The following is a 105,266-nucleotide window of genomic DNA, read 5'->3' on the forward strand; positions in this document are numbered from 1 at the left end:
CGCCCTCGTTGTTCGCCTTATAGGGCAACCAAACTAAAACTGTCAACGACAATTTCACAAATAATACAAAATTCTTTTCAACAGGGAAAACGAATGAAATTAACCAAAACGAAACCAAAAACCAGAACCAGTAAAGGAATCGGAACTACGGCTACCTATCCCCAATTAGTAGGGTAACGCCTGCTCTATATATAAAGGGCTTGTACCGGAGGCTTATTGCTCCTAATCCTGAAATTGCGGGTATTATAAGGGAGTCCAGTACAATGCTAACAAAAAAAGGGAAATATGGCCTGAAAGCCATGATCCATCTGGCCACTTCAGAACAGGACACTCTGGTATCGGTTGGGGAGATTGCCACCAAACATCAGATACCGCGCAAATTTCTGGATAATATACTGACAGAACTGCGCAATGCCGGCTTTGTAAACAGCCGAAAAGGGAAAGGCGGCGGCTTTTGTCTTGCCCGTCCGGCCAATGAGATTCACATTGGCAATATTATACGTGTGCTTGATGGTGCACTTGCGCCAATTTCCTGCGCCAGCAAAACGGATTATCGCCCTTGTGACGATTGCAATGAAGAATTTTGTGAAGTGCGCCACGTCATGCTCGACGTGCGCAAGGCGATTGCCGATGTTCTCGACAATCGCACTTTAGAGCAAAGCGCCAATCCGGCGATTGCAGCGCTTTTTAATTAAGACATTTATTCAGTGAAACGGCCAGATCACGCAACAAATTCAGATAAAGATCTGGCCCGTCTTTCAGCTCTGCCCCCAACGGATCTAGAATACCGGTCTTAGCCGATGTGCCATCAATCACTGTTTGCAACAAACGTGACTCGAATTGCGGTTCTGAAAATACGCAGACAGCATTAAGGCTGACGATTTTGTCATGTATCTCTTTTATACGGGCTGCACCCGGCGCATTTTCCGGACTAACAGTGATTGAGCCAACCGTATTCAACCCATAGCGTTTTTCAAAATATTGATACGCATCATGGAAAACGACAAAGGGCTTAGCTTTTACAGGCGCGAGCTCATCCTTCAGCTCTTTATCCAACTTTGCGATACGCTCTTTATAACTATCCGCATTGGCATGATATGTTTTTGCATTGGCCGGATCTGCCTCACTTAAAACATTGGCGATTTCCTCAACCATCGTTTCGCCATTGGAAGGATCAAGCCAGATATGAGCGTCATGGCCGTGTTCATGAGAATGATCATGCCCATGCCCATGCCCGTGCTCGTGCTCGTGCTCGTGAATGCTACTGTTATTGTTACCGTGATCGTGCTCACCGTCACCATGGTCGTGACCTTCAAAAGCGCCGCCTTCACGGAAACCATAGGTGGTCAGACCACTCACCTCACCCAGCATAATTTGTTGCGCTTTGGTGCCAAGCGTTTCCAATGGTTTGCTTAAGAACATTTCCATCGAAGGCCCTGTCCAAAAAATGAGCTTGGCATTTTCCAGCATTTTAGCATCCGACGGCTTCAAACTATAAGTATGTCCGGAGCCGGCACCCTTCACGATCAGCTGCGGCTCAGCCACATCTTTCATCACCGCAGAAACAAGTGAATGCAGAGGCTTGATTGAAACAACAACATCCGTATCGGTTAAGGCATAGCTTGGCTGTATGGCCAAAGCAGTGCCGGCACACAAAACCGATGCCATTAAAAATTTACGCATAAATTTCATAATAAACCTCTTGAAAAGACATGACTCATATCACTAATTGCGATATGTAATTGTATAACAATTCGATGTAATGCTATAACGTCACAAATTACAACGCGCAAGCTATTTTCGGAAATATTTTATGCCCCATGCCAGCCCGACCAAACATACCGGCTCGACAAAGCCCGCAAACCTGCCCTTGATCGAACTCAAGGATGCAGGCGTTTTTCGTGACGGCCGCTGGCTGGTGCGCAACATTAATCTGACAGTCTGCGCCGGTGAAATTGTAACGCTTATCGGCCCCAACGGTTCGGGCAAAAGCACCACGGCAAAAATGGCCTTGCATATTACCAAGCCGGACGAAGGCTCGGTTACACACCAGCCCAATCTCCGCATCGGTTATGTGCCACAAAAGCTCACTCTTGACCGCACTTTACCTTTATCGGTCGAGCGTCTGATGACCCTCACCGCAAAGGTCAGCAAAGAAGATAGTCTCAAAGCATTGGAACGAGTCGGCATTGCTCATCTATTAAAAGCGCAAATCGCCAATCTCTCCGGCGGTGAATTACAACGCGCCCTGATTGCACGCGCTATTGCCCGAAACCCGAACCTTTTAGTGTTGGACGAGCCGGTGCAAGGCGTGGACTTTAATGGTGAGGCTGTTCTTTATGAACTTATCCGGAAGGTACGTGATGAAACCGGTTGTGCCGTTTTGCTCATCAGCCATGACCTGCACCTAGTTATGTCCGCAACGGATCGCGTTTTCTGCCTTAACGGGCATATTTGCTGTAGCGGAACACCGGAAGAAGTCAGTGCCAGCGCTGATTATATGCGTTTGTTTGGCGCGCGTGCCGCTTTGCCGTTGAGCATTTACCAACACAAACATGACCATACCCATCTGACTGACGGACGGGTTTTGCATGGCGATGGTACGATTACCGATCACTGCCATAGCGAAGACGGGCACCATAATCACAAAGGGCACAATCATGCTTGATGACTTTTTTACCCGCGCCCTCATTGCCGGCATCGGCCTTGCTATCACCACCGGCCCGCTTGGTTGCTTTATCATCTGGCGGCGCATGGCTTATTTTGGCGATACCATGTCCCATTCCGCCCTGCTTGGAGTAGCGCTCGCATTATTTTTCAACATTAATATGATTGTCGGTGTTTTCGTCGTCGCGTTGTCGATCTCTATGATTCTGCTGCTATTGCAACGCAAGCAAAGCCTTTCGTCCGATTCCCTTCTTGGCATCTTATCACATTCTACACTTGCACTCGGGCTTGTAATGGTTGCCTTCATGACTTGGGTGCGCGTTGACCTGATGTCGTTTCTCTTTGGCGATATTCTCTCCGTCTCCAAAATGGACATTTTGCTGATCTATGGTGGTGGTGCTGTTGTGCTTGCTATTCTGGCGTTTCTCTGGCGGCCGCTACTGGCTTCAACCGTCAATGAAGATCTGGCACGCGCGGAAGGCATGAACCCTGATTTGTCACAGGCCGTTTTCATGATTTTGCTTGCCGTTGTCATTGCAATTGCGATGAAGATTGTCGGCATTTTGCTGATTACGGCCATGTTGATTATTCCGGCAGCCACCGCACGCCGCTTTGCCACAACCCCTGAAAAAATGGCTGTCATTGCCTCGCTCGTCGGATCACTGGCTGTGACCGGCGGGCTTTTCGGCTCGCTCCATTATGATACGCCATCAGGCCCGTCGATCGTGGTGGCGGCCTTTGGCATATTCATGCTAAGCCTGCTATCATTAAACAAAAGAATGTTGAAACGGATATAAAACAATGAGTGCACATCATCATCACGCCGCAACCGAGCTGACGCGCAATCAATCTCTTGTTTTTGACGTTCTTCGCAAGGCTGAAGCCCCGCTCAGCGCCTATACGATTCTGGATCAATTACGCGATGAGGGCATTCGCGCTCCGCTGCAAATTTATCGGGCGCTGGATAAGCTGCTGGAATTTGGCATGGTGCACCGTGTGGAAAGCCTCAATGCTTTTGTTGCCTGTGCCGATCCGCATTGTTCTGCACACGGCATCACCGCTTTCGCCATTTGTGAAAAATGCGGCCAAGTGGATGAATTTGCCGACCCGCTGATTGAAGATCGCGTACGCCAATGGGGCGCCCAGCATAATTTCAAACCGGCCAAAACCACATTGGAACTGCGCGGCCTTTGTGCACAATGTCAGGCTGCGGCATAAAGATTTTGATAGCATGTCAAAGAGCGGCTGCATAAAACGCCAACCGCTCTTTTCATCAGATTTAAATCAGATGCGACACTTCCGGCTCTTTAATAATGCCTAATGTCAAAGCCGCCGCAACCGCTGCCGTGCGGTTGGAACAACCAAGCTTAATCTTGGCATTTTGCAAATAAGTCACCACCGTCCAGCGGGCGATAGATAGAATATCGGCAATCTCACCATCAGTTTTGCCGATGGCTGCCCATGTCAGACACTCGATCTCACGCGCTGTCAGCAGTGCGGCTTGAGATGTTTGTGAAATCCCCTGCCCGGCCAAAGCCATATGCAATTCCTTGCTGGCCTTCAACAAAGCTGGGCGCATTCGATTGATAAATGTGCAGCGGTCTTCCTCACCTTCATCAAATGAAAACAACGAACAGCCGGCAATACCATTGGCATAATGCGCCGACACCGCCAGAAAAAGCGTACCAGCACCATGTTTGGTCGCATCATTATACATCGCGGTTATGTCCGGATTATCATAATGCTGCCCGCCCAGATCGAGCATCAATTCGCAATCTCCCGTCGTGACAACAGGAATATTGTCATTAAAAAGCGGATCAATAGCAAAATAGTTTTTTGCCGAATAACGCTCTACCCATTTAGAAGGCGCTGTAATAACAACCGTAATGTCGCTATCGGCGATCTTCACACCTTCAAATGCACAATTGCAAAAAGCATGCAGAATATGCTTGCAGTCGATTTCCTGTTTAACGCGCTGAAGCTCAGTTAAAATATCGCCTTTGAACCTCTGCCCAAAAAAGTTTTCCTTAAAATTCGGAAAGTGAATTAAATCATATTTCATCATAAATATCCTTGCTTAAAGCAGCACATAATCCACACCATGATGACACATGAGCAGACCACTGCCACTTCACTCGGCCAAACGCCTGGGAGGATGGACGGAGCCCTAAAGGCATAAATTTTTGCCAGTTAGCAATACTTTAGATAAGTGGCAGCTAAAATAACCTGCGTTTTATGACTTAAAACGATTAATTTGAAAAGAAAAAACAAAGATAACAAAATAAATTAAATACAAAGTATAAGAAGCATAAACTTTAAATAGATCAACACATGACCTGAAACACAATATAGGTAGCAATTTATAGCTCCCAATCTATAGGGATACCTATATATACTTACGCATTAATTGGCGCATAGCCCCTATAAAAAAATTCAACGGCACTTTTAACATTATGTTCAATGCGTTGAAAAACATCTTCCTCGCTTAAAACACCAAATAAACGTGGGCGATAAAGACCGGCTAAATATAAATCGACCAACTGAAAAGCTGCCATTTGCGTATCAGGGATTTCCAATTCCTTCATCTCAACCAAATGATCCAGATATGCGGCTATTTTCTGCAACATATGTTTCGGCCCGCTTTGATAAAAACCACTGGTCACATCCGGATTGCGATCTCTGATACCAATCACGATGCGCTGCGCACTGACCGCCGATTCAGCCAAAAAGCGTTGCGAAATCTGCATGCCAAATTCAATCAACTGTTCTTTGCAATGCGGGCCATTGTCCAAAATTGCTGCAAGCTCTGAAAACATTTCGCGGCGATATTCATAGCAGATTGCTTCAAACAATGCATCTTTATCGGCAAAATATACATAAAGCGTGCCCTTCGACACACCCGCCTGACGCGCAATATCACTCATGCTGGCCGCTTCGAAACTCTTATTGAAAAAGACTTCCTGCGCACCGGCAAGAATCTGCGCCCGCTTGAGCGGATCCTGTCCGGCACCATGACGGCTGCCTGTTGTCAGGTGCTCTTTGCTCTTATCATTAATTTTGACAAGCTTTTCGCTTTCCGGACCCATGGCGCACTTTCTACAAGGGGCAATCCCTATGCCCCCGACAATCAACACTATACAAGCCTTAAGAACCCGCGGGTTCGATTTCTCTTGATATGAGGGCTGCAATATCTTATGTCAACATCGAACCAACGGGTTCAATCGGTATATCTCCCATATATCACAGTTCATTTTGACATATCTTGAAGAGAGCTCCCTCCCATGACGGCTCAATCACCAGTGCATGTTCAAACATCAACCGATGATGCAGAAATCCGCACTTTTCCGAGCTTAAGCGCGGAACAGTCAAAACTTACCGGGTCTGCCAATAACGAAACCGCACCTGCAAATCCGGCTAAAAAAGGCGTGGCTAAACGAATTATTTTGCCTGCACTGATCATTGCAGCTTTCGGCGCCGGCGTCTGGTATGGTTATGATTGGTGGACAACAGGTCGTTTCATGGTCTCGACTGAAGACGCTTATATTCAAGGTGATATTTCGGCTATCTCGCCGAAAGTCAGCGGCTATATTGAAGCGATTCCGGTTCACGCCAACCAAGCGGTTAAAGTTGGCGATCCGATTTTCATCCTTGAAGATGGTGATTACCGCATTGCACTGGATGAAACTAATGCCAAGCTTGAAACACAAAAGCAGACATTGTTGCGTATTAATGCCCAGACACTGGCAGCAAAAGCCACTTTAAAACAAGCAGAAGCCGGTAAACTTTCTGCTGAAGCCGTACTGACCAATGCCAAATCGGCGATGGAACGCACCCGCCAGTTACACAGTACCCGTATCGCTTCAAACTCTGATCTCGACAATGCCATTTCTGCCTTAGATCAGGCACAAGCCAATGTCGCCAGCGCAGATGCAACAATCGCAGCAGCAAAAGCCAATATCGGTGTTTTGGAAGCACAATATAAAGAAGCAGAAAGCACCACCCGCTCGCTGGAGCTTGCCCGCGACAAGGCAGAGCGCGATCTTTCCTTTACCACATTAAGAGCACCCTTTGACGGCGTGATCGGTAATCTTTCGGCCAAAACCGGTGATCTGGTCAATGCAGGCCAGCGTATCGCAGCGCTTGTTCCGGTTAATGAGCTCTATATTGAAGCCAATTTCAAGGAGACTCAACTTGCCAAAATACATGGTGGTGAAAAAGCACACATAACCATTGATGCTCTGAAGGGGCAGGTTTTTGAAGGCGCTGTCACCTCCATTGCACCGGCCTCGGGTGCGGTATTTTCACTTCTGCCGCCGGAAAATGCGACCGGTAATTTCACCAAGATTGTCCAGCGTGTGCCGGTACGGATCACCATTCCTGCGGACGCCGTTGCATCAGGCAAATTGCGTGCCGGTTTAAGCGTGGTGGTTGATATCGACACCCGCACTTCGCCTGCTCAATAAGCCTGATTTGACCATAAAAGCCTGAACGGAGCGCGTCATTATGGCCGCCGACATTACTGCCGGATCATTGCCGGTTCCCGATGATCGCATCGATCCTAAAAAAGCTATCGCCTTTATGGCGATGGTTTTCGGGATGTTTATGGCTATCCTTGATATTCAGATTGTCTCGGCCTCTCTGGCCGAAATTCAGGCTGGCCTTGGCGCCAGTTCTGACGAAATTTCATGGGTTCAGACCTCCTATCTGATCGCGGAAGTCATCATGATCCCGCTATCAGGTTTTTTAGGCCGCCTGATGTCCACCCGTGTGCTTTTCACATTATCTGCTGCGGGCTTCACGCTTGCCAGTATTCTATGTGCGACCGCCACCAATATTGAGCAGATGATTGTCTATCGCGCGCTGCAAGGTTTTATCGGCGGAGGTATGATTCCAAGCGTATTTGCGGCAGCTTATACTATTTTTCCCCCGTCCAAACGCTCAATCGTCTCGCCGATGATCGGCCTTGTCGCCACCATGGCACCAACGATCGGGCCTACTATCGGCGGTTATCTCAGCCATACATTCTCGTGGCACTGGCTGTTTCTGGTCAATGTAATTCCCGGCATTATCGTGGCCGTCGCCGCATGGAAACTGATTGATTTCGATAAAGGCGACAAATCCCTTTTGTCAAAATTTGACTGGTGGGGTTTGGCCGGTATGGCCGCTTTTCTGGGTTCGCTTGAATATGTCCTGGAAGAAGGCCCGCGCAATGACTGGCTGGATGACCAGACCATTTTTGTCATGTCCATCGTGCTGACGGCCGGAGCTGTAATTTTCTTCTATCGTGCATTCACGGCACAAGAACCCATAGTTGACCTGCGTGCCTTTAAAAATGTCAATTTTGCTTTTGGTTCGCTGTTTTCCTTTGTTATGGGGGTCGGGCTTTATGGCCTGACCTATCTTTATCCGCTCTATCTCGGACGAGTGCGCGGCTATGATTCTCTCATGATTGGTGAAGCGCTATTTGTCTCCGGCCTTGCCATGTTTATGACCGCGCCATTGGCAGGTTTTCTCTCCAATAAAATGGATCCGCGTCACATGATGATGGTCGGCTTCATCGGTTTTGGTGCCGGAACATGGCTGGTCACCGGCCTGACAGCCGAATGGGATTTCTACGAATTATTACTGCCGCAAATCTTGCGCGGCTGTTCATTGATGATTTGCATGGTACCGATCAACAATCTGGCGATGGGTACGCTGCCGCCTTCACGCCTCAAAAATGCGGCAGGCTTGTTTAACCTGACACGAAATTTAGGGGGTGCTGTTGGCCTGGCGGTTATCAATACGATTCTCACCGATCGGAATGCCATGCATTATCAACGCCTTGCTGAGCATATTCGCTGGGGTAACCGCGAAGCCGAAGATATGCTGAGCAATTTGACCGCAAAATTTAATGCAGCCGGTCTTGATGGCGCAACAATTGCGCTCTCAAAGCTCAGCGGCATGGTGCATCAACAGGCTACACTTTTGTCCTTCATCGATGTTTTCCACATCTTAACGGTGCTGTTCAGCGGTCTGGCTGTACTTTGTTTACTGGCCAAAAAGCCTGATAAAGCAGCCGGTGGTGGCGGAGGCCATTAAAAAAACGGCACAAAATCAAAACAGCCGGCACCCCACCGGCCGTTTTGACGACTAAAGCCTGATTGCTAAGCATGAAAAAACATGGTTCACTTTACGGCAGCCTTGGGTTTAACCGGTGCCCTTCATGCAACCGCAATGCATTTACGAAAAATGTCATGCAGGTGTCATGCAGTGTGATTATCGGATTCAATATGAGCATTGGAATCATACCAGTGCCATAAAACTCAAGCCTGAACAGGGAGTTTAACTATGTTGTCTCATGCAGCGCGTTTATTGTCATTATCGACTGCAATTGCGGTTGCAGGTGTGTCCGTTGCGGCCGCCGCACCTTCTGAAGAACTGATCGCAGCGGCAAAAGCCGAAGGCGAGCTTACTACAATCGCTCTGCCACACGACTGGTGCGGCTATGGCGAAATCATTCAGAGTTTCAAAGATAAATACGGCATTAAAGTCAACGAACTGAACCCTGATGCGGGCTCGGGCGATGAAATTGAAGCTATCAAAGCCAATAAAGACAACAAAGGCCCGCAGGCTCCTGACGTGATCGACGTCGGTTTCACCTTCGGCACCACCGCTAAAGCGGACGGTTTGTTGCAGCCTTATAAAGTGTCCACATGGGATTCGATCCCTGATGATGCCAAGGACGCAGAAGGCTACTGGTATGGCGACTATTACGGCGTGCTGGCTTTTGAAGTTAACAAAGACATCATCAAAGATGCGCCACAAGACTGGGCAGACCTGTTGAAGCCTGAATTTGCCAATGCGGTTGCGCATTCCGGCGATCCACGCGCCTCAACACAAGCGATCTTGAGCGTTTACGCAGCAGGCCTCTCGCTTGGTGGCGCAGCCGGTGAAGAAGCAGCTCAAAAGGGTCTGGAATTCTTCCGTGACGTTAACAAAGCCGGCAACTTCGTTCCTGTTATCGGTAAAGCCGCTTCGCTGGCACAAGGCTCAACCCCGATTGTTATCCGTTGGGATTACAATGCGCTGGCCGACCGTGACACTTTGAACGGCAATCCGGAAGTTGAAGTTATCATTCCAAAAAGCGGCGTTGTTGCAGGCGTTTACGTGCAGGGCATCAGTGCCTATGCACCGCATCCTAATGCAGCCAAACTCTGGATGGAACATCTTTATTCCGATGAAGGTCAGGTCGGTTACCTGAAAGGCTACTGCCACCCGATTCGCTTTAACGCGCTGGCAAAAGAAGGCAAGATTCCACAGGATCTGCTCGACAAACTGCCACCGGCAGAAGCTTACGAGAAAGCTGTCTTCCCTTCACTGGAAGAGCTGGAAAAATCACAGGCTGCTATCACTAAAAACTGGGATAGCGTTGTCGGTGCCAATGTACAATAATATTTGCTAATCCTCATGTCCTGCGGCTTGTCTTTGCAAGCCGCAGGATTTCTCTTAAAAGAACAGCATGAACGCAATCAGCAACGATTATCTCGACGGCGAGCCAGCTACCTTACCAAAACGCAAACGAAAACTTTCCTTTGCTTGGGTGGGAGTCACGCCTTTTTTCCTTTTTGCCATTTTATTTCTGCTCTGGCCGACCATGTTTCTGGTTGTCGGCGCTTTTCAGGACGGGCAAGGCAATTTCACCTTACAGAATATTATTGATCTGTTTCAGGCCAATATTTTAAGCGCCTATTGGGTGTCGATCAAAATCAGCTTTGCCTCCGCATTGGGTGGCGCGGTGATCGGCTTCTTTCTGGCATGGGCGATTGTGCTTGGTAATTTGCCCAAATGGCTGCGCCCGACAGTGCTGACCTTCTCAGGTGTTGCCTCCAACTTTGCCGGTGTGCCACTGGCTTTCGCCTTTCTGGCAACCCTTGGCCGCACAGGTTTTGTAACGATTCTTCTGCGCGAATGGTTCGGCTTCAATCTTTATGGCACCGGCTTTAATCTTTTAAGCTTCTTCGGCCTCACCCTCACCTATCTGTTTTTCCAAATTCCGCTGATGGTGCTGATTCTCACTCCCGCCTTAGACGGTTTGAAAAAAGAATGGCGTGAAGCTGCGTCGATTTTGGGTGCCAACCAGCTGCAATATTGGCGTATGGTGGCCTTTCCTATCCTTTGGCCAAGCCTGCTCGGCACATCGCTTTTGCTGTTTGCCAATGCTTTTGGTGCCATTGCCACGGCTTATGCCCTGACCGGCTCAACACTCAACATCGTACCGATCATGCTTTACGCACAGATTCGCGGCGACGTACTGCATAACCAAAACTTAGGTTACGCGCTGGCGCTCGGCATGATTGTTATTACCGGCATTTCCAACCTGCTTTATATTTGGTTGCGTATGCGTGCGGAAAGGTGGCAGCGATGAAAAAGACCCGCTATTTCACCCCGCAACGCATTGGTGCATGGATCGCTTTTCTGGTCGGCGCGATTTATTTTCTGGTGCCGCTGATCGGTACATTTGAATTTTCGCTTCGTATGCGTCGCGGTGAATATTCTTTTGATGCTTACCGCGTTGTTTTCACCGATCCGAATTTTCAGTCAACCTTCGGCTATTCGATACTCTTAGCCATCATGACGATTATCTTCGGCATTCTGCTGGTGGTGCCAACCGCCTATTGGGTGCGTTTGCGTTTGCCAAAATTGCGGCCAGTAATCGAATTCATCACGCTGATGCCATTGGTCATTCCGGCCATCGTCATCGTTTTCGGCTATTTGCGCATTTATAACTCATCATCATGGTTGCCATTTACCGCCTCGACACAGGCAACTGACCTGTTGTTGATGTTCGGTTATGTCACCTTGTCGTTGCCTTATATGTACCGCGCCATTGATACGGCCATGCGCACGATTGATGTTCGCACGCTAACGGAAGCCGCTGAAAGCATGGGCGCAAAGCTGCCGACAATCATGTTACGGATTATTTTCCCGAATGTGCTTTCCGGCGTGATGAGCGGTGCTTTTATTACATTTGCGATTGTGATCGGCGAATTTACCCTTGCCTCCCTTCTCAACCGTCCGGCTTTCGGGCCTTATCTGCAACTTGTCGGTGCCAACCGCGCCTATGAACCATCAGCACTCGCCATTATTGCATTTGGCATAACATGGGCAAGTATGGCATTGATCCAGCTTGTCTCACGCCTCAACAAATTCAAAACCACGGGCGGGTAATTCATCTCATGGCCTTTTTAAATTTAAAAAACTTACAAAAAAGCTTTGGCACCAATACGGTGGTGCATGATTTCAATCTCGCCGTTGAAAAAGGCGAATTTGTCTCTTTCTTAGGCCCTTCGGGCTGCGGGAAAACCACCGTTTTGCGTATGATTGCCGGTTTTGAAACACCTGACCGCGGCATGATCGAAATTGACGGTAAGGATGTGGTTGATCTCAAACCCAACCAACGCAATATCGGCATGGTGTTTCAGGCTTATGCGCTGTTTCCCAATATGACAGTTGCGCAAAACGTGGCTTTTGGCCTGCGTATTGCCGGTAAATCCAAGCAGGAGCGCGATGCAACGGTTAAAGAAATGCTGAGCCTGATCCGGCTTGAGCATCTGGCCGACCGCTATCCCTATCAAATGTCGGGTGGTCAGCAGCAGCGTGTGGCACTCGCGCGAGCTTTGGCAACCAAGCCACAAGTGCTGTTGCTTGATGAACCGCTTTCTGCGCTTGATGCAAAAATCCGCGTTTCTTTACGCGAAGAGATTCGCGCCATTCAGCAAAAACTCGGCATTACCACGATCTTCGTCACCCACGACCAGGAAGAAGCCTTGTCGATTTCTGACCGAATCGTCGTGATGCATGAAGGTAAGGCCGATCAGGTTGGCACTCCGTTCGAGATCTATAATCAGCCATCCACGCGCTTTGTTGCATCCTTTGTCGGAACGCTCAATATGCTGGAAGGTCATGTGGAAAATCTCTCCGCCAACCAGATCAATCTGGATGGCAATCTGATTAAATTGCCGCAGCCAATCACCGGTGTAGCCGATAAAGCGCCGGTCACTTTGGCATTGCGACCGGAAGCCATTCGGCTCAACAATCAGAAGCCGCTGGATGTTTCAGTGCCTGCCACGATTGAAGATGTGCATTTCTTGGGCTCAGTGATCAGAACACGGGTGAAGCTCGGACAGAATCAATTATCGCTGGATAGTTTCAATGATCCGGCGGTGGCACCGCCAAAACGTGGCGACGAGGTGAAAGTCTCCTTTGCCGCCCACGACCTGCTGATCTTACAAGATTAGAGCGCCGAGAGCCAGACCTGGCACAATAAGGTCGCTCTGACACTTTAAAATTAGAGCATAATTTTACCTTAAATTGATCCAAGATTAAGGAATTATGCTCTAATAAAAAAGCCGCTGACACAATCAGCGGCTTTTTCAATTTCAATTTCAGTTCAGTTTATATCACGCGCCCCAAGGACCGTGGAAATCGCCCTGTTTATCAAGGCGTTCAAAACCATGCGCGCCAAAGAAATCACGCTGCGCCTGAATAAGATTGGCTGTGCCGCGTGACTGTTTGAAACTATCAAAATAGCTCAAAGCAGCGCTCAATGCCGGCATAGGCAATTCGCTCAAAGCTGCTTTTGCGACCACCTGACGAAGAGCACCCGATGACGCTTTCATTTTCTCAACAAAAGCCGGTGTCAGCAGCAGATTATCGGCCTCACCTTCATCAAACGCTTTGGCAATATCATCAAGAAACTGCGAGCGAATAATGCAACCGGCACGCCAGATGCGGGCAACCGTTGCCAATGGAATATTCCAGCCATGCTCTTTAGACGCGGCCTGCATCACCACAAAACCCTGCGCATAAGCAGCAATTTTTCCGGCCAGCAATGCTTGTTCCAACTGATTAATGAACGCGGCCTGATCTTCCAGCTCTACCGTGTGATCGGCAGTGCCATAGGTCTTTTCAGCCAAGGCACGTTCTGCTCGCATCGAGGAAACGGCACGCGCACCAACGGCTGCTTCAATGGCAGATGCCGGAACACCCATCATCTGCGCTTCAATGGCAGCCCAGCGTCCGGTGCCCTTTTGGCCAGCCGCATCAAGAATGATGTCGACCATCGCCTGTCCGGATTCAGGATCCTGTGTGCGCAGCACTTCAGCCGTGATTTCAATCAGATAAGAATTGAGTGCGCCTTCGTTCCATTTGGCAAAAATATCACCAATCGCAGGTGCAGAAAGGCCGAGACCATCACGCAGCACGCCATAAATTTCGGCAATCATCTGCATATCGGCATATTCAATACCGTTATGAATGGTTTTAACAAAGTGACCAGCACCATCCGGCCCCATCAGGGCAACACATGCTTCACCTTCATATTGTGCAGCGACAGCATTCAAAACCGGTGCAATACGTTCATATGCAGCTTCGGTGCCGCCCACCATCATGGACGCACCATGGCGCGCACCTTCCGCACCACCGGAAATGCCCATACCAACAAAAGTCGGGTCATTGGGGCCAAGCGCTTTTAGACGGCGAACCGTATCGCGATAATCGGAATTGCCGGAATCAATAATGATATCCTGCTTATCGAGCAGAAGACGCAAACGGGCGGTTTCATCATCAACCGGCTGACCTGCTTTGATCAGGAAGATGAACGGGCGCGGTTGACGGGTGTTTTCCACCAGCGCTTCAAAACTTTCACAAGGAATGATTTTATCGCTCAGCGCACCGGCATTTTTGTAAAACTGCCGCACGACGGCCGGATCACGATCATAAACCGCAACGCGGAAACCTTTTTCAGCAATGTTCAGTGCGAGGTTAGAACCCATCACGCCAAGCCCAACCATGCCAATATCGGCTTTTTCCATGATATGTCCTTCTGTCAAACGTCAATTTACCTGGCGATATAGCCTAAACATGATCGCAGGCCAATGGTCTTATAAGCATCAGCGAAATTACAAAGCTTACTTCCGCCGTCCTGATGAATTCTTCAGACCTATATATGACCGGCAGACAATTTGTTCAATTTACAAATAGAAAAAGCACCCAAGAAAAAAGCCGCCTGATTGTGTCAGGCGGCTTGTTTTTTAAATCACGTAAGAGCGGAGTGGCTCGAAACCGTTGAAAGCAACGGCTGAATAAGTGGTGGTGTAAGCACCGGTGCCTTCGATGAGAACCTCGTCACCGATCGAAAGTGAAACCGGTAGCGGATAAGGGTTCTTTTCATACATCACATCCGCGCTATCGCAGGTAGGCCCTGCCAGCACACATGGCTGCATTTCATCACCATCGCGTGGTGTCACGATCTGATAACGGATCGCTTCATCCATGGTTTCAGCCAAACCGCCGAATTTGCCAATGTCGAGGTAAACCCAACGCACATTGTCATTATCGGCTTTGCGCGAAACCAGCACCACTTCTGCCTTGATCACACCGGCATTACCAACCATGCCGCGGCCTGGTTCGATAATGGTTTCCGGCAGACGGTTACCGAAATATTTGCTCAGAGCATCAAAAATCGCCATGCCATAGGCCTGTGCGGTTGGCACATCGCTCAAATAACGGGTCGGGAAACCGCCGCCCATATTGACCATGCGAAGGTTGACGCCTTCTTTTACCAATTCGCGGAACACCATGGAAGTGTCGGCCAAAGCGCGATCCCATGAGCTCAGATCTGTCTGTTGTGAACCGACATGGAAAGACACACCATAAGCATCAAGGCCGAGCTCTTTTGCTGAGCGCAACACATCAACAGCCATAGCCGGCACGCAACCAAATTTACGTGACAACGGCCACTCAGCGCCTTCACCATCGGTCAAAACACGGCAGAACACGCGGGAACCTGGTGCCGCGCGGGCAATTTTTTCAACTTCTTCAACGCAATCGACAGCAAAGAGATCAACGCCATGAGCGAAAGCGCGCGCAATATCGCGCTCTTTCTTGATGGTATTGCCATAAGAAATACGGTCGGCGGTTGCACCTGCATCCAGCGCCATTTCAATTTCTGCAACCGATGCAGTATCGAAGCATGAGCCAAGGGAAGCCAGAAGACGCAGAACTTCCGGTGCAGGATTTGCTTTAACTGCGTAAAAAATACGGGATTCCGGCAATGCTTTTTCAAAGCCGAGATAGTTTTCGCGCACAACATCCAGATCCAGCACGAGGCATGGGCCTTCAGGGCGGCGGGTGTCGAGAAAATCAATAATACGCTGTGTAGCCATAGTACAAACTCCCATGCGGGCGTACTTCTAGCGCACCGCTTCACGAAGGGACAAAGTAAGTATGAAAGCTCCCGCACGAGACCAGCCTTTGGAGACACTGAAATCATGTGAAAGTTCATAGCGATGATGGGACAACGCCGCTAAGCGTTATTCCGCTTTGTCTGCCTTGGATTGGAAGAGTTAACCGCTTCCGCACTACCGGCAATGAAGGTGTGCCTCTTTGAGTTCCCGACTTTTGGACAGCCGAAAGACACCAGAAAGGCCCGCACCGTCGTTGCTTCAAGATGTCCTTGATCTGGCGGTTGGCCATCAGATCAACTGGAGCGGTTAGGTCCAGGTACCGTACCGGTTTTCCCTCACCATTTGAGGACCGGCGGACACCCACAGGCACGTGCGACTTTGGGCAATTGCGATATAAGAGATAAATCATGTCCATTCAATGACAAATATCCGGTTAATGAAATTAATTTTTTTAAGATTTCTTACTGATGCAAATAAGTCTCAAAAAAGGGCAAAACACCGTAAAAGCTTATGATTTTTCTATATTTAGCGCTTCCCTCCGGCATTAAATCCGCAGTACACTGAACAAAGCAACACGGTTTTTTAGCGGAAAGTGAACAATGGCGGCTCTCGATCCTTATAATGCGTTCGTCAATACGAGTTCTGCCGAGGTGGCTCATGCCGCGCACGGCTCCCTTTCAGGCGCCACACTCGCCGTTAAAGATATATTTGACGTTCAGGGGTTCATCACAGGTTGTGGCAATCCGGTGAAGGCTGCCGAATCAAAACCTGCCTCCAATAATGCGGCCTGCGTGCAATTACTGCTGGATCAGGGGGCACAATTTATCGGCAAGACCCAAACCGATGAACTGGCTTTCTCATTGATGGGGCAAAATGATCATTTCCCCCACCCTATCAATGCAGCTGCACCTTCACGCGTGACCGGCGGCTCATCCTCCGGCTCGGCCGCAGCTGTTGCCGGTGGCCTTGCAGATATTGCCTTAGGCTCCGACACCGGCGGCTCAATCCGCGCACCGGCAGCTTTTTGTGGCTTGATCGGCTTACGCACCACCCATGGCCGTATTTCCAAAAAAGGCGCGATGCCGCTTGCGCCTTCGCTCGACACCGTCGGCTGGTTTGCCAAAAACATCGACCTCTATCAAAAGGCTGGCGCTGCACTGCTTGGTGAAGATCGGCATCAAACAGCATTGACCAAACTATTCTTCATGCCAATTTTAGAGCAACTTTTGCTCAATCAGCAATCGGCAGATGCCTATAGGGCCATGTTTACAATGGTGCGTGACCAGTTCACCAACCTTAAACCGGCATCCCAGCCAACCAGCTCACTCGCCGAGCTTTATCTGTGCTTCCGTCAGATTCAAGGTGCCGAAGCCTGGGCAAGTCATGGCAAATGGATATCATCAGGCGACAAGCATTTAAGCAAAGGTGTGGCAGAGCGTTTTGCTTATGGTGCAAACGTAAACGCCCATGACTTGGCTGCACAGCAGCTCAGACGCGCGCGCTTTATTGCAGAGTTTGAAGATATATTGGGCGATGATGGCGTACTAGTTCTGCCAACCGTTCCGGGCATTGCGCCATTAAGTGCAGAACCTTTTGAACAACAGCAGATTTACCGCGAGCAAGCCTTGCAACTTTTATGCTTGTCCGGTCTTTCCGGTCTGCCACAAATTACGCTGCCATTAAGCATGGTGGATGGGGCACCATTTGCCATTTCACTGATCGGCCCGCGCCATAGCGATATGGCTCTCATAGCCTTAGCCAAACAAATTCTTCACGCTAAAGCCTCATAACAGGAGCGATCAATGGACACTCTCACCCGTATGCGGGCTTTTATTGATGTGGTTGAGGCGGAAGGTTTTTCTGCTGCCGCCCGTAAAATCGGCCGTTCCAAAGCGCTGCTTTCCAAATATGTGCGCGAATTGGAAGATGAGCTCGGCGCACGTCTGCTCAACCGCACCACGCGTCAGTTTTCGCTGACCGAGGCAGGGCACACTTATTATCACCGTGCGGTTGAGATCATCCGTGATATTGAAAATCTGCAAGATGCCGTGTCTGAAAGCAGCGGCGATGCCCGCGGACGCATCAAGCTTTCCGCGCCGCGCACCTTTGCTGATGCCGTGATCGGTCAATCTTTGATTGAGTTTTGTCTGGCACATCCGGAAATCACCCTGGATGTCAGCCTTGATGACCGCTTTGTTGACTTGGTGGAAGAAGGTTTTGATCTGGCGATCCGTATCACCCGGCTACAGGATTCATCGCTGATTGCCAAAAAACTGGCACCTTTTCACACCGTGCTTTGCGGCTCACCGGAACTGATTGAGCGCGTAGGCAGACCGGAGCGCCCCGAAGATCTGGCCAGTCGCCCTTGCATTATTGATACCAACAGCCGTTCACGCAATAACTGGTATTTCCGCAATCCTGATGGTTCAGCGGTTGCGGTTTCCGTCAGCGGTCCTTTGGAAGTCAACAGCCCGATCAGCACCAAACATGCAGGCCTTCGCGGTTTGGGCTTCTGCTCGCTGCCGGTTTTTGTGGCTGAAGAAGAAATCGCCAAAGGCACATTAGTTTCGGTGCTGGATGAGTTCCGGCTTACCGATGGCGGAATTTATGTGGTCTATTCCCATAAACGTTATTTGCCAGCCAAAGTGCGCGCCTTGGTAGATTTTTTAAGCCAGTGGTTCAAAGACCATAATGAGAACGCTTCCCGACAAGGATGACAAAGCATTTTCAACAAGAACGCGGCAATATAAAATGCCAGATAATGGCTTGAGTTTTTATAACACCAGCCTCACTTCCGCCGCGTTCAGCACGTTTGATATGCGCCTTCTTTCAGGATTCCTTAATGCTCAGCTTTCTTCTGCGGAACACAAGTTCAACACCGCTTTTTGCCGGTTTTATCACGATGGTTGCCGCTTCCACGATGGTGTGGCTTCCCGCTCATGCCCATCCGCATGTCTTTGCAGATGCACGACTGGAACTATCCATTGATAAAGACGGTATGGTGGAACATTTAGCCCATGTCTGGCGCTTTGATGATGTGTTTTCCAGCACAGTGCTGATGGAATTTGACAAGAATGGCGATCTTATTCTTGATCAAGGCGAGCTCGACACCTTGTCGAAAACAATCGGCGATTCATTGCAAGAGTTCAATTATTTCCAGACCATTATGGACAACAGCCATGATGTCAAAATGCATGAACCAACAAATTTACGTGCTGATTTTATTGATAATCAGCTGCTGATACTTTTTGAAACCAAACCTGCACAGCCTTTGAATGTCAAATCCGGCCATGTTGTCAGCTTCGGCATCTATGACCCGACTTTCTATACAGCCATTGATTTTCTCACGGATGAAGACCTGCATGTCGATGGTCTGCCAGAAGGGTGCCATGCAGTGGTCGTGCGCCCTGATCCAGATGAAGCACTGGCGCAAAATCAAGGCACTTTAACAGACGCATTTTTCAATGATCCGATGGGGACTAATATGTCAAAAATATTCGCCACCCGTTTAGAGTTAAGCTGCGGAGCCAAGAAGTAATGCCGCAGAAGCGTATCTTTTATATACTCAGCCTGCTACTCCTCTTTGTCTCCTCCCAATATGCTTTGGCCCAATCTTCACTTGGTATCGGCACCAATGAAGCAGCCTTAACACCCACCGGCCCGTTCGCGCATCTGATCCTGTGGCTCAACGAGCAACAGCGCGCTTTCTATCTGGCAATGACCAATGCTTTGAAAGCCATGCGTGAAAGCCCTTGGAATGCCCATATTCTCATCGGCATTTCTTTCGTCTACGGCGTGTTTCACGCAGCCGGCCCCGGCCATGGTAAAGCGGTGATTTCCTCTTATATGATTGCCAATGAAACCGCCTTGCGACGTGGCATTTTACTATCCTTCATCTCGTCGCTGTTGCAGGCTTTGATGGCGATATTCGTCGTGGGATTAGGCTGGTTTGTGCTGCGTGGCACCGGCATAAGCATCAATGACACTGCCCGCTTCATGGAAGTTGCGAGTTTCGGGCTCATTATGTTGTTTGGTTTCTGGTTGCTCTGCCGCAAATTACCGGTGCTGATCAAAGGTAATCCGCCAACCATCAGCCCGGTTGTCGCAGTCCCTGAAACCGCTATCGCGACAAGCTCGCTTTCAACTGCTGCACAAAAACAAAGTTTTGGCAGTGCCAAACCGGTGCGCCTCAATTACAGCGCCAGCAAAGCGCAAGAAACAGGTTTTGATCATGCTTTTGTCGGCAGTGAATTAAACTGCGCTGCCTGCGGTCATGCCCATATGGCTGATCCGTCGCAATTAAGCGGTGATTTCAACTGGAAAACCGCATGGTCGGCAATCATGGCTGTGGGTTTGCGCCCCTGCTCAGGTGCTTTGATTGTGCTGACTTTTGCTTTGTTAAACGGTTTGGTGATCGGTGGTCTGATTTCGGTTTTTGCAATGGCCTTCGGCACATTCTTAACCGTTGCAGTGCTGGCAACACTAGCGGTAACTGCTAAAAATGTTGTGCTAAAACTCATGGGACATAAGGCCATGTCCTTCCGCGTTCAGGCTTTTATTGAAGCGGGGGCAGCGCTGCTGATTACCCTTGTCGGCGCCTTGCTATTTGCCGCTGCCTTGCTTGGATAAATAACTATTTCTGGCTGCGGGCACGGAGCCAGAAAACACCAAAAAATGCCAGAACAAAAAGCACCGCGAAAACGGCGGCAGCTACCAGTGAATATTCGCCAAGCCAAAGCATGATCGGCGGTAATAAATAGCCAAAAAACGCAAAACCAAACATGATGCAGGCAGCTGCTATGGCAGGCCCCTGCCATTCAGGCTTTGTTTTATTGTTCTGCTGTGCTTTGCCAGACTGTTGCTTGTTCATTATCTCTCCTCCGGCAAGGGCATAAAATCATGCGTCAAGCAGATGCCAATATTGGCAGGCCTGCTTATAACTTGGCCTGCCATTTTCTTGCATGATTGCGTGCCTCAGAGCAAGCTCCTTCTTCAGGCGCTTTGTTCCGCCTTAATAAAGCTTTCCAGCTTGCGGATCTGCTCACCGTTTTCGTTAAAATTGTCAGAACTGAGCCAAGCCTGATAAGCGCGCTTCAAAGCCGGCCACTCACTGTCGATAATTGAAAACCACGCACTGTCGCGGTTAAGCCCTTTGGCAACCATATGTTGACGGAATATGCCCTCAAACGTGAAGCCAAAACGCAAGGCCGCGCGCTTGGAAGGCTCATTATCATTGTTGCATTTCCACTCATAGCGACGATAGCCCAAACCATCGAACACATATTGCATAAACAAATATTGTGCTTCTGTTGCCCCGCGTTGACGCGAAATGGCAGGCCCCCAATAGACATTGCCAATTTCAATCACGCCATATTGCGGCTCAATCCGCATCAAAGCCTGTCGCCCTGCAACCAAGCCCGTTTTCTTGTCAATGACAGCAAAGAACATCGTTGTAGTGCTTGCCGCACTTTTTTCCAGCCAAGGGGTAAAGTCTTCACGACTTGCCGGTGGCTCATCAAACAAATAACGAAAGCGCTGATCGACATCAGCAACCGATGAGACAACGTAAAGCTGATCGCCATGGCGATCGACATCTAATGGTTCCAGACGCACATATTGCCCGTCCAAAATTATGCGTTGCGGTTTTTCACGCGGCGTCCAGTTCGTCAAATCAGTCATTTTCCATGCTCCAGCTATGCTTCAAATGGAGCAATAAAATCGCATTAACGCAATGCGGTTCTGTCAACTGAAACGGCTTTCACCATCGCATAAACATCATCGCCCGCTTGCAATGACAAATCTGCCACGGATTTACGTGTCAATCTTGCTCCCATTTGCTGTCCAGCATAGGAAAGTGTGAGACGTGCAAAAGAGCCGCTTTCGTCATTAATAGCGGTGATTTTTACCGGCAGTATGTTGCGGATGCTTAAACCTTCCGGCTTATTTCGCGCGATCGAAACATCGCGCTCACGAATGCGTAAACGCAGCCGCATCCCCTTCTCAACGCCCTGATCGGTGAGCTGAAAAGCAGTGCCGTTCAGATCAATCGTTGCTATCTGATAAGACGCATCGTAATCCGTCACTTCACCTTCCAATAGCACCCCACTTCCGTCACCCTGATTATCAATCAACGGGAAAACCTCAGCCACGGGGCCGCTTGCAACAACAATTCCACCCGATAACAACACCAGCGTATCGGCAAGGCGCGCCACTTCATCAATCTCATGGCTGACATAAACAATCGGCACGCCGGTTTCATCACGCAGCATTTCCAAATAGGGCAAAATTTCCTGCCGCCGCATCCGGTCAAGCGAGGATAAGGGCTCATCAAGCAGCAACAATGCCGGCTCAGACAAAAGCGCCCTGCCGATTGCCACGCGCTGGCGTTCCCCGCCCGACAAATGCGTTGGCTTGCGGGTGAGCAAATTTTCCAGCCCCAAAAGCTGCACAATATCATCAAATGAGTGCGAAGCGCGTCTTTTGCCAGCCCCCCGTCTTTTCCCCGCCCATTGCGCATAGGTCAGATTGCGGGCAACCGACATATTAGGAAAAAGCCTCGCATCCTGAAAAACATAGCCGATGCGGCGTTTTTCAGGGGGTAGAAAAATGCCTTTTTCTTTGTCAAACAACACATGATCGCCGATGGCAATGCGCCCTGAAGCGGGGCGCAAGGTGCCGGAAATCATCTTCAACAGCGTGGTTTTTCCAGCCCCCGAATGACCAAACAAGGCAGTTACTCCCTGATCGGCAGTAAAATTCGCCGTCACCGGAAAAGCACCATTAAAACCGGTCAGCGAAACAACAAGACCCGTCATTTTGCACCTGTCGACAATTTGCGCTGAAACCATTCGGACAATATCACCGCGCAAATAGAAAGTGCAGCCGAAACCAAAATGAGCTTAAACGCTGCACTATCGCCGCTTGGTGATTGCAACAAAGAATAAATCGCCAAGGACAATGTTTGCGTTTGCCCCGGAATGTTGGAAACAAATGTGATGGTTGCCCCAAATTCGCCCAGTGCTTTGGCAAAGCCAAGCACCGCACCGGCAATAATGCCGGGTAAAAGCGCTGGCAAAGTCACCGTTAAAAAGGCGGTCATCCAGCTTGCACCCAATGTGCGCGCTGCTTCTTCCAAGCCTTGATCGAGATTTTCAATCGACAATCTGATCGGGCGAACCAGCAGCGGAAATGCCATTGTTCCGGCCGCTAAAGCAGCACCGGTCCAGCGGAATGCAAGGCTTACACCCAGCCACTCCTGTAAAGGCGCGCCAAGCGCCCCTTTGCTGCCAAATACAATCAGCAGTAAATAACCCGTCACCACAGGCGGCAGCACTAGTGGCATAGTGACTACGGCCTGCACAAAGCTTTTGCCGAGAAAGTTAAACCGTGCCAACACCCAAGCAACTGCAAAGGCCACTGGCAATGCAAACAGGATCGCAGTTAATGCGACCCTGAGCGACAGAGCTATAATCTGCCAATCTTGTGGTGTAAGATTCACTGACCTGTCTCAGCCGCCTTGACGAAACCTTTATCTGCGATGATGGCCTGTCCGGCATCGCTCTCCAAAAATGCCAGAAAAGCCTGGGCTTCATCGCTCCCACCCTTACCCTCGGCACCTTTAACCAAAGCGGCCGGATAAAGAATGGGTTTGTGACTATCAGCCGGAAAACGATAGGCTTCCACCAGATCCGTTGTAACCGCACGGTCGGACGCATAAACAATCGCTGCATTGACCTCATCACGGCTGACATATTGCAAGGCGACGCGCACATTTTCAGTAAAAACGGCATTGCCTTCAACTTTGCCCCAGATGTTCAAATGCTCAAGCGCTGCCTTGCCATATTTACCGGCTGGCACATTGGACGGATCGCCCATTGCAAAGCGCGCACCTAACAGCTTTTCCAGATCACTGTCGGCTTTATCTTTATGAGTTGCAATCACCAGCGCATTGCCTGCAATAACGGCGCGTGTTTCATCTTCAATCAGCTTGCGCTCTTGCAAATAATCCATCCAGTCGAGATCGGCAGATACAAAGATCGATGCAGGCGCGCCCGCTTCCACCTGCTTAGCCAAAACGGACGATGCAGCAAATGATGCAACGACATCAATGCCGTCTTTTTCTTTGAATTGCTTGGCTGCTTCTTCAATCACATCTTTCATGCTGGCTGCGGCAAAAACAGTTACCTGCTCGGCGGCATTAGCCAAAGTTGTCACGAAGCAAGACAAAGCCACGGCACAGCTGAATAAAATTTTCTTCATTGATCTCCACCTCGGACTGCTGGCAACAGCACCCCTCTCCCATCACCAAGATTAAATCACCGTTATATTTCAGCGAACATAATGAACTAAGCATAAAATCTGCGCTTCACCAAACAAAAAAGGCTCCCCGAAGGGAGCTTTGATCTTTTAAGCAAAAGTGCAGATAATGCCTGTCTTAGCTGCCAATGTGACGGGCACGACCGTGTTTTTTCGCCAGCATGATTTGTTTCTCGCGCTCGGCATAACGGGCACGATCTTCATCGGTGCGTTCGTCATAGCAAGCCTCACATGAAATGCCGTGCTGAAATTTCGGAGACAGCTTGTCTTCCGGCGTAATCGGACGGCGGCAAGCGCGGCAAAGTTCGATATCGCCTTCCACCAGACCATGGCCAACCGATACGCGCTCGTCAAAGACGAAGCATTCGCCTTCCCACATGCTTTGTTCAGCTGGAATATCTTCCAGATATTTCAAAATGCCGCCTTTAAGATGATAAACATCATCAAAGCCCAGGCCTTTGACAAAAGCAGTTGCTTTTTCGCAGCGGATACCGCCCGTGCAGAACATCGCGATTTTTTTGCCCTCCAGCTCATCACGATGTTGCTCCACCCATTCCGGAAATTCGCGGAATGTTGTGGTGCACGGGTCAATCGCACCTTCAAAAGTGCCGATCGCATATTCGTAATCATTGCGCGTATCAACGAGAATGGTGTTCTCGTCGCTGATCAGATCATTCCAGTCTTCAGCCGCCACATAGGTGCCAACACTCTGAAGCGGATCAATACCTTCAACACCCATCGTGACGATTTCACGCTTCAGCTTAATTTTCAGGCGATAGAACGGCAGCTTGCTGGCGGTCGAATATTTCAATTCCAGACCTTTAAGCTCCGGAATAGCTTCAATATAATCGATAAGTACCGCAATGCCTGTCTCTGTGCCTGCAACCGTGCCGTTGATACCTTCACTTGCAAGCAGCAGCGTGCCTCTGACATCGTGCTTGTTGCACAATTCAGTCAAAGGTTCGCGCAACGCTTCAAATTGCGGCAGTTTCGCAAATCGATAGAGTGCGGCAACGGTAAAAACGGGTGCAGACGTGTTCATATTTTTCAGTGCCAGTTCGATTTTTTAATGCAAGGATTGCGTCAGATATTCTTAATTGTCGTAAAATATCTCTAACGCATTGATTTTAATCAATAGCCACGTTCCATCAATTAAACGCGCTTGTTTCTGCCTCTGACGTAGCGCTGAAAAGCACAATTTTCAAGCTTACATTTATCCCCCGCCTGCCAAGATAGACGACAATGGTCTTTTTCAAGCCAGAAAAGGAACATCAATGTTTAACAAGGATACAATCAACGCAGTTCTGACAACCGCTTTTGAATATCAGCTTGATCCGGCTGCTTTGCTGGCTGTTGCCGAAATTGAATCAGGAGGCAGAACCGCCTATCTGGTTAATGGAAAATATGAACCGGCAATCCGGTTTGAAGGGCACTATTTTGACCGCAGACTAACGGGCTCAACCCGTGAGCGGGCGCGCTCAGAAGGTTTGGCGCATCCGTCAGCTGGCAAAATCCGCAATCCTGCCAGCCAAGCTGCCCGATGGGCACTGCTGAACCGCGCCATAAAAATTAACCGGAAAGCCGCGCTCGAATCAACTTCATGGGGATTAGGGCAAGTGATGGGCGCCCATTGGCAGTGGCTGGGCTTCACAAATATTGATGCTCTTGTGGCCCTTGCCCGCAGTTCTGTCTCCGGCCAGATCATGCTGATGACACGGTTTATTCTTCAATCCGGTTTGCAACAAAGCCTGCATAAACAAAACTGGGCGCATTTTGCCAAAAGCTATAACGGGCCTGCTTATGCCAAAAACCAATATGACCTGAAGCTTGAAGCTGCCTGGATCGGTTGGAAAATCCGTCTGGCTCATGAAATGCCGCGGCTTGAAACCAGTATCAGTGTAGACAAACCCATCCCAGCCATTTAAATCGGTTCGTATAAAATTGCAGATGCGGAACAGTTCATAACCACCGGAGCTCACATGTCTCAAAAGATCGATCTTCTCAAGCCAGTGCTTACAGGCCAGCCGGTCATTCCGGTTTTGCTCATCGACAAGGTAGAACATGCTGTTCCGCTTGCGCGTGCGCTTGCTAAAGGTGGTTTGCCTGCCATTGAAATAACGCTTCGCACCGCTGCTGCACTGCAAGCAATCAAAGCTGTTGCCGATGAAGTGCCGGAAGCCATTGTTGGTGCAGGCACAATTCTGGACGCAAAAAACTATCAGGATGCAGTGGCAGCAGGCTCACGCTTTATCGTCAGCCCCGGCGTTACCCGCAATATTCTTGATGCTGCCAATGACAGCGCCGTGCCATTATTGCCAGCCGCCATCACACCGGGCGAAATGTTGAGCCTTCGTGATGAAGGCTATCGTTATTTGAAATTCTTCCCTGCCGAACAATCCGGTGGTGCCGCATTTTTGAAAGCCATGTCTTCGCCATTGGCCGATCTTTCGTTCTGCCCGACCGGCGGCATCAGCCTTGCCAATGCCAATAATTATTTGAGCCTGCCAAATGTGATTTGCGTGGGCGGCTCATGGGTTGCACCTGCAAATCTGGTTGAGGCCGGAGATTGGGATGCCATCACCAAGCTGGCAAGCGATGCCTGCAAGCTAAAAGCATAAAACTGACAAGGAAAAGCCCTGAATTTTCAGGGCTTTTTTTATCGCTGCAATTTCATGCCCACATAAATGCTGTTAGATCGATAGTCGCGTGAAGCCAAATCGCTTTTCATCTGTTCATGACGCAGACGCGCATTGAGCGCTACAAAACGATTGACCCAATAGGTCGCGCCAATTTGCGCACCATATGTATAATCAAAGCCGGTATTGTCTTTATTATCGCGGATACGCGTATCAATCCCTGCTGTCAGTATCAGGTTGGAGCGAATATTATGTTTCACCTCAAGGCTTGCCAGATATAAGAGCGAGCCACTGACATTGGCCGTTGTCGCCCCTTCCACAAGGGTGCGGGCATTAAGTGCCACATCCGTACCGCGCTGCGGAGACCAGTTTACAAGTGCATTAAACGCCAAACCATCCACATTGCGCAAACGGTCATCATCCAGTTGCGAACGTAAATAACCGACCGATAATTCACCGTTGAATTTCTCGCCCAGATCAAACATCAGCCCCGCATTGGCAGCATATTGATTACCGCTGCGCTGAAAACCATTGTGATCATATTTGTCATCATAAATGCGCTTGCCAGCCTCAACCTCGACAAAAGGCTTCAACGCGGCCGACACCTGAAAACCGCCACGAAGCTTCGCACTGACATAATTATTATTGCGGTCACTTTGGCTGATAGTGCCGCCGCCGGTCAAATCCGCATCACCGTAAATATTACGATCAAAGCGTGCATCAGCACGGCCAAAAAGCAGATTTCCTTCCCGCTCAATGCCGACAGTGCCGCTCAATGTATGAAAAAGCGGATTTTCATCAGCAACATCCAGATTGTTCGGGCTGGAAGCACTTTCACGGCGCAACATATAATCAAAACCCAAATTCAAACGGCTTTGATTATCCAGATCAAGACGCAAGCCGCTGTTGAGCAGCAAAAACGGCTCCGATACATCATCGCCGGAAATTGTTTTGATCCAATTGCCCGTCAGATTTAAAAATGCGGCATGGCGCGGTAAATCAGTTTGAATATCCATGCGCAATTGCGTCTCAGACAAAACCGCATTTTTACCGCTACTGCTGTTTTTGGAATTACTGGTCGCGCGTAAGCCCTGCTCCAGCGACGGGCGCAACATAAAATTACCACTGCGGATGCCAAGCGGAGCAAAGGGATTTGCTTCCGGCCTTCCGCCCAAGCCCTGTTCCGGATTTTTCGGCAGATTTTCGCGGCTCGCACGGCTGGGCTCTTCATCCTCATTCTGGATAAAGCGTACCGTTTTCGTGCTTTCCCAAAAGCTTGGTTCTTCAGGCACTTGGGGCAGATTTTGTGCAAAAACAAGGTTTGATGAACCCGCAAAAAAAGCCACAAGCAAAGCCAGTTTCAGTGGCATCTTGCGCACTGAACCTTTCAAGCCAGTTGTGTTTTTTCGCGTTTTAACCATCAAAGCATTCTGCAAACCGGTCAACTCATGGTTTATAAGATCTAACTCTTTATGGTTAATATTCAGTTGCAGGATTTTCTGCGGCAAAATGATTTAAATAATAATTTGAATATCTTGCCTGATATATGTGTTTATAAATACCTATATGGGAAAAAATTAGCTCACGCAGGCTCGTGAACTTCTGCATGCTTTATTATTGGACAAACCCACACGAAAAGCTTATCGGTTCAGACCATGCAAGACTTGATCAGACCTTCCGTTAAAGACGATGCCGAGGCAGCTCTTGCTTCCGCATTAAGAACCCTGAACACCGAGAAAAACGGTTTGTCAGCGCTTGAAGAAGCCCTGCAAAACGGCCTCGCGGCACCTTTTGCCGAAGCTGTCAGGGTGATCGGCGCCAGCAAAGGGCGTCTTATTGTAACCGGCATCGGCAAAAGCGGCCATGTCGGTTCCAAGCTGGCGGCAACTTTTGCCTCCACCGGTACCGCCGCATTTTTCGTCCATTCCGCCGAAGCCAATCACGGCGATCTTGGAATGATCAGCTCTGACGATGTGATTCTCGCCCTTTCATGGTCGGGGGAAACAGCTGAGCTTAAAGGCGTTGTGCAATTTGCCACCCGCTACCGCATTCCGCTGATTGCTATCACCGCTGGTGAAGATTCAGCCCTTGGCCGCGCCGCAACCACCTGCCTGTTGATGCCGCGCGTAACAGAAGCCTGCCCGCATGGTTTGGCACCAACCACCTCAACCTTAATGCAGCTTGCCATCGGTGATGCACTGGCGATTGCACTGCTAGAAGCGCGCAACTTCACCCCTGGTGATTTCCGCACCTTCCATCCGGGCGGTTCACTGGGTGCAAGTCTCACTCATGTCAGCGAAGTGATGCATAAAGGCGACCGCATCCCAACTGTTCCGCTCGGCACTTTGATGCCGGAAGCGATGAAGGTTCTTTCACACAAGCGCTTTGGTTGTGTAGCGGTGCTGGATAGTGACGGTCTGCTGGCCGGCATTGTCACCGAGGGTGATCTGGCGCGTAACCTGCACCGCAATCTGTCTGAACTCAGCGTTGATGATGTGATGACCCGCTCACCGAAGACGGTCAGCCCGAAATCATTGGTCAGCAGCGCGATGAGTATTCTGGAAGAGCACAATATCAGTGTGCTGATTGTGACAGAAGAAAACCGCCCTGTCGGTGTTATCCATTTCCACGATTTGCTGCGCATCAAAGCCGCATAAAACAAAAAGCCCGGGAAAACCGGGCTTTTTTATTTGTCTTTTGATAGCTTTATGCCAGTACTTCCACCTGTAATGCACCCTGATCATAACCAGTAATCAGCACGGATGTGCCAACCGGCATATCTGTGCCGGTGACACGCCAGATCGTGTCATTAATCTTCAACCGGCCGTGACCGTTGACAATCGCTTCAATCAAAACGGCGCGCTGGCCGATCAATTGATCGCCGCGACGGTTGAGCAATGGCTGATCGACTTCGCGCCGGCTTGAGCCTAAAAACCTGCGTCCAACCAGCGGAAAGATAACTGACAATACTAAAAAGACCAAAAGCTGCACTTGCCAGCCAAGCCAGAGCGCACTGCCAGCCACCAGCACCATCGTGCCGGTGACAAGAGCAGCAACGCCAAACCATACCAGAAAAATTCCCGGTAACAGCACTTCCAGAACAAGCAGAATAAGCCCCAGAACGATCCAGCTCCAATGGCCTGATTGCTCAATCAAAGTCACAATCATGATCTGCTCCTGTTCTTAAACGATGGCTTATTTTTTGCCAGTGGATGGAACCGAACGACCACGCTGAGGTGCTGGGTCATTCGCATTGACATCGCTGCCGGAACCAAAAACTTCCTTGGCAATCGCACCAATACCACCGAGCGAGCCAATCAATGAGCTTGCCTCCAATGGCATCATCACGATCTTATTGTTCTTGGAACTGCCAATCTCAATCAACGCTTCGGTATATTTCTGCGCAATGAAGTAGTTGATCGCCTGCACGTTACCATCAGCAATCGCATCGGAAACAAGCGAGGTCGCTTTCGCTTCCGCTTCAGCCAGACGTTCGCGGGCTTCCGCCTCACGATATGCTGCTTCACGCTTACCTTCCGCTTGCAAAATCTGTGCCTGCTTCAAACCTTCCGCGCGTAAGATCTGCGCATTACGGTCACCTTCAGCTTCCAGCACCTGCGCACGTTTATCACGCTCGGCCTTCATCTGACGACCCATCGATTCAATCAGGTCTTTCGGCGGGTTAATGTCTTTGATCTCAACACGGGTCATTTTAATGCCCCATGAATGCGCCGCATCATCCACCACATGCAACAAGCGCTCATTGATGGTATCGCGGTTGGAAAGCAATTCATCAAGATCCATCGAACCCATCACGGTACGGATATTGGTCATGGTGAGGTTAAGGATCGCATAGTTCAGATCAGAAACTTCATAAGCTGCCTGCGCTGCATTCAGGATCTGATAAAAAGCCACACCATCAACGCTCACTGTGGCATTATCGCGGGTGATGACTTCTTGCGTCGGCACATCCAGCACCTGCTCCATCATATTGAGCTTGGCGCCGATACGATCAAAGAAAGGCACGATCAGGTTAAGCCCCGGTGCGAGCGTGCGAGTGTAACGACCAAAGCGCAGCACCGTATAATGGTAACCTTGCGGCACAGTTTTTACGCCGGAAAACAGCGTAATCAGCACCAAAAACCCAAAAATAACTAATACGAGATCAAAACCAGTCATCGTAAAACCTTTTAAAACAGCCTCTGCATGGGAATGCAGAGGCTAAACAATTGATTTTTATACCCAACCTTGCAATTCGCGGCGCACCAGCGTCTCAATAACTTTCATACCATCTTCTGTGTCGTTAAGGCACGGAATATGGCTAAAATTAACGCCGCCATTTTCATGGAATTCTTCCGCTGCTTCATTGCCGATTTCATCCACTGTTTCGAGGCAGTCAACCACAAAGCCCGGATTGAGCACAGCCATTGATTTTACGCCCTGCTTGGCAAGTTCAACAACCGTTTCATCCGTATAGGGCTGCAACCATTCTTCCGGCCCGAAACGCGACTGGAAGGTGCTGCGATATTTCTTATCATCATAGCCCAAACGCGCCTGCAACAAACGTGATGTTTCGTAGCATTGCTCCGGATAAGGATCACCCTTTTTCGCGTAGCTCTGCGGAATGCCATGATAAGAGGCCAAAATCACTTCCGGCTCAAAATCAAGGCTGGCGACATGCTTCTCAATTGAGCGCGCCAATGCTTCAATATAAACCGGCTCCGTCTGATAAGAAGGCACCACACGCACGGCAGGCATAAAGCGCTTTTTCATCAGAGCTTCAAAGAACTTGTCGTTTACCGTTGCGGTGGTGGTCGCAGAATATTGCGGATAGAGCGGGAACATCACAATACGTTCACAGCCCTGTGCCAATAATTTATCGGTCACGCTCTCGATTGAAGGCTGGCCATAGCGCATTGCCCAATCAACAATCACATTGTCATAATCTTTAAGGGCTTCAGCAAGCTTCTCGCTTTGCGAACGCGTATAGGTGCGCAGCGGTGATTCATTCTTTTCGCGATTCCAGATACGGGCATATAAAGCACCGGATTTTTTCGGACGTGTCATCAGCACAATACCGTAAAGAATCGGCAGCCAGATAGCGCGCGGCCATTCGATCACGCGTTTATCGGTCAAAAACTCAGCCAGATAACGACGCATTGGCTTATAATCAGTACCATCCGGTGTTCCCAGATTAACCAGCAAGACACCCACTTTCGGCTGTGGCACCTTCTCAATATCCGGATTGATGTAAGCTAAATCATTCACGCTCATTGTCTGTCTCCTATATTGCCCGAAAACTAGACAAATCCGGACAAATTTCAATACCGTCCTAAACTGAACCACTAAATAAGCAAATGTTTAAACACGCATCACATCAAAAAGCCGCCCTTTTTACGGAGCGGCTTAATAAAAATCCGGCAATACGCTTAAAATTTAAGCACTGCGCTGCAAGGAGAACTGCGCACCTGCCGAAGATGTGCAATTAAGCTGCCCCTGTGAAACCAGTGCACAATTCACTTTAGAAACCGTTCCGCGTACCAGCGAGCGCATTTCAATTTCTACCAGACGCGGCGACTGATAACGATAGCTGCCTTCCGCAAGTTTTTCATTGGTGTCGGTAGTGCGGGTGATGAAAACACCACCATTAAAGCTGGAGGTAATACCATTGGCATCAACCCAATTGCCATCAATACCGGCAGCATTGACCTGCGGGGCAATACGACCGCCATCATAAATGGGTGCCTGTGTCTGACAGGCTGCAACAGCAAAACCCAGTGCGGCCAGTGTTGCCATAGTGCGGAAGCGTTTCATTTTAAGCTCTCCCGAAAAAAATCTTCAATCTGTTGATGATACCAAACAATCCGCAAAACAAGTCCTGTTTTTAAAGGAACTGATTTGTGTTGCAGTTCTGCCGCATCAATCAAAACGTGGTTGCAAGCCTTATAAAGTCGCAAAACAACAAGACAAGTCTGCTTTTATCATACCACGCAATGAATTGCCGACGAAAATTTTTTGTGCATTACGCAAATCGTCCAAAGTCAAAATTGCTTGCCTGACAACATTCTTGCGCAACAACTCCTCACGCAAAATACCCGCCAGCAAACCGCAGGAAATATCAGGCGTCACACAGGTCTTATCACCTATCTCTAAAAATACTGTCGTAATCGTGCCCTCGCACAATTGCCCCAAATCATTGAACAACAAGACCTCGTCAACTTCCTCGCGTGAAAACTCTTCACGCGCAGCGACATAAAGCGCGCGCCTTGTGGTTTTGTGTTGCAGCAACGGATCATCATGACGAAGCCTAGTTTTAGCAATGCCGAGCCGCCAAACGGTTTCCGCAGGCAGTGCTTCGAATGGCGCTGTTTCAATATCAATCACACCATCCGGATCAAGCGTCAGGCGCACTCGCAAAGCTTTGTTGCCCTGCCCTTTGGCCGCCAATTGGCGCCTGACCGCCGGCATATCCAACGGAAAGCCCAGAGCCCGGGCGGAATTTTCCAACCGCTGCAGATGCAGTTCCAGCCGCAAAAAATCTGCATCCGGCTCATAACGCAGTGTTTCAATGAGCTGGAAGGCAGGCTTCATTGCTGCAATTCCTGATCCATCACATAACGGGCTTTCAACAGACATTCTGCATATTCCTCCTCTGCGGTTGAATCAAAGATAACACCGCCTCCGACATTCAGAATAGCCTGCCCGTCGTCAAACAGCGATATCGTTCTGATCGCCACATTGAAGCGCATCTCGCCACTGGGCGCAATCCAGCCAAGTGACCCGCAATAAATATCACGCGGGGCTTGTTCCAGCTCACGTAATATATGCATCACGCTGATTTTGGGGGCACCCGTGATAGAACCACAAGGAAAAAGTCCGGCAAAAATATCGCGCAAACGCAAATCCGGTTTCAACCGCGCCCGCACACGGCTGATCATCTGATGCACGGTTTCAAAACGCTCTACGGCAAAAAGTTCCGGCACATCAAGGGTTCCGGTTTCGCTGATCAGTGAAATATCATTGCGCAGCAAATCAACAATCATCCGGTTTTCGGTCTGATTTTTCGGATCATTTTTCAAAAAATCACGCCAATAATCATCTTCTTCAGCTGTTTTACCGCGTGGGGATGTGCCTTTCATCGGATGGGTCTCAATCCAGCCGTCTTTATCCACTTCGAAAAACAATTCCGGCGAGCGCGACAGAATAATAGGCGCAGAACTTGCGGAACCGAAATTACAATAACAGGCATGACCAACCTGCTGGCGTTTCGACAATTCATTAAAAAGCGCAAAAGGATCACCGTCCCATTGTGCTTTGATCGGAAAAGTCAGATTGCCCTGATAGCAATCACCAGCGCGCAAATGATAATGCAGTCGCTCGAACTTTTGGCGATACTCTTCCAACGTCCATTCGGGGCGAAAATCATAAATGCGCGCCGCATCAGCGGTTGGCATCAGCGGCATATCAACCGGTTTTTCAAAGACGCCAAAGGACAAAAGCGGCGCTTTTCGCCCCTCAGGCAGGCTTTGTCGCAATTGCGGTTCTAATAAATAGCCCGCCTCATAGGACAAAAACCCTGCAAGCCAAAAGCCGTCCTCATGCGCTTGCTGGCAAGCTTGAAAAGCGGCCTCAAACGCCTGCGGCTCACTGGCTTCGATAATAAAGAGAGGAGCCGCGAAAGACATTTCGCGGCCCTTTTTCTCATCTTTAAAAAGAATAACGGGGTCGTTTATCATTTAAAACAACTCATGTTTAAAACAATGTCTGGCCGCTTAATTCTCCATTGCTTCCAATTCGTCGATAATCGATTCAATTACTGACAGACCTTTCTGCCAGAAATTCGGATCGGTCGCATCAAGGCCGAAAGGTGCAAGCAATTCACTATGATGTTTGGTGCCACCAGCTTTCAACAGGTCAAAATATTTTTGCTGGAAGCCTTCATCCGCATTTTGATAAACCGCATAAAGTGAATTTACCAGACAATCACCAAAAGCATAAGCATAAACATAAAACGGTGAATGGATGAAATGCGGGATATAGGTCCAGAAGGTTTCATAGCCCGGATTAATATGAACCGCTTGGCCTAAGCTTTCATGCTGGATTTCAATCCAGATTTCACCAATGCGCTCAGCGGTTAATTCACCCTGCGCACGCTCGGTATGGACGCGGCGCTCAAACTGATAAAACGCAATCTGGCGCACAACCGTATTGATCATGTCTTCCGCTTTTTGCGCCAGCATAGCTTTGCGCTCACGCTTATCAGTGGTTTTGGCCAGCAATGAGCGGAAAGTCAGCATCTCACCAAAGACCGATGCGGTTTCAGCCAAGGTCAAAGGTGTTGATGCCATCAAAGCGCCCTGACGCGCAGCCAGAACCTGATGGACGCCATGACCAAGTTCGTGCGCCAAAGTCATCACATCACGCGGCTTGCCCATATAATTGAGCAACACATATGGATGGGCAGAAGGCACAGTCGGATGAGCAAATGCACCTGGTGCCTTGCCGGCACGTACCGGTGCATCAATCCAGTTTTTGTCAAAAAACTCTTGCGCAATATCAGCTATTTCCGGTGCAAAACCCCGATAGGCCGAAAGCACGGTTTCGCGCGCTTCATCCCAGCTGATCAGCGCCTGCGGTGTTTCCGGCAATGGCGCATTACGATCCCAGTTTTCCAATCGTTCAAGGCCGAGCCACTTGGCTTTCAAAGCATAATAACGATGTGAAATGCGCGGATAAGCATCGGTCACAGCTTGCGCCAAAGCATCAACCACTTCGCGCTCAACGCGGTTGGCAAGATGGCGGCTGTCGGCAATATCTTCAAAACCGCGCCAACGATCAGAAATTTCTTTATCTTTGGCCAGTGTATTGGTGATCAGCGTAAAGATACGCATATTGGCGGCAAAGGTTTTTGCCAAAGCATCAGACGCCGCCTTGCGCACTGCACCATCGGCATCCTGCAACATGTTGAGCGTCGGCTCAATCGCCAGTTCCTGACCATTCACCTCAAAGCGCAAAGACGACATGGTTTCGTCAAACAAGCGATTCCATGCGCTATAGCCGGTCACTGATTTTTCATGCAGCAAATGCTCGATACGGTCTTCAAGCTGGTATGGTTTATCTTTACGCAGATCCACCAGCCACGGACGATAATGACCGATAGCCGGATTACTCTCAATCGCCGCATCCAGCACCGCATCATCAATGCGGTTGAGTTCCAGCGTGTAAAAAATCAATGGCGTGCTGGCATCAGTCAGTTTTTGCTGCACATCACCATAAAGCTTGGCGCGGTTTGCATCACTGGTATCGCCATAATAGTAGAGACCGACATAAGAGCCGATACGCCCCATCAGCTCGCTTAAATCTTCATAGGCCTGAATACTGAGCGCAAAATCACCGCCATCCGGCTTCAACAATTCTTCATTGAGCTTGCCAGCCCAGCGCTGTTCAAAAGACTTGGCGTCTGTGAAGCATTTCTCAATATCACGCGACAGTTCCGGCGCATCAGGACCCTTATAAAGATCATCCAGATTCCATTCAGGTAATAGGCCGAGTTTACTGTTTGCACCGCTCATTGAGGGTCTCCTGTGATCGATTCTATTGAAGGCTGGTTAAGGCCATAATCTCTGTTTTAAGCCTTACACTGCTTCGCTTCATTGTTGAGTAAAATTAATCATTAGTTTGATGATTCGCACAAACTATGCCCCGTCAATGCCTTTTAATGTCCACTCATGCAGATTTGACGCAGGCATTTTGATTTTTTCATAAAAATAAGCTTGCACCCTGTAAATAGTGACATTTTAGGCAAAAACACTGGTAAATTGCGGCGAAAACCTGTTAATAGTTTGTTAACCACCGTGAAATTAGATGCTGAACTGTGTCTTTTTCGCCATAGTACCAACGCAATTGATGTTCACTAAGCCTCCATTAACCAATAAATCCGATACTCATCAGTGATCCGACTGAAAGAACGGTAAGGCTACACGAATTGATGGACAGCACCTTGATTATCAAAACGGGATATAACCGCATCAAAGCAAAGTTCCTGCGCTGCATTATTGCAGGCGCGGCTTTAGCGGTTACTGCTACAACAGTTATGATGCCAAATGTTGCTTCGGCTGAAACCCGTAGCCTGAAACTTTATTATGTGCATACCGGCGAGCGCGCCGAAATCACATTTAAAAAGAATGGCCGCTACCTGAAAGACGGTCTGCAAAAGCTTAACGTATTTTTGCGTGACTGGCGCCGCAACGAACCGACAAAGATGGATCCGCGTCTGTTCGATCTGGTCTGGCAGGTGCACAAAGCTTCCGGCTCATCCAATTACATTACAGTTGTATCTGCCTATCGTTCTCCGGCGACCAACTCTATGTTGCGCTCCAAAACCAGCGGTGTTGCTAAAAACAGTCAGCACACTCTTGGTAAAGCAATGGACTTTTTCATTCCCGGCGTGCAGCTGTCAAAGCTGCGCCAGCTGGCTATCCGCTATCAAGTTGGTGGTGTTGGTTATTATCCAAAATCCGGCTCGCCATTCGTCCATCTGGACGTAGGTGGTGTTCGCGCATGGCCACGTATGAGCCGCAAGGAATTGCTGGCTCTTTTCCCGGATGGCAAAACCGTCCACATTCCTTCTGATGGCAAGCCATTGCCAGGCTATAAACAAGCCTTAGCTGAAGTCGAACGTCGTAAATCATCAGGCAGTAATATTGTTGTTGCCAGTGCAGCTCCATCAAAAAAACGCAGCGCCACATTGTTTGGCGCCCTGTTTGGCGGCGGCGCTGATGAAGAAGAAGATGTGAACGATGACAATATGCGCGCCGCTACGCCAGCGCGCCGTCCGGCTGCTGCTGCGCCTCGTCCATCCGCCCCGACAGCTCCGGCCGTTGTTCCGGCTCCAACGCCTGCACCTGTTCCGGCAGAGCCGCTCATCGCAGCCTTGCCAGCACGTAATGTACCACTGCCTGTTGGTGCACCGCGCCCGGCAGCCCCTGTTGCTGCCGTAGCTGCGGCTCCTGCTCAACCGGCAGAGCCAGACAATATTCCTTTTGCCGTTGCGGCTGCACCGGTTGAAGCGCAAAATAATGCAATCGCCCACAGCATCATTCCGGTTCCGGCTCGTCGCCCTGCCACTGCTGTTGAAAATGCCATTGCAATGGCTGCGGCTATCGAACCGAACGAACAGATCGCTGATGCAGCGCCAGCAATGCTGACCGGTTTTGTACCGGTTCCGGCAAATCGTCCGGCAAGCCTTTCCGGTGAAGTACAGATGGCAGCCGTTTCAAATAATGATGCCATTGCCGATCTTCTAAAGAATGAGCAAGCCGCAACCACAATGCCGGTTCCGGCCAGCCGTTCCGCTAGCCAGCAGCTTGCAGCTATTGCTTCACAAGGCGAGCTGATCGCCCCCCCTGCTGATGATGATTTTGCACCGGCTAAAACCGTTCCGGCTTCAAAACCAGCCGCCGCAGCACCAGCCCCTGTTGTTGCAGTAAAGGACGCGCCGAAAAATAATGTTCAGGTGGCAAGCCTCAACACACAATCACGCACCACTGCAAAATCGGCCAAACCAAGTGCGAACAGAGCAAAAACCAATAAAGCAGCGATTGTGCAGCCTGCAACAGCACCTGTTTCGCAATTGGCCATGTCATCTGAATCTGTTGCCAATGCTGTACCTGTGACCAATCCGGTTTTGCGCAACGATGCGATGCGTGAAGCGCCGGCCATGGTTTACACCGCTGGTTTCCAGCGCGATATTCCATCCACCGATCGCGCCAGCAGCTTCAGCGGTCAGGCTGTCACTTTCTTGTCAGTTGCTAAGTTTAAAACTGCCAACTGACCTTAAAACCAAATATGAAAAAGGGGCTTAAAAGCCCCTTTTTTTATGCCTGTCATCAAGGTGAACTGGTCACTTTGCCTCAATTGTCTTGAGCAAATGCTCAATCGAATATTCCACATTCGGGCGGATATCATTGCGCCACAAGGCAAATGCCACATTAGCCTCGATGAAACCTTCTTTTGAGCCACAGTCAAAAGTCAGTCCCTGATAATTGAAGCCAAAGAATTTTTGTTCATCAGCCAGTTTCAGCATCGCATCGGTGAGCTGAATTTCATTGCCGGCACCTTTTTCCTGCTTGCTGAGCAGATCAAAAATTTCAGGCTGCAAAATGTAACGGCCATTGATGTAAAGATTGGAAGGTGCAGTGCCTTTTGCCGGTTTTTCCACCATTTTGTTGATTTCAAAACCATTAGCAACGCTCTCGCCCTGCCCGACAATACCGTATTTATGAGCGTCTTTCGGATCACATTCCTGCACAGCGATGATATTGCCGCCGGTTTGTTCATAAAGGGCAACCATATCGGCCAGGCATCCACGTTCCGACTGCATCACCATATCGGGCAAAAGCAATGCGAAAGGCTCGTTACCAACCAATTCACGTGCACACCAAACGGCATGGCCAAGACCTAACGGCACCTGCTGGCGGGTAAAGCTCGTCGTGCCAGGTTGCGGCTGCAACTGTTGCATATGCTCCAGTTCTGCTGTTTTACCGCGTTCCTGCAAGGTTGTATAAAGCTCAACCTGCGCATCAAAATAATCTTCGATGACCGCTTTGTTGCGTCCGGTGACAAAGATCAGGTGTTCAATACCGGCTTCACGTGCTTCATCGACCACGTATTGAATAACCGGCTTATCAACCACCGTCAGCATTTCTTTCGGGATGGATTTGGTCGCGGGCAAAAAGCGCGTTCCCAAACCGGCAACCGGAAAAACTGCTTTACGGATTTTTTTCACTGAACTCATGTCACTCCTCAGTCCATCGAACCAATCAGGATTAAAACTTAGCCTAGCTTATTATATAAAGATTTCGACTACTTAATGCAAAATGCAGCATTAAGGCATTTGTTCCATCACTTTAAATGTGTGCCTTTAACACTTGTATCTGAGCGGTGCATAAAACTTCATCTGAAAACGCATTATTTTCAATTTTCAGGCGCATGGTAAACTAAATACTAACCAGCATATGTTAAAACCTGCTAAAGTGAGGTCACACAGGCTTCATCCGTTTGACAGCCCCTAAAAGAGAAGGGAAACACAGAAACATGCTGCGATTTCCATTCACAGTGAAAGAAGTCTCTAAAAGCAAGATTGCGCTTTCCGGCGCGATGCTAGCTATTTTGATGGGATTATCAACTGCGCCCGCTTCCGCCGACGCAAAATTTCGTCAGTGGGTCGCAAGTTTTCGCACGACAGCCATTCAAAATGGTGTCAATGCACGCGTTTACGATCAGGCTTTTGCAGGTGTGAATGCACCTGACCCGGAAGTTTTACGCAAAGCCCGTTATCAACCGGAATTTGTCGACCCAATCTGGAATTATATCGATAACCGGGTGAACGAACAGTCGGTTGCCACCGGTCAGGCAATGGCGCGCAAATGGGGCCCGTGGCTGCAACGGATTGAACAGCGTTTTGGCGTTGACCGTAATGTCTTGCTCGCCATCTGGTCGATGGAAAGCAATTACGGCGAAATCCTCAAACGCGACGATGTCATGATGGATACCATCCGCTCGCTGGCAACGCTTGCATATGCGGATCCAAAACGCGCCAAATTCGGCCGCACCCAGCTAATTGCTGCGATGAAAATCTTACAAACCGGCGACATCGACCGTAAACATCTGTCGGGTTCATGGGCAGGTGCGCTTGGCCACACCCAGTTTATTCCGACAAGCTATCAGGCTTATGCCGTTGATATGGACGGAAATGGCAAACGCGACATCTGGAACTCTGTCCCTGATGCCTTGGGCACAGCCGCCAGCCTACTTGCACGTAATGGCTGGCAGTCGGGCCAAACATGGGGCTATGAAGTCATTTTGCCTGCCGGTCGCAAATTCCCGTCCGGCTCACTCACAGTTGCAGAATGGGAAAAACTAGGGCTGAAGCGAGCCAATGGCCGCCCGTTCCCGCGCCCGAACGAAAAGGTTACTTTACGTGTTCTTGATGGCCGTGAAGGCCCTGTTTTCCTGATGGCGAAAAACTTCTCAGTCATCAAGCGCTATAACAATGCTGATAAATATGCGCTGGCAGTTGGCCTTTTAGCTGATCGTATCGGCGGCTATCAGGGCTTGGTGCGTGACTGGAATCGTCCATTCACCCCCATCACCATGAATGAGCGCGAAGAGCTGCAAAACCATCTGAAAGCCCTTGGCTATTATGATGGTAAAATTGATGGCAAAATCGGCTCAGGTTCCCGTGCAGCCATTGAAGCTTTTCAAAGACGTAATGGTTTAAGCGCTGACGGCCATCCAAGCAAAGAAGTCTTAAACGTCTTACGCAGACGATAAAACATCATGTCTCGTTTATTCAAAACGACTACAAAAAAAGCCTCGCTGACTTATCTTTTGTCGGCGGGGCTTCTGGCTTTTCCACTCCTGCTGCCTCAAACCACTCCGGCGCAATCGCAAACGCTTTTCGACATGTTATTTGGCGAGAAAAAAGCCGCGCAACCACCGCCACCACCTAAAAAAGCTGCACCACAGCGCGCAGTTCGCCCCAAAAAGCAAACATCGCCAGCTTCGCGTAAACCTGCTACGGTTCAAATTCCCATTCCTGTCCCCGCCCCTAAACACCTGGTGCAAAAGCTGGAAGATGCCCAAAACGTTCTGGTGCTTGGTGACTTCTTAAGTTCAGGTCTGGCCAATGGTTTGGGGGAGGCTTTCAGCGACAACCCGTCCGTACGCATCACCGATCTCTCAAATGGATCATCTGGCTTTGTGCGTCAGGACTATTATAATTGGAACCAATCCGTCCAGACTTTGCTGGAGCAGGAAAAACCCGCTGCCGTCATCATGATGATTGGTGCTAATGACCGCCAAACGATGGATTCCAATGGCAAAATCCGCATTTTTGCCAGCGATGAATGGAAAGCTGATTATCAGGCGCGTATTGAGCAATTTGTCTTAAGTGTACAAAAAACCGGCTATCCGCTTATCTGGGTAGGTCAACCGCCTTATGCTTCCCGTGATATGTCTAAAGACATGCTGGCACTCAATGAAATTTACCGGAAAACCTCGGAAAATACAAAAATAAGCTTTGTCGATATCTGGGATGGCTTTGCCAATGAAGACGGCGACGGAGCGATCACCGGTCTTGATATTAACGGTCAGGAAGCACAATTGCGCAGCCCTGATGGCATCGGCCTCACCACGGCCGGCAAAAGAAAACTGGCTTTTTATGTCGAAAAACCTTTAAAAAAAGTATTGAGTAATACCGAGCAGCAACAGGATCCGGCAGCGTCTGCTTCCAGCGAAGCCGCCCCCGCTGCGCCATCCCGTATAGATCGTGTACCCGCAGTAAGCTTGCGCGATTATGGCGCCGATCATAGCGGCATCTTGCTTGGCGGAGTGCCTGCTCCTGCACAACCAAAAACGCACAAAAACGATAATCTTTACAGCCCCTATCCGGAGCGCGCCGATTATTTCCGCACCATCACGAATAAATGATCATAAGCTTATAGAAGCTCTGGACGGCTTTCATTTGCCAAGGCATAACACTTGGCAATATGTGCCGGAAGACTGATACAACCGGCAATCAAGCCTGATATATATGGAGACAACCTTGCATTTTGCATCCGATAACTGGGCAGGCGCTCACCCGACCATTGCAGAAAGTCTCGCACAGCATGCCGGTGGTTTTGCTGCCGCTTACGGCACCAGCGAACTCGACAAAAAGGTCGAACAGCGCTTCAATGAATTATTCGAACGCGAAGTTGCCGTTTATTTTGTCGGCACCGGCACCGCTTCCAACTCGCTGGCTCTGGCCAGTGTGAATCGTCCCGGTGGTGTTACACTTTGCCATCGCGAAGCCCATGTGATTGAAGATGAATGTGGCGCACCGGAATATTTTACCGGTGGTGCGCGTTTGCATCCTGTCGACGGCGCAAATGGCCGTATTGATCCGGCAAATCTGCGCAAAGAGCTGAAGCGCTTCAATCCGGCCTTTATCCACGCCGGACAACCAATGGCGGTGACCTTCACGCAAGCCACCGAAGTCGGCACACTTTATTCGCTCGGCCAGATTGCCGAACTATCCTCCATTTGTAAGACGCACAATCTGCCGCTGCACATGGATGGCGCGCGTTTTGCCAATGCGCTGGTCTCGCTTGATGTGTCGCCTGCCGAAATGACATGGCGTCAAGGGGTTGATATTGTTTCATTTGGCGGCACCAAAAACGGTTGCTGGTGCGCCGAGGCACTCGTCTTCATGAACCCTGACCGCGCCAAGGATTTACCATTTATCCGTAAACGTGCAGCCCAGCTCTTCTCCAAAACCCGCTTCATTGCAGCACAATTTGATGCCTATTTGCAAGATGATCTATGGTTGGATCTGGCGCGCCATTCCAACAAACTGGCGCAAAAACTGGCCGCTCATATTGATGCTTCAGCGCAGGTGCGTCTGGCTTGGAAACCACAAGCCAACGAAGTTTTCGCAATCATGAAACAAACCACTTATGACCGTTTGCAAAAAGCGGGCGTTATTTTCTACGATTGGAACCCGCCGCATTCCGAAGCGGATAAGATCAGTGAAGGCGAAATCTTCACCCGTTTTGTCACCAGCTTTGCCAATACGGAAGCAGAAGTCGATCAGTTCGGCGCGCTAATTGCCTGAAAATAAATAAATGACAAAAAACGCCCCGATGACACCAGCCATCGGGGCGTTTTTATATAGGCTTATTAATGCTTGGACGAATTTACATTCGCTTCAATCTGCGTGCCATTGGGCGAGCCTTGGGTCACCTCAATTTTGCGCGGTTTCATCTGCTCAGGAATTTCCCTGATCAGATCAATATGCAGCAAGCCGTTTTTCAGGCTGGCACCTGAGATTTCCACGAAATCCGCAAGCTGGAAACGACGCTCGAAAGCCCGCGAGGCGATGCCGCGATAAAGCACTTCACTGGTATGTTCACCCTGATCTTCGGACTTTTGACCCTTAACAGTCAGCTGATTGCGATGGGCTTCAATTTCGAGTTCGTTTTCAGAAAAACCGGCAACAGCCATAGTTATGCGATAATTATTTTCGCCTGTGCGTTCAATATTATAAGGCGGATAGCTCTGCGCGCCTTCTGCTGGCTGTGCCAGCGAATCGAACATGGAAAACAGACGGTCAAAACCGACAGTGGAACGGTACAGTGGGGAAAAATCTACGTGACGCATGAGTAAAGCCCTCCTTAAGAGCGACAAAGTTTGCGTAATTGGCGGCAGAACTCCCGATGTGGCGAATTCCTCTTGCCGGTAGCCCCTTAAGTGGCGGCTACAGCAATGATGTGGGAACCGTTTTTCAGCTTTTCAAGTCTGATTTGTGCAAGTTTTTACTACATTAAGCATTGCGGTCAAAAACAGTTCACATCGATGAACACGAGATGAACAAGCACTTCTGACTTCATTCAGGCAGTGGCTTTTATAGTCAGATCATCAACAAGACGGGCAAACGGCCTCCAAAGCGCCCCCTCAAACCGTAAAGTCTTGAACATTAGAAGCTGAAGGACATTGAAGATGAAAAAAGCACTTATCACTTTTGCAGCTCTGGCAACCATTATCACCGGTTTTTCGCTGCCAGCTGCTGCGGCTCCGGCCAGCGATCTGACAGTTCAGGTTCATTCTTCATGGAACGATCGTGGGCGTTATGACCAGCGCCACGGCTGGAAAAAGCAGCATAACAGACGCTACCAAATGATGAACCAGCGCGAAGTAAGAAGAATGCTTTATCGTCAGGGCTATCGCACCCACGATATCCGCCAGCAGCGCAGCGATTACTATGTCCGTGCCCGCAACCATAAAGGCCGTCAGGTGATGCTGATCGTTAATGGTTATAGCGGAAAAATTGTCGGTCAGCGCTATATCGGCCGCCCGCATTTCAACCGCACATAAAGTCTTGGTTACCTGATAACGTCCCTTATCAGGCAACCAACAAACCGGAGCGGATAGTTTTTCTATCCGTTCCGGTTTATTTTTTAAAAAAACAAGCTAAAATCTGGTTGAGTTTCACTGGTTGAAAACTTGGCAATACTTCATTTCTTATTTTTCTAAATACCAAACGAAATCAATTCCTTCACCCGAAAGGCCTTCATGTGACAACGCCCGCCCGAACAGATACACATGAAAGCCCGGAAGAAATTTTATTCGATACCGCTGACAATCTGAAGCCGAAAGAACTTCAGGCCGGATTTATCGACACAAAAGACCATAAAAAACTGCGCTATGCATTGGTGCCGTCGCACCCTGTCCACAAACAGGGAACGGTTATTTTGCTGCACGGGCGCAATGAGTGTATCGAAAAATATTACGAAACCATTGATGATCTTCATATGCGCGGCTTTCATGTCGCCACGATGGATTGGCGTGGCCAGGGCCATTCGGAACGCCTGATCAAAGATAAAAATCGTGGTTTCGTACGCCGGTTTAAAGATTATACCGATGATTTAGAGCAATTTCTCAACGAGATTGTGCTCAAAAACTGCCCTGCCCCTTTTTATGTTTTGGCACATTCCGCAGGTGGCCTCATTGCATTAAGCTCCATGGCTCATCTTGCACCCCATATTGAGCGCATCGTACTTGCCGCTCCCTTGCTGGGCTTTCCCGCCAAACGTTTTTCCGACACAAATTTGCGCCGGATAAGCCGCTTTATGCAACTGTCAGGTTTGGGAAAAATCTATGCCAGACGGGGTGTGATACCCGGCCATAAACGTGAATTTATCGGCAATGTTCTGACCAGCGACGAACAGCGTTATCAACGTAACCAGCAAATCATTTATGATTGCTCCAGCTTAGGTCTTGCCGGCCCGACATTTACGTGGGTTTCTAACGCCCTGCGCGCTATTCAAATGCTAAATCTACCGAAAAATTTAAGCGCTCCCAAAATCCCCACGCTGTTCATTCTGGCCGGAGCTGACACGGTTGTTTCCAGCCGCGCAGCAGAAGATTATGCCCGTCAAATTCGCGGCGCGACATCCATCACCATTGATGGTGCGCGCCACGAATTAATGCAGGAGGACGATCATTACCGGCAGCAATTCTGGGCAGCTTTCGATGCCTTTATTCCAGCCGGCGCTCAACAGACTAAGGATCAGCCCAAATAAGTTGCAATAGCCTGTTTATGCAGTTCCGGTGTGGCAGCAGCAATGACATCACCACCCTCTTCCGCAGGCCCGCCATCAATTTGCGTAATCACACCACCCGCCTGCTCAATGATCGGAATAAGTGCAACAATATCATAAGGTTGCAATCCGGTTTCAATCACCACATCGGCAAAGCCTGAAGCCAGCATCGCAAAAGCATAGCAATCCACGCCATAGCGTGTCAGCCGTGCTTGCCTCTGAAGCCGCTTGAAAGCCTCATATTTTTTGTCCTTAAACAGCGACGGTGTTGTGGTGAAAAGCGTTGCCTCACTTAATGCAGTCGTGCCACGGGTTTTCAATGTGCGCAGCGATGCCGAACCATGGCAAAGATAAGAGCCTTTACCATCGCTAAAATAAAGCTCACCCGTAAAAGGCTGCGACATCATTCCGGCTTTGGCATCGCCATCAATAGTAAGCCCCACCAGTGTGCCCCAAATAGGCAAGCCGGAAATGAAGGCGCGTGTGCCATCAATCGGATCAATCACCCAGACATGGCTTTGATCAGTATTATGCGCACCATATTCTTCACCCAAAATGCCATGATCAGGAAACTCTTCACCAATCACCGCACGAATGGCGCGCTCAGCCGCACGATCTGCTTCCGTCACGGGGTCAAAACCGACCGTATATTTATTATCAATCTCATTAAACTGACGAAACCGTGGCAAGCTTTCCGCCGCTGCCGCATCGGCCAATTTTTGAAAAAACGTCTGATTAATAAGCACGCCCGCTCTCCCTGTATCAATCTTTGACATTTGATTTATAGAAAGCCGCAAGCTTTGACTACTCATGAAGTATCAGCTATTCCGCAGCCAGTTGCGAATAGCCCAAAACACTATCAGGCAAAGCGGTTAAATCACTTAAAAAACTATATAAATCACGGCGCAGAAGGTCAAAACTTACAAACTTTTCCAGCGTCTTCTCATTCATGTAAAGGCCGCGATTCATCTCTAATTGCAGCGCATGAATATTTTCAGCCGGTTTGCCATAATGTTCAGTGATAAATCCGCCCGCATAAGGCTTATTATAAGCCACATCAAATCCATAATTTTGCAGCAAATCGAGTGTTGCTGCTGCAAGGCCGATATGACAAGCGCGCCCAAAGCGATCACCAATAATAAAATCGGCACGTCTTGAACCGGATTGCTCGGCTCCTGCAGGCATAGAATGACAATCAATCAGCACCGCATAGCCAAATTTATCACGGGTTTTGTCCAACAATTCGCTCAACTGCGCATGATAAGGCTTATAAAGCTTCTCAATACGGTCGAGCGCTGATTGCAGCGGGATTTTGCCCGGATAAATCAACCGTCCCTCGCCGACATTGCGTGGCACAGTGCCCAAACCACCCGCAACACGCGCCGAATGGGTATTGGCATATGCAGGCACAGCTTCAAAAAACATCCGCTGATCCAGCTCATAAGCCTCACGATTAACATCCAGATAAGCGCGCGGAAAACGTGCCCGCAATAAAGGCGCCCCCAGTAAAACGGCTGACGCATATAATTCATCCACATAGCAATCTTCAGATGAACGGATAGTCAGCGGATCAAGTGCAGAGGCCTCCAAAAAACTGTCAGGATAATGCGATCCGCTATGAGGGGAATTAAACACAAACGGAATAAGTTGTTCGGCCGGAGCCAAAACATCAAATGCCGGTGTCATTAAAAAGTCATCATACACAGCAGCTGATCCGTTTGTTATGCGCCTTCCTGTTTCACCGCGCCCCTTAAAAAACTTGGAGTTGGAAAATCAGGTATTTTCAATTTTACGAATATTTAGAGCATCCAAACAAGCTTTGCACCTTCAATTTTGCATCATAATTTCGACAAATCTCGTAATTAAGAGCCGCATTTTAAAGTTTTGGGCGTTTTATTAGCGAAAATTCATTCCATATTTACCTAAAAGGGTTTTGCTAGAGGGCAAAATCTATTGAGTCGCAACGGGTGCTTGCCCCCAAAGCATCAGCCTGAAGCGACAAGACACTCGGACGGACCAATGAAGAGAATCCTTCTTGCTGAAGACGACAATGATATGCGCCGCTTTCTGGTCAAAGCACTGGAAAAGGCTGGCTATCATGTAACCCACTTTGACAACGGCGCCAGCGCTTACGAGCGTTTGCGGGAAGAGCCATTTTCTCTTCTTCTGACCGATATTGTCATGCCGGAAATGGATGGTATTGAGCTTGCACGCCGTGCGACCGAGATCGATCCGGATCTGAAAGTGATGTTCATCACCGGTTTTGCAGCGGTTGCGCTCAATCCCGATTCGGATGCGCCTAAGGATGCCAAGGTACTTTCGAAGCCTTTCCATCTGCGTGATCTGGTGAATGAAATCGAAAAGATGCTGATTGCGGCTTAATTCATGAAAAAACAGCGTGTTTTTTCCACGCCTTTGAAAAGACACGCTAAAAAATCGAAAAATATTGATAAAGGGCATTGACGAGCGCATTCTGATATGGTGTATGCGCTTCATCGAATGGGCGTATAGCTCAGCGGGAGAGCACTACATTGACATTGTAGGGGTCATAGGTTCAATCCCTATTACGCCCACCATTCGATCCTCAATAAAAATCCATTACAATTTAAGCCGGTTCACTTGCTGATAAACTGCAATATGCCTGTTGTATATCATCAATCACGCCTTAGTTTTTCATAAAAAATACTGCTGATTTTACCAGCATTCAAATAAGCTTTTGCCAAAACGTGACATAAGCAAAGTAAAGCTTGGCACACCTTATGTAAGCATCTTTCTTTGCTGGTTTTGCTATCTCAACGCAGTTGGTTTATGAAAGTTTCAAGAAAACATCATCTTTATCTGCACAGGCAATCCCCTGTTGCAGTTGCTTTTCTCGTGCTTCAAGTGAAAGTAAAACATCCATGACCGTCGACAACGTCATTAAAAATCTGCTCAAAGATCAGGAATTACGGGCAGCAGCTTTTATTGTCACAGTCTATGGCGATATTGTTTTACCGCGTGGCGGCGTGTTTTGGACAGGCTCCTTAATCGAGATTTGCAATCGTGCGGGTTTGAGTGAATCAGTGGTTCGAACTGCTGTTTCGCGATTAGTTACTGCCAATCGCCTCAAAGGCGAGCGCAACGGACGCCGCAGTTACTACAGCCTTGATGTTTCTTCGCGCGCTGAGTTTGAACAAGCGGCTAAGCTCCTCTATCAACCCGATCAGGAACCGAAAGGCTGGCAAATTATTTATGCGCCTGATTTAACCGATGCCGATGCCGCGCGCCTTCGCATGGGACGGATGGGATCAGCCATTTTTATCCGCCCTGATCGCGGACAGGCTTTGCCGGAAAACGCACAAATCCTGCGCGCACAAGACCCCGATGACATGGGCTGGCTGGCGCAGTTCTGGGATTTGAGCCAGATCCATCAGCGTTATTGCGATTTAATTGCCCGCTTTGAACCGCTTTATCAACGCGCCGATGCGCTATCGCCGGAAAACGCATTAATGGTACGGCTCATTCTGGTGCATATGTATCGTGGTGTTTTGCTGCGCGATCCGCGCTTACCGCTCAACGCATTGCCCCAAGACTGGCAAGGGCACACAGCCCGCAATTTATTCCGTAATCTCTATCTGGCACTTAGCCCGAAAGCTGAAAACTGCATCGCTGCTCTCTGTGAAGGCGTTGACGGTGTTTTACCGGCAAGCACCGATGAAACGCGCTTGCGTCAGCAAGGGCTGTTAATTGCCGAATAAAAAAGCTCTGATTTTCAAAACATTACAACAATTCTAAAAATTCTCTTGCATTGTAATGTTTCATCCTCTTATACTCTGACCAAGCGGTCGATGAATGAGGAGATTCTTCCGCTCTCAGGGTAGGAAGGAATATATCCATGCAAGATGCTTTTATCTGCGATGCAGTGCGTACTCCAATTGGTCGGTATGGCGGAGCGCTTGCTTCCGTTCGTGCGGATGATCTTGCAGCACTGCCGCTCAAAGCCCTTATCGAGCGCAATCCTTCGGTCAACTGGTCAGCCGTTGACGATCTGATTTACGGTTGCGCCAATCAGGCTGGTGAAGACAACCGCAATGTCGGCCGTATGGCTGCTCTCCTCGCAGGCCTGCCAATCAGCGTTCCGGGCACCACGGTTAACCGTCTTTGCGGCTCCGGTATGGATGCAATTGGTATGGCAGCCCGTGCTATCCGCGCAGGTGATTGCGATTTCGTGATCGCCGGTGGCGTTGAGAGCATGACCCGCGCCCCATTTGTTATGCCTAAAGCAGAGAGCGCATTTTCCCGCAGCAATGCGGTTTATGACACCACCATTGGCTGGCGTTTTGTTAATCCGGCCATGAAAGCAAAATTCGGCGTTGATACAATGCCGGAAACCGCCGATAATGTGGCTGGCGACTTTAATATTTCGCGTGAAGATCAGGATGCTTTTGCTGCGCGCAGTCAGGCACGTTGGGCGATTGCGCAAGCCGCAGGCCTCTTCAATGACGAGATCGCTCCGGTGACCATTACACCACGTCGCGGCGATCCGATTATTGTTGCGGAAGATGAGCACCCGCGCCCTGGCACAACTGTTGAAGCGCTTGCAAAACTGAAAGCCATCAACGGCACTGATCTGACAGTTACAGCCGGTAATGCTTCCGGCGTTAATGACGGTGCAGCAGCCTTAACAATCCTCTCAAGCGAGGCTGCCAAAGCGCAGGGGCTTACCCCTAAAGCGCGCATCGTTTCCATGGTTGCGGCCGGCGTTGAACCGCGCATCATGGGTATCGGCCCCTCACCTGCTGCCAAAAAAGTTTTGGCGCGTGCGGGTCTCACCATTGATCAGATGGATGTGATCGAGCTCAATGAAGCTTTTGCCAGTCAGGCATTGGCAACATTGCGTGATCTCGGCCTGCCGGATGATGCAGAACATGTTAATCCGAACGGCGGCGCGATTGCGATCGGTCATCCGCTCGGCATGTCGGGTGCACGTCTGGTGGCAACCGCCATGTATCAGTTACACCGCACCGGCGGGCGCTATGCATTGTGCACCATGTGCATCGGCGTTGGTCAGGGCATTGCAATCATCATCGAACGCGTGTGAGCAGGAAGGACATCTTAATATGTATGCACAGCTCGTAACGTCTGAAGGCGCCAAAGACCGCACTGATATGAGCCCGGAGGAAATTGCGTTTCAGGAACGCATTGACCGTGGTGAAAAGATTGAACCAAAAGAATGGATGCCGGAAGGCTACCGCAAAACCCTGATCCGCCAGATCGGCCAGCACGCCCACAGTGAAATTGTCGGGCAGCTGCCGGAAGGCAACTGGATCACCCGCGCACCGACACTGGAACGCAAAGCCATTTTGCTGGCCAAAGTGCAGGACGAAGCCGGTCACGGTCTTTATCTCTATTCAGCCGCAGAAACCCTCGGCGTTTCACGCGATGAATTGCTGGAACGTCTGCATGCAGGCAAGATGAAATATTCCTCCATCTTCAACTATCCAACCCTCAACTGGGCCGATATGGGCGCCGTAGGCTGGCTGGTTGATGGTGCGGCAATTATGAATCAGGTGCCGTTGCAGCGTACATCTTATGGGCCCTATAGCCGTGCGATGATCCGCATTTGTAAGGAAGAATCCTTCCATCAGCGTCAGGGCTATGCCGTAATGATGAAGATGGCTTCCGGTACACCGGATCAAAAGCGCATGGCGCAGGATGCCTTAAACCGTCTTTGGTATCCGGCACTGATGATGTTTGGTCCGTCGGATAAAGATTCCGTCCACTCCGTTCAGTCGATGGCGTGGAAAATTAAGATGAATACCAATGACGAGTTGCGTCAGAAATTCGTCGATCAGACCGTACCGCAGGCCGAATATTTAGGCCTGACCGTGCCGGATCCTGACCTGAAATGGAACGAGGAAAAAGGCGGTTACGACTTTACCGAGCCAAATTGGGAAGAGTTTTTCAACGTCATTAACGGCAATGGCCCGTGCAATGCCGATCGTCTCGGTGCGCGCGTTAAAGCCTGGGATGATGGTGCATGGTTCCGCGAAGCACTGGTTGCGCATGCGGAAAAAGTTGATGCACGCGCTGCACGTGTAGCCGCTGAATAAGCGGCACACAAGCCCTCAAAACGAATTCAAGTGCCACAAAGTCAAGGAACACACCCATGTCAAAAGAATGGCCACTCTGGGAGATCTTCATTCGCGGTCAGCACGGCCTCAACCATCGTCATGTCGGCAGCCTTCATGCGCCCGACGCTGCAATGGCCATCAACAATGCCCGCGATGTTTACACCCGCCGCAATGAAGGCGTATCAATCTGGGCTGTGCGCTCTGATGATATTGTTGCTTCAAGCCCGTCGGACAAAGGCCCGCTTTTCGAGCCTTCCAACAGCAAAGTCTACCGCCATCCGACATTCTTCGATATTCCTGAAGAAGTGGGGAGCATGTAATGAGCGCAGCACACGGCAAAACAGCGCCGGTACGTGACCGCGCCAGACAGGAAGAGATCGTACGCAATGTGCGCCCTCTTGCTGAACCAAAAAATGATCCGCTTTTTGAAACATTGCTACGCATCGGTGACAATACGCTGATCCTTGGCCACCGTGTTTCAGAATGGTGCGGCCATTCACCGGCATTGGAAGAAGATATTGCGCTGGCAAACGTAGCGCTTGATCTGATCGGCCAGACACAGCTTTGGCTTGGTCTTGCCGGTGAAGTGGAAGGCAAGGGCCGCTCGGCCGATGATCTGGCTTTCTTGCGTGACGGCTGGGATTTCAAAAACCTGCTGATCGTTGAGCGTCCGAACGGTGATTTCGGTCACACATTGATGCGCCAGTTTTTGTTTGATGCCTATCATCTGGAACTGTTGAAAGAGCTGAAGAAATCAACCGATCAGCGTATTGCTGATATTGCGGAAAAAGCAGCAAAAGAAGTTGCCTATCATCTGGAGCGCTCTTCTGATCTGGTTATCCGTCTGGGCGACGGAACAGCAACAAGCCACAAAATCATGCAGGATGCACTGGATGCATTGTGGTCTTATACTGGCGAGATGTTCAGCAGCGATGACAGTGACAAACAAGTCGCTGAGCAAGGTTTGGCACCCGATCCGGCAGATTTGCGCGGGAAATGGGAAGCTGTGATCCGCGCCGTGCTGAATGAAGCAACTCTGCGTATTCCGGATGGAAATTTTGCCCATCAAGGTGGCCGTCAGGGCGTACATACCGAGCATTTGGGACATTTGCTGACCCAGATGCAATGGTTGCAGCGCGCTTATCCTGGCGCCAGCTGGTAAGCCCATGCAGAACGCTGCCCGTCCCTCCGTTGACGAAGTCTGGGGCTGGCTCGCCGAGGTTCCGGATCCCGAAATCCCGGTTATCAGCCTGACAGATCTCGGTATTATCCGTGATGTCGAATGGCAGGATAATGAACTGGTCGTCACCGTCACACCCACTTATAGCGGCTGTCCGGCGACCAGTATCATTAATCTTGATATTGAAACGGCATTACGAGCCAAAGGCATTGAGCAATTGCGGCTGGAGCGCCGCCTGTCTCCGGCATGGACAACAGACTGGCTGACCGCAGAAGCGCGTGAAAAACTTCGCGCATACGGCATCACGCCACCGGTTGACGGCACCGCCGCTGACGGCGTTTTGCTTGACCGTGCGCGCAGCCTTTCCGGCGCCAATATGACGATCAGCTGCCCGCGCTGCTCATCAATCAATACCGAGAAGATCAGCCAATTCGGCTCCACGCCATGCAAGGCCAGCTATCGCTGCAAGGATTGTCTGGAGCCTTTCGATTATTTCAAATGCATCTGAAGATGCAATCCGGTTTCAAGTGCATCAACAAGATGCAGCCAAGTTTAATTGCATCCTCAGATGCAGGTCGGTTTTAAGAAAGACACCCAATGGCACGCTTTCACACCCTTAAAGTCACCGATATTCAACGCGATACGCGTGATGCTGTCGTCCTGACACTGGCTCCGCGTGATGAAGATCGCGAGCACTTTAATTTCACCCAAGGCCAGTACCTGACCTTCCGCCGTGCTTTTGACGGGGAAGAACTGCGCCGCAGCTATTCGATCTGTGCCGGTGTTGATGACGGCGTATTGCAGGTCGGCATCAAGCGCGTGGACGGCGGTGCATTCAGCACATGGGCCAATGAAAATCTTCAAAAAGGCGACGAGATCGAAGCTATGCCGCCAATGGGGCGCTTCTTTGCGCCACTGGCTGCCGATCAGGCTAAGCAATATCTGGGCTTTGCTGCCGGTTCCGGCATCACGCCTTTGCTTTCCATCATCAAAACCACCTTGGCGCGTGAGCCACATTCCCGCTTCACCTTGGTTTATGCCAATCGCCAGATCAGTTCGATCATGTTCCGCGAAGTGCTGGAAGACTTGAAAAACACCTATCTTGGCCGTTTTTCCGTTATTCACATCCTGCGTCAGGAAGGACAGGAAATTGACCTGTTTACCGGTCGTATTGATGAAGCGAAAATGAAAGATCTTTTCCGCGCATGGATTGACCCGAAAGCCATTGATACAGCTTTTATCTGTGGCCCAGAACCAATGATGCTGAGCGTTGCGGCAAGCCTGCGCGATCATGGTCTCAAAGACGAACAAATTAAATTTGAACTATTTGCATCCGGTCAGCAAGGCCGCGCCAAACAGCGTACGGTTTCCAAACAAGCCGTTAATGATGGCGCAGGCGTACAGGCAACGCTTACCCTTGACGGCACCACACGCAATTTTGAAATGCAACGCAATGGCGAAACCATTCTGGATGCGGCGCTCGCAAATAATCTTGATGCGCCATATTCCTGCAAAGCCGGTGTTTGCTCGACATGCCGCTGTAAAGTGCTGGAAGGCGAAGTGGAAATGGCCGTCAACCACGCGCTGGAAGATTATGAAGTGCGTGCAGGTTATGTGCTTTCCTGTCAGGCTTCTGTGCTCAGCGACCGCGTTGTCGTAACTTACGACGAATAAAGGAACATGCCATGACTGATCTGATGAATATCGAAGACTATCTGGCAAAAGGCGGTGTTTTGACCGCGCCAAACAATGTGCCGGCACGCTATCGCGGCGAATTGATGCGTATAATGTCGAGTTTCATCGACAGCGAATTGGCAGCCTCTGCCGGTTTTGCCTCGTCGATTAACTTTGCACCAGCCATCAAAGAGCGCATTGCTGCCAGCCGCATCACGCTTGAAAAAGCCGATCACGCCGAGCGTGTACTCAATATTATGGGCGATTTCGGCACTGACAAGCGCCGCTATCAATCCCAATATGATTGGGCCGCGCGCGTTGAACGCGACAGCGATTTAGGGCAGGTGCGCAAAGAAGGCGATATGCGCGTATCCGTCTTTCATTACCCGATCATCAGCTGGACTGATGCGGTGGTGATGAACGTGCTGCAAGGCTTGGCGACCAGTGTTTTGATGACCGAATTTACCCGCATTTCCTATGCGCCATTGGCTGAAGTTTTCCGCGAGATTGCCCCGCGCGAAATGCGTCATATGCAGCTTGGCCTTGAGGGTTTGACCGAAATCGTCACCACCGAAGAAGGCCGCGCAGAAGCGAAAAAGTCGGTTTCTTACTGGCTTCCTCGCGTGGCAGCCGGTTTTGGTGATCCGAATTCTGATCGCTTTGAAATTTTAAGCCGCTTTGGCCTGCGCCATAGCTCCAACAAAGATTTACTGGCGCAATGGAATGCTGAATGCAGCAAAACGCTGGCAGCGCTTGGTCTTTGATAAGGGCGCTTTAACAGCGCCCTGCCCCCATTAGAAATTTGGAAGGAAACGCAATGAGCAATACGGCTGTTCAGCCTCGCCGCCTTGAAAGCTATGTTTATGGCAGCTGGGTCGCAGGCACAAAAGAAGGGCAAACGCTTCTCGATGCCGCAACAGGCGTACCGGTTGCACAGATCGATTCAACCGGCATTAACTTTGCCGATGTTTTGGATTATGGCCGCAAAGTTGCAGCGCCAAAACTGCAAGCAATGACCTTCCACGAGCGCGCCCAGCTTCTTAAAGAGCTTGGCCAGCTGCTGATGGCACAAAAAGAGGAATTCTACACCGAGAGCCTGCATACCGGTGCGACGCGCCCTGACGCCTGGGTGGATATTGAAGGCGGTATCGGCACGATGCTGACCTTCTCATCAAAGGGTCGCCGTGAGCTGCCAAACACCCGAGTGCTCACTGAAGGTGATATTGAACCGCTTTCACGCGATGGAAGCTTTTTAGGCCAGCATATTCTCACCCCGCTTCAGGGCGTGGCCGTGCATATCAATGCTTACAACTTCCCGATCTGGGGCATGTTGGAAAAAATCGCACCAACGCTCATTGCCGGTGTGCCTTGCATTGTTAAACCTGCCAGCCAGACCGCCTATCTGACCGAGCTGATGGTACGCCGCATTATCGAAAGCGGTATTCTGCCGGAAGGTGCTTTGCAGCTGATCTGCGGTTCGGTCGGCAATATGCTTGACCATGTGACCGAGCAGGATGCGGTGACTTTCACTGGATCAGCCAAAGTTGGCCGTATGTTGAAAAATCATCCGGCAATTGTTGCAAACTCAACCCGCTTCACCATGGAAGCCGACAGTCTGAACGCCTCGATTTTGGGCGAAGATGCGGTTGCCGGCACGCCGGAATTTGATCTTTTCGTCAAGGAAGTCGCACGCGAAATGACTTCCAAGGCTGGGCAGAAATGCACCGCCATTCGCCGTGTTATCGCACCGCGTGCGCAAGTTGATGCATTGATTGCTGCGCTGCGTGACCGTTTGGGCAAAACCGCCGTTGGCTTGCCGGGTGATGAAACCACCCGCATGGGCGCGCTTGCAAGCCTTGATCAGCGTGTGGAAGTGCGTGAACGCATTATCGAGCTGCAAAAAGGTGCCAGCATCGTTGCGGGCAATCCGGATCAGGTCAATGTCACTTCAGGTGATGCAGAAAAAGGCGCCTTCCTCAATCCGGTTCTGCTTTATGCTGACAAGCCGTTTGAAGCAGAAGCCATCCACGATGTGGAAGCCTTTGGCCCTGTATCAACTGTTATGGCTTATGATGATCTTGATGAAGCCATCGCGCTTGCACGCAAAGGCAAAGGCTCGCTCGTTTCATCCGTTTTCACCAATGATCCCAAGACTGCCGAGAAAGCCGTTCTCGGTGTCGCTGCGTGGCATGGCCGTGTGATGATTGGCAATCGTGATACTGCCAAATCATCCACCGGCCATGGTTCACCGCTTGCCGGTCTTATTCATGGCGGGCCGGGTCGTGCAGGCGGCGGCGAAGAAATGGGCGGCATTCGTGGTGTTAAGCATTTCATGCAGCGCACCGCTATTCAGGGCTCTCCTACCCTGCTTTCAGCGGTTACCGGACGCTGGATTGAAGGCGCACCAAGCTATCAGGGCGAACATCCGTTCCGCAAATCTTTGGCAGAACTTAAAATCGGCGATCAGCTGGTTACTGAAAAGCGCACCATCACTTTGGAAGATGTTGAGCATTTTGCTCATTTCACCGGTGATACTTTCTACGCGCATATGGATAGTGAAGCCGCCAAAGCCAATCCGTTCTTTGATGAACGCGTGGCACATGGCTATCTGATTGCAAGCTTTGCTGCCGGACTTTTCGTTCATCCTGATGCAGGGCCGGTGCTTGCCAATTACGGCGTTGATAATCTGCGTTTCCTCGTGCCGGTTTATTTCGGCGATACTTTGCAGGTACGCCTCACCTGCAAGCAAATCAATCCGCGCATGAACAGCCAGCATGGCGAAGTGCGCTGGGATTGCCGCGTCACCAACCAGCGTGATGACGTTGTTGCGCAATATGATGTTCTCACCATGGTTGCCAAAACCTGGCCACTGGCCGCAACACCTGCATAACAACAAAAAAGCGGAGCGCCTCCCACAAGCGCTCCGCTTTTATCATTCAGCCAAATAAAAAATTAACGTACGGCTTTGATGCCTTCCAAAATCAGCGTTGTCGCCACATCCGCATAATCTTCACGCGTGATCTTGCCGCCGTCTTTGAACCACATATAAACCCAGTTGATCATCCCAAACAGTGACATGGTAACGGGGGTAAGCAGCGGCCGCTCGGCATTGTCCAGATCAGGGTTAATCTCACGTAAAACTCTTGAGAACCGCTTAACAATACCGCGCTCAATCGTATAAATCTGCTGGCGTTTATCATCGGGCAAAGCCCATGCTGCATTCAGCTGCACTTTATGGGCGTTATCCGCTCCCTTATAACATTCAAGCACAGTGCCAACCAATTGACGCAGACGTTTTTGCGGCGGCAATGTTTCGTCATCCGCCTCTTCAATCGCAGCAACAAGATCTTCCAAATGGGTGGAGATGATGGCAAAAATCAGCTCTTCTTTGCTGGGATAATAATGATAAAGTAAAGATTTGGACACACTGGCATGTTTGGCAATCAGTGACATGGATGCTTTTTCCATCCCCACTTCTGCAAAAACTTCCGCGGCGCTCATCAGTAAACCACGTTGTTTTTCTTCAAAATCTGTGGCTCTGGTACGAGACATATTGCCCCCCTTATTCTTATAGTATCGTGCTTCATCAGCAAAAGATAAGGGGGCTAAAAGTGCCCCCTCATGCGATTATTAACTTTTCAAATCAAATTAGCAAAGTTGACTTAGCTATATTAGCATGGCCATTATTCAGCAGGGCGGTCATCCACAACGCGCTTGGCTTTGCCTTCAGAGCGCACCATTGAATTCGGGTCTTTAACAACCACTTGTGCCGAAACGCCAACAACGCTTTTAATATGATGTGACAATTCACGAGCTGATTTAGCACGTGCATTCTCATCTGTCATATCGGTTGTGCATTCTACATGAACAGTCATGCAATCCATACGACCAGTACGGGTCAGCTGGATCTGGAAATGCGGTGCAAGACCAGAGCATTTAAGAACCTGTTCTTCGATCTGGGTCGGGAACACGTTTACACCACGCAGGATGATCATGTCATCACTACGGCCGGTGATTTTTTCAATGCGGCGCATCGAGCGGGCGGTGCCTGGCAAAATACGGGTCAAATCGCGGGTGCGATAACGAACCATCGGCAGCGCTTCTTTGGTAAGTGTCGTGAACACCAATTCACCGACCTGACCATCAGGCAGCACTTCACCGGTCACCGGATCGATAATTTCTGGATAGAAATGATCTTCCCAAACATGAAGGCCATCTTTGGTTTCCACACATTCCATCGCCACACCCGGCCCCATCACTTCGGAAAGGCCATAAATGTCAACCGCATGCATGTTGAATGCATCTTCGATTTCTTCACGCATGGAATTTGTCCATGGTTCTGCACCGAAAATACCGATTTCCAACGAACTCTTACGCGGATCAAGACCCTGACGACGGAATTCATCGAGAATAGAGAGCATGTAGCTCGGTGTCACCATGATGATGCGCGGACGGAAGTCATTGATCAGGGTTACCTGACGCTCAGTCTGACCGCCGGACATCGGAATAACCGTACAGCCCAAGCGCTCCGCACCGTAATGCGCGCCGATACCACCGGTAAACAGGCCATAACCATAAGCATTATGCAGCATATCGCCGGAACGGCCGCCACCGGCACGGATGGAACGGGCAATCAAATTCGCCCAGTTATCAATGTCGGACTGTGAATAGCCAACAACAGTCGGCTTGCCGGTTGTGCCGGATGAACCGTGAATACGCACAACCTTGTTCTGTGGCACAGCAAACATGCCGAACGGATAAGTGTCGCGCAGATCTTGTTTATAAGTAAACGGAAATTTGGAAATGTCAGAGAGTGTTTTCAACTCTTCCGGATGCACATCAGCTTCGATAAAACGCTTGCGGTAGAACGGGGAATTTTCATAGCAATGCTTCAATGAACGCTTCATGCGATGGAACTGCAACGCTTCGATTTCATCGCGTGATGCAGTTTCAATAGGGTCAAGGATCTTGGGATCCGGTGCCATCGCTGTCATAATAACCTCCCTAGGGTAATAACTTGATGCGGTATCAGATGAGTGTCACGTCAAAGACATTCACTCAGGCACATGCGTTCCTTTAACGCTGCGCGACAAACCGCGAAATTCTGCAATATGCTCACCATCCTGATTGGAAACCCGAATATCATAGATGCCTGAGCGGCCGCGTCGGGAGACTTCACGCGCAACGGCTGTTAACCGATCCCCGATTTTTCCCGGATTGATAAAACTGACCGAGCAGCTTTGCGCTACAACCAGCTGATTATAGCTGTTGCAAGCAAACGCAAAAGCGCTGTCGGCAAGTGTAAAAATAAAGCCACCGTGACAATTACCATGTCCGTTCGACATGGTTTCGGTGAGTGTCATCGCCAGAGTAGCAGTACCTGGTGCAACGCTGACAAGCTCCATGCCCAAATTCTGGCTGGCTTTATCACCTGCCCACATGGCTTGTGCGGAAGCTTCGGCCAGTTCCTGCGGGGTCATATCTGCAACTTTTTTCATTTGCCCTTAAACTCCGCGGCACGTTTTTCCAAAAACGCTGTAACACCTTCAGCATAGTCAGCGCTTTTACCGGCTTTTTGCTGGGCATCACGTTCCAGATCCAACTGATCATCCAAAGAATTACTCGCAGACGCCTGAATAAGCTGCTTAGTCAAACCAAGGCCGAAAGTCGCACCTTTGGCAAGCTTACGTGCTGTCGCCAATGCTTCATCAAGCAATGTCTCATCATCAACAGCCTTCCAGATCAGCCCCCAAGAAGCTGCATCTTCTGCCGATAATGGCTCAGCCAACATGGTCAATGCCTTGGCGCGCGGCTCACCCAAAATACGGGTAAGATTAAATGTACCGCCAGCATCGGGAATAAGCCCGATTTTGGAAAAGGCTTGAATAAAACGGGCAGATTTTGCGGCAAAAACAATATCACAAGCAATGGCAATATTAGCGCCTGCACCGGCTGCCACACCATTGACCGCGCAGATAACCGGCTTGTTCAAAGCACGGATCAAACGCAATGTCGGATTATAAAAAGTTTCGAGCGTATTGCCCAAATCCGGCGCTGGCGTTCCTTTACGCGGATCGCGGTCGCCTAAATCCTGTCCGGCGCAAAAACCACGACCCGAACCTGTAATCAGCACTGCACGAACAGTCACATCATCATGTGCGCGCTGGATGCCGGCGCGCAGCGCCATGTGCATTTCTTCGTTAAATGAGTTCAGCTTTTCAGGGCGATTCAACGTCAAAGACAGAACGCCATCAGCCAGCTCTACAAGAACCGTATCCGACATATTTCAACTCCCTGCTCCATGATATTTGTGGAGCCCTCTTTTTTTGTTGCATAAACTGACCGGCCGGTCAATAATAATATGAAGAACGAGGAGGAACGTTTTCACGATGTTTTGGGATCGCCATTTACCGACACTCAATGCTGCTGGTGCAGCACTGTTAGCCCGTGAGTTCTGGACACCATATCCGGAAGTCCCGTCAGGCAAGATCTATGGCGAAACGGCCCGTGACGACGGATTAGCAAGCTATCAGGCACTTCTCAATAAGCCTTTCGATATTGCCGGCCACCCGGAAACTGCCCGTATCGGCGCCGAAATTTCTCCTTATGGCGACGCACTGGGAATCACTTATCCGGCCGCAGAACCGCAGGCATTAATCAATGCAGCCAATAAGATTGCCGATGCTTTTGCCGCTTCTGATGTCAAAATCCGCATCGGTGCGCTGCTTGAAACTTTAGCACGTTTAAACGCGCAAAGCTTCCTGATGGGCAATGCGGTGATGAACACCACCGGACAGGCTTTTCCGATGGCTTTTCAGGCCGGTGGCCCGCATGCACAAGACCGTGCCTTAGAAGCTGTTGCTGCTGCCTGGGCAGAAATGCAGCGCTTTCCGGCACAGGCTGTTTGGGAAAAGCCACAGGGCAAACAAGCACCTTTACGTCTTGAAAAACACTGGACACTGATTCCCTCCGGTCTTTCGCTTGCTATCGGCTGCAATACATTTCCAACGTGGAATTCATTCCCGGGTATTTTTGCAAGCCTTGCCACCGGTAATCCGGTGATCATCAAGCCGCATCCATCAGCAGTGCTGCCACTGGCACTTGCCGTTAAAACATTGCGCGAAGTGTTTGTTGAGGCAGGTCTGCCAGCTGATGCCGTTCTTTTGGCCGTTGATAGTGTCGATGCACCGATTGCCGACAAGCTGGCAACGCACAGCGATATCAAGCTGATTGACTATACCGGCTCCAATGCCTTTGGTGACTGGCTGCGTGGCAATGCTGTTCAGGCCAAGCTTTTCACCGAAGAAGCCGGTATCAACACTATCACCATTGCCGGCACTGATAATTTCCTTGCCATGGTCGATAATCTGGCTTTTGCGCTGTCACTTTATTCCGGTCAGATGTGCACCGCACCGCAGAATATTTATATTCCCGAAGGCGGCATTGAAACCGACGAAGGGCATAAAAGCTTTGACGATGTTGCCAAAGGTCTGGCCGATGCGATTGACCGTCTTGTCGCTGATCCGGCACGCGCTGCCGCCATTTGCGGTGCCATTGCCAATCCGGCCACATTAAGCCGCGTGGAAAAAGCCCGTTCGCTTGGCCGCATCATTCGTGATTCTGCGCCGCTTGATTATAAAAACAGCGCCACACCTTTGCTCATTGCCGTTGAAGCCGGTGATGAAGCCACCAAACATGAATGGTTCGGGCCAATCATGTTCGTTATTCCGGCTAAAGATGGCGATGCAGCCATCCAGACCGCATCCAGCCTTGCGCGTAAAAAGGGCGCCATCACAGCCGCCCTTTACGACACCAATGAGCCACGCATTCAACGGGCGGCAATCGCCTTTGCGCGCGGTGGCGTCAATCTGTCGGTCAATCTGACAGGCAATATCTTCGTCAACCAGTCAGCAGCCTTCAGTGATTTTCACGTAACCGGTGCCAATCCTGCGGGCAATGCCTGCCTGACCGATACAGCATTTGTTGCCAGCCGTTTTCACCACGCCATGTGGCGCCGGCCGGTCGCAGAATAACAAACACTCTGGGAGGAGTATCCTGATGATGAACTTTCTTAAAGCAACCGTTCCGGCCGCTGTACTTGCTCTTGCAATGACAGGTGCAGCTCATGCCGAAATCCGCATCGGCGCATCTGTTTCGGCCACAGGTCCGGCAGCATTCCTCGGCGATCCGGAATTTAAAACTCTGGAAATGCTGGTTGCAGAGCTGAATGAAAAAGGCGGCATCAACGGTGAACAAGTCAAACTCATCATGTATGATGATGGCGGCGATGCTAACAAAGCCCGTACTTTCGCCACCCGTCTGATTGAAGATGACGAAGTGGTTGCCATTATCGGCGGCACCACCACCGGCACATCCATGTCGATCTTGTCCGTGGCTGAAGATGCTGAAATTCCTTTCATCGCACTTGCCGGTGCAATTGAAATCATTCAGCCAGTGCGCCCTTACACTTTCAAAACCCCGCATACCGACCGTATGGCCTGCCAGAAAATCTATGAAGATATGGTCAAGCGCGGCTTCACCAAGATCGGCATGATTTCCGGCACTGACGGTTTTGGCGCTTCAATGGAAGCCCAGTGCAAAAACGTAGCACCAGATTATAAAATCGACATCGTCATCGATGAAACCTACGACCCTAAAGATGCGGATATGACCGCTCAGCTGACCAAAATCCGCAATGCGCCGGGTGTGCAGGCTGTGCTCAATCCGGGCTTTGGTCAGGGTCCTTCGATTGTAACCCGCAACTATCATCAGCTCGGCATCGAACTGCCGATGTATCAGTCGCATGGCGTTGCCTCTTCAGGCTTCATCAAACTGGCTGGTGAGCAAGCCGCTGAAGGCCTGCGTCTGCCGGGAACTGCCCTTTTGATCGCCGATCAGCTCGATGCAAGTGATCCGCAGCAGCCGCTCGTCACTGCTTATAAGGCGAAATTTGAAGAGCGTTATAAAATGCCGGTTGATACATTCGGCGGCTATGCGCATGACGCTCTTTTGATCGTGACCGATGCGATTACCCGTGCAGGTTCTGCTGAGCCTAAGGAAATCCGCGACGCCATTGAAAAAACCAGCGGTCTGGCCGGTGCGACAGGTATCTACACCTTCTCACCTGAAGACCATCTCGGCCTTGATCTGACAGCGTTCCGTATGCTCCAGATTAAAGACGGCGGCTGGACTGTAGCCGAATAATAATGACATCTGCATCCCGCCTGCGCCGATAATTCCGGCACAGGCGGGATCATGTCATCCGGCCTGTTATTTCTCCATTAAGACGCGGAGAGCTCATGTCAGAGTTTATGCAATTTCTCTCTTCAGGGGTAACTGTCGGTGCTGTTTATGCACTGATCGCCCTTGGTTTCACGATCATTTATAACGCATCCGATGTGGTCAATTTTGCTCAGGGCGAATTTGTCATGCTGGGTGGCATGATCACTTGGGCAGCTTATGCCGCGGGTTTACCCCTGCCGCTGGCCGCTCTCATTGCCATTGTTCTGACAGCGGCACTTGGCGTTGCGATCAATAAATTCGCAATCGAACCGGCGCGTGGTGCGCCAGTTGTTTCGCTGATTATCATCACCATCGGTGCTTCCGTTTTCATCCAAGGCGGTGCACAGATCATCTTTGATAAGCAGATCCATAGTTTTCCGGCTTTCTCCGGTGACAAACCACTCAACTTCCTGGGCGCCACAATCCAAACCCAGAGCTTGTGGGTCATCGGTGGTGCTTTGGTGGTGTTTATCGGTCTGTGGCTTTTCTTCACCCGCACCCTGTTGGGGCGCGCAGTGCTTGCCACATCCAATAATCGTCAGGCCGCGCAATTGGTCGGCATCAATACCACTTTCATCATGACACTGTCTTTTGCATTGTCGGCAGGTATTGGCGCACTGGCTGGTGTGCTTGCCACCCCAATCACCCTTGTTGCCTATAATGTGGGCATTGGTTTTGCGCTCAAAGGTTTTGCCGGCGCTATGCTTGGCGGCATGGGCAACCCAAAAGGCGCGCTGGCTGGTGGTTTTCTGATTGGCCTCATTGAAGCAATGACGGCTGGTTATATTTCATCCACCTATAAAGAAGCTGCCGCCTTCATCGTTATTCTTCTGGTGCTGTTCCTGATGCCGCAAGGCCTCTTCGGCAAGAAAACCACGGAGCGTGTCTGATGTCATTCATTTCACGCAAAAACGCCACCCTTTTGGTACTTTTCGCACTAATCGCACTGGCGCCTTTTTTCTTCCCTTCCGGCTTTTATTTCCGCATCGGCGCTATGGTATTCGTCAATAGCCTTGCGGTGCTTGGCATTGTCATTCTCACCGGCTATGCAGGGCAGATCAGCCTTGGTCACGCCGGCTTTGCCGGCATTGGCGGTTATGCCTGCGCCCTTGCACCTGTGCATTTAGGCATTCACCCTGGTGCTGCGGTTTTCTTAGGTGCTGCCATTTCCGCAATTATGGCCTACTTGGTCGGCCGTCCGATTTTGCGCCTCAAAGGCTATTATTTAGGCGTTGCCACCCTCGGCTTCGGCATTTTGATCTCGATGGTTTTGAGCAATGAGCGCGACCTCACCGGCGGCCCTGACGGTATGTCGGTGCCGGAACTGGGCTTGCGCGCGGTTTTGAAGAATATCGGTATCAACCTGTCGAATGGTGAGTTCTGGTATTATTTCTGCGGTTTCGTGCTGCTGATCGGCGCATGGATTGTGCTTAATCTTTATAACAGCCCGATGGGTCGCTCATTACGCGCTTTACACGGCTCAGAAATTGCTGCCCGCACAGTCGGCATTGATGTGGCACGCTATAAGTTGCTTGCCTTTGTTATTTCAGCCGTATTTGCGTCCGTTGCGGGCTCACTGATTGCTCTGCAAAACAAGTTTATCACGCCTGATATTGCCGGTTTCATGCATTCGATTGAAATGGTGACCATGGCGGTGCTTGGCGGTGCAGCTTCTGTGCTGGGTGCTATTTTGGGTGCAGCAATTTTAACCATTCTGCCGCAAATTCTCACCGTTTTTGCCGAATATGAACAGCTGATTTTAGGCCTTGTGATGATGCTGGTGATGATTTTCCTGCGTGAAGGTCTGCTGCCATCCATCGTCCGCAAATTCAAGGGAACCGGCGAATGACCCTGCTCTCAGTTGAAAATTTAGGCATCAGCTTTGGTGGTCTGAAAGCCGTTGATAATGTCAGCTTTCAGGTAAAACAAGGCGAAATCACATCCGTTATCGGGCCAAATGGCGCTGGCAAGACCACGCTGTTCAATATGATTTCCGGTGTTTATCAGCCATCGCAAGGCCGTGTGATGCTTAAAGGTGAAGATATTACCGGTATGCGTCCGGATTTGCTGGCACGCCGCGGTATGTCACGTACTTTTCAGAACCTGCAAATCTTCCAGAATATGACCGTGATTGAAAACGCCATTGCCGGCTTTCACTTAAGTGAACGCGGTTCGGTTCTGGCAGATCTGCTCAACTTTCCATCATCCCATCGCAGATCCGCCAAGGCACGCGAAGGCGCGATGGAACTGCTGAAAAAGGTCGGCCTTGAACGCGCCGCAGAACGGGAAGCGGGAAACCTATCCTATGGCTCATTGAAGCGCCTTGAAATTGCCCGCGCTTTGGCACTCAATCCGGCTGTACTGCTGCTTGATGAGCCTGCTGCTGGTTGTAATGCCGTTGAAACCGATGAAATCGACCAATTAATTGCCGATGTGGCAGCGTCCGGTGTCGCGATTTTGCTGGTAGAACATGACATGAAAATGGTCATGCGCATTTCCAATCATATCGTCGTTCTCGATCACGGCCAAAAGCTCACCGAAGGCTTGCCTGCCGAGGTCAGTCGTAATCCGGCAGTGATTGCCGCTTATCTCGGCGCAGAATTCAACGAGGAGACCGCCCATGCTGACAGTTGAGGGCTTACGCTCACGTTACGGGCGCATTGAAGTTTTACACGGCATCAATCTCACCGTCGATTCCGGCGAGATTGTCACTGTTGTGGGTGCTAATGGTGCGGGTAAAACCACATTATTGCGCTGCCTTTCTGGTTTGCAGCCCGTTTCTGAAGGTTCAATCAACTTTCGTGGCGAGACAATCACCAATCTGGCAGCGTTTCGCCGCCCTTCGCGCGGGCTGACACAATCCCCCGAAGGTCGTCAGATTTTCACCAATCTTTCGGTAGAGGAAAACCTGCGTCTTGGCGCTTTCCTCTTCCGTGACGATCAGGTGGAAAAAGATATGGCCGATGCTTTTGCCATGTTCCCTATCCTGAAAGAAAAGCGCAATCTTCCAGCCGGCGGCCTTTCCGGCGGCCAGCAGCAAATGCTTGCTATGGCGCGCGCTTTGATGGGCCGTCCGGCTTGTTTACTGCTGGATGAACCGTCCATGGGGCTTGCACCAATCATTGTTCAGCAGATTTTTGATGTGGTCAGCAATTTGAAAACTTTAGGCGTCACCATTCTGCTGGTGGAACAAAATGCCTATGGTGCGTTGAAAATTGCCGATCGGGGTTATGTGATGGAAACCGGTAACATCACAATGCAGGGTTCTGCCGAAGAGCTGATTGCCGACCCTAAAATCCGGGAAGCTTATTTGGGAATTTGATATGTCTGTGACCATTACCCGCGACGAAAATATCGCCATTGTGACGGTTGATAATCCGCCGGTTAACGCTCTCGGCCAAGCCTTGCGCCAAGGCCTTTGGGATGCAGTAGCGACGCTGGATCAAGACCCTCAGGTAGAGGCCGTTGTGCTTATCTGCGCTGGCCGTACTTTTATCGCGGGCGCAGATGTGCGCGAATTTGGTTTGCCCCCACAACCGCCGCATTTGCCTGATGTCGTTGCGAAAATTGAAAATGCACAAAAGCCTTGGGTTGCAGCCATTCATGGTTCGGCTTTAGGTGGCGGGTTGGAAGTAGCCATGGGCTGCCGCTTCCGCGTTGCTGTTGCAAATGCTTCTCTCGGCCTGCCGGAAGTCACCCTGGGTGTTATTCCGGGCGCTTCAGGCACCGTGCGTACGCCGCGCCTCATCGGCCTCGAAAAAGCAATCAGTATGGTCACATCCGGCAAGCCGGTGCGTGCAGAACAGGCTCAAAAAGATGGCCTCATTGATGCGGTCATTGAAGGTGACTTGCAAGAAGGCGCCATCAATTTTGCACGCAGCGCCATCAAACAAGGGCTTCCAAAGATTTTGTCGCAACGTTCCGCGCCACAAGCTGATGACTCGTTTTGGGAGCAGCAAAAAGCTGCTGTCATCAAAGCAGCCAAAGGTGCAAGCGCGCCTTTGCTGGCCTTTGAATCCATTCGTCAAAGCACGCTTTTGCCATTTGATGAAGCGATGGCCTTTGAGCGCAAAACATTTCTGGAACGTCGTGGTTCCAAAGAAGCCGCAGCTTTGCGCCGTATTTTCTTTGCAGAGCGTAATGCGACCAAGCCTGACTTTGTTAAAGACATCACACCAATCGAAATTAAAAAGACGGCTGTTATCGGTGGCGGCACTATGGGTGCAGGCATCGTTATGGCGCTTAGCAATGCCGGTTATCCGGTTGTGCTCGTCGAACAGGATGCGGAAGCTGTTGCCCGCGGCCTGAGCAATGTGCAAAAAATCATTGATGCCAGTGTTAAACGTGGCATTTTGAGTGAGGCTCAGGCCGAAGCTCGCCTGAGCAGCATCAAAGGCACCAGCGATTATGCCAATCTGGCCGATGTTGATCTGGTCATTGAAGCCGTTTTTGAAGAGATCAGTGTCAAGCGCGATGTATTTGCAAAACTAGGCCAAGCATGCCGTGCGGATGCAATTCTGGCCACCAATACATCTTATCTTGATCCGCGTGATATTGCACAAGGTCTGCCTCATGCCGAGCGTTTTATCGGTCTGCACTTCTTCAGCCCTGCGCATATCATGAAACTGATGGAAATTGTGCCGACACCGGAGACATCAGAACCAGTGCTGGCAACCGCTTTTACTTTGGCCGCAAAGCTTAAGAAAATGCCGGTACGAGCCGGTATTTGCGAAGGCTTTATCGGCAATCGCATTTTGAAACGCTATCGGGCGGCGGCAGAAAACCTGCTGCGCAAAGGCAATAAAATTGCTGATATCGATGCAGCGATGCGTGGCTATGGTCTGGCTATGGGCCCTTTTGAAGCGCAAGATATGGGCGGCCTTGATATTGCATTTTTGCAACGTGAAGGTGCGCGGGCAACAGGCGCAGATGTGCCGGAAACTTTGGGCGATATTCTGGTGCGTGCCGGACGTAAAGGGCAAAAAACCCAAGGCGGCTGGTATGATTATGTTGAAGGCGAGCGCAAAGGCCGCCCGTCAGCACAAGTTGATGCATTGTTGCAAAATAAAATCAGCGCTGAACAGCCATTGTCACTCGAAGCAATTGCCGAAACACTGGTTGGTGAAATGGCGGCCGAAGGTCAGGCTATTCTTGATGAAGGCATTGCGCTCAGTGCCGTCGACATTGATCTGGTCAAAATCCACGGTTACGGCTTCCCGCGTTGGCGCGGCGGCCCGATGTTTGCCAGCGACAAAGCGTAAAAAAATCAAAAGGCTCCGATGTTTCCACCGGAGCCTTTTTAATAAATACCGTAATTTATTGTGCTTTATTCAGGCGATAAACCCCGAACGCAGTCATGAAAACACCCACTGCGGCCACAGCAATCACCACAACGAATGACTGGTCAAATGCCAGATAGGCATTATCCAGCAATGCGCTGACCTGATCGGCAGGCAATGTTTCAGCCACCAGCTTTGCCCCGTCGAGACTATCAGAAGCAGCTTTTGCATGAGCCGGATTTTGTGCCGCAAATTCCGGCAACACCAGATTGAGGCTATAGATGGCGGTCATCAGACTACCCATCACCGTCACACCAATAGAACCGCCAAGCTCATAGGACACTTCTTCGATAGAAGCTGCCATACCGGCTTTATCAGCGGACGCATTGCCCATAATCGCTGTTGATGCACCCGTCATGGCAGCGCCGACACCAAAGCCGACAATCATCAGCGGCAACAACCAGATCATGGTCTCCATTTTGTAGCTGAGGAGATATAAAACAATTCCCACGCCCGACATACCAAGCGACAAATAAAGCGCTCTGGCGGTGCCCACACGGTTCATGAAGAACCCCATCAATGGTGCGGCCACAAATGCGGCCAGCGGAATAGGCAGGATCAGCAATCCGGCCTGCAATGGCGAATAACCGGCAACCAGCTGCAAGCGTTGTGTGAAAACCAATTCCACCCCGATCAGCGATGCAGAGGCAACGGAAGCGGTCAAAACACCAGACGAAAATTTGCTGTTTTTAAAAAGCTGAAAATCAAGCAGCGGCTCGGTGCGCTTGTTCTGACGTTTAACAAACATTACTGCCGCAATCAAACCGATCACCAATGCACCAGCAAAAAGCAACAGATCGCGATCAGGTTTACCGAGTTCCTTCAAAGCAAAAGTCAAAGCGATCAGCGCCAGCATGATTTGCACCGAACCGATAAAGTCCCACGCACGCGCTTTGTTGCCGCCGCGTTTTTCCAAAACGATCATGCCGACAATAAAAGCTGCAATCACAACAGGCACATTAATGAGGAAGACCGAACCCCACCAGAAATATTCAAGCAGCACGCCGCCAACCACCGGCCCCACGGCAGCGCCACCGGCTGCAATCGAGCTCCAGATACCAAGCGCCAGCGCACGCTCTTTTTCATCCTGAAACGTAATGCGGATGATCGACAAAGTGGCAGGCATCATCATAGCCGCACCAACCGCCAGACCGATACGTGCACCAATCAAGAAATTAGCACTTGGCGCAAAAGCAGCCGCCGTTGAAGCGAACCCAAAAACAATAAGGCCACACAAGAACATGGTCCGGTGCCCGATACGATCACCCAAAGTGCCGGTTCCCGGCAACAGACCAGCCACCACCAACGGATAAGCATTGATGATCCATAATTTTTGCGATGCGCTGGCATGCAGGTCATGTGTCAGACGCGGCAATGCCGTGTAAAGCACTGTCATATCAATAACAATCAGCAGTAAGGCACAGGAAACAACAGCCAGTACGATCCAGCGATTATTCGTCATTTTTCAACACCATTCATAAAAAAAACTACTTGTATCATGCAGCGCTTAATTTAAATCCTCTTGTATGGAAACTAAAAAATTCAAAAAAATCGGCCGCCCGCGTGTTGTTGATCGCAACAAGGTGCTGGATGCCGCTGAACACTTGCTGGTGGAAGGTGGTATCGAAGCTCTCACGATGGATAATGTCGCGCGTGAAGCGGGCATCACCAAGGGTGGTGTGCAATATTGTTTCGGCAATAAAGACGGCCTCATGCGTGCTATTATCAATCGCTGGAGCGCTGTTTTTGATGTGAAGGTCAATATCTGTAAGCAAGGTTCCACTGATCCGCGCGCCCATATTGCTGCGCATATAAAAGTAACCCGCGAGGGTGAACAGACCGACGATTCCCGCTTTTCTGCCATGATGGCCAGCCTCGTGCCTAATAGCGAGCAATTGGAGGAAAGTCGCAAATGGTACAGCCACCAGATCGACGGCCTTGATATGAACGATCCTGCCGACCGTAAGGCTCGTTTGGCTTTCATAGCCGCTGAAGGCGCATTTTTGCTACGCAGCTTCAATCTCTTCGCCTTCACTGAAAGTCAGTGGCAGGAAATCTATGATGATATTGAAAAGCTGATCGCACCAGAACAAGACAGCTCAAGAGCTTGGCATCAGGCACAAAATCCATCCGACCCAAGTGACCACATGGAAGCGGCAAGCGATTGATGGCTTGGCTGGTGTGCTTTCCGATAAGATCATAGAAAACAAAAGGCAATGATCCGCAAGGATTATGCCGCTTTAAGTCTGAGCAGACAGTGCAGACTACTGAAGATCAACCGGTTATCAATGTATTATAAGCCTGTCGGAGTTGAGCCAGAAACGCTGATGCTTATGAATGAGGCTATTTTCAAATACGGCAAGCCTGAAATAATGAATAGTGATCAAGGGGGCAATTTATAGGAAGGGACTGGATCAACATTCTGACTGACGCCAACATCAAAATATCAAGGGATAGTCATAGGCGTTATCCCGACGATATTTTTATAAAAGACTATGGCGATCCCTCAAACAAGAAGCCGTACATCTCCATGAATTGCCGGACAACACCACGGCGAACAAAAGATAAAAAATGCGCAAAATCGTCAAAAGAATGGCCATGATAATAGCCCGCATAATAACTATAGACACCGGTAATAATATTGGGATTGATTATCCGCTCTGAAGTCGGCATCAGCGTAAAGGGACTATCAAAATAATTATCTATCCCTCGATCTGTCTTTAATTAATTAAAAATTATATCAGACAATTATGAGAAACTTTCCGATGAAAATCAATAAATCCACTCAATAATTGATGATCATTTCTCATCTGCACGAGACGTCACATATCTATTCTATGCCATAAAAAAGAACTACATAAATTTATTAATGCCATTATAAAATCCTGAACAAGCAGGCAATTGTAGTCCAATCAAAGGTTGAGCAATGAGCGGAAATCACGACCATGTTGATGCAAGCAGCACACCGGTATCACGGCTTTGGCTGGCGTTTTTCTTAACCGGCAGCTTTATGATTGCCGAAATTGTCGGCAGTTATGTAACAGGCAGCCTCGCTTTATTGTCCGATGCCATGCATATGGCAACAGATACATTTGCTCTCGCATTAGCGCTGATTGCTATCTATTTAGGCAGGCGCGCCGCGGATTTATTCAGAACATATGGCTATTCGCGCTTTGAAATATTAGCCGCAGCCATCAATGCGCTTTTGCTGCTTATCGTTGCATTTTATATTTTATACGAAGCCTATATCCGTATAGCAGAACCCGCCGAAGTTCAGTCGGTTGGCATGCTTGTTGTTGCTTTTATCGGTTTAGTCGTAAATCTGATTTCCATGCGATTGCTGACTGGTAAGAAGGATGAAAGCCTGAATGTTAAAGGCGCATATCTGGAGGTCTGGGCTGATATGCTCGGCTCTATCGGCGTTATTGCCGGCGCGATAATTATTTACCTAACCGGATGGCAATTGGTAGATTCCATCATCGCAATTGGCATTGGTTTTATGGTGTTTCCGCGCACTTGGATTCTCTTGAAAGAATGCATCAATATTCTATTAGAAGGCGTTCCGGTGGGTATTGATTTAGCTGAATTGAAGCAATCAATCTTATCTGTTCAGGGCGTAGCTGAAATTCATGACCTGCATGTCTGGTCACTCACCAAAAGTGAGCATTCACTGACAGCACATGTCGTTATGAATCCTGCAACGGATGGTGAAAATTTGCGCCGTAAAATTGAACAAGTACTTCAGGAGCAATATCATCTTCATCATACAACATTACAGATGGAACAAGAAAATTGCGCACGCGCAGAAGCTATTCATTAAATTAAAAGACCTGCCAACACGCTCCTCCGTTTAGTCAGCGTCAAAGGTTTCCGGCTCCCGCAGCCGGTAACCAACACCGGTTTCCGTCAGAATATAATATGGCTGATCTGGAATATCTTCCAGTTTCTGGCGCAATTGACGCACATAGATACGCAAATATTGCACATCACTCATACCACCCCAAACCTGATCCAGAATAAAATTATGTGTCAGCACTTTGCCCGCATGTTGCACCATAATGCGTAAAACATCATATTCTTTCGGCGAGAGTTTCACCTCCTGCCCTTTGAGCCGCACAATACGTTTGACCAAATCAACCGATAATTCTCCGGTCTGAAATATAGGCTTTTCACCTTGCTTCTGAAACTTATGCCGCAAGGCTACGCGAATACGTGCCGCCAGTTCTTTCATACCAAATGGCTTGGTCACATAATCATCAGCACCCGTTTCCAGCGCTTTAACGATTCCTGCCTCATCGGTGCGGCTTGAGAGGATAATCACTGGCAGATCAAGCTTTTCTGAACGCCAAAGACTTAAAAGTTCATGGCCTGACATGTCCGGCAGCCCCAAATCCAGTAAAACCAGATCAGGCTTATCAGCTTGCATGATCTCGCGCGCAATCTCAGCAGACGGAGCCTCTAAAACCGCAAAGCCTTCTGTACCAAGCCCTACCCGCAACAATTTACGGATCGGCGGCTCATCATCAACGACAAGAATTTTGACTACATTTTGTGTCATTGAATATTCAGCCCTTCACCTAAATTGCATTCAGCTCAGTGCAGCTTTCCAACGGCAGCCGAATGGTAAAAACCGCACCACTTTGGCCCGAAGGCTCCCGTCGGTTGCAAGCGGTAATCGTGCCCCCCATGGCCTCCACAAAGCCTTTGCAGATTGCCAGTCCAAGCCCTGTGCCTGCACGCACCTGATCTGTTTTTCGGACACGATAAAAACTATCAAAAATGCGTTTTTCATCCCCTTCAGGAATGCCGGCTCCCTCATCTTTGATGTTCAGCACAATGTCGCTTTGTTCTGCATGCCCTTCAATAGAGATCAGACTGCCTTCAGGTGCATATTTAGCGGCATTATCCAGCAGGTTAAATAAGACCTGCTCAAACAAAACACCATCCAATTTCAGCATCGGTAAATCGGCAACAATATTTGTTTCAATACGATGATGCGCCAAAATTTTACCTGCACGTTTCAAGGCGCTGCCAACAACATCGCCTAAATAATGCAGCGATTTATTAGGTTGCATCGCACCGGATTCAATCCGCGTCATATCGAGAAGATTGGCAATAAAACGGTTGAGGCGCTCGGATTCATCCACCACTGTTGTCAATAGTTCTGCACGATCTTCATCAGGCAATGTCACAGCATAGGTTTTAAGCGTATCTGCGGCACCCAAAATAGCAGCAAGCGGCGTTTTCAAATCATGCGAAATGGACGTAAGAAGAGCTGAGCGCAAACGGTCTGCCTCCACGGCAAGCTTGGCACGGTCGAGATCATCCACCAGCTGAATACGCGCAATCGCCAAAGCTGCCTGCTCTGCCAGAGCGTCAAATAGTCGTTGTTGTTCAGGCGTTAAAATCGGCCCCTGCAGATCATCATCAAGCCCGATCACACCAATTGTATGCCCGAAAGCGCGCAAAGGCAGATAAAGCCGCTTAGCGCCCGGCAATGTATCTGCACCGCGCCCTGCTGGCCGGTCTTGCTCCCATGCCCAGCGGGCAGCCGCAATATCCGCATCTGCCAAACTGTCATCGGGCGGATATCCGGCACGCACAGAAATTGTTTTATCAACCGCGCCTTCATCCGGCAGCAACACCACGACACGAACTTTCAGCAGTGCAGCAATCTGATAAACCGTTGCCCAGAGCACATCTTCCAATGCACCGGCACCGGCAAGTTTTTTACTGAATTGATAAAGCCCTTCGGTTGTTCTGGCGCGTTGGCGTGCAGCCATTGCCTGCCTTTGCACTCTGGCTGTGAGATTACTGGTGATCACCGCCACACAAATAAAAAACACCAACGCAATCACACTTTCCGGATCGCGAATATCCAATGTATAAAGTGGCGGTAAAAAGAAAAAATTAAACACAAAAGCACTGATAGCCGACGCAAATAAAGCCGGTCGCAAACCAGCAGTCACCGCTGAAACAAGCACGGCCATCAAGAAAACCAGCGCGATATTGCGCACATCCAGCACGCGCGAAAGCAATGTTCCGGCAAGAAGTGCCAACACAATATAGCCAAGGCTAAACAAATAAGGCCGCAGCGAAACCATTTTACGCACGGCTGCCGCAACAGGGCGTGCAGGCGCTGCGGCTTGCGGATAACCTGCAATCACATGCACACTCAGATTACCCGCTTTGCGGATCAGGTCATGCGAAACGGAACCCTCTATCATTTCACGCAAGCGCGATTTATTGGATTTTCCAATCACGATATGGCTGAAATTATGCGCCAAAGCATAGTTGATAATATCCTGCGCCACATCATGTCCGGTCAGCGTGATTATCTCACCGCCAAGCTGTTCTGCTAATCGTGATGTAGTAGCAATCTGATCTTTTTCTTCTTCTGACAAAGCCGCCGAATGGGATGTTTCGACATAAAGAGCTGTCCATGGCGTGCGTAACCGGTCTGCCTGTCTGCGAGCATAGCGCACCAAAGCCGCACCATGAGGCTGGCCGTCAATACAAACCAACACCCGCTCGCCTGCCGACCATGGCCCAGAAATAGCATTGGCCTGCATATGTTTAAGCAGCTGATCATCGACGCGTTGCGCTGTACGCCGAAGCGCAAGCTCACGCAGAGCTGTCAGATTACCGGCGGAAAAATAATTCTGTGTTGCGCGTTTGGCCGTTTTCGGCAGATAAACCTTGCCTTCTTTCAGGCGTTTAATCAGATCTTCCGGCGTAATATCAATAATTTCAATATCATCGGCACGGTCAATAATACTATCCGGCACCGTTTCGCGAACACGGATACGGGTTATCTGCGCCACCACGTCATTGAGGCTTTCCACATGCTGAATATTCAGCGTGGTATAAACATCAATCCCGTTCGCAAGCAGCTCCTCAACATCAAGATAGCGCTTAGGATGACGACTGCCTGTAGCATTAGTGTGGGCAAGTTCATCGACAAGCACAAGTTTTGGACGACGCGCTAAAACGGCATCCAAGTCCATTTCTTCGAGAACATGACCTTTATAATCCACACGCGCACGCGGAATAATCTCATAACCTTCGGTGAGTACGGCTGTTTCCTGCCTGCCATGCGTTTCCACAATGCCGATCACCACATCCACGCCGTCAGCCAGAAGACTGCGACCGGACATCAGCATTTCATAAGTTTTACCAACGCCCGGAGCCGCCCCGAGAAAAATCTTGAGGCGGCCACGGGTTTCTTGTTCAGCCTGTGCAAGCAATGCATCCGGTGACGGACGATTATCTGCTATTCGTGCTGTATCTTCATTCATGCAGCGGGAATCCTGCTGATTTGACGCATCACTTAACCTGATCCAGTGCGAGATTAAGCGCAAGCACATTCACCACCGGCTCGCCCAACACACCAAGCAAACGCTCCTGTGTCTGTGCTTTCACCAATACGCTCAATTTTGCCTCATCAAGCCCGCGCGCTTTGGCAATACGAGGTATCTGGAACAAGGCAGCTTCAGGTGTCAGATGCGGATCAAGCCCGCTACCCGATGCTGTCACCAGATCCACCGGAACCGGCTGGTTCGGATTTTCCGCCTTCAGCTTGCCCACATCCGCTTTCACCCGTTCCAACAAAGCAGCACTTGTCGGCGCAAGATTAGAGCCACCCGATGATGTTGCATCATACCCCTCGCCCGCAGCACTCGGGCGGCCATGAAAATACCGCTCGGAGGTAAATTGCTGACCAATCAATGCTGAGCCGACAAGCTGATTATCTTTGACAACCAAACTACCATTCGCCTGCACCGGAAATAATGCCTGCGCAACGCCAGTCATCCCCAGCGGATAAAGAATACCCGTGATAACCGTCAGGCCGATGATCATCACCAAGGCAGGACGTAATTGTTTCAACATAAACTTATTCCTTACACCAAAGCCAAAGCCGTAATGGCCATATCAATCAGCTTGATCGCGACAAAAGGCACGATAATCCCGCCAAGGCCATAGATCATCAGGTTACGGCTCAGCAGTGCACCAGCACCCACCGCCTGATATTTCACGCCGCGCAGCGACAACGGAATGAGTGCCACAATAATCAGCGCATTGAAGATAATCGCCGATAAAATGGCGCTCTGCGGACTATGCAGCCCCATAATATTCAACACGCCTAATTGCGGATAAAAGGCCAAAAACATCGCCGGAATGATCGCAAAATATTTGGCAATGTCATTGGCAATCGAGAAAGTGGTCAGTGCACCGCGCGTCATCAGCAATTGCTTACCGATCTCCACAATCTCAATCAGTTTGGTCGGATCACTATCCAGATCAACCATATTGCCTGCTTCGCGCGCTGCCACCGTGCCGGTATTCATCGCCACGCCCACATCGGCCTGCGCCAATGCGGGAGCGTCATTGGTGCCATCACCACACATGGCAACAAGTTTGCCCTTCGCCTGTTCCTCACGGATCAGCGACAGCTTGTTTTCAGGTGTTGCCTGCGCCAGAAAATCATCCACGCCCGCTTCCGCAGCAATCGCCGCAGCCGTCATCGGATTATCGCCGGTAATCATCACCGTGCGGATACCCATGCGGCGTAATTCTGCAAATCGCTCGCGAATGCCGCCTTTGACAATATCCTTCAGCGCCACTACACCCATTAACTGCCCGTCTTTGACAACCGCCAGCGGTGTGCCGCCCGCTTTGGCAATCTGCGCAGCAATCGTCTGAACTTCTTGCACCTGTGCCGTTATTGATGCTTTTGCCCCTTCTGCCTCGGCATATTTCAGCACAGCGTCCACCGCACCTTTGCGGATAGCACTCCCTTCAATATCCACGCCGCTCATCCGGCTTTGCGCCGTAAAAGGCACAAAACATGCATGAAGACTAGCCATATCACGGGCGCGGATGCCATATTTCTCTTTTGCCAGCACAACGATAGAGCGGCCTTCCGGCGTTTCATCCGCCAATGAGGAAAGTTGTGCCGCATCGGCCAATTGCTGTTCACTGACACCCGAAACCGGACGAAATTCAGTAGCCTGACGATTGCCAAGCGTGATCGTTCCGGTTTTATCCAGCAGCAATGTATCCACATCGCCGGCAGCCTCCACCGCACGCCCTGACATAGCCAGCACATTAAACCGCACCAGACGATCCATACCAGCAATGCCAATAGCTGAAAGCAAAGCGCCAATGGTGGTTGGAATGAGTGTCACAAACAGTGCAACCAGCACAATTACCGGCACCGAACCGCCGGCATAACTGGCAAAACTTGGGATCGTTACCACAGCCAGCACGAAAATAAGTGTCATACCGGCAAGCAGAATATTGAGTGCAATCTCATTGGGTGTCTTCTGGCGCTCTGCCCCCTCCACCAGCGAGATCATGCGGTCAATGAAAGTGGAACCGGCAGCCGCCGTAATACGCACACGTATCCAATCGGAAAGCACCTGCGTGCCGCCGGTTACCGCCGAGCGATCGCCACCTGATTCACGTATAACCGGTGCGGATTCACCTGTGATTGCGGCTTCGTTGACCGAAGCAACACCTTCAATCACCTCACCATCGGAAGGAATAATATCTCCGGCTTCCACCAGCACAATATCATCCACTTTAAGGCTGTTGCCTGCAACCACCCTATAATCGGTTTTACTGTCACCGTTCAGCAGTTTAGCTTCTGTTTCGGTGCGGGTGCGGCGCAGGGATTCTGCCTGCGCTTTACCGCGCCCTTCCGCCACCGCTTCCGCAAAGTTGGCAAACAAAATTGTAAACCACAACCACAATATGATCTGGAAAGAAAAGCCTAAGTCATCCCCCCCACTGACCAGATCGCGCAAGAAGAGCACACTTGTCAGCAATGTCACGACAGCCACCACAAACATCACCGGATTTTTGGCAAGGCTGCGAGGGTCAAGTTTTCGAAAGGCACCACCAATGGCGGGCAGAAGAATTTTAGCATCCAAAATGCTTGAAGATTTTGACTGGCTCATGCGAGCCCTCCGTCTGATTTTGAGCAAAGCCTTGAAGGCTGCATAAAAATTTCATCATCAGTGCTGACATTTTTAAAGACCAAGATGGTCACTTCAAAAACTCCGCCACATAGACACTCAGCAAAACAATCAGCAAAAACAACAGCATCAAGCTCATTGGTTTGGGATAGCCATCAGGCTTACCAAACCATTTTGAGCGCTTTTGCCTCAGTTTTGCATGGCTGACCAGCTCGGTAGAATTTGGTTTTCTATTCATCATCCACCTTTAAAAAAGCTTAGCCGACAGAAGCGAGAAATGCTCAACAACGGGCCCAAGCGCCAAAGCCGGAAAGAAGGTCAGACCACCGACAATCATCGTCACACCAAACACAAGGCCGACAAATAAAGCGCCTGTGGTTGGCAATGTACCGGCAGAGACCGGAACCGTTTTTTTAGCCGCCAGTGAACCAGCAATCGCCAGCACCGGCACGATGAGCAAAAAGCGCCCCATCAGCATGGCAAAACCTATGGTCAGATTATAAAAAGGCGTGTTGGCGTTCAGCCCAGCAAAGGCACTGCCATTATTGTTGGCACCCGATGAATAAGCGTAAAGCACTTCGCTAAACCCATGCGGGCCTGCATCCTGAATGCTGGATAATCCTTGTGGCAAAACCACCGCCAAAGCTGCAAATCCAAGGATAGCGAGCGAGGGTCCAAGCGCTGCCAAAAGGCTCATTTTGACCTCTTTGGCTTCGATTTTTTTGCCCAGATATTCCGGTGTGCGTCCGACCATGAGACCGGCAATAAAAATTGCCAGAATGAAAAATAACAGCATGCCGTAAATGCCTGCACCAATACCGCCGAGGTTCGGGATTTGCATGTTGAACATCGGCACCAAGCCACCAAGCGGCATCAGGCTGTCATGCATATTATTAACGGCACCGGTGGAAGCCGCCGTTGTCACCTCAGAAAACAATGAAGATAAGGCAATACCAAAGCGTGCTTCTTTGCCTTCCATATTGCCGCCCGCAACACCAAGCGCCTGCATCAGCGGATTACCGGTGCTTTCAGCCCAGTAGAGAACAGACGTTCCCAGCACGACCAACACACCAAAAACCGCAAACAACATCCAGCCCTGACGCTGACTGCCAACCATCCGGCCAAACACATTGGTCATCGCTGTCGAGATCACAAAGATCGACAAAAGATGAATAAGGTTTGTAAGCGCCGTCGGGTTTTCAAACGGATGCGATGAGTTGGCATTAAAGAAACCGCCGCCATTCGTGCCCAGATGTTTGATAATCATCTGTGAGGCGACGGGCCCTTGGGCGATGACCTGCTGAGCGCCTTCAAGCGTGGTGACTGCCGTATAATCATTGAGATTTTGCGGCACCCCCTGCCATACCAGCACCAGCGTGCCGACAATACAAATCGGCAGCAGCACATAAAGTGTGGCGCGGGTCAGATCGACCCAGAAATTACCAATGGTCGGGCTGGATGAACGGGCAAAGCCACGTATAATTGCCATTGCACCGGCAATGCCGGTTGCTGCGGAAACAAAGTTCTGCACCGTAATACCAGCCATTTGGGTCAGATAACTCATGGTGCTTTCGCCACCATAGCCCTGCCAGTTGGTATTGGTCATAAAGCTCACGGCAGTATTGAAGGAAGAGGTCGGCTCAACTGCCTGCATATTGGCCGGATTAAAAGGCAACATGCCTTGCAAGCGTTGCAGGACATAAAGAAAAACAAATCCGGCAATACTGAACATCAGGAGTGAAGCCGCATAGGCTGTCCAGTGCTGTTCTTCCCTTTCATGCGTGCCGGCAAGCTTATAAAGGCTTCGTTCGATGGGCGCTAAAAGTGAAGATAAAAAAGTCCGCTCGCCGGTAAAAACACGGGTGAGATAACCGCCAACCGGTTTGACCAGCAAAATTGTGATCCCGAACAGGATCGCAATTTGCAATAATCCGTTGAATGTCATTGGAAGTACTTTCTGCTTTAAGAAACAGATTCAAAAGCGCTCAGGCCTGGCTAATGCATAAAGCAAATAAAGCGTGAGCAATGCGGCCACCGAGCCGCCAAGAACATAATCAAACCACATGATGCGCCCTCAAAGACGATCGCAAACGAGAGCATAAAAATAGCTGAGGCCGATAAATCCGGCGCCTGCGGCTATCATAAGGATATCCGTCATTCCAAACTCCTGACATTCAGCCGAAGACATGCAACGGCTGTTGTTGATGGCGTCTTTTTATAAAAACACCCGCGAAGAGCAGGAATTATGCGGCCAAACCGCATAGTGGTTCGAGAGAGGGAAAGCCGCCCGGATATAAAAATCTCATATATAAAACATGCTGCTTATGCGTTTTCCGCCTTCACGAAATGATAAACCGCACACGTTCAGGTTCATGTCAGCAAAGCCATTTAGTCCGCCAAATGAAGCATTCGCATTTCAAGGACTACGAAATATGGGACTGAAAATTTTAGGCAATTTACCCCGCCCGCAAATTGATAGCGTAAGTTTAAGCATAATCGTTGCCGGTTATCTGACCGCAGTCAACAATGCCACATTCTGGCAGCGCTCGCAGGAGCTGTTGCCAACGGGTACCCTCATCGCGCTGGTCGGCGGAATATTTTGTCTGTTGAGCGCTCTTTGCATAAGTCTTTCCGTTAAATATGCCACCAAGCCGCTCTTCATCGCACTCATCATGATTTCAGCAATCGCATCTTGGTTTGTCGATCAATTCGGCACCATTATTGATGTCGAAATGCTGCAAAGCGCCATTGATACAACCAATGCCGAAGCCGGCCATCTCATCAGTTTCGGCTTTGTCCGCCATCTGGTTTTATATGGCATTTTACCGTGTCTGCTGATTGTCTGGGTCAAGATTGAGCATCGTTCGTTCTGGCGCAAGCTCAAACAAAACTCTGCCTTTATTTTCCCGGCTCTGCTCATCGCAACTATTTTGTTTATCATTAATTCCAGCACATTTATCTCGGTAGGTCGTGAGCATAAAGAATGGATGGCCACACTCAATCCGGTGATGCCGGTCGGCAATGCGGTCAAGCTGGGCATTCGCACCAGTAAAAACCAAAACATCATTGTTGAACCTATCGGCCTTGATGCAAAAATTGCAGATGCCGGCACCGTAACCCGCAAGCCAAGACTAACCATTGTGATTGCCGGTGAAACCGCCCGCGCTGAAAGCTTCTCGCTGAACGGCTATAATAAAGATACCAATCCTGAGCTTGCCCGTCAGGACATCACTTACTTTTCAGATACCAGCAGTTGCGGCACAGTAACAGCTGTTTCACTGCCATGCATGTTTTCCATCTACACCCGCGATGAATATTCGCATGAGAAAGGGCTGGCCACAGAAAGTCTGCTGGATGTTCTCAACCATGCCGGTGTGCATGTCGAATGGTGGGATAATAATACCGGTAATAAAGGCGTTGCCGAGCGTGTAGCCAATGAATCCCTGTCTGATTCAGGTAACCAGAAATATTGCAAGAACGGCGAATGTCTGGACAGCATTTTTCTGGAAAAACTAGATGGCTGGATGGCAGGCGTCAAACAAGACACCGTGCTGGTTATGCATCAACTTGGCAGTCATGGCCCTGCTTATTATCTGCGTTATCCGGAAGAATATCGTCGCTTTACCCCAGATTGCCGTAACACAGAATTTTCCAAATGCAGCCGTGAAGAAGTTATCAATGCCTATGATAATACAATCGCTTATACCGATCATATTATCTCTTCAGTGATTGACAGGCTAAAAGAACAGCAGGACACACTCGACACATCGCTGATCTATATGTCCGATCACGGTGAATCTTTGGGTGAATTCGGCCTCTATCTGCATGGCGCCCCTTATTTTGTGGCACCATCGCAACAAACCCATATCCCATATGTGATGTGGCTCGGAAAAGACGCCAAAACCACCGTGGATGAAGGCTGCCTTGCACAACAAGCAAAAGAGCCGCAATCCCATGACAAGCTTTTTCACACTGTGCTGGGCTTGATGCAGGTTAAAACCAATATTTATTCTAGCGCACTGGATACGCTTTCATCATGCCGCATTAAAACCGCCGATCCGGTCTTTACGCAGCGCCAATGATTTAAACTATTAAATAAAAGCTTGAAACCATAAATGAGGTGGTGGAATGTCTGATGACACTCCACACCTATGGCTATCTGCCGGAGAATATTGTTTGAGAGTTCTTCTTGTTGAGGATGACGACACACTTGGTCAGGCCGTGCGTGATCATGTGCTGGCAAGCGGCCACGCAGTCGACTGGATGCAAACCGCAGAAGATGCAGCTCTCGCGGCAACAACAGTTGCTTATAGCTTGATCCTGCTTGATCTTCGTCTGCCGGATGGCAGCGGCCTTGATATTTTATCCCGCTTGCGACAAGCCGGAAATCCGGTGCCGGTTATTATTCTCACCGCACACGATCAGATCTCTGACCGTATCGAAGGCCTGAATGCAGGGGCGGATGATTATCTGGTCAAACCATTCAATCTCGATGAATTAACAGCACGCATGATTGCAGTTTCAAGGCGCTATGGCAGCAACAGTGTTCCTGTTGTGCATCTTGGCGACCTGGAAATTAAAATCGCTGAACGCCGCATACAATCACCTGCGGGCGAAGTGATTTTATCAGGACGCGAATGGGCCGTCCTCGAATGCCTGTTACATCGCACCAATGCGATTGTCTCCAAAGCTCAGATCGAAGAAGAGCTTTATGCATTCGGTTCAGAAATCGAAAGCAATACGGTTGAAGTTTATATCAGCCGGTTACGCAAAAAAATCGGTCGCGATAAAATCAGTACTGTCCGCGGTGTTGGCTATAAAATTGAGGACAGAACATGAAGTCTCCCAGCCTCATCAGACGTCTCATGTTTTCTGTCACCGCAGCTGTTATCTCTTTTTGGGTTGTTGCAGCGGTTGGTGGCATCTTAGTCATGCATGACGAATTTTCAGAAATTTTCGACAGCGCATTGCAAGAAACTACCGAGCGTTTGGCATCACTCATTATCGACGACATTTTGCATAATGATCGTACTGATAAGGCTATTGCACTGGAAAACGGCTCAGTTTCATCGTCCCGCCAATATCTGACCTATCAGGCACGCGACGCCAGCGGGAAAATACTCGTTCACGCTTCAAATATCATTAAAGGCCCTTTTCCGGCTCCTTTGGTTGAAGGCTTCTGGCAGGATGATAAAGCCCGTTATTACACAGTAGCAGCAGCTGATAACACTATATTTGTTCAAGTCGCAGACCAGATGAAAAACCGGCGCGAAGCCACCAATGAAGGCGCACTTGCACTCTTATTGCCTATTTTGGTGCTGGTGCCGCTCAGCCTTTATATCATCCGGCTAGTGGCGCGACGCTCGGTCAACCCGATCGATCATTTGCGCCAGTTAATTGCTGCAAAAGACAGTGGGGATCTTACACCTATTCAGGCAGAAGGATTAGCACTCGAATTGCAGCCGATTGTGCATTCCGTCAATACGCTGATGGGACGTGTGCAATCCGCCCTTGAGGCCGAGCGGGCTTTTACCGCCAACAGCGCGCATGAATTGCGCACCCCCATTGCCGGAGCCTTGGCACACACGCAATTGCTGATGACCGAGGTCAAAGGTGCCGCAAACCATGCCCGCGTTGAACAAATCGAATCGTCACTGCAAAAGCTGAAAAGACTGGTTGAAAAACTAATGCAGCTGGCACGTGCCGAAGCAAATATTGCTCTGGCCGATAAACCTGCTGATCTTTTGCGCGTTGTCGATCATCTGGCTGAAGAGTTTCAGCGTAAATCCTCGGCAAGTGATCGGATTATTTATGAGCGCCATTCTCAGGCACGATTATTCAAACCGGTTAACAGCGATGCCTTTGCGATTGTCTTACGCAATTTGATTGAAAATGCTCTGTTACATGGTGCCAAAAATGAACCAGTCACCATTCGCGTGGAAAAAGACGGCTCCATCCGCATTATCAATGGCGGCAAAAGCTTGTCTGCGGATGAGTTGATGAATGCACAAAAGCGCTTTGCCCGTGGTGCCACAACGGCACCTGGCTCCGGCTTAGGCATTCCTATTGCCATGGAAATTGCGCAGCAAATGCAGGCACAACTTCAGTTCCTGTCACCGGCTGCCGGACAAAATGATGGTTTTGAAGCCCGCTTAAACTTTACAAGTTAACGCGCTTCCTACCCATTTTTATCAAAAACCGAAGCGCTTCCGACTATTCGATATGACCGCCAAGGAATAATTGCCCGACACGCGGATCAGCCAACAGCTTCGATGCCTCATCATGCATGCGTGTCTGGCCGAGTTCCAGAACAAGCCCATAGTCAGACATCGCCAAGGCTGCCTTGGCGTTTTGCTCAACCATCAAAATGGTGACACCCTCATCACGCAACCGGATCAGTGTCTGAAACACTTCCTGCACCAGATTGGGTGATAAACCAATGGATGGTTCGTCAATCAAAATAAGCTTCGGATCAAGCAATAAAGCGCGTGCTACTTCCAACTGTTTCTGCTGCCCGCCGGATAGTTCGATGGCTTTGCGATCTTTATATTGACGCAGCATCGGAAACTGATCCATCACCATTTCAATGCGCTCACGCACTTTGGCCTGATCACTGGCCGTAATGCCGCCAAGCTCCAGATTATGATAAACGGACAGCTGCGGCACCACATTGCGCCCTTGCGGCACATAGGTGACACCATGCGCAATCATCTGGCGCGGGGTTTGGCGGGTAATATCTTTTCCATCGAGCAGTATTTGCCCGGAATGAATATTAAGAAGGCCAAAAATCGCCTTGAAAACCGTTGATTTACCGGCACCATTAGGGCCAATAACAGTGGTGATCGACGCATTAGGAATGGTGAAAGATACACCATTCAAAATGGTGATTTTACCATAACCACCATGAACATCTTTAAGTTCAAGCATCTGTTATCCTCCCAGATAAGCGTCGATAACCATCTGGTTTGAACGAATTTCGTCCGGTGTTCCTTCCGCGATAATGCGCCCTTCAGCAAGCACAATAATGCGGGTGCAAAGACTCATGACAAATTCCATATTGTGTTCAATCACCACAAAAGTCGTGCCATGTTCGGCATTATAGGTCGTCAGGCGCTCTTTCAGATTGCTCAGCATCGTCAGATTAACGCCGCCTGCCGGCTCATCAAGCAAGACAAGGCTTGGCTCCGCCATAAAAGCCATCGCCACATCAACAAGCTTTTGCTGTCCGTAAGAAAGAGAACCGGCAAGCTCATCCCGCAAATGCTCAAGACGGAAGAAAGAAATCATCTGCTCAGCCTCAGCTGTCAGCCCCGCATCCGCAGGGCCAAACAGGCGGGATGTCATGGTGCCTTTATGCTCCTGACCGGCAAGAATAATATTCTCGATCACCGACATTTTCGGAAAGACCGAAAGCTGCTGGAATGTACGCCCGACCCCAAGCTTGTTCAGGTCAGAAGCGCGCATACCTGAAACCTTATTGCCATTGATACGCACTTCACCACTATTGGGCTGAAGCTGGCCAAGGATACAATTAAACAGCGTTGATTTTCCCGAACCGTTAGGCCCGATCAAGCCAAGGATTTCGCCTTGCTGAACATCAAATGACACATCACGCACAGCATGAATTCCACCGAAGCGTTTTTCGATATTGCGCACTGAAAGCACAGGATTGCTCATTTTAACCGCGCCCCCTGCTGCATATCACCGCGAACCTGTTGCTTTGGCCAGAACTTGTCGCGCAATTTATCCCATACGCCAATCAAACCGGACGGCACAAAAACCAGCATGACAATAACCAATGCCGAATAGATGATCAGATAATAACCTTCGGTAAAACGCAGCACTTCCGGCAGCAAAATGACAACTGCGGCACCAATAAATGGCCCGAAGAAAAAGCCTGAACCACCAACGACAACCATCAGCAAAATTTTCAACGAATGGCCGACATTGAACGAACCAGGCTCAATAAATTGCACCAGCGGCGTAATCAAAGAACCGGCAAGCCCGCCATAAACAGAGCCAATCGCAAAGGCCAGCAAAGTGATGCGACGCGTATCAACGCCCAAGCTTTCAGCTCTTATCGGATTTTCGCGCAGTGCCTTAAACGCACGCCCCCACGGAGAGCGTACAATGCCCCAAAAGATCAAAGCCGCAATCACAGTCACGCTCAGGGTAAAATAGTAAAAAGGCAGGCTTTTATTCGCCGAGAACAACCATAAATCAGGGCGCGGCATACCAACCAGCCCGTAATTACCACCCGTCAGCCATTCTTCATTACGCAGAACAAGAAAGACCAGCGTGTTAAAAGCAAGCGTTACAAAAGCCAAAAAATGACCTTTGACACGCAAGGCCGGATAGCCAAGCACGAGCCCTACCAAAAAGCACAAAAACAATCCGACAGGCATAGCAAGCAGCCAGTGCCAGCCAGCCAGTGTCAGCAAGGCGGTTGTATAAGCGCCAATTGCCATAAAGGATGCCTGAGCCAGCGAGATTTGCCCCGCATAACCAAGTGTCAGATTAAGCCCCATCGCCGCGATTGAGAAAATCAGCCATGAGGTTAAAATGTAAATAATGTAATTGCCTTGCCCCAACGGAGCCAGTACCGCCAACAGCAGAAGCACGGCAATGACAAAATAGCGTGTCGCCGCGCTCATCACACTGCCCTCCCTTCTGACGTACCCATAATGCCCTGCGGGCGCACCAGAATGATGACAATCAACAGCACCAGCGGTACTGCTGCACGATATTGTGCCGTTACATAAGCTGCGGTCAGGTTATCAAGAACGCCAATCAAAAGACCGCCAACCAATGCGCCGCGGATCTGGTTAAACCCGCCAACAATGGCCGCGATAAAAGCAATCAGACCCAATGTTTCACCATTGGAGAACTTGGCCAGATAAACCGGACTGATCAGATAAGAGGCAACAGTTGCCAAGGCAGCATTAATCAAAAATGTATAGAGGATCATCCGCTTGACATTAACGCCGAGAATTTCTGCCACGGCCGGATTTTGTGCCGTTGCCTGCATCGAGCGTCCGGTGCGGGTACGGTTTAAAAACAATGTCAGCAAAACAACAATAGCCAGTGACAAGCCAAGATTGAGCATATCGCGCAAGGATAAAACCGCGCCGAAAATTTCAATCGGATCATTCGGGAACATAGATGGGAACGGCTGCGCTTCAGCTGAATAAAACTCTTTGACGCTTTCTTTCAAAAAGATACCCAGCGCCATCGTCGCAATAATCAACGTGATGCCACCATGTGGCAATATCGGTTCGACCAGCAATTTCTTGAACAGCAGTCCAAGCACGATCATTGCGATCACCAGCCCGATCAGCATAGCCGGCCAGAATGACATGCCGAAAATGCCCATTGCCGCCAGCACAAAAAAAGCGGGCAGCATTACAAATTCACCTTGAGCAAAATTGACCGTCTGCGCAGCTTGCCAGACCAGCGTAAAACCTATCGCCGCAAGCGCATAGATAGAGCCGGTTGCAAGACCGGACAAAACAACCTGTAGGAACTGGGACATTTTACGACCTGAAAGAACCAGAGAGCTGCGCGGCGGCAAAGCCGCCACGCTGCATTAGGAATAGATTAATTAGCCGGAACAGTGCCAATGACGGTCGGAACTCCGTCTTTCACCTGAACCATAAAGCTCGGGCGTGACATTTCTCCGCGATCATCCCAGCAAGTATCCAGCGCGATTTTTGGATAGTCAGCCGCAGTCAGGCAAAGACCACGCATTTTCTCAGCAAAGGCTTCGCCATCCAGTTTGCCAACCATGTCAGTGACATATTTTGTTGTCCAAACACCCACATAGCCTTTGAGCGCATCATGGGTTGGTTTGCGCTTATAGGCTTCTTCAAATTTCTTCGAAAATTCGCCAATAGCCGGAACATCGGTTGCCGCAGCGGTAATGCCCACATGAGCAATCGCACCATCTGCTGCCGGACCTGCCAGCTCCACAACTTTTGCTTCCGTCAGCGTCACTTCACCAATCAGCGGCATATTCAGGCCCTGCTTTTTGGCTTCAATCAGAAAACGAGCAGATTCTTCCTGATTCATATAAACGAAAATAGCTTCAGGATTGGCCTGTTTCAGCTTGGCAACGTCAGCCGCATAATCGGTTTGCGCTTGCTCAGACGCCACATCGATGACCACTTCAATACCGGCTTTTTTCATCTCTTCGACAAAAACATCATGGCCGCCTTTGCCGAATTCATTGTTCAGCCATGCGACGCCAACTTTTTTGGCTTTCAATGTGTCGGTGAAATAAGGGGTCAGTGCCGGTACGCCCTTCTGAGCGCCGGTTGAGGTACGGAACACAAAAGGATTGCCTTTTTCGACAATGCTTGGCGCTTCAGAACCCACAAATTGCGGAATGCTGTTTTGCTGCGCAACCAGCATATTGACCATAGTCGAACCGGAATAAATCGTGCCAAGAATTGCATAAGCACCATCATCGATGGCTTTTTGCACCAATGCACGCGAAACCTGCGGATCGGTCTGGGTGTCATATTCACCAAGCTCGACCTTCTTGCCCAGAATACCGCCATCAGCATTGACTTCATCAATGGCAATCTTAATGCCATCGCGCCAGTTGGTGCCGGCAGGTGCGCCCGGCCCTGACAGCTCAACAACCATACCAAGTTTCACAACATCCTCTGCCTTTGCAGAAGACGAAAATGCAACGACAGCAGCCGACAACGCCAAAAGATATTTACGATACATTGAGTTCCTCCCCCGGAAATTCCAACCAGCAATCGTGCGACGAGCGTTTAGCGTTCTCATCCAAAAATTCTGGATGGCCACATAGCAAACGCGTAAATCCTCCTAAACACGTCACTTACATTCTCATTAATCGGGATACTCGGGGAATTATCGGCTGGCAAGCCGGAAACCGGCCTTATTCGCAACTTTATTAAAATTTAAGCAGGGCAATGGTAATTTTCAAAACAAATTTCGCTAAATTATAGCTGAAAACAACCCTCAACTCCAAAGGAGATGACTGGGTTCGGCCGGACAAATAACATACAGAAAAAAAGGCCGGCAGTTTTCGGTAACCCCTTCCCCACGCGCAGTCAGAATGAGGTCGGAAACGATCATAAGCAAGCTACATTCTATGCCGCTGGTTTATGCAGTGCCACCAAAATCAGACAGCCGCCTCCGGAACCGTTTAGGTGGTAGCCTTTTTACATTCAAAGATGATCACTCATGGCAAAAAGCTAATTTTGCCATGAGTGAAATTTTCAGACGAAGGTATTTAAATTTTTACGTAGCCGATCGACTAACCAATCAATTTCCTGTCGCGAAATAATTAACGGCGGAGAGAAGACAAGACTGTCACGTACCGCTCGTGTCGTTAACCCAGTTTGGAAGCAGAGATTTCGAACAGGAGTAGCAAGGCTCGAAACCGGCGTAATCGGTGTACGATTTTTCTTGTCCCGGGTAAGTTCGACTGCTGCCATCAAGCCAACGCCCCGGACTTCCCCGACCAATGGGTGATCCAGTAATTCACGCAGTTTTTGCTGAAAATATGGTCCTGTATCTTCGCCTACGCGTTCAACAATACGCTCACGTTTCAGAATACGGATATTTTCAAGAGCAACAGCTGATGCAACAGGGTGACCGGAATAAGTATAACCGTGGTTCATGCGGCCCGGTTTGTCCATCAAAACCGAAGCGATCTTATCACCAAAAACAGATGCGGATATCGGCATATAGCCGGAGGACATCCCCTTGGCGATCGTAATAATGTCTGGCTTGATATCAAAGGTTTGCGAACCAAACCATTTGCCGGTACGGCCAAAACCACAAATAACTTCATCTGCAATCAACAAAATGTCATGTTTTTTGCAAATTTCCTGTACTCTCGCCCAGTAATTTTCAGGCGGTGTGATAACCCCACCTGCACCTTGTACAGGCTCACCAATAAAAGCGGCAATATTATCCGCACCAACTGTCTCAATCGTTTTTTCCAAACCTGCGAGCGCAGCAGCACAATGTTCCTCTGGTGTTTGCCCGCGTCCTTCAGACCACCAAAATGGTGCCGGTGCATGATAAACATCAGCCATCGGCTGGCCTGGAATATCATGCATCGAAGTCAGTCCGGTCAGAGAGCCGGATCCGATTGATGTACCGTGATAAGCATATTGACGGGAAATAATCGCTTTCTTTGAAGGTTTTCCGGCACGTATCCAATATAGCCGTGCCAAACGAATATTCGTATCATTCGCCTCTGAACCGGAATTTGCAAAAAACACACGGTTCAGATTGTTAGGCGCGATGGTTGCGATTTCTGCGGCCAGTTCAACCGTACTTGGCATGGTTGTTTTAAAAAATGTATTATAATATGGCAGCTCGTTCATTTGCTTTGCAGCAACTTCAGCCAGCTCCTTACGGCCATATCCGATATTCACACACCATAATCCACCCATACCATCGAGCAAACGCTCACCTTCACTATCGTAAAGATAAACACCCTCTGCCCGCGTAATAACCCGTGTCCCGCCCTCGGCCACCAGTTCCTGATGGTCAGCAAAGGGATGCATGTGATGCGCAAGATCTAAAGCTTTTAAGCGCACGGTTTCAGGCGATGCATTTGTAAGTTTAGCAGTTTCAGTCATCGTGACAGAACTCCAGAATAGTTATGGCTGTGTTTGGATTTGATAAATGATCAAGTGGCCATATCGGCCGCTTCAAATTTTGATAGGGAATTTTGTCCAGTTGCATGCTGGCAATTCCACCGGCATCAACCAGCATGACTTTACGTGCAATAGGTTCAAAAGCTGCACGATGATGATTACGGCTTTTGAGTGTAACAACCGACTTTTTACTGGGTTCGACACCAAAAGCACGGAACTGCTCAATGTCGGTTATGGCGAGTGCACGGCTGCTCACAATGATTTCAATATCATTGTGCTTGAGCAAAACACATTCCCCCATATCAATTGTAACACCTTGCAAAACCGGTCCGTTAAACAGAATTTTTCCATCATGATATCTGATAACTTCAACCGTCAAAAATAATGGCGGCGTTATTTCCGGTGCATATTTACCGCCTAGGGCTACATCAATAACCGCCCCCATTCCGGCAGCCTGCGCTTGCCTGACAACTTCCGGATCACAAATACTGGCATAGGCCGCATTTTTCAGATTAGCGTCAATCATGGCACGTAATAGATTTGGAGAGTCTCCGTATGCCCCGCCCGCCGGATTATCGGCAAAATCAGCCAGGATAAGTGGCTTATCGACCATTTCAGGCGTTAATGCATCAGCTATTGCGTCCTCAATGCTGGTGAAACGCAATTGTGTTTCCGTATGGCTCTTCCACAATAAATTACATAATTCATACGCAGGGATATGCAGATCAATATCTGCATCCTGTTCGGCATACAGAACAACGGCTGTGCCTGTACGTTCAGTATCGGCCCATGGAAAGCCGATGGTAATCCCTGCACTTAGAAGATTATACTCGCTCTTTAACTCGTTCATCCGCTCGAGAATAATGTTCATCGGGCCTGCCGGAAAAGTACGCCCGTGATCAGCGGCATCCAGCATTGAAGGCCGCATAATAATTGATTTACTCAATCTTTTTCCGTTTTTTGGACGAGTAAGTAAATCATTCAAAATTGCCGCAGCGCGTTCTGCGGTCTGAGCCTGGTCTACATGCGGATAAGTTTCGTAAATACATAATGCATCAGCGGCTTCGACCAAGCGCGGACTTAAATTGGCATGCATATCTAATGTGATAACCATTGGTACTTCAGGGCCGATAATTGCACGTAAGGCACATGCAATATCCCCTTCCGGATCATCACTTTTTTCCGTTATCATCGCACCATGCAATGCAAGCAAAACACCGTCTGGCTTTGTACTTGCGGCTTCGATCAGGCGGGTTTTCAATTGGCTGAAATCAGTTTCTACCATTGGCCCCGACGGACCTGCCGCCGCCGCAAAAGCTATCTCAGCATGCCAGCTATACGTATCACAGGCATTTAAAAAACCACCCATCTCGGTGCCGGAAGATGTTAATTTGCTCCGGACATCATTTTCATTTAGCAGTAAAAAGCGCCCTTTGAAATTTTCAAGAGGTGTAAGTATCCGATTAAAACTATTTGTTTCATGCAACAAGGAAGCAAGAAGTATTCTGGGAAGCGCCATCAGATTATGCTCCCAAATCCAGCCAAACAGATTTGGTAGATGTCACTTCATCGAAGCAGTGAATGGATTTATCCCGCCCCAGTCCGGATTGTTTAACGCCACCAAACGGAACACTAATATCGCCTGCACGCCATGTATTGATCCAGACAAAGCCCGTATTCAAGCGTGGCTCCATCCGCATGGCACGAGGAACATCGCCAGTCCAGATGCCAGCCGCCAATCCGTAAGGACTATCATTAGCGATCCGGATTGCCTCCTCTTCTGTTTCAAAACGAATAATGGATAAAACGGGCCCAAAAATCTCTTCCTGAGCAATTTTCATGTCATTTTTTACGTCTTGAAATATAGTCGGTGGTACAATCGCTGTACCATGCTCACCAGTTCCGCCAACAACAAGCTGTGCGCCTTCATCTTCAGCAGAATTGATGAAATTGCGGACACGATCAGCATGCTTGTCAGAAATCATAGTACCGTAAAGCGTTGCCGGATCCAGCGGATCGCCAGATATGCGTCCTGCTGCCTCTTTGATCAAAAGCTCAACAAACTCATCATGTATTGAAGATTGCAACAAAAGCCTTGAGCCAGCATTACAAATCTGTCCCATATTTTGGAAAATGCCGTCCGCGCTACGTTGCGCGGCCTTTAACGGATCAGCGATATCGCCAAAAATAATATTGGCAGATTTCCCGCCGCATTCCAAATTTACCCGCTTCAGATTGGATTGTGCTGCATAGCCTAATAGTAATTTGCCCACCTCTGTCGAGCCGGTAAATGACAGACAGGCAACATCCATATGCAAGGCAAGCGCACGCCCTGCCTCTGGCCCATATCCTGTAATAACAGAAAACACACATTCTGGCAGTCCGGCCTCCTGGGCAAGATGCGCTATATGAATGGCGGTCAATGAGGTTAATTCTGACGGCTTTAAAATCACACTATTGCCCGCAGCAAGTGCCGGCATGATCTTAATAACCGCCATATTTAACGGAAAGTTCCACGGCACAATTGCAGCAACGACGCCAAGCGGCCTGCGACGCAACATAGCAAGTGCTGACGCCGGAACAGGTGCTACTTCATCGTAAATTTTGTCAATCGCTTCCGCAATCCAACGCATAGAGTTCAATGATGAACCAACATCAACAGCAAGAGTGTCACGAATAGGCTTGCCGGTATCAAGACATTCCAGCAAAGCAAGATATTCCGCATCACGCTCTATCAAATCTGCCCATGCCAGTAATATTTTTTTGCGGGAGGCAGGAGCCTTATTTGACCACACCCCTTGATGGAATGCGCGATTGGCTGCTGCAACAGCCAAGTCAACATCCGCTTTTCCGCATGATGCGATTTCAGCCAAAACTTTACCCGTGGCCGGATTAATCGAGGTAAAAACCTCTCCACTCAAGGCTTTTTGGCTATACCCAGCATAGAACGCTTGACTATGGGGCTGTATGGACTGAGCACGCTCATGCCATTTGTCACGAGATAGTATCATATCAGGCTCTTTCAGATAAGCTTTTGGCCAACTTCATTTTTGGTGATACGAACCATTCAAGACCACGCAGTATACGTGTCAGAATAAAATTCATGATGAGATAAATAATGCCGGCCATGCCAAGGATTTCGACAGGCATGTAAGTTTCAGATGCAATGGAACGGGCAACGCCTGTTAAATCCAAAAGCGTCACTGTGGATGCCAATGATGATGCTTTAACCAATAGAATGATCTCGTTGGAATAGGCCGGCAAACCAATTTGCACCGCTTGGGGAGCCGTTATTTTCATAAACCGCTGAATAGGTGAAAGCCCGATGGCTTTTGCAGCCTCTATCTGCCCGACAGGAACAGCTTTGATTGCGCCACGCATCACTTCAGATACATAAGCCGACGTATTTAACGCAAAGGCCGCCAATGCACACCACCACGGCTCGCGCAAAAATGGCCATAAAATACTACCACGTATTTCCGGAAACTGTGACAGCCCATAGTAAATCAAGTAGATCTGTACGAGTAGCGGTGTCCCGCGCAGAAAGAATATATATCCATATGCTGGCACCGATAAATATCGCTTATCTGACAAACGCATAGCCGTTATGCCGAGCGCCAGTACAAAACCGACAACTGAAGCGGCAAGTACCAGTTGCAACGTAACAATCGCTCCGTTCAGCAAGTCCGGTATAGAATTGAGCATCATCTGAAAGTTCACTGATCGCTCCTTTGTGCCGTAAAGCCACGATTGGCCTTTGCTTCCAATAAACTGGTGGCGATCATTGCAAGAATGGTCAGCATTAAGTAGATAAAGGCAGCGGCAAGGAAAAAGGTGAATGGCTTTTTAGTATTATCGACCGCAAACTGTGTGTTGCGCATGAGCTCATTCAATCCGACTACCGAGACCAATGCCGTCTCTTTCATGATGACCAGAAAAATATTACCCAGTCCCGGCAAAGCAAGCCGCCATACTTGCGGCAATGTGATTTTGAAAAAAGTTTTGCCTCTGGGAAGTCCGATCGCACGTGCAGCCTCTATCTGACCAACCGGAATGGACTGTAATGCACCACGAAAAACTTCGGCAGAATATGCTCCGAAAGCTAATGACAAAGCAATGCAACCAGCCGCAAAAGCGCTGACGTCAATAAAAGCTGTATATCCCAACAGCCGCGCGATAGCATTTACGCCAGCGATTGCTCCAAAGTAGAAAAGCAAAATCACCAGCAATATAGGTACGCCGCGCAGTATAGTGGTGTAAACCTCAGCAAAAAACCGCATCACTGATGAAGATGAAAGCTTCATCAATGCAATAGATAGTCCGATACATATACCGGCTACTGTCGCAATAATAGTAAGACGCACGGTCATCCATGCACCTTCGGCCAGCAATCCGCTAAAACCGTGCAAGTCAAACATTGGAACTCCCTTGTGGCAGTCAACAAGCTGCCACTGCCATACAAGGCAGACGTAAGGCTGAATAATCCAGCCTTACGCTTGAAACATTTATCAGCCCTCTTGGCCTGGCTTCAGACTGAAAGGAAAATAACGGTTGTTGATTTCATCATATGTTCCATTTTCCATGATAGCTTTCAAAGCATCATCGAAACGCTTCTGCAAAGTTTCATCGCTTTTACGCAATGCAATACCAGCGCCCGGGCCCAAATATTGCGTATCAAAGAAGGTCTTACCCTTTACTTCGAAATCAGCCCCTTCAGCACTATCAAGCCATTGTTGCATGAATAGACGCTGAGCCATGACCGCATCAACACGCCCTGATGCAAGATCAAGATTATGCTCTTCATTTTTATCATATTCACGAATGGTCACAGCAGGAAACTTTGCTTTCAGTAACTGACCATAGCTGGAAGAACGTTGCACACCGATTGCTTTTTTCGCAAGGCTTTCAGGTGTTGTGTCCATCTCGACATTTTTGGGCGCCACGATAACCGCGCCAGCCTGATAGTAAGGCTGTGTAAAATTGACGGCTTCTTTTCTTTTTTCTGTAATCGACATTGACGCAACAATTGCATCAAATTTACCGGCATTAAGACCAGGTATCAAACCATCCCATGAGAAGGTTTCAATTTTACATTCAACCTTCATTTCAGCACAAAGCGCATTGGCAATATCAATGTCAAAGCCCTGAACCTCACCAGAAGCATTGACAAAATTAAATGGCGGATAAGTCCCTTCGGTTGCAATACGCAATGTTTCCGCACTTGCAGCATTCATACCAGCCGCAAACATAAAGCCAATTAAAGCAGTACTAAATGATGTTTTCATTTTCTCTCCTCCCTTGAGATATTTATTGAGCAAAATTTTGCCGGACAAATTGCCCGCATCGCTCCGACAGCGGATCATCAAACACCTGATCAGGCGCACCCTCTTCTTCCACAAGTCCTTGATGGAAATACATAACTTTAGAGGAAACTTCGCGAGCAAAACGCATTTCATGGGTTACAATAATCATTGTGCGCTGCTCTTCAGCCAATGAACGCATGACACGCAAAACCTCACCGACAAGTTCTGGATCAAGGGCAGACGTTGGCTCATCAAAGAGTAAAACTTCCGGATCCATCGCCAACGCCCTTGCAATCGCCACGCGCTGTTGCTGTCCACCTGAAAGTTGAACAGGATAATAATCCCGCCGATCGTAAAGACCGACACGCTCAAGTAAGCGCTCAGCATTTTCCAATGCTTCCGCCTTACTTCGCTTTAACACCGAGACCTGCCCCAACATGATATTATCCAGAACGGTCATATGGCTCCAAAGATTGAAACTTTGAAAAACCATCCCCATTCGTGAGCGGATGCGATCAATTTGTCGGTTATCAGCCTTACCCGTCTTATCTAAATTGATCTTTTCATTAAAAAACTTAACTTCACCCTTCTGATAAGTTTCCAATAAGTTCAGACAACGCAAAAAGGTGCTTTTACCGGAACCGGATGCACCGATAATTGAAATAACATCTCCGCGCTCGGCTTTCATAGAAATACCCTTGAGTACTTCAACATTGCCATAGCTTTTGTGCAGATCATGAACACTTAGTGGTGTGGAGTTATTCATCAGTTTATTTGTATCCGATTTAGTTTTTTACATTTTCCGCTTTTTCGTTTCAATGTCAACAAAATTGAAACAAATGTTTTATGAAAGATGATTTTAACGATCATTTTCCATTAAATTAAATAATGTCTGGGTACATATTTATACGGCACAAGCGTAAGATCCGCTGGCGATGGCCCGGCAGCCTCAATATCGATAATTGCTTCGCACAATGGTTCAAAACCTGCCCGAAAATGATTTTTCGCTTTCACAAGAAAAAGCTCGGTTTCCTGCAGCTCTATCCCATGCAAATCACACCATGCAGGATCATTGGCACTTTGACAGGTCTCCGTCACAATGATTTGTAAATTATCCTTTTCAAGAACGACGGTTCTACCAATATTAACCCCGACGCCCTTTTCCATTGGCCCCTGATTGAAAAAACGGCCCTTGGTAAAACGCTTGATCGTCATTGTTAACTCAACCGGCGCGCCATGCTCCGGCATAATGCGTCCACCAAGTCGGGCATGAATAGTATCGTCGATATTTAACTTGAAGCACCGCTCTACCAGGTCGGGGTCATAAAAAAAGCAAAAAACAGTTTTACGATGTGAAGCACAAGTCAACCATGCCCGTAAAAGTCCCGTCGTATCACCAACACCACCCGATAAAGGATTATCTGCGGTATCGATCAATGCAACCGGCTTGCCAGATATACGTTTATTTAAAATTGCTTCTGCCTTTTCCAATCCCTCATCAGCAGTTACCAAATCCGGCTGAAACTGGCTTTTCCGCTGTTTGAAAGCAGCATCCATAATGTCCAGCTGCGTGTTGACGCATATTTCCTTTTCTGCGGTAATAGCAATCATTCCGGATGAATATGGTGTATCCGCATAGGTAAACGATGCAAAATAACTAGCATCTTCAATACCTTGATCTAATGCTATTTGCTCACCCAAGGCCACCAGCTCTTGCATTGGACCTTTTTCAGTACGCATCATATGACTTAGCGGAAGCAACGGAACAGGTCGTAAATGTAACGCCATCGCCTTCTTTTCGCGCAATGATTTTAAGAGCATCAGCATAGCTCTCATACCCGTGTCATACATGTCGACATGAGGATAAGTATGGTAACCTGTTAAAATCTGTACGAGGTTTTCAATCTCCGGATTGATACAAGCGTGCATGTCAAAACTGACAGCGATCGGAACATCTGGTCCTGCTAATTTTCTGATTTCAGTAATTAAAGCCGTGTCCGGTGATAGCGATCCGGTAGAAAGCGCCGCACCGTGTAAGGATAGGTAAATGCCATCCAGATCTCCGGATCTCAAGCCTTCAATAATTTGATCATGAATATAGTCCATTTCATTTTGCGGAACGACACCTCCCGGAGGAGCTGCGGTGCATAATGAAAAAGATACATCCAAATCTTTTTCCGTTGTCATCAAATCAACAACAGCCCCAATTTCAGTATTGGTGTTCTTATAAAAATCAACGGCTCCATTGCCGCTTTGCCATTCTTTACGCTGAAAATCATGCAGCTGGGTTATCACAGGGGTAAAGCTGTGCGCCTCATGCCACAGGCGGGCTACACCAATATGAAATCTCTCTCTCATAATGTTCTTTCCTCAGCAACATCAGCGTTGATTTTATTTGAAACTTTATGATTGTGAATCATTTGTAATAAATATATCATACATGAAACAAATGATTCATCAAGCTGTAAGGGAAAGCGTCGGTACCAAATAATCAGGATACAGATGCTTTAATATTATTATGAGTTATGTCCTGCATCGTTCTTTGAACCATATTCCTCCGGTAGTTTCCCGCGCAGAAGGTATTTATGTACACGATGAAAGTGGCAATAAATATATTGATGCATGTGGTGGTGCCGCAGTTTCATGTCTTGGTCACGGCCATCCGCGCGTACGGGAAGCATTATTAAAACAACTGGATAATGCAGCTTATATGCATACAGGTTTTTTCACATCTCAGGCTGCAGAAGAGCTGGCAGAAAAGCTCATTAAAGATGCACCAGGAGGGATGAGCCATGCAATCATTCTCAATAGCGGCTCTGAAGCAATAGAAGCCTCCTTGAAAATGGCCAGACAGTATCATGTAGAACGGGGGCAACCACAGCGAAGACATATTATCGCTCGCCGCCAGAGCTATCATGGCAATACACTTGGTGCTTTAGCAACGGGTGGCAATGAGGGCAGAAGGAAGCTTCATACTCCCATTTTAATTGAATCACATCACATTGATCCGTGCTACGCGTATAGGCATCAGGGTAATGATGAAACAGTTGAAGATTATGCCCGCCGTTCTGCCGCAATGTTAGAGTCAAAAATTCTCGAGCTTGGTGCAGATACTGTCATGGCTTTTGTCGCAGAAACTGTCGTTGGAGCCACGTCAGGCGTTGTACCAGCCGTTGGCGACTATTATAAGCACATCAGAGAAATTTGTGATCGTTACGGCGTGCTGCTTATTCTTGATGAAATCATGTGCGGCATGGGACGTACTGGTACATTACATGCTTGCGAACAAGAAGGAATTGCGGGTGATATTCAAGTCATGGCAAAAGGACTTGGAGGTGGCTATCAGCCTGTAAGTTCAGTACTCGTCTCGCAAAATATCCATGACACATTCTTACATGGGTCGGGCGCTTTCATCCACGGACATACATATATGGGGCACCCCATGGCCGCCGCAGCCGCCTTAGAAGTCCAGAAAATTATTGAGGAAGAAGACCTCCTGGAAAATGTCCGGACGCGCGGCGATCAAATGCTCAACCTTTTGAAAACAACTCTTGGACAATCACCGCATGTGGGAGACATCAGAGGACGGGGGCTTTTCATTGGTATTGAGCTTGTTGAAGATCGCGTAAGCAAAAAACCTTTTGCAAGTTCTTTGCGCCTAGCTAACCGCCTGAAAACCACCGCGATGGAAAAGGGCCTGATGATTTATCCGGGTAGCGGTACAATTGACGGAGAAACTGGCGATCATATATTGCTGGCTCCTCCTTATATTGTTAACTCCGCAGAGACTGAAGAAATCGTTCACCGCCTTGCGGAGACTGTAAGTCAGGTATTGGGCTAACATGGTAATTGATTGACAATACTGAAAAAATTGCGGTTATTCATCAGTAAGTGTAAAGTTTAACACATGGTTCGGATGAGATATCCTCATCCAAATCAAAGAAAGAGAACATTGCATGGAAATTTACCCGCTTAATTCAGAAATAGTGGCCCGCTTCAATCAAATGCCCCGCCAATTACAAATGGCTGGGCGCTATATATTGGAAAATCCACAAGATGTTGCGTTACTTTCCATGCGAGATCAAGCGAGAAATGCAGGCGTTCAACCTGCAACAATGACCCGCTTGGCTCAATTTCTCGGACTGGCTGGATATGATGAAGTCCGGTCTTTATATCACGAAGCTATTCGTAATAGCAGCACCGGTTTTTCTGAAAAAGCGCGGCAGCAAATCAAAGATCAGGCCTTGGAAGGCGATACCGCGCTTGCCGCCAGAATGTTTGCAAGACTTGCACACCAAATTGATGGCCTGAGCCATCCAGAAGTTTTAAATGCGATTACAGCAACCGCAAATGCTTTAGCTGACGCTCGCCGAATTTATTGTTGGGGGCAACGCTCATGCCACCCTGTTATGTGGCATTTTAATTATATGATCTCATTGCTGGGCGAGCGTACAGTCTTGCTAGACGGCGCAGCAGGTACAAATTCCGATCCATTAACCTGGGCAAAAAAAGAGGATGTTTTATTCGTTCTTACCATTAATCCATACGCGGCAATAACATTAGAAATCTGTCATTACGCTAAAACCCGCGGCCTTAAAATTATTGCTATTACCGACAGTGAAGTAGCCCCGATAAAAGAAGTTGCAGACATAGTATTATTCTGTCCGACCGATAGTTTAAGCTTCTTTCATACAATGACACCGGCATTTGCGCTAACCGAAGTACTTGCCAGCATGTTGGCTGGTAAACCAGAGTTACAAGCCCATGAGGCACTTAAGCGTACTGAAGAACGCTTAAAATACTTATCGACCTACACAAAATAAAGCGATCTGTCGTAAATTTTCATTGATGCTGAACTATAAAAACCTCACTAGCATCGCGGGATTCAAGGTTGGAGCTTTTGTATAAACAGCGTCAGCTTGCGGTCTATCAAGCACATAATTTGATTATTATGGGGCGCGCTGGAAAGGGTCGATTAAATCGTAATCCAGAGGCAGCATACTTTTTTATACAGAATATTGGCCGGCAGCCTATGCCGGTTTTATTAAAGAAATGTGGGCGTAGATTCGGCGCGGCAAAAACACCCTCTTTGTCAGCCGCATATCGCCTCTGCGAAAAGTTAGAAAAGCACATAAAACGACGATTAAAGAGGCTCTGAAATGAAGTGGTTTTCATCTCGGTTTATGGCTCGTTTTTTGCCATTTTTCCATTCGTAAAGATTGGGCTAAAGTTGATGCTGAGGCAAACCAAATTAAGTGCGAATTCTTAGAACGAAAAGCCTCTATTAGAATGGGTGCTCGAAGATCAGGAAACAGGTTCTGTTTAACGCATTAATGTGTTGCCGCCTGATCTTGCCGTCGCTGCAAGTGTATTACTCGCTACATCACAACCATATTTACTGCGGTGACACGATGGTGACACTGCATAATGATTAATTTCCGATTTTAGAGTTAAGTTGTTGATTTTATGGTGCCGCTTATAGGACTCGAACCTACGACCCCATCATTACGAATGATGTGCTCTACCAACTGAGCTAAAGCGGCAATCCAGTCATTTTCTCTCATAAAGTTGAGTCCATATCAACAAAACAAGCAGAAGAGAAATACAAGGGTCAGATAACGAAAAGACGAAACAAAAGCAAGGCAGAAAACATGCCTACATTTCAAATCGCACCTGACCTCTTATACCAGATAAAATACCAGCGCATATCCGTTACAGCGATTAAAAACGCGTAAAACTAGCAGCAAGACAAAAAAGCCTTTTGCAATATCATTGGATACTGTAATCAAACCACAAGAAAAACCGCAGCCATGAAAGCTCTCGGAATAAATCAATTGGGAACAAACGGTTATTGCAAGCACTTATGAAGCAATAAAAAAACACCACTATTTTATGTAATTAAATCAAAAGCTTACAAAAAAACCAACATCGCATAACACTTTAAACGAACTGTCGCTGGTAAATGAATAGATAAACGCCCTTGATTAGAAAGGGAATTTGGCTAAATCTGACACTCCGGATAATCACATTGAACCAGCATTGCCTGAAGAAAGACCAGCATTTGGAAAGCATCGAACGCGCCATACGCAACGCATTTACAAAGGCAGACGCGACAAATTCTGAAATACGTAAGCGGATTTATACATCTGCCTGGCAGGCGCATGAACGTGCGCTGGCACAAAATGTGAAGCTTGATGAAGCAGAGCGCAACCAGCGCCGTGATCAATTAACTCATGTAATTCGTGGGATTGAACGTGAATACGCGACTCCTGAACCTGTTAAGCAACAGGCACCACAAGCAGATGATTGGTCACTAGACGGCGCAAACGATGGCATGTCCGGTTCGCTTGATACAGTTGCTCCTTCACGAAAAAACGCACCACGCAATGATGGCATGGCAGATTTTGGTGAAGCGCAAAATCGCGCACAAAAAACCAAAACAGCCCCTAAGAAACGCTCGAAATTAACCAGACTTCTAGTGCCGCTCGTATTGCTGGCAGCTTTTGGTATTATCGGGCTTTCTATTTACAACAGCTTGAGCGACCTCAGCCGTGCGCCTAATGGCGGCATTCGCTCTCCGCTTAATACGGGTCCGTTCAAAGAAGGTGAAAACCCGGACAATGCGCGATGGATCACTATTTTCACACCGCAAGATGCAACCCGCATTTCTTTAAATGGCACGGCAACAGCAGAAATCACCCGCGTTGAAGGCGTGGATTATCTGCGTATCAAATCCCCTTCCGCCAAAGATACCATCCGCTTTGACGTGGGTGAAGGCATCCTCAATCAGTTTGTGAATACAACAGCGACATTTGATATTATTGCCCGCAGCAGCGATGGAAAACCGGCACAAATGTCTGTCACATGTGATTTTGGCGATATGGGCAATTGCCAGCGCCGCCGCTACGATGTCACCGGATCGCAAAACGATTATCTATTTGATGTCGAATTTGCAGCGAATAAAAAAACGCAGAAAAGTGGCATCATCAGCATTAATAGCGACCTGAACGGTTCTGGTCGCGCCGTTGATATCCTTGCGATCAGAGTTGGTAAGCCGGAATAAACCGGCCTACCTTACCTCTCGTCCGGTCAGATCAATTCAATTGCATCGCATTAAGCTGTATCGCATCCAATTATGTGCGATTTACAAAGACCTATTTTCGCGCCTATATTACCCTAAAAAAGAGCCTATATTTCCTTTAATATTTTTATTGCACATAAAACAGAATCTTAAATAAATTTAATATGATAATTTAAAAAAATCATAAGTATAAGGGTTTTTTATGCCACCTTATACTACAAGACGTAATTTTTTAAAAACAGGACTGCTTAGCGGTCAATCTGCTCCTTTTATTTCTGCTTGCGGCTGCGGTATTTCCAGTGCTTTTGCATCGGAAGAAACACCCGATGATCTGACCACCCTGACACGTGTTCTCGTGCCCGGTGAATATTTGTCGAAAGGTAAATTGGTCTTGCCTCGGTTTCGTTCCGGTCTTTTTGAGAGCATTATTTGTTATCAAGGAGACCATATATGTCATTAAAGCATAGTGATGAATTTAAGCGTGATGCAGTTCGCATAGCACTCACTAGTGGCTTAACACGCCGTCAAGTTGCGTCAGATTTAAGTATTGGGCTTTCCACGCTTGGGAAATGGATCGCATCAATTTCCGATGAAACTAAAATTCCTACCCAAGACACTGATCTTCTGCGTGAGAATGAACGTTTACGCAAAGAGAACCGTATCCTTCGGGAGGAGAG

The 105,266-nt window shown here is 49.2% G+C and carries 97 protein-coding genes, 2 tRNA genes and 1 pseudogene; 50 read left to right on the forward strand and 50 right to left on the reverse strand.

From position 1 onward, the window contains the following. Positions 1-263 precede the first annotated feature (263 nt). Positions 264-695 carry an RrF2 family transcriptional regulator gene (locus tag FHS77_RS09900; protein WP_184222879.1) on the forward strand — a complete coding sequence of 144 codons (432 nt, stop codon included), beginning with the start codon at positions 264-266 and terminating at the stop codon, positions 693-695. Here the strand turns inward: FHS77_RS09900 and FHS77_RS09905 are convergent. Further along, positions 688-1,692 carry a zinc ABC transporter substrate-binding protein gene (locus FHS77_RS09905; protein WP_184222881.1) on the reverse strand — a complete coding sequence of 335 codons (1,005 nt, stop codon included), beginning with the start codon at positions 1,690-1,692 and terminating at the stop codon, positions 688-690. The genes FHS77_RS09900 and FHS77_RS09905 overlap by 8 nt on opposite strands. 121 nt (positions 1,693-1,813) lie before the next feature. Between FHS77_RS09905 and FHS77_RS09910 the strand changes: the two genes are divergently transcribed. From FHS77_RS09910 to FHS77_RS09920, 3 genes are read left to right on the forward strand one after another with little or no spacing between them, the layout of a single operon-like run. Further along, positions 1,814-2,668, forward strand: a complete 855-nt coding sequence (locus FHS77_RS09910) for an ATP-binding cassette domain-containing protein (protein ID WP_184222883.1) — start codon at positions 1,814-1,816, stop codon at positions 2,666-2,668. After that, positions 2,661-3,464, forward strand: coding sequence for a zinc ABC transporter permease subunit ZnuB (gene znuB, locus FHS77_RS09915; protein ID WP_184222885.1), 804 nt, complete (start codon positions 2,661-2,663; stop codon positions 3,462-3,464). The genes FHS77_RS09910 and znuB overlap by 8 nt, the downstream gene beginning before the upstream one ends. Before the next feature lie 4 nt (positions 3,465-3,468). Continuing rightward, the gene (locus tag FHS77_RS09920) at positions 3,469-3,885 is read left to right on the forward strand and encodes a Fur family transcriptional regulator (protein ID WP_184222887.1); all 417 of its coding nucleotides are present in this window, start codon (positions 3,469-3,471) and stop codon (positions 3,883-3,885) included. A 61-nt stretch (positions 3,886-3,946) separates the two neighbouring features. Here FHS77_RS09920 and FHS77_RS09925 read toward each other — a convergent pair whose 3' ends face one another. Then, positions 3,947-4,729, reverse strand: a complete 783-nt coding sequence (locus FHS77_RS09925; RefSeq protein WP_184222889.1) for a LuxR C-terminal-related transcriptional regulator — start codon at positions 4,727-4,729, stop codon at positions 3,947-3,949. A 334-nt stretch (positions 4,730-5,063) separates the two neighbouring features. Next, entirely contained in the window at positions 5,064-5,753 is a 690-nt protein-coding gene (locus FHS77_RS09930) for a TetR/AcrR family transcriptional regulator (RefSeq protein WP_184222891.1), read from the reverse strand. A 195-nt stretch (positions 5,754-5,948) separates the two neighbouring features. Between FHS77_RS09930 and FHS77_RS09935 the strand changes: the two genes are divergently transcribed. The 6 genes from FHS77_RS09935 to FHS77_RS09960 all read left to right on the forward strand — a co-directional run bounded on the left by FHS77_RS09935 (position 5,949) and on the right by FHS77_RS09960 (position 12,947). Next, on the forward strand, positions 5,949-7,130 hold the full coding sequence (locus tag FHS77_RS09935; protein ID WP_184222893.1) for an HlyD family secretion protein: 1,182 nt from the start codon (positions 5,949-5,951) through the stop codon (positions 7,128-7,130). A 40-nt stretch (positions 7,131-7,170) separates the two neighbouring features. After that, on the forward strand, positions 7,171-8,748 hold the full coding sequence (locus FHS77_RS09940) for a DHA2 family efflux MFS transporter permease subunit (protein ID WP_184222895.1): 1,578 nt from the start codon (positions 7,171-7,173) through the stop codon (positions 8,746-8,748). A 249-nt stretch (positions 8,749-8,997) separates the two neighbouring features. After that, complete coding sequence (locus tag FHS77_RS09945; protein WP_184222897.1) at positions 8,998-10,101, forward strand: ABC transporter substrate-binding protein; 1,104 nt, start codon at positions 8,998-9,000, stop codon at positions 10,099-10,101. Between the two features lie 67 nt (positions 10,102-10,168). Then, the gene (locus FHS77_RS09950; protein WP_184222899.1) at positions 10,169-11,074 is read left to right on the forward strand and encodes an ABC transporter permease; all 906 of its coding nucleotides are present in this window, start codon (positions 10,169-10,171) and stop codon (positions 11,072-11,074) included. Further along, positions 11,071-11,877: an ABC transporter permease gene (locus FHS77_RS09955; RefSeq protein ID WP_184222901.1), complete on the forward strand. Its 807-nt coding sequence runs from the start codon at positions 11,071-11,073 to the stop codon at positions 11,875-11,877. Before FHS77_RS09950 ends, FHS77_RS09955 begins: the two co-directional genes overlap by 4 nt. A gap of 8 nt (positions 11,878-11,885) precedes the next feature. Continuing rightward, positions 11,886-12,947, forward strand: coding sequence for an ABC transporter ATP-binding protein (locus tag FHS77_RS09960; protein WP_184222903.1), 1,062 nt, complete (start codon positions 11,886-11,888; stop codon positions 12,945-12,947). 162 nt (positions 12,948-13,109) lie between these two features. On the opposite strand, the gene gndA is transcribed toward FHS77_RS09960, so the two are convergent. Then, a complete protein-coding gene (gndA, locus tag FHS77_RS09965; protein WP_184222905.1) occupies positions 13,110-14,522 on the reverse strand; it encodes an NADP-dependent phosphogluconate dehydrogenase in 1,413 nt (470 codons plus the stop codon). 219 nt (positions 14,523-14,741) lie between these two features. Then, on the reverse strand, positions 14,742-15,875 hold the full coding sequence (locus tag FHS77_RS09970) for a type III PLP-dependent enzyme (RefSeq protein WP_184222907.1): 1,134 nt from the start codon (positions 15,873-15,875) through the stop codon (positions 14,742-14,744). Between the two features lie 620 nt (positions 15,876-16,495). On the opposite strand from FHS77_RS09970, the gene FHS77_RS09975 reads away from it, so the two are divergent. From FHS77_RS09975 to FHS77_RS09990, 4 genes are all read left to right on the forward strand, one after another. Then, positions 16,496-17,686 carry an amidase gene (locus tag FHS77_RS09975; RefSeq protein WP_184222909.1) on the forward strand — a complete coding sequence of 397 codons (1,191 nt, stop codon included), beginning with the start codon at positions 16,496-16,498 and terminating at the stop codon, positions 17,684-17,686. 12 nt (positions 17,687-17,698) lie between these two features. Continuing rightward, on the forward strand, positions 17,699-18,613 hold the full coding sequence (locus tag FHS77_RS09980) for a LysR family transcriptional regulator (protein ID WP_184222911.1): 915 nt from the start codon (positions 17,699-17,701) through the stop codon (positions 18,611-18,613). A 185-nt stretch (positions 18,614-18,798) separates the two neighbouring features. Beyond that, on the forward strand, positions 18,799-19,434 hold the full coding sequence (locus tag FHS77_RS09985; protein WP_246431292.1) for a DUF1007 family protein: 636 nt from the start codon (positions 18,799-18,801) through the stop codon (positions 19,432-19,434). Beyond that, the gene (locus FHS77_RS09990; RefSeq protein ID WP_184222916.1) at positions 19,434-20,525 is read left to right on the forward strand and encodes a nickel/cobalt transporter; all 1,092 of its coding nucleotides are present in this window, start codon (positions 19,434-19,436) and stop codon (positions 20,523-20,525) included. The genes FHS77_RS09985 and FHS77_RS09990 overlap by 1 nt, the downstream gene beginning before the upstream one ends. A gap of 4 nt (positions 20,526-20,529) precedes the next feature. On the opposite strand, the gene FHS77_RS09995 is transcribed toward FHS77_RS09990, so the two are convergent. The 6 genes from FHS77_RS09995 to trhO form a co-directional block, all read right to left on the reverse strand. Next, positions 20,530-20,766 carry a hypothetical protein gene (locus tag FHS77_RS09995; RefSeq protein ID WP_184223069.1) on the reverse strand — a complete coding sequence of 79 codons (237 nt, stop codon included), beginning with the start codon at positions 20,764-20,766 and terminating at the stop codon, positions 20,530-20,532. Positions 20,767-20,888: 122 nt separating this feature from the next. Next, entirely contained in the window at positions 20,889-21,575 is a 687-nt protein-coding gene (locus FHS77_RS10000; protein ID WP_184222918.1) for a GNAT family N-acetyltransferase, read from the reverse strand. Positions 21,576-21,619: 44 nt separating this feature from the next. Beyond that, complete coding sequence (gene modC / locus FHS77_RS10005; RefSeq protein ID WP_184222920.1) at positions 21,620-22,711, reverse strand: molybdenum ABC transporter ATP-binding protein; 1,092 nt, start codon at positions 22,709-22,711, stop codon at positions 21,620-21,622. After that, positions 22,708-23,394, reverse strand: coding sequence for a molybdate ABC transporter permease subunit (modB, locus tag FHS77_RS10010; RefSeq protein ID WP_184222922.1), 687 nt, complete (start codon positions 23,392-23,394; stop codon positions 22,708-22,710). Before modB ends, modC begins: the two co-directional genes overlap by 4 nt. After that, positions 23,391-24,155 (reverse strand): molybdate ABC transporter substrate-binding protein, encoded by a 765-nt coding sequence (modA, locus tag FHS77_RS10015; RefSeq protein WP_184222924.1) that lies wholly within the window; start codon positions 24,153-24,155, stop codon positions 23,391-23,393. Before modA ends, modB begins: the two co-directional genes overlap by 4 nt. 175 nt (positions 24,156-24,330) lie before the next feature. Further along, positions 24,331-25,254 (reverse strand): oxygen-dependent tRNA uridine(34) hydroxylase TrhO, encoded by a 924-nt coding sequence (trhO, locus tag FHS77_RS10020; protein WP_184222926.1) that lies wholly within the window; start codon positions 25,252-25,254, stop codon positions 24,331-24,333. 232 nt (positions 25,255-25,486) lie between these two features. On the opposite strand from trhO, the gene FHS77_RS10025 reads away from it, so the two are divergent. Both FHS77_RS10025 and FHS77_RS10030 read left to right on the forward strand, forming a co-directional pair. Next, positions 25,487-26,137, forward strand: coding sequence for an N-acetylmuramidase family protein (locus FHS77_RS10025; protein WP_184222929.1), 651 nt, complete (start codon positions 25,487-25,489; stop codon positions 26,135-26,137). Between the two features lie 54 nt (positions 26,138-26,191). Then, entirely contained in the window at positions 26,192-26,830 is a 639-nt protein-coding gene (locus tag FHS77_RS10030) for a 2-dehydro-3-deoxy-phosphogluconate aldolase (protein WP_184222932.1), read from the forward strand. Positions 26,831-26,868: 38 nt separating this feature from the next. Here FHS77_RS10030 and FHS77_RS10035 read toward each other — a convergent pair whose 3' ends face one another. Beyond that, entirely contained in the window at positions 26,869-28,269 is a 1,401-nt protein-coding gene (locus FHS77_RS10035; protein ID WP_184222934.1) for an outer membrane beta-barrel protein, read from the reverse strand. Positions 28,270-28,503: 234 nt separating this feature from the next. Between FHS77_RS10035 and FHS77_RS10040 the strand changes: the two genes are divergently transcribed. Continuing rightward, a complete protein-coding gene (locus FHS77_RS10040; protein ID WP_184222936.1) occupies positions 28,504-29,505 on the forward strand; it encodes a KpsF/GutQ family sugar-phosphate isomerase in 1,002 nt (333 codons plus the stop codon). Between the two features lie 49 nt (positions 29,506-29,554). On the opposite strand, the gene FHS77_RS10045 is transcribed toward FHS77_RS10040, so the two are convergent. The 7 genes from FHS77_RS10045 to FHS77_RS10075 all read right to left on the reverse strand — a co-directional run bounded on the left by FHS77_RS10045 (position 29,555) and on the right by FHS77_RS10075 (position 36,420). After that, positions 29,555-30,016, reverse strand: coding sequence for an NfeD family protein (locus tag FHS77_RS10045; RefSeq protein ID WP_184222938.1), 462 nt, complete (start codon positions 30,014-30,016; stop codon positions 29,555-29,557). 27 nt (positions 30,017-30,043) lie between these two features. Further along, on the reverse strand, positions 30,044-31,027 hold the full coding sequence (locus tag FHS77_RS10050; protein WP_184222940.1) for an SPFH domain-containing protein: 984 nt from the start codon (positions 31,025-31,027) through the stop codon (positions 30,044-30,046). Positions 31,028-31,084: 57 nt separating this feature from the next. Further along, on the reverse strand, positions 31,085-32,122 hold the full coding sequence (hemH, locus tag FHS77_RS10055; RefSeq protein WP_184222942.1) for a ferrochelatase: 1,038 nt from the start codon (positions 32,120-32,122) through the stop codon (positions 31,085-31,087). 162 nt (positions 32,123-32,284) lie between these two features. Continuing rightward, entirely contained in the window at positions 32,285-32,662 is a 378-nt protein-coding gene (gene omp10 / locus FHS77_RS10060) for an outer membrane lipoprotein Omp10 (protein WP_184222944.1), read from the reverse strand. Positions 32,663-32,791: 129 nt separating this feature from the next. Then, complete coding sequence (locus FHS77_RS10065) at positions 32,792-33,484, reverse strand: aminotransferase class IV family protein (protein ID WP_184222946.1); 693 nt, start codon at positions 33,482-33,484, stop codon at positions 32,792-32,794. Beyond that, positions 33,436-34,584, reverse strand: coding sequence for an aminodeoxychorismate synthase component I (locus FHS77_RS10070; RefSeq protein WP_184222948.1), 1,149 nt, complete (start codon positions 34,582-34,584; stop codon positions 33,436-33,438). Before FHS77_RS10070 ends, FHS77_RS10065 begins: the two co-directional genes overlap by 49 nt. Before the next feature lie 36 nt (positions 34,585-34,620). Then, positions 34,621-36,420: a M3 family oligoendopeptidase gene (locus FHS77_RS10075; RefSeq protein ID WP_184222950.1), complete on the reverse strand. Its 1,800-nt coding sequence runs from the start codon at positions 36,418-36,420 to the stop codon at positions 34,621-34,623. Positions 36,421-36,836: 416 nt separating this feature from the next. Here FHS77_RS10075 and mepK point away from each other — a divergent pair, with 416 nt between their 5' ends. Beyond that, positions 36,837-38,681 carry a peptidoglycan L,D-endopeptidase MepK gene (mepK, locus tag FHS77_RS10080; RefSeq protein ID WP_184222952.1) on the forward strand — a complete coding sequence of 615 codons (1,845 nt, stop codon included), beginning with the start codon at positions 36,837-36,839 and terminating at the stop codon, positions 38,679-38,681. Positions 38,682-38,750: 69 nt separating this feature from the next. Here mepK and galU read toward each other — a convergent pair whose 3' ends face one another. Then, on the reverse strand, positions 38,751-39,644 hold the full coding sequence (galU, locus tag FHS77_RS10085; RefSeq protein ID WP_184222953.1) for a UTP--glucose-1-phosphate uridylyltransferase GalU: 894 nt from the start codon (positions 39,642-39,644) through the stop codon (positions 38,751-38,753). Positions 39,645-39,943: 299 nt separating this feature from the next. On the opposite strand from galU, the gene FHS77_RS10090 reads away from it, so the two are divergent. The 3 genes from FHS77_RS10090 to FHS77_RS10100 all read left to right on the forward strand — a co-directional run bounded on the left by FHS77_RS10090 (position 39,944) and on the right by FHS77_RS10100 (position 43,505). Next, the gene (locus FHS77_RS10090; protein WP_184222955.1) at positions 39,944-41,182 is read left to right on the forward strand and encodes a lytic murein transglycosylase; all 1,239 of its coding nucleotides are present in this window, start codon (positions 39,944-39,946) and stop codon (positions 41,180-41,182) included. A gap of 6 nt (positions 41,183-41,188) precedes the next feature. Continuing rightward, positions 41,189-42,340, forward strand: a complete 1,152-nt coding sequence (locus FHS77_RS10095; RefSeq protein WP_184222957.1) for an SGNH/GDSL hydrolase family protein — start codon at positions 41,189-41,191, stop codon at positions 42,338-42,340. Between the two features lie 115 nt (positions 42,341-42,455). Next, positions 42,456-43,505 carry a threonine aldolase family protein gene (locus tag FHS77_RS10100; RefSeq protein WP_184222959.1) on the forward strand — a complete coding sequence of 350 codons (1,050 nt, stop codon included), beginning with the start codon at positions 42,456-42,458 and terminating at the stop codon, positions 43,503-43,505. 65 nt (positions 43,506-43,570) lie between these two features. Here FHS77_RS10100 and FHS77_RS10105 read toward each other — a convergent pair whose 3' ends face one another. Beyond that, on the reverse strand, positions 43,571-44,050 hold the full coding sequence (locus tag FHS77_RS10105; protein ID WP_184222961.1) for an Hsp20 family protein: 480 nt from the start codon (positions 44,048-44,050) through the stop codon (positions 43,571-43,573). Positions 44,051-44,389: 339 nt separating this feature from the next. Between FHS77_RS10105 and FHS77_RS10110 the strand changes: the two genes are divergently transcribed. Further along, positions 44,390-44,764, forward strand: a complete 375-nt coding sequence (locus FHS77_RS10110; RefSeq protein WP_184222963.1) for an antifreeze protein — start codon at positions 44,390-44,392, stop codon at positions 44,762-44,764. 200 nt (positions 44,765-44,964) lie between these two features. After that, a complete protein-coding gene (locus tag FHS77_RS10115; protein ID WP_184222965.1) occupies positions 44,965-45,972 on the forward strand; it encodes an alpha/beta fold hydrolase in 1,008 nt (335 codons plus the stop codon). Here FHS77_RS10115 and hisN read toward each other — a convergent pair. Both hisN and FHS77_RS10125 read right to left on the reverse strand, forming a co-directional pair. After that, positions 45,960-46,736: a histidinol-phosphatase gene (hisN, locus tag FHS77_RS10120; RefSeq protein WP_184222967.1), complete on the reverse strand. Its 777-nt coding sequence runs from the start codon at positions 46,734-46,736 to the stop codon at positions 45,960-45,962. The two genes, FHS77_RS10115 and hisN, sit on opposite strands and share 13 nt — an antisense overlap. A 76-nt stretch (positions 46,737-46,812) precedes the next feature. Then, positions 46,813-47,676 carry an N-formylglutamate amidohydrolase gene (locus FHS77_RS10125; protein WP_184222969.1) on the reverse strand — a complete coding sequence of 288 codons (864 nt, stop codon included), beginning with the start codon at positions 47,674-47,676 and terminating at the stop codon, positions 46,813-46,815. 333 nt (positions 47,677-48,009) lie between these two features. On the opposite strand from FHS77_RS10125, the gene cpdR reads away from it, so the two are divergent. The 11 genes from cpdR to paaZ all read left to right on the forward strand — a co-directional run bounded on the left by cpdR (position 48,010) and on the right by paaZ (position 57,847). Then, positions 48,010-48,372, forward strand: coding sequence for a cell cycle two-component system response regulator CpdR (cpdR, locus tag FHS77_RS10130; protein WP_184222971.1), 363 nt, complete (start codon positions 48,010-48,012; stop codon positions 48,370-48,372). A gap of 119 nt (positions 48,373-48,491) precedes the next feature. Then, positions 48,492-48,566, forward strand: a tRNA-Val gene (locus FHS77_RS10135). 324 nt (positions 48,567-48,890) lie between these two features. Beyond that, positions 48,891-49,727 carry a PaaX family transcriptional regulator C-terminal domain-containing protein gene (locus tag FHS77_RS10140; protein ID WP_184222973.1) on the forward strand — a complete coding sequence of 279 codons (837 nt, stop codon included), beginning with the start codon at positions 48,891-48,893 and terminating at the stop codon, positions 49,725-49,727. A gap of 137 nt (positions 49,728-49,864) precedes the next feature. Next, entirely contained in the window at positions 49,865-51,070 is a 1,206-nt protein-coding gene (gene pcaF, locus FHS77_RS10145) for a 3-oxoadipyl-CoA thiolase (protein ID WP_184222975.1), read from the forward strand. A gap of 19 nt (positions 51,071-51,089) precedes the next feature. Continuing rightward, a complete protein-coding gene (gene paaA / locus FHS77_RS10150; protein WP_184222977.1) occupies positions 51,090-52,082 on the forward strand; it encodes a 1,2-phenylacetyl-CoA epoxidase subunit PaaA in 993 nt (330 codons plus the stop codon). A 56-nt stretch (positions 52,083-52,138) separates the two neighbouring features. Next, complete coding sequence (paaB, locus tag FHS77_RS10155; RefSeq protein ID WP_184222979.1) at positions 52,139-52,423, forward strand: 1,2-phenylacetyl-CoA epoxidase subunit PaaB; 285 nt, start codon at positions 52,139-52,141, stop codon at positions 52,421-52,423. Next, positions 52,423-53,265: a 1,2-phenylacetyl-CoA epoxidase subunit PaaC gene (paaC, locus tag FHS77_RS10160; protein ID WP_184222981.1), complete on the forward strand. Its 843-nt coding sequence runs from the start codon at positions 52,423-52,425 to the stop codon at positions 53,263-53,265. The genes paaB and paaC overlap by 1 nt, the downstream gene beginning before the upstream one ends. A 4-nt stretch (positions 53,266-53,269) precedes the next feature. After that, entirely contained in the window at positions 53,270-53,791 is a 522-nt protein-coding gene (paaD, locus tag FHS77_RS10165; RefSeq protein ID WP_184222982.1) for a 1,2-phenylacetyl-CoA epoxidase subunit PaaD, read from the forward strand. Positions 53,792-53,880: 89 nt separating this feature from the next. Further along, complete coding sequence (gene paaE, locus FHS77_RS10170; RefSeq protein WP_184222984.1) at positions 53,881-54,957, forward strand: 1,2-phenylacetyl-CoA epoxidase subunit PaaE; 1,077 nt, start codon at positions 53,881-53,883, stop codon at positions 54,955-54,957. Positions 54,958-54,968: 11 nt separating this feature from the next. Then, positions 54,969-55,721 carry a Phenylacetic acid catabolic protein gene (locus FHS77_RS10175; protein WP_184222986.1) on the forward strand — a complete coding sequence of 251 codons (753 nt, stop codon included), beginning with the start codon at positions 54,969-54,971 and terminating at the stop codon, positions 55,719-55,721. A gap of 53 nt (positions 55,722-55,774) precedes the next feature. Next, positions 55,775-57,847 (forward strand): phenylacetic acid degradation bifunctional protein PaaZ, encoded by a 2,073-nt coding sequence (gene paaZ / locus FHS77_RS10180; RefSeq protein WP_184222988.1) that lies wholly within the window; start codon positions 55,775-55,777, stop codon positions 57,845-57,847. Positions 57,848-57,909: 62 nt separating this feature from the next. Here paaZ and FHS77_RS10185 read toward each other — a convergent pair whose 3' ends face one another. From FHS77_RS10185 to paaG, 4 genes are all read right to left on the reverse strand, one after another. Then, on the reverse strand, positions 57,910-58,509 hold the full coding sequence (locus FHS77_RS10185) for a TetR/AcrR family transcriptional regulator (RefSeq protein ID WP_184222990.1): 600 nt from the start codon (positions 58,507-58,509) through the stop codon (positions 57,910-57,912). A 131-nt stretch (positions 58,510-58,640) separates the two neighbouring features. Continuing rightward, complete coding sequence (gene paaK / locus FHS77_RS10190; protein WP_184222992.1) at positions 58,641-59,951, reverse strand: phenylacetate--CoA ligase PaaK; 1,311 nt, start codon at positions 59,949-59,951, stop codon at positions 58,641-58,643. Positions 59,952-60,011: 60 nt separating this feature from the next. Beyond that, positions 60,012-60,455, reverse strand: coding sequence for a hydroxyphenylacetyl-CoA thioesterase PaaI (gene paaI / locus FHS77_RS10195; RefSeq protein ID WP_184222994.1), 444 nt, complete (start codon positions 60,453-60,455; stop codon positions 60,012-60,014). Further along, positions 60,452-61,240, reverse strand: a complete 789-nt coding sequence (gene paaG / locus FHS77_RS10200) for a 2-(1,2-epoxy-1,2-dihydrophenyl)acetyl-CoA isomerase PaaG (protein ID WP_184222995.1) — start codon at positions 61,238-61,240, stop codon at positions 60,452-60,454. Before paaG ends, paaI begins: the two co-directional genes overlap by 4 nt. 106 nt (positions 61,241-61,346) lie before the next feature. On the opposite strand from paaG, the gene paaN reads away from it, so the two are divergent. The 7 genes from paaN (at position 61,347) to FHS77_RS10235 (ending at position 69,500) form a co-directional block, all read left to right on the forward strand. Further along, positions 61,347-62,990, forward strand: coding sequence for a phenylacetic acid degradation protein PaaN (paaN, locus tag FHS77_RS10205; protein ID WP_184222997.1), 1,644 nt, complete (start codon positions 61,347-61,349; stop codon positions 62,988-62,990). A 28-nt stretch (positions 62,991-63,018) separates the two neighbouring features. Then, a complete protein-coding gene (locus tag FHS77_RS10210; protein ID WP_184223061.1) occupies positions 63,019-64,161 on the forward strand; it encodes an ABC transporter substrate-binding protein in 1,143 nt (380 codons plus the stop codon). 95 nt (positions 64,162-64,256) lie between these two features. Next, positions 64,257-65,129, forward strand: coding sequence for a branched-chain amino acid ABC transporter permease (locus FHS77_RS10215; RefSeq protein ID WP_184222999.1), 873 nt, complete (start codon positions 64,257-64,259; stop codon positions 65,127-65,129). Beyond that, positions 65,129-66,088: a branched-chain amino acid ABC transporter permease gene (locus FHS77_RS10220; RefSeq protein ID WP_184223001.1), complete on the forward strand. Its 960-nt coding sequence runs from the start codon at positions 65,129-65,131 to the stop codon at positions 66,086-66,088. The genes FHS77_RS10215 and FHS77_RS10220 overlap by 1 nt, the downstream gene beginning before the upstream one ends. Beyond that, on the forward strand, positions 66,085-66,873 hold the full coding sequence (locus tag FHS77_RS10225; RefSeq protein WP_184223003.1) for an ABC transporter ATP-binding protein: 789 nt from the start codon (positions 66,085-66,087) through the stop codon (positions 66,871-66,873). Before FHS77_RS10220 ends, FHS77_RS10225 begins: the two co-directional genes overlap by 4 nt. Next, entirely contained in the window at positions 66,860-67,561 is a 702-nt protein-coding gene (locus FHS77_RS10230; protein ID WP_184223005.1) for an ABC transporter ATP-binding protein, read from the forward strand. The genes FHS77_RS10225 and FHS77_RS10230 overlap by 14 nt, the downstream gene beginning before the upstream one ends. A gap of 1 nt (position 67,562) precedes the next feature. After that, on the forward strand, positions 67,563-69,500 hold the full coding sequence (locus FHS77_RS10235) for a 3-hydroxyacyl-CoA dehydrogenase NAD-binding domain-containing protein (RefSeq protein ID WP_184223007.1): 1,938 nt from the start codon (positions 67,563-67,565) through the stop codon (positions 69,498-69,500). Positions 69,501-69,555: 55 nt separating this feature from the next. On the opposite strand, the gene FHS77_RS10240 is transcribed toward FHS77_RS10235, so the two are convergent. Beyond that, positions 69,556-71,040 carry a DHA2 family efflux MFS transporter permease subunit gene (locus FHS77_RS10240; protein WP_184223009.1) on the reverse strand — a complete coding sequence of 495 codons (1,485 nt, stop codon included), beginning with the start codon at positions 71,038-71,040 and terminating at the stop codon, positions 69,556-69,558. Between the two features lie 64 nt (positions 71,041-71,104). Here FHS77_RS10240 and FHS77_RS10245 point away from each other — a divergent pair, with 64 nt between their 5' ends. Beyond that, entirely contained in the window at positions 71,105-71,746 is a 642-nt protein-coding gene (locus tag FHS77_RS10245) for a TetR/AcrR family transcriptional regulator (protein WP_184223011.1), read from the forward strand. Between the two features lie 397 nt (positions 71,747-72,143). Here FHS77_RS10245 and FHS77_RS16435 read toward each other — a convergent pair. Further along, positions 72,144-72,251 (reverse strand): annotated as a pseudogene (locus tag FHS77_RS16435) (type B chloramphenicol O-acetyltransferase); the annotation flags it as partial. Positions 72,252-72,504: 253 nt separating this feature from the next. Between FHS77_RS16435 and FHS77_RS10250 the strand changes: the two are divergent. Continuing rightward, positions 72,505-73,398 carry a cation diffusion facilitator family transporter gene (locus FHS77_RS10250; RefSeq protein ID WP_184223013.1) on the forward strand — a complete coding sequence of 298 codons (894 nt, stop codon included), beginning with the start codon at positions 72,505-72,507 and terminating at the stop codon, positions 73,396-73,398. 30 nt (positions 73,399-73,428) lie between these two features. Here the strand turns inward: FHS77_RS10250 and FHS77_RS10255 are convergent, their stop codons facing one another. From FHS77_RS10255 to kdpF, 7 genes are all read right to left on the reverse strand, one after another. Then, on the reverse strand, positions 73,429-74,136 hold the full coding sequence (locus FHS77_RS10255; RefSeq protein WP_184223015.1) for a response regulator transcription factor: 708 nt from the start codon (positions 74,134-74,136) through the stop codon (positions 73,429-73,431). 19 nt (positions 74,137-74,155) lie between these two features. Continuing rightward, a complete protein-coding gene (locus tag FHS77_RS10260; RefSeq protein WP_184223017.1) occupies positions 74,156-76,876 on the reverse strand; it encodes a sensor histidine kinase in 2,721 nt (906 codons plus the stop codon). 28 nt (positions 76,877-76,904) lie between these two features. Further along, positions 76,905-77,468 (reverse strand): potassium-transporting ATPase subunit KdpC, encoded by a 564-nt coding sequence (gene kdpC, locus FHS77_RS10265; protein WP_184223019.1) that lies wholly within the window; start codon positions 77,466-77,468, stop codon positions 76,905-76,907. Between the two features lie 11 nt (positions 77,469-77,479). Beyond that, a complete protein-coding gene (kdpB, locus tag FHS77_RS10270) occupies positions 77,480-79,540 on the reverse strand; it encodes a potassium-transporting ATPase subunit KdpB (RefSeq protein ID WP_184223021.1) in 2,061 nt (686 codons plus the stop codon). A gap of 88 nt (positions 79,541-79,628) precedes the next feature. After that, positions 79,629-79,796 (reverse strand): hypothetical protein, encoded by a 168-nt coding sequence (locus FHS77_RS10275; RefSeq protein WP_184223023.1) that lies wholly within the window; start codon positions 79,794-79,796, stop codon positions 79,629-79,631. 9 nt (positions 79,797-79,805) lie between these two features. Then, complete coding sequence (gene kdpA, locus FHS77_RS10280) at positions 79,806-81,503, reverse strand: potassium-transporting ATPase subunit KdpA (protein WP_184223025.1); 1,698 nt, start codon at positions 81,501-81,503, stop codon at positions 79,806-79,808. 30 nt (positions 81,504-81,533) lie between these two features. Then, positions 81,534-81,623 carry a K(+)-transporting ATPase subunit F gene (gene kdpF, locus FHS77_RS16500; RefSeq protein WP_184223027.1) on the reverse strand — a complete coding sequence of 30 codons (90 nt, stop codon included), beginning with the start codon at positions 81,621-81,623 and terminating at the stop codon, positions 81,534-81,536. 367 nt (positions 81,624-81,990) lie between these two features. On the opposite strand from kdpF, the gene FHS77_RS10290 reads away from it, so the two are divergent. The 3 genes from FHS77_RS10290 to FHS77_RS10300 all read left to right on the forward strand — a co-directional run bounded on the left by FHS77_RS10290 (position 81,991) and on the right by FHS77_RS10300 (position 85,728). After that, positions 81,991-83,640 (forward strand): phosphoethanolamine transferase, encoded by a 1,650-nt coding sequence (locus tag FHS77_RS10290; protein WP_184223029.1) that lies wholly within the window; start codon positions 81,991-81,993, stop codon positions 83,638-83,640. 94 nt (positions 83,641-83,734) lie between these two features. Then, positions 83,735-84,397: a response regulator transcription factor gene (locus tag FHS77_RS10295; protein WP_184223063.1), complete on the forward strand. Its 663-nt coding sequence runs from the start codon at positions 83,735-83,737 to the stop codon at positions 84,395-84,397. Continuing rightward, entirely contained in the window at positions 84,394-85,728 is a 1,335-nt protein-coding gene (locus FHS77_RS10300) for a sensor histidine kinase (RefSeq protein ID WP_184223031.1), read from the forward strand. The genes FHS77_RS10295 and FHS77_RS10300 overlap by 4 nt, the downstream gene beginning before the upstream one ends. Before the next feature lie 43 nt (positions 85,729-85,771). On the opposite strand, the gene FHS77_RS10305 is transcribed toward FHS77_RS10300, so the two are convergent. The 13 genes from FHS77_RS10305 to FHS77_RS10365 form a co-directional block, all read right to left on the reverse strand. Next, the gene (locus FHS77_RS10305) at positions 85,772-86,485 is read right to left on the reverse strand and encodes an ABC transporter ATP-binding protein (RefSeq protein WP_184223033.1); all 714 of its coding nucleotides are present in this window, start codon (positions 86,483-86,485) and stop codon (positions 85,772-85,774) included. Positions 86,486-86,488: 3 nt separating this feature from the next. Further along, positions 86,489-87,235, reverse strand: a complete 747-nt coding sequence (locus FHS77_RS10310) for an ABC transporter ATP-binding protein (protein WP_184223035.1) — start codon at positions 87,233-87,235, stop codon at positions 86,489-86,491. Further along, on the reverse strand, positions 87,232-88,212 hold the full coding sequence (locus tag FHS77_RS10315; protein ID WP_184223037.1) for a branched-chain amino acid ABC transporter permease: 981 nt from the start codon (positions 88,210-88,212) through the stop codon (positions 87,232-87,234). The genes FHS77_RS10310 and FHS77_RS10315 overlap by 4 nt, the downstream gene beginning before the upstream one ends. Then, positions 88,212-89,090 carry a branched-chain amino acid ABC transporter permease gene (locus FHS77_RS10320; RefSeq protein ID WP_184223039.1) on the reverse strand — a complete coding sequence of 293 codons (879 nt, stop codon included), beginning with the start codon at positions 89,088-89,090 and terminating at the stop codon, positions 88,212-88,214. The genes FHS77_RS10315 and FHS77_RS10320 overlap by 1 nt, the downstream gene beginning before the upstream one ends. Positions 89,091-89,155: 65 nt before the next feature. Further along, positions 89,156-90,292 (reverse strand): ABC transporter substrate-binding protein, encoded by a 1,137-nt coding sequence (locus FHS77_RS10325; RefSeq protein WP_184223041.1) that lies wholly within the window; start codon positions 90,290-90,292, stop codon positions 89,156-89,158. A gap of 518 nt (positions 90,293-90,810) precedes the next feature. Then, on the reverse strand, positions 90,811-92,187 hold the full coding sequence (locus FHS77_RS10330) for an aminotransferase (RefSeq protein ID WP_184223043.1): 1,377 nt from the start codon (positions 92,185-92,187) through the stop codon (positions 90,811-90,813). Next, positions 92,180-93,724: a M81 family metallopeptidase gene (locus FHS77_RS10335; RefSeq protein WP_184223045.1), complete on the reverse strand. Its 1,545-nt coding sequence runs from the start codon at positions 93,722-93,724 to the stop codon at positions 92,180-92,182. The genes FHS77_RS10330 and FHS77_RS10335 overlap by 8 nt, the downstream gene beginning before the upstream one ends. A gap of 4 nt (positions 93,725-93,728) precedes the next feature. Next, on the reverse strand, positions 93,729-95,126 hold the full coding sequence (locus tag FHS77_RS10340) for an aldehyde dehydrogenase (RefSeq protein ID WP_246431290.1): 1,398 nt from the start codon (positions 95,124-95,126) through the stop codon (positions 93,729-93,731). A 91-nt stretch (positions 95,127-95,217) separates the two neighbouring features. After that, entirely contained in the window at positions 95,218-95,925 is a 708-nt protein-coding gene (locus tag FHS77_RS10345) for an ABC transporter permease (RefSeq protein ID WP_343060994.1), read from the reverse strand. After that, positions 95,922-96,623, reverse strand: coding sequence for an ABC transporter permease (locus tag FHS77_RS10350; RefSeq protein WP_184223049.1), 702 nt, complete (start codon positions 96,621-96,623; stop codon positions 95,922-95,924). The genes FHS77_RS10345 and FHS77_RS10350 overlap by 4 nt, the downstream gene beginning before the upstream one ends. A 90-nt stretch (positions 96,624-96,713) precedes the next feature. Continuing rightward, on the reverse strand, positions 96,714-97,490 hold the full coding sequence (locus FHS77_RS10355; RefSeq protein WP_184223051.1) for a transporter substrate-binding domain-containing protein: 777 nt from the start codon (positions 97,488-97,490) through the stop codon (positions 96,714-96,716). Between the two features lie 22 nt (positions 97,491-97,512). Continuing rightward, positions 97,513-98,274, reverse strand: a complete 762-nt coding sequence (locus tag FHS77_RS10360) for an ABC transporter ATP-binding protein (protein WP_184223053.1) — start codon at positions 98,272-98,274, stop codon at positions 97,513-97,515. A 110-nt stretch (positions 98,275-98,384) separates the two neighbouring features. Continuing rightward, complete coding sequence (locus tag FHS77_RS10365; protein WP_184223055.1) at positions 98,385-99,866, reverse strand: M81 family metallopeptidase; 1,482 nt, start codon at positions 99,864-99,866, stop codon at positions 98,385-98,387. A gap of 160 nt (positions 99,867-100,026) precedes the next feature. Here FHS77_RS10365 and FHS77_RS10370 point away from each other — a divergent pair, with 160 nt between their 5' ends. Both FHS77_RS10370 and FHS77_RS10375 read left to right on the forward strand, forming a co-directional pair. Beyond that, positions 100,027-101,349: an aspartate aminotransferase family protein gene (locus FHS77_RS10370; RefSeq protein WP_184223057.1), complete on the forward strand. Its 1,323-nt coding sequence runs from the start codon at positions 100,027-100,029 to the stop codon at positions 101,347-101,349. A gap of 115 nt (positions 101,350-101,464) precedes the next feature. Continuing rightward, entirely contained in the window at positions 101,465-102,331 is an 867-nt protein-coding gene (locus FHS77_RS10375; protein ID WP_184223059.1) for a MurR/RpiR family transcriptional regulator, read from the forward strand. A gap of 644 nt (positions 102,332-102,975) precedes the next feature. On the opposite strand, the gene FHS77_RS10380 is transcribed toward FHS77_RS10375, so the two are convergent. After that, positions 102,976-103,051, reverse strand: a tRNA-Thr gene (locus tag FHS77_RS10380). A 485-nt stretch (positions 103,052-103,536) separates the two neighbouring features. On the opposite strand from FHS77_RS10380, the gene FHS77_RS10385 reads away from it, so the two are divergent. Both FHS77_RS10385 and FHS77_RS10390 read left to right on the forward strand, forming a co-directional pair. Continuing rightward, positions 103,537-104,571: a hypothetical protein gene (locus tag FHS77_RS10385; RefSeq protein WP_246431291.1), complete on the forward strand. Its 1,035-nt coding sequence runs from the start codon at positions 103,537-103,539 to the stop codon at positions 104,569-104,571. 468 nt (positions 104,572-105,039) lie between these two features. Further along, positions 105,040-105,266, forward strand: a 227-nt coding sequence (locus FHS77_RS10390; protein WP_182496591.1) for a transposase, incomplete at its 3' end; no start/stop codon positions are given.

The sequence above is a fragment of the Paenochrobactrum gallinarii genome, assembly GCF_014205685.1.
Lineage (GTDB): Bacteria > Pseudomonadota > Alphaproteobacteria > Rhizobiales > Rhizobiaceae > Paenochrobactrum > Paenochrobactrum gallinarii.

Bases quoted from the DNA above. Each gene is read 5' to 3' on its own strand.
- FHS77_RS09900 (WP_184222879.1), top strand. From the start codon at position 264: ATGCTAACAAAAAAAGGGAAATATGGCCTGAAAGCCATGATCCATCTG.
- FHS77_RS09905 (WP_184222881.1), bottom strand. From the start codon at position 1,692: ATGAAATTTATGCGTAAATTTTTAATGGCATCGGTTTTGTGTGCCGGC.
- FHS77_RS09910 (WP_184222883.1), top strand. From the start codon at position 1,814: ATGCCCCATGCCAGCCCGACCAAACATACCGGCTCGACAAAGCCCGCA.
- znuB (WP_184222885.1), top strand. From the start codon at position 2,661: ATGCTTGATGACTTTTTTACCCGCGCCCTCATTGCCGGCATCGGCCTT.
- FHS77_RS09920 (WP_184222887.1), top strand. From the start codon at position 3,469: ATGAGTGCACATCATCATCACGCCGCAACCGAGCTGACGCGCAATCAA.
- FHS77_RS09925 (WP_184222889.1), bottom strand. From the start codon at position 4,729: ATGAAATATGATTTAATTCACTTTCCGAATTTTAAGGAAAACTTTTTT.
- FHS77_RS09930 (WP_184222891.1), bottom strand. From the start codon at position 5,753: ATGGGTCCGGAAAGCGAAAAGCTTGTCAAAATTAATGATAAGAGCAAA.
- FHS77_RS09935 (WP_184222893.1), top strand. From the start codon at position 5,949: ATGACGGCTCAATCACCAGTGCATGTTCAAACATCAACCGATGATGCA.
- FHS77_RS09940 (WP_184222895.1), top strand. From the start codon at position 7,171: ATGGCCGCCGACATTACTGCCGGATCATTGCCGGTTCCCGATGATCGC.
- FHS77_RS09945 (WP_184222897.1), top strand. From the start codon at position 8,998: ATGTTGTCTCATGCAGCGCGTTTATTGTCATTATCGACTGCAATTGCG.
- FHS77_RS09950 (WP_184222899.1), top strand. From the start codon at position 10,169: ATGAACGCAATCAGCAACGATTATCTCGACGGCGAGCCAGCTACCTTA.
- FHS77_RS09955 (WP_184222901.1), top strand. From the start codon at position 11,071: ATGAAAAAGACCCGCTATTTCACCCCGCAACGCATTGGTGCATGGATC.
- FHS77_RS09960 (WP_184222903.1), top strand. From the start codon at position 11,886: ATGGCCTTTTTAAATTTAAAAAACTTACAAAAAAGCTTTGGCACCAAT.
- gndA (WP_184222905.1), bottom strand. From the start codon at position 14,522: ATGGAAAAAGCCGATATTGGCATGGTTGGGCTTGGCGTGATGGGTTCT.
- FHS77_RS09970 (WP_184222907.1), bottom strand. From the start codon at position 15,875: ATGGCTACACAGCGTATTATTGATTTTCTCGACACCCGCCGCCCTGAA.
- FHS77_RS09975 (WP_184222909.1), top strand. From the start codon at position 16,496: ATGGCGGCTCTCGATCCTTATAATGCGTTCGTCAATACGAGTTCTGCC.
- FHS77_RS09980 (WP_184222911.1), top strand. From the start codon at position 17,699: ATGGACACTCTCACCCGTATGCGGGCTTTTATTGATGTGGTTGAGGCG.
- FHS77_RS09985 (WP_246431292.1), top strand. From the start codon at position 18,799: ATGGTTGCCGCTTCCACGATGGTGTGGCTTCCCGCTCATGCCCATCCG.
- FHS77_RS09990 (WP_184222916.1), top strand. From the start codon at position 19,434: ATGCCGCAGAAGCGTATCTTTTATATACTCAGCCTGCTACTCCTCTTT.
- FHS77_RS09995 (WP_184223069.1), bottom strand. From the start codon at position 20,766: ATGAACAAGCAACAGTCTGGCAAAGCACAGCAGAACAATAAAACAAAG.
- FHS77_RS10000 (WP_184222918.1), bottom strand. From the start codon at position 21,575: ATGACTGATTTGACGAACTGGACGCCGCGTGAAAAACCGCAACGCATA.
- modC (WP_184222920.1), bottom strand. From the start codon at position 22,711: ATGACGGGTCTTGTTGTTTCGCTGACCGGTTTTAATGGTGCTTTTCCG.
- modA (WP_184222924.1), bottom strand. From the start codon at position 24,155: ATGAAGAAAATTTTATTCAGCTGTGCCGTGGCTTTGTCTTGCTTCGTG.
- trhO (WP_184222926.1), bottom strand. From the start codon at position 25,254: ATGAACACGTCTGCACCCGTTTTTACCGTTGCCGCACTCTATCGATTT.
- FHS77_RS10025 (WP_184222929.1), top strand. From the start codon at position 25,487: ATGTTTAACAAGGATACAATCAACGCAGTTCTGACAACCGCTTTTGAA.
- FHS77_RS10030 (WP_184222932.1), top strand. From the start codon at position 26,192: ATGTCTCAAAAGATCGATCTTCTCAAGCCAGTGCTTACAGGCCAGCCG.
- FHS77_RS10035 (WP_184222934.1), bottom strand. From the start codon at position 28,269: ATGGTTAAAACGCGAAAAAACACAACTGGCTTGAAAGGTTCAGTGCGC.
- FHS77_RS10040 (WP_184222936.1), top strand. From the start codon at position 28,504: ATGCAAGACTTGATCAGACCTTCCGTTAAAGACGATGCCGAGGCAGCT.
- FHS77_RS10045 (WP_184222938.1), bottom strand. From the start codon at position 30,016: ATGATTGTGACTTTGATTGAGCAATCAGGCCATTGGAGCTGGATCGTT.
- FHS77_RS10050 (WP_184222940.1), bottom strand. From the start codon at position 31,027: ATGACTGGTTTTGATCTCGTATTAGTTATTTTTGGGTTTTTGGTGCTG.
- hemH (WP_184222942.1), bottom strand. From the start codon at position 32,122: ATGAGCGTGAATGATTTAGCTTACATCAATCCGGATATTGAGAAGGTG.
- omp10 (WP_184222944.1), bottom strand. From the start codon at position 32,662: ATGAAACGCTTCCGCACTATGGCAACACTGGCCGCACTGGGTTTTGCT.
- FHS77_RS10065 (WP_184222946.1), bottom strand. From the start codon at position 33,484: ATGTCTGTTGAAAGCCCGTTATGTGATGGATCAGGAATTGCAGCAATG.
- FHS77_RS10070 (WP_184222948.1), bottom strand. From the start codon at position 34,584: ATGATAAACGACCCCGTTATTCTTTTTAAAGATGAGAAAAAGGGCCGC.
- FHS77_RS10075 (WP_184222950.1), bottom strand. From the start codon at position 36,420: ATGAGCGGTGCAAACAGTAAACTCGGCCTATTACCTGAATGGAATCTG.
- mepK (WP_184222952.1), top strand. From the start codon at position 36,837: ATGGACAGCACCTTGATTATCAAAACGGGATATAACCGCATCAAAGCA.
- galU (WP_184222953.1), bottom strand. From the start codon at position 39,644: ATGAGTTCAGTGAAAAAAATCCGTAAAGCAGTTTTTCCGGTTGCCGGT.
- FHS77_RS10090 (WP_184222955.1), top strand. From the start codon at position 39,944: ATGCTGCGATTTCCATTCACAGTGAAAGAAGTCTCTAAAAGCAAGATT.
- FHS77_RS10095 (WP_184222957.1), top strand. From the start codon at position 41,189: ATGTCTCGTTTATTCAAAACGACTACAAAAAAAGCCTCGCTGACTTAT.
- FHS77_RS10105 (WP_184222961.1), bottom strand. From the start codon at position 44,050: ATGCGTCACGTAGATTTTTCCCCACTGTACCGTTCCACTGTCGGTTTT.
- FHS77_RS10110 (WP_184222963.1), top strand. From the start codon at position 44,390: ATGAAAAAAGCACTTATCACTTTTGCAGCTCTGGCAACCATTATCACC.
- FHS77_RS10125 (WP_184222969.1), bottom strand. From the start codon at position 47,676: ATGACACCGGCATTTGATGTTTTGGCTCCGGCCGAACAACTTATTCCG.
- cpdR (WP_184222971.1), top strand. From the start codon at position 48,010: ATGAAGAGAATCCTTCTTGCTGAAGACGACAATGATATGCGCCGCTTT.
- FHS77_RS10140 (WP_184222973.1), top strand. From the start codon at position 48,891: ATGACCGTCGACAACGTCATTAAAAATCTGCTCAAAGATCAGGAATTA.
- pcaF (WP_184222975.1), top strand. From the start codon at position 49,865: ATGCAAGATGCTTTTATCTGCGATGCAGTGCGTACTCCAATTGGTCGG.
- paaA (WP_184222977.1), top strand. From the start codon at position 51,090: ATGTATGCACAGCTCGTAACGTCTGAAGGCGCCAAAGACCGCACTGAT.
- paaB (WP_184222979.1), top strand. From the start codon at position 52,139: ATGTCAAAAGAATGGCCACTCTGGGAGATCTTCATTCGCGGTCAGCAC.
- paaC (WP_184222981.1), top strand. From the start codon at position 52,423: ATGAGCGCAGCACACGGCAAAACAGCGCCGGTACGTGACCGCGCCAGA.
- paaD (WP_184222982.1), top strand. From the start codon at position 53,270: ATGCAGAACGCTGCCCGTCCCTCCGTTGACGAAGTCTGGGGCTGGCTC.
- paaE (WP_184222984.1), top strand. From the start codon at position 53,881: ATGGCACGCTTTCACACCCTTAAAGTCACCGATATTCAACGCGATACG.
- FHS77_RS10175 (WP_184222986.1), top strand. From the start codon at position 54,969: ATGACTGATCTGATGAATATCGAAGACTATCTGGCAAAAGGCGGTGTT.
- paaZ (WP_184222988.1), top strand. From the start codon at position 55,775: ATGAGCAATACGGCTGTTCAGCCTCGCCGCCTTGAAAGCTATGTTTAT.
- FHS77_RS10185 (WP_184222990.1), bottom strand. From the start codon at position 58,509: ATGTCTCGTACCAGAGCCACAGATTTTGAAGAAAAACAACGTGGTTTA.
- paaK (WP_184222992.1), bottom strand. From the start codon at position 59,951: ATGACAGCGATGGCACCGGATCCCAAGATCCTTGACCCTATTGAAACT.
- paaI (WP_184222994.1), bottom strand. From the start codon at position 60,455: ATGAAAAAAGTTGCAGATATGACCCCGCAGGAACTGGCCGAAGCTTCC.
- paaG (WP_184222995.1), bottom strand. From the start codon at position 61,240: ATGTCGGATACGGTTCTTGTAGAGCTGGCTGATGGCGTTCTGTCTTTG.
- paaN (WP_184222997.1), top strand. From the start codon at position 61,347: ATGTTTTGGGATCGCCATTTACCGACACTCAATGCTGCTGGTGCAGCA.
- FHS77_RS10210 (WP_184223061.1), top strand. From the start codon at position 63,019: ATGAACTTTCTTAAAGCAACCGTTCCGGCCGCTGTACTTGCTCTTGCA.
- FHS77_RS10215 (WP_184222999.1), top strand. From the start codon at position 64,257: ATGTCAGAGTTTATGCAATTTCTCTCTTCAGGGGTAACTGTCGGTGCT.
- FHS77_RS10220 (WP_184223001.1), top strand. From the start codon at position 65,129: ATGTCATTCATTTCACGCAAAAACGCCACCCTTTTGGTACTTTTCGCA.
- FHS77_RS10225 (WP_184223003.1), top strand. From the start codon at position 66,085: ATGACCCTGCTCTCAGTTGAAAATTTAGGCATCAGCTTTGGTGGTCTG.
- FHS77_RS10230 (WP_184223005.1), top strand. From the start codon at position 66,860: ATGCTGACAGTTGAGGGCTTACGCTCACGTTACGGGCGCATTGAAGTT.
- FHS77_RS10235 (WP_184223007.1), top strand. From the start codon at position 67,563: ATGTCTGTGACCATTACCCGCGACGAAAATATCGCCATTGTGACGGTT.
- FHS77_RS10240 (WP_184223009.1), bottom strand. From the start codon at position 71,040: ATGACGAATAATCGCTGGATCGTACTGGCTGTTGTTTCCTGTGCCTTA.
- FHS77_RS10245 (WP_184223011.1), top strand. From the start codon at position 71,105: ATGGAAACTAAAAAATTCAAAAAAATCGGCCGCCCGCGTGTTGTTGAT.
- FHS77_RS10250 (WP_184223013.1), top strand. From the start codon at position 72,505: ATGAGCGGAAATCACGACCATGTTGATGCAAGCAGCACACCGGTATCA.
- FHS77_RS10255 (WP_184223015.1), bottom strand. From the start codon at position 74,136: ATGACACAAAATGTAGTCAAAATTCTTGTCGTTGATGATGAGCCGCCG.
- FHS77_RS10260 (WP_184223017.1), bottom strand. From the start codon at position 76,876: ATGAATGAAGATACAGCACGAATAGCAGATAATCGTCCGTCACCGGAT.
- kdpC (WP_184223019.1), bottom strand. From the start codon at position 77,468: ATGTTGAAACAATTACGTCCTGCCTTGGTGATGATCATCGGCCTGACG.
- kdpB (WP_184223021.1), bottom strand. From the start codon at position 79,540: ATGAGCCAGTCAAAATCTTCAAGCATTTTGGATGCTAAAATTCTTCTG.
- FHS77_RS10275 (WP_184223023.1), bottom strand. From the start codon at position 79,796: ATGAATAGAAAACCAAATTCTACCGAGCTGGTCAGCCATGCAAAACTG.
- kdpA (WP_184223025.1), bottom strand. From the start codon at position 81,503: ATGACATTCAACGGATTATTGCAAATTGCGATCCTGTTCGGGATCACA.
- kdpF (WP_184223027.1), bottom strand. From the start codon at position 81,623: ATGTGGTTTGATTATGTTCTTGGCGGCTCGGTGGCCGCATTGCTCACG.
- FHS77_RS10290 (WP_184223029.1), top strand. From the start codon at position 81,991: ATGGGACTGAAAATTTTAGGCAATTTACCCCGCCCGCAAATTGATAGC.
- FHS77_RS10300 (WP_184223031.1), top strand. From the start codon at position 84,394: ATGAAGTCTCCCAGCCTCATCAGACGTCTCATGTTTTCTGTCACCGCA.
- FHS77_RS10305 (WP_184223033.1), bottom strand. From the start codon at position 86,485: ATGCTTGAACTTAAAGATGTTCATGGTGGTTATGGTAAAATCACCATT.
- FHS77_RS10310 (WP_184223035.1), bottom strand. From the start codon at position 87,235: ATGAGCAATCCTGTGCTTTCAGTGCGCAATATCGAAAAACGCTTCGGT.
- FHS77_RS10315 (WP_184223037.1), bottom strand. From the start codon at position 88,212: ATGAGCGCGGCGACACGCTATTTTGTCATTGCCGTGCTTCTGCTGTTG.
- FHS77_RS10320 (WP_184223039.1), bottom strand. From the start codon at position 89,090: ATGTCCCAGTTCCTACAGGTTGTTTTGTCCGGTCTTGCAACCGGCTCT.
- FHS77_RS10325 (WP_184223041.1), bottom strand. From the start codon at position 90,292: ATGTATCGTAAATATCTTTTGGCGTTGTCGGCTGCTGTCGTTGCATTT.
- FHS77_RS10330 (WP_184223043.1), bottom strand. From the start codon at position 92,187: ATGACTGAAACTGCTAAACTTACAAATGCATCGCCTGAAACCGTGCGC.
- FHS77_RS10335 (WP_184223045.1), bottom strand. From the start codon at position 93,724: ATGGCGCTTCCCAGAATACTTCTTGCTTCCTTGTTGCATGAAACAAAT.
- FHS77_RS10350 (WP_184223049.1), bottom strand. From the start codon at position 96,623: ATGTTTGACTTGCACGGTTTTAGCGGATTGCTGGCCGAAGGTGCATGG.
- FHS77_RS10355 (WP_184223051.1), bottom strand. From the start codon at position 97,490: ATGAAAACATCATTTAGTACTGCTTTAATTGGCTTTATGTTTGCGGCT.
- FHS77_RS10360 (WP_184223053.1), bottom strand. From the start codon at position 98,274: ATGAATAACTCCACACCACTAAGTGTTCATGATCTGCACAAAAGCTAT.
- FHS77_RS10365 (WP_184223055.1), bottom strand. From the start codon at position 99,866: ATGAGAGAGAGATTTCATATTGGTGTAGCCCGCCTGTGGCATGAGGCG.
- FHS77_RS10370 (WP_184223057.1), top strand. From the start codon at position 100,027: ATGAGTTATGTCCTGCATCGTTCTTTGAACCATATTCCTCCGGTAGTT.
- FHS77_RS10375 (WP_184223059.1), top strand. From the start codon at position 101,465: ATGGAAATTTACCCGCTTAATTCAGAAATAGTGGCCCGCTTCAATCAA.